Origin of the sequence: Pseudomonas sp. 2848 (assembly GCF_003253945.1) — a bacterium.
Taxonomy (GTDB): Bacteria; Pseudomonadota; Gammaproteobacteria; order Pseudomonadales; family Pseudomonadaceae; genus Aquipseudomonas.
Window position 1 is genome coordinate 112,751 of the sequence record NZ_QKZD01000008.1, and the last position, 115,343, is coordinate 228,093.

92 protein-coding genes, 1 other RNA gene and 1 pseudogene (1 of these 94 cut by a window edge) are annotated in these 115,343 nt (G+C 65.6%); 33 read left to right on the forward strand and 61 right to left on the reverse strand.

Features of this window, described 5'->3' with window-relative positions; all coding sequences use genetic code 11:
• Positions 1-146: 146 nt before the first annotated feature.
• The 6 genes from DFS21_RS17285 to DFS21_RS17310 all read right to left on the reverse strand — a co-directional run bounded on the left by DFS21_RS17285 (position 147) and on the right by DFS21_RS17310 (position 6,803).
• A complete protein-coding gene (locus tag DFS21_RS17285) occupies positions 147-584 on the reverse strand; it encodes a PaaI family thioesterase (RefSeq protein ID WP_028692820.1) in 438 nt (145 codons plus the stop codon).
• Positions 585-595: 11 nt separating this feature from the next.
• Positions 596-1,672, reverse strand: a complete 1,077-nt coding sequence (locus tag DFS21_RS17290) for an acyl-CoA dehydrogenase family protein (RefSeq protein ID WP_111532716.1) — start codon at positions 1,670-1,672, stop codon at positions 596-598.
• Positions 1,673-1,682: 10 nt separating this feature from the next.
• A complete protein-coding gene (locus tag DFS21_RS17295) occupies positions 1,683-2,807 on the reverse strand; it encodes an NAD(P)/FAD-dependent oxidoreductase (protein ID WP_028692822.1) in 1,125 nt (374 codons plus the stop codon).
• Positions 2,804-4,747 carry an asparagine synthase (glutamine-hydrolyzing) gene (gene asnB, locus DFS21_RS17300; RefSeq protein WP_111532717.1) on the reverse strand — a complete coding sequence of 648 codons (1,944 nt, stop codon included), beginning with the start codon at positions 4,745-4,747 and terminating at the stop codon, positions 2,804-2,806. The genes DFS21_RS17295 and asnB overlap by 4 nt, the downstream gene beginning before the upstream one ends.
• Positions 4,748-4,827: 80 nt before the next feature.
• Positions 4,828-5,610 (reverse strand): enoyl-CoA hydratase-related protein, encoded by a 783-nt coding sequence (locus DFS21_RS17305; RefSeq protein ID WP_046856508.1) that lies wholly within the window; start codon positions 5,608-5,610, stop codon positions 4,828-4,830.
• A 5-nt stretch (positions 5,611-5,615) separates the two neighbouring features.
• Positions 5,616-6,803, reverse strand: coding sequence for a hydroxymethylglutaryl-CoA synthase (locus DFS21_RS17310; RefSeq protein ID WP_110704543.1), 1,188 nt, complete (start codon positions 6,801-6,803; stop codon positions 5,616-5,618).
• A 584-nt stretch (positions 6,804-7,387) separates the two neighbouring features.
• Here DFS21_RS17310 and DFS21_RS17315 point away from each other — a divergent pair.
• The 3 genes from DFS21_RS17315 (at position 7,388) to DFS21_RS17325 (ending at position 9,190) form a co-directional block, all read left to right on the forward strand.
• Positions 7,388-8,284, forward strand: a complete 897-nt coding sequence (locus DFS21_RS17315; RefSeq protein WP_046856506.1) for a LysR family transcriptional regulator — start codon at positions 7,388-7,390, stop codon at positions 8,282-8,284.
• Positions 8,285-8,714: 430 nt separating this feature from the next.
• Positions 8,715-8,954: a hypothetical protein gene (locus DFS21_RS17320; protein ID WP_110704541.1), complete on the forward strand. Its 240-nt coding sequence runs from the start codon at positions 8,715-8,717 to the stop codon at positions 8,952-8,954.
• On the forward strand, positions 8,951-9,190 hold the full coding sequence (locus tag DFS21_RS17325; RefSeq protein WP_028692826.1) for a DUF3077 domain-containing protein: 240 nt from the start codon (positions 8,951-8,953) through the stop codon (positions 9,188-9,190). The genes DFS21_RS17320 and DFS21_RS17325 overlap by 4 nt, the downstream gene beginning before the upstream one ends.
• A 106-nt stretch (positions 9,191-9,296) precedes the next feature.
• On the opposite strand, the gene DFS21_RS17330 is transcribed toward DFS21_RS17325, so the two are convergent.
• The 4 genes from DFS21_RS17330 to DFS21_RS17345 form a co-directional block, all read right to left on the reverse strand.
• Positions 9,297-10,664 carry a TolC family outer membrane protein gene (locus DFS21_RS17330; protein WP_111532718.1) on the reverse strand — a complete coding sequence of 456 codons (1,368 nt, stop codon included), beginning with the start codon at positions 10,662-10,664 and terminating at the stop codon, positions 9,297-9,299.
• Positions 10,665-10,742: 78 nt separating this feature from the next.
• Positions 10,743-13,820 carry a MexW/MexI family multidrug efflux RND transporter permease subunit gene (locus DFS21_RS17335; protein ID WP_111532719.1) on the reverse strand — a complete coding sequence of 1,026 codons (3,078 nt, stop codon included), beginning with the start codon at positions 13,818-13,820 and terminating at the stop codon, positions 10,743-10,745.
• Between the two features lie 36 nt (positions 13,821-13,856).
• Complete coding sequence (locus DFS21_RS17340) at positions 13,857-14,960, reverse strand: efflux RND transporter periplasmic adaptor subunit (protein ID WP_111532720.1); 1,104 nt, start codon at positions 14,958-14,960, stop codon at positions 13,857-13,859.
• Entirely contained in the window at positions 14,957-15,610 is a 654-nt protein-coding gene (locus DFS21_RS17345) for a DsbA family protein (protein ID WP_102683549.1), read from the reverse strand. The genes DFS21_RS17340 and DFS21_RS17345 overlap by 4 nt, the downstream gene beginning before the upstream one ends.
• A gap of 161 nt (positions 15,611-15,771) precedes the next feature.
• Between DFS21_RS17345 and DFS21_RS17350 the strand changes: the two genes are divergently transcribed.
• Positions 15,772-16,701, forward strand: coding sequence for a class I SAM-dependent methyltransferase (locus DFS21_RS17350; RefSeq protein ID WP_111532721.1), 930 nt, complete (start codon positions 15,772-15,774; stop codon positions 16,699-16,701).
• 146 nt (positions 16,702-16,847) lie between these two features.
• Here the strand turns inward: DFS21_RS17350 and DFS21_RS17355 are convergent, their stop codons facing one another.
• The 8 genes from DFS21_RS17355 to gcl form a co-directional block, all read right to left on the reverse strand.
• Entirely contained in the window at positions 16,848-17,846 is a 999-nt protein-coding gene (locus DFS21_RS17355; RefSeq protein ID WP_111532722.1) for a sulfate ABC transporter substrate-binding protein, read from the reverse strand.
• Positions 17,847-17,970: 124 nt separating this feature from the next.
• Complete coding sequence (locus DFS21_RS17360; RefSeq protein ID WP_102683547.1) at positions 17,971-18,792, reverse strand: ion transporter; 822 nt, start codon at positions 18,790-18,792, stop codon at positions 17,971-17,973.
• A gap of 45 nt (positions 18,793-18,837) precedes the next feature.
• Complete coding sequence (locus tag DFS21_RS17365; protein ID WP_110704531.1) at positions 18,838-19,713, reverse strand: urea transporter; 876 nt, start codon at positions 19,711-19,713, stop codon at positions 18,838-18,840.
• A 128-nt stretch (positions 19,714-19,841) separates the two neighbouring features.
• On the reverse strand, positions 19,842-21,257 hold the full coding sequence (pyk, locus tag DFS21_RS17370; RefSeq protein ID WP_110605504.1) for a pyruvate kinase: 1,416 nt from the start codon (positions 21,255-21,257) through the stop codon (positions 19,842-19,844).
• Complete coding sequence (locus tag DFS21_RS17375) at positions 21,254-22,528, reverse strand: glycerate kinase (RefSeq protein ID WP_102690681.1); 1,275 nt, start codon at positions 22,526-22,528, stop codon at positions 21,254-21,256. The genes pyk and DFS21_RS17375 overlap by 4 nt, the downstream gene beginning before the upstream one ends.
• Positions 22,529-22,725: 197 nt before the next feature.
• The gene (locus DFS21_RS17380; RefSeq protein ID WP_352165414.1) at positions 22,726-23,640 is read right to left on the reverse strand and encodes a 2-hydroxy-3-oxopropionate reductase; all 915 of its coding nucleotides are present in this window, start codon (positions 23,638-23,640) and stop codon (positions 22,726-22,728) included.
• 96 nt (positions 23,641-23,736) lie between these two features.
• Complete coding sequence (hyi, locus tag DFS21_RS17385; RefSeq protein WP_110704621.1) at positions 23,737-24,519, reverse strand: hydroxypyruvate isomerase; 783 nt, start codon at positions 24,517-24,519, stop codon at positions 23,737-23,739.
• Positions 24,520-24,573: 54 nt separating this feature from the next.
• The gene (gene gcl, locus DFS21_RS17390; protein ID WP_102684645.1) at positions 24,574-26,349 is read right to left on the reverse strand and encodes a glyoxylate carboligase; all 1,776 of its coding nucleotides are present in this window, start codon (positions 26,347-26,349) and stop codon (positions 24,574-24,576) included.
• Between the two features lie 257 nt (positions 26,350-26,606).
• Between gcl and DFS21_RS17395 the strand changes: the two genes are divergently transcribed.
• Positions 26,607-27,047, forward strand: coding sequence for a heme-binding protein (locus DFS21_RS17395; RefSeq protein WP_111532723.1), 441 nt, complete (start codon positions 26,607-26,609; stop codon positions 27,045-27,047).
• A 114-nt stretch (positions 27,048-27,161) separates the two neighbouring features.
• Here the strand turns inward: DFS21_RS17395 and DFS21_RS17400 are convergent, their stop codons facing one another.
• Complete coding sequence (locus DFS21_RS17400) at positions 27,162-27,773, reverse strand: TetR/AcrR family transcriptional regulator (RefSeq protein WP_102684647.1); 612 nt, start codon at positions 27,771-27,773, stop codon at positions 27,162-27,164.
• Positions 27,774-27,905: 132 nt separating this feature from the next.
• Here DFS21_RS17400 and DFS21_RS17405 point away from each other — a divergent pair, with 132 nt between their 5' ends.
• Entirely contained in the window at positions 27,906-28,820 is a 915-nt protein-coding gene (locus tag DFS21_RS17405) for a DUF808 domain-containing protein (RefSeq protein WP_046856492.1), read from the forward strand.
• 67 nt (positions 28,821-28,887) lie between these two features.
• Here DFS21_RS17405 and DFS21_RS17410 read toward each other — a convergent pair whose 3' ends face one another.
• The 7 genes from DFS21_RS17410 to puuE form a co-directional block, all read right to left on the reverse strand.
• Positions 28,888-29,670 (reverse strand): outer membrane protein OmpK, encoded by a 783-nt coding sequence (locus DFS21_RS17410; RefSeq protein ID WP_102684649.1) that lies wholly within the window; start codon positions 29,668-29,670, stop codon positions 28,888-28,890.
• A gap of 351 nt (positions 29,671-30,021) precedes the next feature.
• Positions 30,022-30,807, reverse strand: a complete 786-nt coding sequence (locus DFS21_RS17415; RefSeq protein WP_111532724.1) for an outer membrane protein OmpK — start codon at positions 30,805-30,807, stop codon at positions 30,022-30,024.
• A gap of 141 nt (positions 30,808-30,948) precedes the next feature.
• Positions 30,949-32,304, reverse strand: coding sequence for a nucleobase:cation symporter-2 family protein (locus tag DFS21_RS17420; RefSeq protein WP_046856489.1), 1,356 nt, complete (start codon positions 32,302-32,304; stop codon positions 30,949-30,951).
• Between the two features lie 194 nt (positions 32,305-32,498).
• Positions 32,499-33,815: a urate hydroxylase PuuD gene (locus tag DFS21_RS17425; RefSeq protein WP_102684673.1), complete on the reverse strand. Its 1,317-nt coding sequence runs from the start codon at positions 33,813-33,815 to the stop codon at positions 32,499-32,501.
• A 55-nt stretch (positions 33,816-33,870) separates the two neighbouring features.
• On the reverse strand, positions 33,871-34,374 hold the full coding sequence (locus DFS21_RS17430) for an ureidoglycolate lyase (protein ID WP_046856488.1): 504 nt from the start codon (positions 34,372-34,374) through the stop codon (positions 33,871-33,873).
• 103 nt (positions 34,375-34,477) lie between these two features.
• Complete coding sequence (gene uraD / locus DFS21_RS17435; protein WP_102684652.1) at positions 34,478-34,993, reverse strand: 2-oxo-4-hydroxy-4-carboxy-5-ureidoimidazoline decarboxylase; 516 nt, start codon at positions 34,991-34,993, stop codon at positions 34,478-34,480.
• Positions 34,993-35,919 (reverse strand): allantoinase PuuE, encoded by a 927-nt coding sequence (gene puuE / locus DFS21_RS17440; RefSeq protein ID WP_110699121.1) that lies wholly within the window; start codon positions 35,917-35,919, stop codon positions 34,993-34,995. The genes uraD and puuE overlap by 1 nt, the downstream gene beginning before the upstream one ends.
• 366 nt (positions 35,920-36,285) lie before the next feature.
• On the opposite strand from puuE, the gene uraH reads away from it, so the two are divergent.
• Complete coding sequence (gene uraH, locus DFS21_RS17445) at positions 36,286-36,639, forward strand: hydroxyisourate hydrolase (protein ID WP_028692847.1); 354 nt, start codon at positions 36,286-36,288, stop codon at positions 36,637-36,639.
• 72 nt (positions 36,640-36,711) lie between these two features.
• On the opposite strand, the gene DFS21_RS17450 is transcribed toward uraH, so the two are convergent.
• Complete coding sequence (locus tag DFS21_RS17450; RefSeq protein ID WP_110699167.1) at positions 36,712-37,488, reverse strand: RHS repeat-associated core domain-containing protein; 777 nt, start codon at positions 37,486-37,488, stop codon at positions 36,712-36,714.
• 177 nt (positions 37,489-37,665) lie between these two features.
• Positions 37,666-39,015 (reverse strand): NCS2 family permease, encoded by a 1,350-nt coding sequence (locus DFS21_RS17455; RefSeq protein WP_110699119.1) that lies wholly within the window; start codon positions 39,013-39,015, stop codon positions 37,666-37,668.
• A 355-nt stretch (positions 39,016-39,370) separates the two neighbouring features.
• On the opposite strand from DFS21_RS17455, the gene DFS21_RS17460 reads away from it, so the two are divergent.
• Together DFS21_RS17460 and aqpZ are read left to right on the forward strand one after the other, a co-directional pair.
• Positions 39,371-40,126 carry a GntR family transcriptional regulator gene (locus DFS21_RS17460; protein WP_038705701.1) on the forward strand — a complete coding sequence of 252 codons (756 nt, stop codon included), beginning with the start codon at positions 39,371-39,373 and terminating at the stop codon, positions 40,124-40,126.
• Positions 40,127-40,271: 145 nt separating this feature from the next.
• Entirely contained in the window at positions 40,272-40,970 is a 699-nt protein-coding gene (gene aqpZ / locus DFS21_RS17465) for an aquaporin Z (protein WP_110699117.1), read from the forward strand.
• Here aqpZ and guaD read toward each other — a convergent pair.
• The 4 genes from guaD to xdhA all read right to left on the reverse strand — a co-directional run bounded on the left by guaD (position 40,967) and on the right by xdhA (position 47,038).
• Positions 40,967-42,271, reverse strand: coding sequence for a guanine deaminase (gene guaD, locus DFS21_RS17470; protein WP_111532725.1), 1,305 nt, complete (start codon positions 42,269-42,271; stop codon positions 40,967-40,969). The genes aqpZ and guaD overlap by 4 nt on opposite strands.
• Positions 42,272-42,281: 10 nt before the next feature.
• Entirely contained in the window at positions 42,282-43,127 is an 846-nt protein-coding gene (gene xdhC / locus DFS21_RS17475) for a xanthine dehydrogenase accessory protein XdhC (protein WP_111532726.1), read from the reverse strand.
• Between the two features lie 64 nt (positions 43,128-43,191).
• Positions 43,192-45,591, reverse strand: coding sequence for a xanthine dehydrogenase molybdopterin binding subunit (gene xdhB, locus DFS21_RS17480; protein WP_110699112.1), 2,400 nt, complete (start codon positions 45,589-45,591; stop codon positions 43,192-43,194).
• Positions 45,584-47,038: a xanthine dehydrogenase small subunit gene (xdhA, locus tag DFS21_RS17485; RefSeq protein ID WP_111532727.1), complete on the reverse strand. Its 1,455-nt coding sequence runs from the start codon at positions 47,036-47,038 to the stop codon at positions 45,584-45,586. Before xdhA ends, xdhB begins: the two co-directional genes overlap by 8 nt.
• A 272-nt stretch (positions 47,039-47,310) precedes the next feature.
• Between xdhA and DFS21_RS17490 the strand changes: the two genes are divergently transcribed.
• The 7 genes from DFS21_RS17490 to DFS21_RS17520 all read left to right on the forward strand — a co-directional run bounded on the left by DFS21_RS17490 (position 47,311) and on the right by DFS21_RS17520 (position 57,810).
• Positions 47,311-47,970, forward strand: a complete 660-nt coding sequence (locus DFS21_RS17490; protein ID WP_110699108.1) for a GntR family transcriptional regulator — start codon at positions 47,311-47,313, stop codon at positions 47,968-47,970.
• A gap of 3 nt (positions 47,971-47,973) precedes the next feature.
• The gene (gene smc / locus DFS21_RS17495) at positions 47,974-51,462 is read left to right on the forward strand and encodes a chromosome segregation protein SMC (protein WP_110699106.1); all 3,489 of its coding nucleotides are present in this window, start codon (positions 47,974-47,976) and stop codon (positions 51,460-51,462) included.
• Between the two features lie 205 nt (positions 51,463-51,667).
• The gene (gene zipA / locus DFS21_RS17500; RefSeq protein ID WP_111532728.1) at positions 51,668-52,558 is read left to right on the forward strand and encodes a cell division protein ZipA; all 891 of its coding nucleotides are present in this window, start codon (positions 51,668-51,670) and stop codon (positions 52,556-52,558) included.
• A 100-nt stretch (positions 52,559-52,658) separates the two neighbouring features.
• Complete coding sequence (gene ligA / locus DFS21_RS17505; protein WP_111532729.1) at positions 52,659-55,001, forward strand: NAD-dependent DNA ligase LigA; 2,343 nt, start codon at positions 52,659-52,661, stop codon at positions 54,999-55,001.
• A 189-nt stretch (positions 55,002-55,190) separates the two neighbouring features.
• Positions 55,191-55,287: signal recognition particle sRNA small type (gene ffs, locus DFS21_RS17510), an RNA gene on the forward strand.
• Positions 55,288-55,450: 163 nt separating this feature from the next.
• Positions 55,451-55,840, forward strand: coding sequence for a hypothetical protein (locus tag DFS21_RS17515; protein WP_102684663.1), 390 nt, complete (start codon positions 55,451-55,453; stop codon positions 55,838-55,840).
• 23 nt (positions 55,841-55,863) lie between these two features.
• Complete coding sequence (locus tag DFS21_RS17520; RefSeq protein ID WP_111532730.1) at positions 55,864-57,810, forward strand: hypothetical protein; 1,947 nt, start codon at positions 55,864-55,866, stop codon at positions 57,808-57,810.
• Here DFS21_RS17520 and DFS21_RS17525 read toward each other — a convergent pair.
• Positions 57,764-58,198 carry a helix-turn-helix domain-containing protein gene (locus DFS21_RS17525; protein ID WP_111532731.1) on the reverse strand — a complete coding sequence of 145 codons (435 nt, stop codon included), beginning with the start codon at positions 58,196-58,198 and terminating at the stop codon, positions 57,764-57,766. The genes DFS21_RS17520 and DFS21_RS17525 overlap by 47 nt on opposite strands.
• Before the next feature lie 85 nt (positions 58,199-58,283).
• Here DFS21_RS17525 and DFS21_RS17530 point away from each other — a divergent pair, with 85 nt between their 5' ends.
• Complete coding sequence (locus tag DFS21_RS17530) at positions 58,284-58,778, forward strand: DUF2938 domain-containing protein (RefSeq protein ID WP_111532761.1); 495 nt, start codon at positions 58,284-58,286, stop codon at positions 58,776-58,778.
• Here DFS21_RS17530 and DFS21_RS17535 read toward each other — a convergent pair.
• The gene (locus DFS21_RS17535) at positions 58,739-59,548 is read right to left on the reverse strand and encodes an ABC transporter substrate-binding protein (protein WP_111532732.1); all 810 of its coding nucleotides are present in this window, start codon (positions 59,546-59,548) and stop codon (positions 58,739-58,741) included. The genes DFS21_RS17530 and DFS21_RS17535 overlap by 40 nt on opposite strands.
• A 131-nt stretch (positions 59,549-59,679) precedes the next feature.
• Between DFS21_RS17535 and dnaX the strand changes: the two genes are divergently transcribed.
• The 3 genes from dnaX (at position 59,680) to recR (ending at position 62,856) form a co-directional block, all read left to right on the forward strand.
• Positions 59,680-61,764, forward strand: a complete 2,085-nt coding sequence (dnaX, locus tag DFS21_RS17540) for a DNA polymerase III subunit gamma/tau (RefSeq protein WP_111532733.1) — start codon at positions 59,680-59,682, stop codon at positions 61,762-61,764.
• A 65-nt stretch (positions 61,765-61,829) separates the two neighbouring features.
• The gene (locus DFS21_RS17545; RefSeq protein WP_023632783.1) at positions 61,830-62,165 is read left to right on the forward strand and encodes a YbaB/EbfC family nucleoid-associated protein; all 336 of its coding nucleotides are present in this window, start codon (positions 61,830-61,832) and stop codon (positions 62,163-62,165) included.
• Between the two features lie 88 nt (positions 62,166-62,253).
• Positions 62,254-62,856, forward strand: a complete 603-nt coding sequence (gene recR / locus DFS21_RS17550; RefSeq protein WP_023632784.1) for a recombination mediator RecR — start codon at positions 62,254-62,256, stop codon at positions 62,854-62,856.
• A gap of 120 nt (positions 62,857-62,976) precedes the next feature.
• Here the strand turns inward: recR and DFS21_RS17555 are convergent, their stop codons facing one another.
• The 16 genes from DFS21_RS17555 to ccoN (DFS21_RS17635) all read right to left on the reverse strand — a co-directional run bounded on the left by DFS21_RS17555 (position 62,977) and on the right by ccoN (DFS21_RS17635) (position 78,495).
• On the reverse strand, positions 62,977-63,525 hold the full coding sequence (locus tag DFS21_RS17555; RefSeq protein WP_102684668.1) for an adenine phosphoribosyltransferase: 549 nt from the start codon (positions 63,523-63,525) through the stop codon (positions 62,977-62,979).
• A gap of 53 nt (positions 63,526-63,578) precedes the next feature.
• Complete coding sequence (fnrA, locus tag DFS21_RS17560) at positions 63,579-64,313, reverse strand: Crp/Fnr family transcriptional regulator FnrA (RefSeq protein ID WP_023630845.1); 735 nt, start codon at positions 64,311-64,313, stop codon at positions 63,579-63,581.
• Positions 64,314-64,500: 187 nt separating this feature from the next.
• Entirely contained in the window at positions 64,501-65,883 is a 1,383-nt protein-coding gene (gene hemN / locus DFS21_RS17565; RefSeq protein WP_110699092.1) for an oxygen-independent coproporphyrinogen III oxidase, read from the reverse strand.
• Positions 65,884-65,984: 101 nt separating this feature from the next.
• Positions 65,985-66,668, reverse strand: coding sequence for a sulfite exporter TauE/SafE family protein (locus DFS21_RS17570; protein ID WP_110699091.1), 684 nt, complete (start codon positions 66,666-66,668; stop codon positions 65,985-65,987).
• Complete coding sequence (gene ccoS / locus DFS21_RS17575; protein ID WP_046856470.1) at positions 66,661-66,873, reverse strand: cbb3-type cytochrome oxidase assembly protein CcoS; 213 nt, start codon at positions 66,871-66,873, stop codon at positions 66,661-66,663. The genes DFS21_RS17570 and ccoS overlap by 8 nt, the downstream gene beginning before the upstream one ends.
• Entirely contained in the window at positions 66,855-69,326 is a 2,472-nt protein-coding gene (locus DFS21_RS17580) for a heavy metal translocating P-type ATPase (protein WP_256591414.1), read from the reverse strand. Before DFS21_RS17580 ends, ccoS begins: the two co-directional genes overlap by 19 nt.
• Before the next feature lie 106 nt (positions 69,327-69,432).
• Complete coding sequence (locus DFS21_RS17585; RefSeq protein ID WP_110699089.1) at positions 69,433-69,960, reverse strand: FixH family protein; 528 nt, start codon at positions 69,958-69,960, stop codon at positions 69,433-69,435.
• Positions 69,961-69,975: 15 nt separating this feature from the next.
• Positions 69,976-71,391: a cytochrome c oxidase accessory protein CcoG gene (gene ccoG, locus DFS21_RS17590; RefSeq protein ID WP_102684960.1), complete on the reverse strand. Its 1,416-nt coding sequence runs from the start codon at positions 71,389-71,391 to the stop codon at positions 69,976-69,978.
• 257 nt (positions 71,392-71,648) lie between these two features.
• Positions 71,649-72,632 carry a cytochrome-c oxidase, cbb3-type subunit III gene (gene ccoP, locus DFS21_RS17595; protein WP_110699087.1) on the reverse strand — a complete coding sequence of 328 codons (984 nt, stop codon included), beginning with the start codon at positions 72,630-72,632 and terminating at the stop codon, positions 71,649-71,651.
• On the reverse strand, positions 72,629-72,820 hold the full coding sequence (locus tag DFS21_RS17600) for a CcoQ/FixQ family Cbb3-type cytochrome c oxidase assembly chaperone (protein ID WP_031315534.1): 192 nt from the start codon (positions 72,818-72,820) through the stop codon (positions 72,629-72,631). Before DFS21_RS17600 ends, ccoP (DFS21_RS17595) begins: the two co-directional genes overlap by 4 nt.
• A 5-nt stretch (positions 72,821-72,825) precedes the next feature.
• Positions 72,826-73,434 carry a cytochrome-c oxidase, cbb3-type subunit II gene (gene ccoO, locus DFS21_RS17605; protein WP_023631369.1) on the reverse strand — a complete coding sequence of 203 codons (609 nt, stop codon included), beginning with the start codon at positions 73,432-73,434 and terminating at the stop codon, positions 72,826-72,828.
• A complete protein-coding gene (gene ccoN / locus DFS21_RS17610) occupies positions 73,434-74,876 on the reverse strand; it encodes a cytochrome-c oxidase, cbb3-type subunit I (protein WP_046856465.1) in 1,443 nt (480 codons plus the stop codon). The genes ccoO (DFS21_RS17605) and ccoN (DFS21_RS17610) overlap by 1 nt, the downstream gene beginning before the upstream one ends.
• Positions 74,877-75,310: 434 nt before the next feature.
• Entirely contained in the window at positions 75,311-76,252 is a 942-nt protein-coding gene (gene ccoP / locus DFS21_RS17620; RefSeq protein ID WP_102684963.1) for a cytochrome-c oxidase, cbb3-type subunit III, read from the reverse strand.
• Positions 76,249-76,443 carry a cbb3-type cytochrome c oxidase subunit 3 gene (locus tag DFS21_RS17625; protein ID WP_046856463.1) on the reverse strand — a complete coding sequence of 65 codons (195 nt, stop codon included), beginning with the start codon at positions 76,441-76,443 and terminating at the stop codon, positions 76,249-76,251. Before DFS21_RS17625 ends, ccoP (DFS21_RS17620) begins: the two co-directional genes overlap by 4 nt.
• 5 nt (positions 76,444-76,448) lie before the next feature.
• Positions 76,449-77,057 carry a cytochrome-c oxidase, cbb3-type subunit II gene (gene ccoO / locus DFS21_RS17630; protein ID WP_046856462.1) on the reverse strand — a complete coding sequence of 203 codons (609 nt, stop codon included), beginning with the start codon at positions 77,055-77,057 and terminating at the stop codon, positions 76,449-76,451.
• Between the two features lie 13 nt (positions 77,058-77,070).
• Positions 77,071-78,495 (reverse strand): cytochrome-c oxidase, cbb3-type subunit I, encoded by a 1,425-nt coding sequence (gene ccoN, locus DFS21_RS17635; protein ID WP_050706570.1) that lies wholly within the window; start codon positions 78,493-78,495, stop codon positions 77,071-77,073.
• 49 nt (positions 78,496-78,544) lie between these two features.
• Here ccoN (DFS21_RS17635) and DFS21_RS17640 point away from each other — a divergent pair, with 49 nt between their 5' ends.
• Positions 78,545-79,234: an alpha/beta family hydrolase gene (locus tag DFS21_RS17640; protein WP_110699163.1), complete on the forward strand. Its 690-nt coding sequence runs from the start codon at positions 78,545-78,547 to the stop codon at positions 79,232-79,234.
• A gap of 123 nt (positions 79,235-79,357) precedes the next feature.
• Here DFS21_RS17640 and DFS21_RS17645 read toward each other — a convergent pair whose 3' ends face one another.
• Entirely contained in the window at positions 79,358-79,642 is a 285-nt protein-coding gene (locus tag DFS21_RS17645) for a pyrimidine/purine nucleoside phosphorylase (RefSeq protein ID WP_110699085.1), read from the reverse strand.
• 72 nt (positions 79,643-79,714) lie between these two features.
• Positions 79,715-80,266 carry an exonuclease domain-containing protein gene (locus DFS21_RS17650; protein WP_111532734.1) on the reverse strand — a complete coding sequence of 184 codons (552 nt, stop codon included), beginning with the start codon at positions 80,264-80,266 and terminating at the stop codon, positions 79,715-79,717.
• A 184-nt stretch (positions 80,267-80,450) separates the two neighbouring features.
• On the opposite strand from DFS21_RS17650, the gene DFS21_RS17655 reads away from it, so the two are divergent.
• A complete protein-coding gene (locus DFS21_RS17655; protein WP_110699081.1) occupies positions 80,451-81,251 on the forward strand; it encodes an ABC transporter substrate-binding protein in 801 nt (266 codons plus the stop codon).
• A gap of 56 nt (positions 81,252-81,307) precedes the next feature.
• Here the strand turns inward: DFS21_RS17655 and DFS21_RS17660 are convergent, their stop codons facing one another.
• Positions 81,308-81,835 (reverse strand): RNA polymerase factor sigma-70, encoded by a 528-nt coding sequence (locus DFS21_RS17660; RefSeq protein ID WP_046856458.1) that lies wholly within the window; start codon positions 81,833-81,835, stop codon positions 81,308-81,310.
• Between the two features lie 319 nt (positions 81,836-82,154).
• Here DFS21_RS17660 and DFS21_RS17665 point away from each other — a divergent pair, with 319 nt between their 5' ends.
• Complete coding sequence (locus tag DFS21_RS17665; RefSeq protein WP_111532735.1) at positions 82,155-95,102, forward strand: non-ribosomal peptide synthetase; 12,948 nt, start codon at positions 82,155-82,157, stop codon at positions 95,100-95,102.
• A 72-nt stretch (positions 95,103-95,174) separates the two neighbouring features.
• Here the strand turns inward: DFS21_RS17665 and dsbG are convergent, their stop codons facing one another.
• From dsbG to dsbD, 3 genes are read right to left on the reverse strand one after another with little or no spacing between them, the layout of a single operon-like run.
• A complete protein-coding gene (gene dsbG, locus DFS21_RS17670) occupies positions 95,175-95,933 on the reverse strand; it encodes a thiol:disulfide interchange protein DsbG (RefSeq protein ID WP_111532736.1) in 759 nt (252 codons plus the stop codon).
• 1 nt (position 95,934) lies between these two features.
• Positions 95,935-96,765, reverse strand: coding sequence for a TlpA disulfide reductase family protein (locus DFS21_RS17675; protein ID WP_111532737.1), 831 nt, complete (start codon positions 96,763-96,765; stop codon positions 95,935-95,937).
• Positions 96,765-98,483, reverse strand: a complete 1,719-nt coding sequence (gene dsbD / locus DFS21_RS17680) for a protein-disulfide reductase DsbD (RefSeq protein ID WP_110699072.1) — start codon at positions 98,481-98,483, stop codon at positions 96,765-96,767. The genes DFS21_RS17675 and dsbD overlap by 1 nt, the downstream gene beginning before the upstream one ends.
• A 198-nt stretch (positions 98,484-98,681) precedes the next feature.
• On the opposite strand from dsbD, the gene DFS21_RS17685 reads away from it, so the two are divergent.
• The 3 genes from DFS21_RS17685 (at position 98,682) to DFS21_RS17695 (ending at position 102,297) form a co-directional block, all read left to right on the forward strand.
• Positions 98,682-99,365: a response regulator transcription factor gene (locus DFS21_RS17685; RefSeq protein ID WP_110699070.1), complete on the forward strand. Its 684-nt coding sequence runs from the start codon at positions 98,682-98,684 to the stop codon at positions 99,363-99,365.
• Complete coding sequence (locus DFS21_RS17690; protein ID WP_111532738.1) at positions 99,362-100,684, forward strand: ATP-binding protein; 1,323 nt, start codon at positions 99,362-99,364, stop codon at positions 100,682-100,684. The genes DFS21_RS17685 and DFS21_RS17690 overlap by 4 nt, the downstream gene beginning before the upstream one ends.
• A gap of 212 nt (positions 100,685-100,896) precedes the next feature.
• Complete coding sequence (locus DFS21_RS17695; RefSeq protein WP_111532739.1) at positions 100,897-102,297, forward strand: aspartate aminotransferase family protein; 1,401 nt, start codon at positions 100,897-100,899, stop codon at positions 102,295-102,297.
• 70 nt (positions 102,298-102,367) lie between these two features.
• Here DFS21_RS17695 and DFS21_RS17700 read toward each other — a convergent pair whose 3' ends face one another.
• Complete coding sequence (locus DFS21_RS17700) at positions 102,368-103,300, reverse strand: siderophore-interacting protein (protein ID WP_110699064.1); 933 nt, start codon at positions 103,298-103,300, stop codon at positions 102,368-102,370.
• 147 nt (positions 103,301-103,447) lie between these two features.
• Here DFS21_RS17700 and DFS21_RS17705 point away from each other — a divergent pair, with 147 nt between their 5' ends.
• Positions 103,448-105,070 (forward strand): twin-arginine translocation signal domain-containing protein, encoded by a 1,623-nt coding sequence (locus DFS21_RS17705; RefSeq protein WP_111532740.1) that lies wholly within the window; start codon positions 103,448-103,450, stop codon positions 105,068-105,070.
• Between the two features lie 60 nt (positions 105,071-105,130).
• On the opposite strand, the gene DFS21_RS17710 is transcribed toward DFS21_RS17705, so the two are convergent.
• From DFS21_RS17710 to DFS21_RS17720, 3 genes are read right to left on the reverse strand one after another with little or no spacing between them, the layout of a single operon-like run.
• Positions 105,131-106,537, reverse strand: coding sequence for an efflux transporter outer membrane subunit (locus DFS21_RS17710; protein ID WP_111532741.1), 1,407 nt, complete (start codon positions 106,535-106,537; stop codon positions 105,131-105,133).
• 3 nt (positions 106,538-106,540) lie between these two features.
• Positions 106,541-108,499, reverse strand: coding sequence for a MacB family efflux pump subunit (locus DFS21_RS17715; protein WP_111532742.1), 1,959 nt, complete (start codon positions 108,497-108,499; stop codon positions 106,541-106,543).
• Between the two features lies 1 nt (position 108,500).
• Positions 108,501-109,679, reverse strand: coding sequence for an efflux RND transporter periplasmic adaptor subunit (locus DFS21_RS17720; RefSeq protein ID WP_110699056.1), 1,179 nt, complete (start codon positions 109,677-109,679; stop codon positions 108,501-108,503).
• 153 nt (positions 109,680-109,832) lie between these two features.
• Here DFS21_RS17720 and DFS21_RS17725 point away from each other — a divergent pair, with 153 nt between their 5' ends.
• From DFS21_RS17725 to DFS21_RS17750, 6 genes and pseudogenes are all read left to right on the forward strand, one after another.
• On the forward strand, positions 109,833-110,372 hold the full coding sequence (locus DFS21_RS17725) for a sigma-70 family RNA polymerase sigma factor (RefSeq protein ID WP_110699055.1): 540 nt from the start codon (positions 109,833-109,835) through the stop codon (positions 110,370-110,372).
• A 171-nt stretch (positions 110,373-110,543) separates the two neighbouring features.
• On the forward strand, positions 110,544-111,029 hold the full coding sequence (locus DFS21_RS17730) for a response regulator (RefSeq protein WP_046856445.1): 486 nt from the start codon (positions 110,544-110,546) through the stop codon (positions 111,027-111,029).
• 69 nt (positions 111,030-111,098) lie between these two features.
• Complete coding sequence (locus DFS21_RS17735) at positions 111,099-112,424, forward strand: MFS transporter (RefSeq protein WP_111532743.1); 1,326 nt, start codon at positions 111,099-111,101, stop codon at positions 112,422-112,424.
• Positions 112,425-112,545 (forward strand): annotated as a pseudogene (locus DFS21_RS27315) (type II toxin-antitoxin system MqsA family antitoxin); the annotation flags it as partial. It lies immediately after the preceding gene.
• 150 nt (positions 112,546-112,695) lie between these two features.
• Positions 112,696-113,733: a hypothetical protein gene (locus DFS21_RS17745; RefSeq protein ID WP_146603151.1), complete on the forward strand. Its 1,038-nt coding sequence runs from the start codon at positions 112,696-112,698 to the stop codon at positions 113,731-113,733.
• Complete coding sequence (locus tag DFS21_RS17750; RefSeq protein ID WP_111532745.1) at positions 113,705-114,346, forward strand: hypothetical protein; 642 nt, start codon at positions 113,705-113,707, stop codon at positions 114,344-114,346. Before DFS21_RS17745 ends, DFS21_RS17750 begins: the two co-directional genes overlap by 29 nt.
• Before the next feature lie 64 nt (positions 114,347-114,410).
• Here the strand turns inward: DFS21_RS17750 and DFS21_RS17755 are convergent, their stop codons facing one another.
• Positions 114,411-115,343, reverse strand: partial view of an electron transfer flavoprotein-ubiquinone oxidoreductase gene (locus tag DFS21_RS17755; protein WP_111532746.1) — the 3' portion only. It continues 732 nt past the right edge of the window; only the last 933 of its 1,665 coding nucleotides appear in the window; the start codon falls outside the window, past its right edge; its stop codon occupies positions 114,411-114,413.

Here is a 115,343-nt window from a genome sequence, read left to right on the forward strand (position 1 = left end):
AAAGCGCAGATAATCAGGGTTTTACCCTTAAGGTTGTCATGTATCGGCAGGGGCTTTGCGTTGAAACGAGCGCGGGGCAAGCCCGCTCTCACAGTAGGTGTGAAAGTGGGCTTGCCCCGCGATGAAGGTGATGTGCGATTACGCCGTTACCACTCCCGCTTGAGCCTGAACTTGCTCAACTGCGCGCTGGCGATGCGGGTCTGGCTGCCGTCGGCGTTGACCCGCCAGGCCTCGGCCTGGGTGAACATCAGGTTACGACCGTCGCGGATCACCTTGGCGTGGAACAACACCTCGGTGTCGCGCGGCGTGGCCGACAGCAGCAGGGTGTTGAAACTGTTGGTCAGGGCGTACTCGTCCGGCCCCAGCAAGGGCAGGGTGGCGAGCATGCTGGTGACGTCGAGCATCGAGTAGATCACCCCGCCGTGCAGGGTCTGGCTGAGGTTGTCGATGGCATCGGTGACGGTCAGCCGGCAGGTGCACTGGCCGGGGGACTGTTCCAGCATTTCCAGCCCGCAGTAGCGCTGGTAGGCGTGTTCGAGCAGTGCGCGCGAGTGCGCGGCGGCGTGGTCGCTGATGGTGCTCATGGTGTGATCCTTCACAAGTGCCGGGCAATGATTTCCAGCATGATTTCGTGGGTGCCGCCGCCGATGGCCAGCAGACGGGCGTCGCGGTGGATGCGTTCGACCAGCGAGGGCTCGACGCAGCCGTGGGCGCCATGCAACTGCACGGCGTCGCGGGCCAGGGTTTCCAAGGTCTGCACGGCGCTGTTCTTGGCGATGGCGACCTGGTGCGCGTCCAGGGTGCCTTCGGCCTGGCGGGCCACGCAGGTGTCGACGAACTGGCGGCTGACCGTCAGCTGCGCGTAGTGCTCGGCCAGGCGCTGGCGGATCACCGACTTGTCGAACAGTGGCTTGCCGCCGACCTGGCGGCTCTTGCACCAGTCGATGGCGGCCTGCAGGGCCATGTCGGCACTGGTGATGGCCATCACCGCCAGGTTCAGCCGCTCCTGCTGCAGGCTGGCCTGCAGCAGGCGGCCCACGCCACCTTTCTCGGTCAGGCGGATGGCCGGCACGTTCTCCAGCTCCAGGTCGGCCAGCGGCAGGCAGCGCCAGCCCAGGGCGCGGCGCGGCGTATGGCGGATACCGGCGGCCGAACCCTCCACCAGGAACAGCGCCAGGCCGTCCTCGCAGTGGCCGACCATCAGCAGCCAGTCGGCGCGGGTGGCGTTGCAGATGAACGCCTTGTGCCCGTTCAACCGGTAGCCGTCGGCCTGGCGCGCGGCGCGGCACTCCAGGGCACGCAGGTCGGAGCCGGCCTGGCGCTCGGTGATCGCCAGGGCGATGCTCTGGCGGCCGTCGAGCACCGCCGGCACCAGGTCGTGGACGATCGGGTGGCCGGTGGCCTGCACTGCCTTGAGGCTGACGAAATGCGAGCCCAGGCCCATGGTGATGCCCTGGGCGCCGCTGCGGGTCAGTTCCTCGATGAGCACGGCCACCGCCCGTGGGTCGTCGGGCAATTGCCGATGGTCGTGTCCCAGGCCCAGCAGGCCGGCGGCGCCGGCCTCGCGGTTGAGCGTGGCGGGGTAGGCGCCGAGCTGTTCCCAGGCATCGATGTTCGGCGTGATCTGCGCCTGGACAAAGGCTTGCAGGCGCTGGCGGTATGCGTCAGTCATGGCGGCCTCCTCAGAACACCGTGGTCAGGGCCAGGTCGTGGAAGCGCTCGACGATCGGCCGGATCCGCGACGAGGTCATGGCGCTGTCTTCCTCGAAGTAGTACAGGTCGGTCATGTCGCGCATCACTTCCAGCATCACCCGCGAACGCTCGGCGGCGCGGATCTCGTAGCGCTGCAGGGCACTGTCGAGGCGCTCGTCGCAGCAGCCGACCAGGGCCTGGGCGAGCATGAAGGCGTTCTCCAGGCCCAGGGTCAGGCCGTAGCCGAGGGTCGGCAGCATGGCGTGGATGCTGTCGCCGAGCATCACCACGCGGCCGTTCTGCCAGCAGCCGGCGCCGGTCAGCGCCATCATCTTGTGGGTGAGGATCTGCTCGTGCTCGGTGGCTTCCATCATCCGCACCACATCCGGCGGCAGGTCGGCGAACAGCCGCACCAGGCCGTCGCGGTCGAGCAGCGGCTGGTTGCGGTGCTGGTAGGCGGCGAACCAGTAGCGGTACGGACGGTCGGCCGCCAGCGGGTAGGTGACCACTCGCGAGAACTCCGAGGCGAAGATCTGGCAACGGTCGGGCAGCAGCAGCGGCGAGTCGAACTCGACCATGCCGCGGCTGGCCACCAGGCCGGTGTCGTAGGGTGTCAGGCCCGGCTCCAGGCATTGGCGCACGGTGGAACCGACGCCGTCGCTGCCGATCACCAGGTCGAAGTCTTCCTGTTCGCCATTGCTGAAGGTGACCCGTGCCTGTTCACCGACCTTCTCCACCTTCTCGCAGCCCATCTGGTAGCGGATCTGCCCGGGTGCCAGGCGTTCGCGCAGCAGGCCGAACAGCTCGGGACGCGGGAACATCACCGCCGGCGCCGGGATCCCCAGGCCGTCCGGGCGCACCGGCTGGCTGTGGATCAGGCGACCGTCGCGGCCATGGGTGTCGAGGAACTCGATGGCCTTGCCGCGGCCGATGAACCCGGTGTCGTTGAACAGGAAGCGCAGCACCTGCACGCCCTGGGGCCAGACGTAGATACCGGTGCCCGAGTCGCGCGGGCCATTGGCCCGCTCGTACACCGTGGCCTCGAGGCCGAAGCGCTTGAGAATCAGGGCGCAGGCCAGGCCATTGAGGCCGGCGCCGATGATCGCGATCTTCATGCGGCCACCTCGTTCAAGGTGTTCCAGCTCTGGCCGCTCATGCGGTAGCGGCGTTGCAGCAGGCACAGGCTGGTCAGCTCCATCAGCATCGGGTCGAGCAGGCCCTGTTCCTGGGCGCTGAGGGTCGGCAGCTGCTTGAGCAGGGTGCGGACCTTGGCCGCGTCGAAGAACGGCAACGCGTCCAGGTCACGGCTGTGCAGGGTGTCCTGCACCAGTTGCCACAGGCGGCCTTGCTGCTGCAGGGTGGCCGGCGGGGCGCGGAAGTAGTGCTTCTTGCGCTCGTACAGGGCCTTGGGCAGGTAAGGGCGCATGGCTTCGCGGAACACGTACTTCTCGGTGGCGCCGCGCACCTTCATCCACACCGGCAGTTGGCAGGCCAGTTCGACCACGTGGTGGTCGAGCAGCGGCACGCGGCCTTCGATGCTGTTGGCCATTTCCATGCGGTCGCCCAGAGTGGTGAGGACGAAGTTCGGCAGGTACGACTTGGCCCACAGGTACATGGAGTTGTGCACCGGGTCGCGGTCGGCGAGCTTGCCGTGGTCGAGGCGGTCGAAGAACTGGCGGTACGGGTCGACACCGGTGAAGTGGTCGCGGAAGTCGCCGCGGTACAGGCTCTCCAGGGCCTTGAACCAGCCGGCCTGGTTGTCCAGCCACGACACACCGTGCTTGAGCTGGTCGACCATCCAGTGGATGTCGTGGGGCATGTGCGCGTTGGTGTAGCCCTGTTCGTTGGCCTGGATGCGCTGGCGCAGCAGGTCGATGACTTTCGGGTCTTGTTGTTCGTTGTTGTACAGCAACATGTCGCGGCGGAAGTGCGGGTAGCCGGCGAACACTTCGTCGGCGCCTTCGCCGGTCAGCACCACCTTCAGGCCGGCCTTGCGCACTTCCTTGCTGAGGATGTACTTGGCCACGCCGTGGGCGTTGAAGAACGGCGTCTCGTTGTGCCACACCGCCTGCTCGAAGTTGTCGGCCAAGTCGTCCTGGGTGATCTCGATGGTGTGGAAGCGCGCGCCGTTGTGCTCGGCGGCCATGCGCGCGAAACGGTTCTCGTCGTAGTCGTCCATGTCGGTGAACGACAGGTTGAAGGCGTCCAGCGGCTCGCCCTTGAGGGCGGTGGCCATGCCCAGCATCGCCGAGGAGTCGATGCCACCGCTCAGGTACACGCCCATCGGTACGTCGGCGCGCAGGCGCAGGCGCACGGCTTCTTCGATGGAGGCACGCACGGCCTCGATCATGCCGGCCTCGTCGCTCGGCGCCGGGGTGTCGCGGCGGGCGAATTCCATGTCCCAGTAACGGCCGCTGTGCAGGCCGCCGTGGTCGACCATCACCCAGCAGCCCGGCTGCACGCTGCGCACGCCTTCGAACAGGGTGTGGTCGCGCAGGTAGAAGGCGCGGCTGGCGTAGGCGTTCTCGTCCCAGGTCGGGTTGACGCCGGCGGCCAGCAGGGCCTTGATCTCGGAGGCGAAGTACCAGTTGCCTTCATGCTGGGTGTAGAACAGCGGCTTGATGCCCAGGCGGTCGCGCACCGCCAGCATCAGGCGGCGACGGCGGTCGAACAGGACCATGGCGAACTCGCCGCGCAGCTCCTTGAGCCCGGCCATGCCGGAGCGGCGGTACAGGTGCAGGGCGATCTCGCTGTCCGAGGCGGTCTTGAAGATCGCGCCTTCGGCCTGCAGCTCGGCGCGGATGCGCTCGTGGTCGTAGAACTCGCCGTTGACGATCACCGCCAGGTCGCCTTCGTCGGCGACGATCGGCTGCATGCCGTTGTCCAGGCCGATGATGCTCAGGCGGGTATGGCCAAGCACGGCGCGCTCGCCCGGGTCACGCCACAGGCTGTGCTCGTCCGGGCCGCGGTGGTTGATGGCGGCCAGGGCGTCGAGGATCGACTGGTCGCTGATGCTGTTGCGTTTGGACTGGTAGACACCGATGAAACCACACATGGCAAAATCCTTTTCTCATAGGTCGGGCGTCGTTGGCGACGCCGGAACGGCGCGGGCTTCGTGGTCCGCGCACCCAGGGTTCATTGCGCCCAGTCGGGGCGGCTGCGTTCGAAGAAGGCGGCAAGACCGTGCTGGCCCTCGCTGGAGGTGCGCAGGCGGGCGATCAGCTGCAGGTTGCAACCCTGCTCATCGAGCAGGTGGTCGCGGCCTGCCAGGCGCGCCAGCATCTGCTTGATCTCGCGACTGGCCTGGGGGCCGGTCTGCAGCAGGGTGGCCAGCCAGCGGTCACGGGCCTGCTCCAGCTCGGCGGCGGGCACCAGGCGGTGGACCAGCTGCAGGCGCAGCGCGTCCTCGGTGCCGAACACCTCGGCCGAGAGCATGTAGCGCCGTGCCTGGCGCACGCCCATGGCGCGCACCACGTAGGGGCTGATCAAGGCCGGGGCCAGGCCCAGGCGCGCCTCGCTGAAGCAGAACCGCGCATCCTCGGCGGCCAGCACATGGTCGGCGCAGCACAGCAGGCCCAGGGCCCCGCCGAACACCGCGCCGCGGGCCAGCATCAGCACCGGCACCGGGAAGTCGTCCAGGCGCTGCAGGACGTTGGCCAGCAGGCTGGCGTCCTCCAGGTTGCGCGCATGGTCGAACTCGCGGCTGCGGCGCATCCACTCCAGGTCCGCCCCGGTGCACAGGTGCTCGCCGGCGCCGTCGAGCACCAGGGCGCGCAGCCCGGGGTGCTCGGCGAGGGCCTGCAACTGCTCGTGCAAGGCCCCGAGCAGGGCCTCGTCGAGGGCGTTGCCGGCGTGCGGACGGTTCAGGGTCAGGCAGGCGACCGCAGGTTGCGGCCAGCTCAGCAGCACGTCGCTCATGGTCGTCAGCTCGCCATCTTCAGGGACAGGGCGGTGCTCTCGTACTGACGGCGATAGCCCTCGCAACCGCCGTAGCGGAAGGCGCCGCCGGTGACGTACGGCGTGCTGTAGTCGGCCACGGCCGGGTGGTTGTCGCCGTAGAACCAGGCGCTGTACTGCTCATGGCCCAGGCGGGTGCGGCTGGCCAGCATGCGCGCATGCGCCTTGCGCCGCGAATGGGCCTGGTAGCCCGGCACCACGGTGGCGCTGAAGAATTCTCCGACGCTGCCCGAACCGTAGCTGAACAGGCCGATGTTGCGCCCGGTCAGGTCCTCGTCGCTGTTGTCCAGCAGCGACAGCAGGGCGATGTACAGCGAGGCGGTGTAGCAGTTGCCGATGGCCTTGCCGTACAGCTGGCTGGTGGCGTAGGCCTGCTCGCCCAGGGCCTTGGCTGCTTCGGGTTCGATCGCCTCGAACACCGAGAAGGCCTTCTTCGCCATCTTGGTGAACGGCTGGTGGAAGCACAGGAAGCTCATGTCTTCCAGGCCCAGGCCGCCGTCGGCGCGGTAGCTCTGCCAGGCGTTGCGCAGCGACTCCAGGTAGACCTCGATCGACAGCTTGCCATCGACCAGCGCGGTGCTGCGCAGGTTCGGCCGCCAGAAGTCCGAGACGTCCAGGCTGTAGCGGCCCTGGTGCGGGTGCAGCTCCAGCAGGCGCGGGTTCTCGGCCACGATCATGGCCACGGCGCCGGCGCCCTGGGTGCATTCGCCCTCGGAGTTCTGCTCGTAGCGGGCGATGTCGGTGGCGATTACCAGCACCTTCTCGTGGGGGCGCTGGGCGACCAGCGCACGGGCCATCTGCAAGCCGGCGGTGGCGCCGTAGCAGGCCTGCTTGAACTCCACCACGCGGCAGTCGGCGCGCAGGCCGAGCAGGCTGTGGACGAACAGGCCGGCGGCCTTGGACTGGTCGATGCCGCTCTCGGTGGCGAGGATCACCGTGGCGATCGAGGCGCGGGTGGCGTCATCGAGCAGCGGCAGGGCGGCGTTGGCCGCCAGGGTCACGATGTCTTCGTCCGGGGCCGGCACGGCCATGAACTCCTGGCCGATGCCGACCAGGTACTTCTGCGGGTCGATACCGTGCCGTTCGGCAAGTTCTTCCAGTGCGAAAAAGTGTTGCGGTACAGACAGCCCAATATCATCAATGCCGATTTTCATGTGTATGCCCAATTATTTTTCACTGTTGAAAAAATCCCAAAATACACAACCGGTCTTGTTGTTCCGGTGCCAGTCCCTGCTGGCCATTTAATTATTGCGGCTGAAGCTTTTGCCAAAAAAAGCGAATAATTCAGATGGGATTGATGACGCCTGTTCATGGTTTTCCGGGTGCGGAAAGTTTGCATTTTATTTATCGCGCGCAGGCGTGCGCCCCGTGATTCCACGCGGCTTATGCAAAGGGGTGATGAACAGATTGTCGAACAATAGGGCAATTAAAATTTTCAATTGTTTTAATATGAAAATTTTATGGCGGTGTTGTCGCCTGATTGACCTGTTGTTTCGGCTATATATTTATGCCGTATCGCTTGTGCATATCTGCATGGTCGGGACTTCCTTGTCCATTATTCATCCATTAGTGCCGGGCACTGTGCGGGACGTTGTTGTCGCACGAAGCGTGCCTGGGCGAATAGTGACAAAAAGTGCGCGCATCGCGGCACGGTCTTCATGTGTTGGCGGCAGCTGTGGTACAACGCCGCAGGACAAAGGATTCGTCGCCCGGTTTCCGGGCACACAAGGAGGTAGTGGTGTTTTCCAAGATCAGTCTCGATCAGTGGCGCGCGTTCGTCTGCACGGTCGAGTGCGGCGGTTTCCAGCAGGCCGGCGAGCACATGTACAAGTCGCAGTCGGCGATCAGCCATTCGGTCAACCGCATGGAAATGCTCCTGGGCCAGGAGCTGTTCATCATCGAAGGGCGCAAGGCCGTGCTCACCTCGCTGGGCAAGGCGCTATTGCCCCAGGCCAAGCACCTGCTGGGCGCGGCGCAGAAGCTCGAGCACCTGGCCAACCAGTACCAGCCCGGGTTGTTCACCGAGCAGGCGCTGGCGGTGGATGTGCTGTTCCCCATCGAATTGCTGCAGCAGGCATTGCAGGAGTTTGCCCTGGAGTACAAGGATCACCGTATCCGCCTGTACGAGACGGCGTTGTCCGGGGCTCGCGAGTTGCTCGAGGACGGCAAGGTCGAGCTGGGCATCGCCAGCAGCCTGCCCTCGGGGTATCTGCAGGAGTTCTTGCTGAATGTCTCGTTGATCTGCGTGGTGGGGGCCAGCCACCCGCTCAGCGAGGCGCAGGGCGAGTTGAGCCTGGACGACATGAAGAACCACCGGCAGGTGGTGATCCGCGATTCCGGCACGCGCAATTCGCAGAACAGCGGCTGGCTGGGGACCTCGCAGCGCTGGACGGTGAGCAGCCTGGCGGCGGCCGAGAGCTTCGTCGAGCGGGGGATGGGCTTTGCCTGGCTGCCGGAGCATCGGGTGCAGCAGGGGTTGGCGCAAGGGCGGTTGGTGCGGGTCAACCTGCAGCATCAGCGGGAGCGGGAGGTGCCGATGTATATGGGGTATCCCGAGGAATATCGGCACAGTCCTGAAGTGCGGTTGCTGGCGCAGATACTGCGGGAGCGGTGCCGGGAGTATCGGCCGGGGTGATTTTCGGGGCGGTAGCTGGGGCTGCCGCGCAGCCCTTTCGCGGCACAAGCCCGCTCCCACGCTGGAACTTTGCTCCCTGCGCAATAGCCCCCAGCCATTTCGAAGACTGTCGGATCTTTCCGAACCTGAAACCAAATGCTTCAGCCAGCAAAGCTTGGGAACTATCCTACGCGCTTGCCGGAAGCTGCTGCGTTGTCGGGGAAATACTCCACGGATAACTTCACGGGGTCGCCACACCAGGTGACCGGGCGTGAGAACCCGAGGCGTAAATTATCGGCAATCCAGTTATGGCAGCCGTGCCCGGGCAGACTTCGGTCTGGCCGAGTTTCTCTTGCGCCTCGGTTTCTCACCCCGTGCACGGCTGCCACCCTTTGTCCCGTGAGAAAGGCGCCGGAGGGCAGCATTCTTGAACCGCGCAGGAGTGTTGACTATGAAAAAGATCGTCCCAGACCCACCGCGTCTAGCCCCCTTCATCGCAATCCGCCCGACCCTCACCCGCGAAGAAGCCATGACCGCCGCCGTCGAAGTGGCCACGGCTATTTCCGATGTCCTCGATATCTACTTCAAGACCGACCCTGGCGAAGCCCAGGACCGTCTGTTCGCCGCCAGCGACTACCTCGGCCAGCTGGCCTGTGCCTTGCTCGAACACAAGCCAGAGGTGCAGCCATGACCAACGCACGTACCGCAGGCCGGACTCGCTGCATGGACCTGTTCAAGGTCGAGCCGGGCATTCCCTTCGCGGATGCCTTCAGCGAGTTGTCGGTGCTGCTTGGCTGCATTCGCCACCTCACCTGCGAGGCCGAGATGGAAGGCGACCTGATGGCGGGCAGCGCAGCGCGCATGTTGAGCGCCATGGCCAAGGCGTTGATCGATGACATGGAGCTTGGTATGAACCGCCGCTGTTGATCCGATGGCCCTATCGCGGGGCAAGCCCGCTCCCACGCCCTTGCAAACAACGCATTCAGGCGTGGGAGCGGGCTTGCCCCGCGATAGGGCCGGTGTTGCCAATACCTTACCCGCGCAGATCACTCGGCAGGAAATCCCGCTCCGGCTCGTAATCCAGCTTCAGGTACCCCGCCAATTCGCGCAGGTCTTCCGGGCTCAGGCTGCCGGCCTGCTGCTTGAGCCGCAGGCTGTCGACGATGTACGCATAGCGCGAGACGTTGTAGTCACGCACCGCATTGTACAGGTCGCGCTGGGCATCTAGGATATCGACGATGTTGCGGCTGCCCACCTCATACCCCGCCTCGGTGGCCCGCAACGAGCCCTGGCTGGAGATGATGCTCTGGCGCCGCGCGCGCACCTGCTCGACATCGCTGACCACCGCGCGGAAGGCGTTGCGCGACCCTTCCAGCACCTCGCGTTCGAGGCTGGTGCGGCCGTACTCGGTGCGTGCCAGCTCATGGGTGGCCTGGCGTACCCGCGCGCTGGTGCCGCCGCCGCTGAACAGCGGCAGCTTCATCTGCACCATCACCGAGCTGTCGCGCTGGTTGCCGGAGCGCTGGCCGAAGTGCGCGCTGGAATCCATCAGGTCGCTGTCGCCCTCGGCGTAGCCCATGCTCAGGTTGAAGGTCGGCAGGTGATCGGCCTTGCTGCTGCGCAGGGTCTGGCCGGCCTGGCTGACGGCGGCCTGGCTGGCGCGCAGGCGCAGGTTCTGCGCCATGGCCTGTTCGACCCAGGCCTCGGCGCGCGCGGGCACTGGCGCTTGCACCGGCAGGCTGTGGCGGATCCCGGCCAATGCCGGTTGCGCCTGCCCGGTCAGGCGCATCAGCGCCTGGTAGGCGTCTTCGCTGCGGCGCTGGCTGTCGATCAGGTTGGCGCTGGCGCGGTCGAAGCTGGCCTGGGCCGAGAGCATGTCGTTCTGGTCGGACAGGCCGGCGTCGTAGCTCAGCCGGGTCTGCTGCAACTGGCGGTCGAAGGCGCGCAGCTCGGCCTTGGCGGTGGCCAGGTTGTCCTCGGCCAGCAGGGTGTCGAAGTAGCGGCTGGCGGTGTCGAGGATCAGTTGCTGCTGGAACGCCGAGAAGTCCAGTTCGGCCTGTTCGTTCTCGGATTGCGCGGCCTTGAAGTCGAACCAGCGGCTGAGGTCGAACAGCGGCTGGTCGAGGCTCAGGCGGTACAGGCTGCCACTGCGCTGTTCGACCCGGTGGCGGTCGCTGCGCACGTCGCCGGCCTCGGCATCCAGGGCCACCTGCGGCAGCAGGCGGGCGCGGGCCAGGGGCACGGCCTCGCGGCGGGCCAGGTAGTTCTCGCGGGCGGCGGCCATGTCGCTGTTGTGCTCGACCACCTGGGCGTACACCGACATCAGCGTCGCACGCTCGGCGGCAACGGCCTGGGCCAGGGGCGCCAGGAACAGCAGGGGCAGAAGGGTCTTACGTAGCATGTCGTTTCTCTTTATCCGGGCCGGCCGCTCCCAGGGGCAGCCGATCACGGCTGCCACAGGGGAGGGCGGGCGAAGGGGTCAGGCCGGCTGGGTGTAGGCGGCCAGTTCCTGCAGGCGTGGGTCTTCGTTGGCGCGGTGGTCCTTGGCCAGCAGCGAGTACACGGTGGGCAGGATGAACAGGGTGAACAGCGTGCCGACCAGCATGCCGATGACGATCACCAGGCCCAGGCTGAAGCGGCTGTGGGCACCGGCGCCGCTGGCCAGCAGCAGCGGGACCAGGCCCACCACCATGGCCGCGGTGGTCATCAGGATCGGCCGCAGGCGGATCTGCGCGGCGCGCTCGATGGCCGTGCGGCGGTCGAGCTGGTCGGCCTGCTGCAGCTCGTTGGCGAACTCGACCATGAGGATGCCATGCTTGCTGATCAGGCCGACCAGGGTCACCAGGCCGATCTGCGTGTAGATGTTTACCGTGGCGTAGCCCAGGTACAGCGGGATCAGCGCGCCGCACACCGACATCGGCACGCTGACCAGGATCACCAGCGGGTCGCGCAGGCTTTCGAACTGCGCCGCCAGCACCAGGTAGATGACCAGGATGGCGAAGATGAACGTCACCACCAGGGCACTGCCTTCCTGGACGAACTGGCGGGCATCGGACAGCCAGTCATGGCTGAAGCCGGTGGGCAGGGCATTGGCCTGGGCGGCGAGGAACTGCACCGCGTCGCCGATGCTCACGCCCGGCGCCGGCACCGCCTGCAGGGTGGCCGAGTTGAGCTGGTTGAACTGGGTCAGCTTGTTGGGCTCGATCGACATGTCGAAGCTGACCAGGGTCGACAGCGGCACCTGGGCGCCGTTGGCGGCCTTGACGTACTGGCCGACCAGCATTTCCGCCGACAGGCGCTGGGCCCGTGCCACCTGCGGGATCACGTCGTAGGAGCGGCCGTCGAGGGCGAAGCGGTTGACGTAGTTCTCGCCCACCAGCACCGCCAGGGCGTCGCCGATGGCCTGCATGCTGATGCCCAGGTCGTTGGCCTTGCTGCGGTCGATGTTGATGTTGACCAGCGGGCTGTTGAAGTCCAGGTCGGAGTCGACCACGGCGAACAGGCCGCTGGCCATGGCCGCTTGCTTGATCTTGTCCATGGCGTCGAACACCACGCGGTGGTCCTGGGAGCTCTGGATCACCATCTGCACCGGCAGGCCGCCGGTGGAACCGGGCAGCGGCGGCAACTGGAAGGCGAAGATGGCCACGCCCTCGATCTCGCCCACGGCTTTCTGGATCTCGGCTTGCAACTGGTCGGCGCTGCGCTGGCGCTTTTCCCAGGTGCTCAGGTTGGCGCCGCCGAACGCGGTGCGCGGGCCGTCGTTGCCGTTGACCACCCAGGTGATGTCGGTTTCCGGGAAGGTGGCGAACAGGCGGTCCATGCGGTGCGCGTACATCTCGGTGTAGTCGATGTTGGCGTACTGCGGGGCCTTGGCCACCGCCAGCACCTGGGCCTGGTCCTCGACCGGCGCCAGCTCGCGCTGGGCGCCGAGGTAGAGGATCGGCAGGCTGACGAATACCGCCGCGGCAATTGCCAGGGTCAGCCAGCGGTGGTGCAGGGAGACGTCCAGCACGCGGCCGTAGCCCTTGCCCAGCCACTGGAAGAAGCGCTCGGCGCCACGGGCCATCGGCCCTTCGCTGGCCTGGCGGTTGAGCAGGAAGGCGCTCATCACCGGCGACAGGGTCAGCGCCACCACGCCGGACACCACCACGGCGCCGGCGAGGGTGAAGGCGAACTCCTTGAACAGCGCGCCGGTCAGCCCGCCCATCAGGCCGATCGGGGCGTACACCGCGGCCAGGGTCAGGGTCATGGCGATCACGGGGCCGGCGATCTCGCGGGCGCCGACCAAGGCTGCCTGCAACGGCGACTTGCCTTCCTCGATATGGCGGTGGACGTTCTCCACCACGACGATGGCGTCGTCCACCACCAGGCCGATGGCCAGGACCATCGACAGCAGGGTCAGCAGGTTGATGCTGAACCCGAACAGGCTCATGATCGCCGCCGCGCCGATCAGCGACAGCGGGATGGTCACCAGCGGGATCAGCACGCTGCGCAGCGAGCCGAGGAACAGGAAGATCACCACGGCGACGATCACCACGGCCTCGATCAGGGTCTTGACCACTTCATCGATGGACGCCTGGATAAAGCGCGCCACCTCGAACACGATGTTGGCGGTCATGCCCGGCGGCATGGTCTCGCGGATCTGCGGCATCATCTCCTGCACCGCGCCGACGATGGTCAGCGGGTTGCCGGCGGGGGTGGCGTGCAGGCCGATGAACACCGCCGGCTCGCCGTCCATGATGCCGCTGGTGTCATAGGAGGTGGCGCCGAGCTCGGCGGTGCCGATGTCGCTCAGGCGGATCAGCGTGTCGCCGTCGCGGCGCACCACCATCTGGCGGAACTGGTCGACGCTGGTCAGGTCGGTGTTGATGTTGATGTTGGCCGAGACGTACTGGCCCTTGGTCTGGCCGGGGGCGGCCTGGAAGTTGTTCTGGCGGATGGCCTCGGCCACGTCGCTGGCCGACAGGTTGCGCGCGGCCATGCGCGCCGGGTCCAGCCACAGGCGCATGGCCAGCTTCTGGCCGCCGAGGATCTGCGCTTCGGCCACGCCGTCGATGGCCGCCAGGCGCGGCTGCACCACGCGGGAGATATAGTCGGTGATCGCCGGCAGGCCAATGTCCTTGCTCGAGAAGCCGACGTAGATCACCGCCGTGCCTTCGCCGGAAGACTTGGCCACCACCGAGTCGTAGGCGCCTTCGGGCAGGCGGTACTTGACCTGGTTGACGGCGGCCATGATCTCGGTGAGGGCCTTGTTGGAGTCGGCGTTGAGCTTCAGGCGCACGCTGATGACGCTCTTGCCCTGGGTCGAGGTCGAGCTCAGGTAGTCGACGCCGTCGACCGAGGCCACGGCCTGCGAGATGGGCTGGGTGACGAAGCCCTGCATCAGCTGCGAGCGGGCGCCGGGGTATTCGGTGGTGATGGTGATGGTCGCGCTTTCCAGCTGCGGGTACTGGCGGATCGGCAGGTTCAGCAGCGCCAACAGGCCAAGCATGACGATCATCGCGCAGACCACCAGGGTCAGTACCGGGCGGCGGATGAACAGGTCGGTGAATTTCATGGTGCTACAGGTCCTTTTCAGTGGCACGCAAACCCATTACTGCTGGGCCAGGTCCGGCTTGCGCGGGGTGCTGGCGGCCAGGGTGTCGTCGGTGACCCGCACCGGCATGCCGTTGCTCAGGCGGATCTGCCCCGAGACCACCACGCGGTCGCCCGGGGTCAGCGCGTCGAGCACCACCACGCGGTCGTCGCGGCGCGCGCCGAGCTTGACGAACACCTGCTCCACGCGCAGGGCGCCGTCCTTCTCGCGCAGCACGTACAGCGAGTTGCCGTAGGCGCTGTAGCTGATCGCCGTCTCCGGCACGCTCAGCACATCGGCGTGGCTCGGCAGCTCGATGCTGACGTTGGCGAACATGCCCGGCTTGAGTTGCTGGCCGGGGTTGTCGAGGGTTGCCTGCACCAGCATGGAGCGGGCGCCCGGGTCGATCTGCGGCTCCAGGGTGGTGACCGCGGCGACAAAGCGCTGCTGCGGCCAGGCGTCGACCTTGAGGGTGATGGCCTGGCCCGCCTGCAGGGCGGCGGCGGACTGCTCGGGCAGCGGGAAGTTGACGTGCAGGCGCGACAGCTCGGTGAGGGTCACCAGGCTGTCGCCGGGGCTGACGTACTGGCCGAGGTTGACCTTGCGGATACCCAGCACGCCGGCGAACGGAGCGCGGATGGTCTTCTGCGCGATCTGCGCCTGGACCTGGGCGATCTCGCCGAGCAGCTGGTCGTAGTTGGCCTGGGCCTGATCCAGCTGGGCCTGGGTGGAGGCCAGCGGCAGCACCTTGCGCGTGCGCTCCAGGGCCAGCTTGGCGTTCTTGGCCTGGGCCTGCAGCTTGGCCAGCTCGCCGCGCTCGGGCGCGTCGTTGAGCTTGACCAGCACCTGGCCTGCGGCCACGGCCTTGCCGGCGGTGAACTCCAACGCGGTGATGCGCCCGCCGACCTCGGGCGAGACATTGACCTGGTGTACCGCCTCCAGGGTGCCGACGGCGCTGAGCACCTGCGGCATCGGGCCCGACTGCACGCGGGCGATTGCCACCGGGGTGGCGTTGGCCTGGGCGGCGGGGGCGTCGTTGGCCACTACCGCCGGGGCGGGCAGCAGGGCCATGGCCAGCAGCGACAGGGACGTGCCGGCGGCGATCCAGTAACGGTTTTTCATTGGGCGGCTCCTTGTGCCTGGTTCTGGTTGGCACGGACCTGGATGAAGGTCTGGCGCAGTTGCTCGAGGCTCAGCGCGCCGGGGACCAGGTAGCGGCCGTCGATCACCAGGCTGGGCACCGAGCTGATGCCCAGGCGCCGGCCCTGGGCCAGTTCTTCCTCGAGCATCTGCGGGGCCTGCTGGTCGAATGCCGTGGCGAAGGCCTGCGGGTCGAAACCGGCTTCGGCGGCCACCGCCAGCACGGTGGCGCGGTCGCCGATGTTGCGGGCCTGCACCAGGTGGGCTTCCTGCAGGCGGTCGAACAGGCGCTCGTGGCCTTCGTTGCCGCCCAGGGCCTTGGCGGTCTGGCAGGCCAGGCCCGCGAGCAGGCCGGTGGGGTACTCGAAGTCCTGCTGGCGCATGGCTTCGATGTTGATGCGCTTGACGTCCTCGGCGCGCGAGCACGACAGCCAGTGGCTGAGGATGGTCTCCTTGGCCTTGGGCATCGAGCCGAAGCGCTCGACCATTGCCTCGCGGCTGGTCTGCAGGATGAAGCTGCGGTGCTGCACGTCCAGGTTCAGTTCGTCCTGCAGCTGCTTGAGGCGCGGGGCGAGGACGAAGCACCAGCCGCAGACGACATCGTGGAAGAATTCGACTTTCAGGGGTGACATGGCAGTGATCCGGTTTCAGGGAGGGATGGCCGCACTATCCACAGCGCCCCGGCAAGAAAAAAGCGACAAAAGTGCCGCAAACCCTCTCATCCCCTTCATCGATGGCCGCCCGGCCCGGTCGCGAGCGGGTAGAATGGCGCTTTTGCCTGACCGTAGCCGACATGAGCCCAGCCATTGCCACCCTCGAGCAGCACCTGCTCGCCGCCCTCGACCCTGCCCCCCAGGAGACTCGCCGCCTGTTCCATGGCCGTGGCCGCTGCTGGCCGGGGCTTGAACAGATCACCATCGACTGGCTCGACGGCGTGTTGCTGGTGGCGCTGTTCCGCGAGCCGCCCGAGGGCCAGCTGGCCGAGCTTGAAGCGATGCTGATGGCGTTGGCCGAGCGCCCGCAGTGGAGCGGCCAGGCCATCCTGCTGCAGCACCGCTACCTGCCCGACAGCCCTGGGCAGTGGCTGTGGGGCGCGCCGTGCCAGCAGCGCGAGGTGGTCGAGGATGGCCTGAAGTACCTGCTCGACCTGGGCGTGCGACAGAACAACGGCCTGTTCCTCGACATGCGCTACGGCCGGCGCTGGGTGCGCGAGCAGGCGGGCGGCAAGCGCGTGCTCAACCTGTTCGCCTATACCTGTGGTTTCTCGGTGGCGGCGATTGCCGGCGGCGCCGAGCAGGTGGTCAACCTGGACATGGCCAAGTCGGCGCTGTCCCGGGGCCGCGACAATCACCGGCTCAATGGCCATGACGCCTCGCGGGTCGCGTACCTGGGGCATGAGCTGTTCAAGTCGTGGGGCAAGGTGCGCAAGTACGGGCCGTACGACCTGATCATCATCGATCCGCCGACCTTCCAGCGCGGCAGCTTCGTGCTGACCCAGGACTACGCCAAGATCCTTCGGCGTTTGCCGGAGTTGTTGACTGAAGGCGGCACGGTATTGGCCTGCGTCAACGATCCGGGGATCGGGCCGCAGTTTCTCATCGAGGGGATGGCCGAGCAGGCGCCGGGGCTGGCGTTCGTCGAGCGGCTGGAGAATCCGCCGGAGTTTCCGGATGCCGATCCGGAGGGTGGCCTGAAGGCGCTGGTGTTTCGCCAGCAGGCTTGACCCTTATTGATACTGGAAGGTGCGTGGGAGCGGGCTTGCCCCGCGATGGCGACAGAGGCAACGACAGTGTTGCCTGGGCTGGCTCTATCGTGGGGCAAGCCCGCTCCCACGAGCCGCTCCCTCAGATCTGACCCTGAGAACGGTGGTTACTTGTTGGTATAGATCTGGTCGAACACGCCACCGTCATTGAAGTGGGTCTTCTGCACGGTGCGCCAGTCGCCGAAGGTCTTCTCCACCGACAGGAAGTCGACTTTCGGGAAACGGTCGGTGTACTTGGCCAGCACAGTGGCGTCACGCGGACGCAGGTAGTTGTTCGCGGCGATCTCCTGGGCCTCCGGCGACCACAGGTACTTCAGGTATTCCTCGGCCACGGCCTGGGTACCTTTCTTGGCCACCACCTTGTCGACCACGCTCACCGGCGGCTCGGCTTCGGCCGACACGCTCGGGTAGACCACTTCGAACTGGTCGCGGCCGAACTCGCGGGCGATCATCTCGGCCTCGTTCTCGAAGGTCACCAGCACATCGCCGATCTGGTTGGTCATGAAAGTGGTGGTGGCGGCGCGGCCACCGGTGTCCAGTACCGGGGCCTGCTTGAACAGCTTGCCGACGAAGTCGCGGGCCTTGCTTTCGTCACCGCCCTGCTTGAGCACGTAGCCCCAGGCCGAGAGGTAGGTGTAGCGGCCGTTACCCGATGTCTTCGGGTTGGGCACGATCACCTGCACGCCGTCCTTCAGCAGGTCGGGCCAGTCCTTCAGCGCCTTGGGGTTGCCTTTGCGCACGATGAACACGGTGGCCGAGGTGAACGGCGCGCTGTTGTTCGGCAGGCGCGTTACCCAGTTGTCCGGCACCAGCTTGCCGTTGTCGGCCAGGGCATTGATGTCGGTGGCCATGTTCATGGTGATCACGTCGGCCGGCAGGCCATCGATCACCGCGCGCGCCTGCTTGCTCGAGCCGCCGAAGGACATCTGCAGGTTGACCTTTTCGTTGTGCTCCTTCTCCCAGTGCTTCTGGAACGCCGGGTTGTAGTCCTTGTAGAAGTCGCGCATCACGTCGTACGACACGTTGAGCAGGGTAGGGGCGGCCTGGGCGAGGTTGCCCAGGGCCAGGCCCGCGGCGAGCAGCGAGGCACTGAAGAGTTTTTTCACTGGGGGCATTCCTTGTTCTGATTCAAAGGGTTGGCGATATGCCAGCGACTATAGCGTTTGGCGCTATGGGGGCTAAAGACCAAATGGCTCTTTGCTTATGCTTGCCCTGCATTGGGGACGCTGCCTATTGCTTGGGAAACAACGCATTGCCACAGCGCGAACAGAACGCCGCGCCATGCTCGTGGTGGTGCTTGGCGCAGGTCGGGCAGTCATGCTGCAACTGTTCGCCGCGCATGGCATTGGCCAGTTCGGCGGTGAAGATGCCGGTGGGCACGGCGATGATCGAGTAACCGGTGATCATCACCAGCGACGACAGCACCTGCCCCAGCGGCGTGGTCGGCACGATATCGCCGAAGCCCACGGTGGTGAGGGTGACGATGGCCCAGTAGATGCCCTTGGGGATGCTGGTGAAGCCATGCTCCGGCCCTTCGATCACGTACATCAACGTGCCGAACACGGTCACCAGGGTCGACACGCTGACCAGGAACACGATGATCTTCTGCTTGCTGCCCTGCAGCGCCGCCAGCAGGTAGTGGGCCTGCTTGAGGTAGGGGCTGAGCTTGAGCACACGGAAGATCCGCAGCATGCGCACCACGCGGATGATCAGCAGGTACTGGGCGTCGCTGTAGTACAGGGCGATGATCCCCGGCACGATCGCCAGCAGGTCGACCAGCCCGTAGAAGCTGAAGGCATAGCGCAGTGGCTTGGGCGAGCAGTACAGGCGGGTGATGTATTCGGCGAGGAAGATCGCGGTGAAGCCCCACTCGATCCCGGCCAGCAGGCCGGCGTAGTTCTGGTGAACGTCGTCGATGCTGTCGAGGATCACCGTCACCAGGCTGGCCAGGATGATCAACAGGAGAATCTTGTCGAAGCGTCTGCCAGCCGTGGTGTCGGTCTGGAAGACGATGACGTAGAGCCGCTCGCGCAGGCTCGCAGGGTTGTCCATGGGCTCGTTCCATTGTGTGGATGGGCAGAGCCTAGGGGCTGGGTATCAGCTGTGCAAGCGAGGCGCGTTGCGGCGCTGGTTGAGCTGCATCAGGTGGTTGCCCAGGTGCATCAGCCAGCACGCGGTCACGAACGGCGCGGTCAGCCCGGCGATTGGCAGCAGGTTGAACAGTGGCTGCAGCAGCAGGGCGCAGGCGATAGCGAGCAAGGTCACCCAGGGTTTCTCGCCCTGGCGACTGAAGGCCAGGGCCGCCAGGGCGGCGTTGAAGCCATACAGCCCCAGCCACGCGGCCTGCGTTTCTCCAGCCAGCAGCGCGACACCACCGCCGATGGCCGAGCCGATCAGCGCCCAGGTGGCGGCATAGGGGTTGGCGAAGTACATGCCGATGACGATCAGCAGGCCGGCCATGGGCTTGTCGAGCAAAAAGATCTGCCCCACGCCGCGCAGCAGGGCATACACAGGATCGGCTTCGACATAGCCGTTGGCCGACGGCTCGGTCAGCAGCAACGCGGCCCAGCCCAGCAGCACGAATGGCGCGGTGTAGGCGATCAGCAGCTTGCCGCCGCGCTTGCGCCATTGGTGGGTGAGCATGCTCGACAGGCCGCCGGCGGCGATGATCAGCGGTGGCAGGATCGCCGACCAGGGCAATACGGCGCTGATCAGGATGCCGATCAGTACGCCGTTGTAGCAGTACAGCCCGGCCTGGCGGTCGGCGCGGTCGTAGCCGCGGCGTTGGGCGGTAAGCAGGCCGGCCAGGGCGCCGAGCAGGGCGCCGCCGACCAGGTTCGGCGCGGTCAGCAGGATGGCCAGCAGGCAGCACAGGCCGCACAGGGGATTGCGCAGCAGCAGCACCTGGCTGAAACCGTTGAGCAAGGCCGTGGCCCAGTCGGGGCACGGGTTGACGAAATTCTTGGTGTACATGGGCAGTCGGTAAGGTGAGTGGGGGAGCGGTGGGCCTCTTCGGGCCTCGGTTTTCCGCGATGTCATGGGTTGCTAGCACGTCTCGTGGGAGCGGCGCACCGCCGCTCCCACAGGAGTCGTGCAGGTTGTTACACCAGCGTCTCGATCCGCAGCGTATTAGTCGAACCCGGCTTGCCGAAGGGCACACCGGCGGTGATCAGCAGCGTGTCGCCACGGCTGGCCATGCCTTGGGCCTGGGCGATTTCCAGCGCCGTGGAGACCACCTCGTCGACCTGGCGCAGGCGGTCGTTGACCACCGAGTGCACGCCCCAGGCCACGCTCAGGCGGCGGGCGGTGTTCAGGTTCGGCGTCAGGTTGAGGATCGGCGCCCGTGGCCGCTCGCGGGCGGCGCGCAGGGTGGAGTTCCCCGATTCGCTGTAGTTAACCAGCACCGCCACCGGCAGGATGCCGCTGATGCGGCGGATCGCGCAGCTGATGGCGTCCGACACCGTGGCTTCGGCCTTGGGCCGGCCAACGTCGAGCTGGGCCTGGTAGTCCGGGCCGTTCTCCACCTGGCGGATGATCTTGCTCATCATCTGCACGGCTTCCAGCGGGTAGTCGCCCGAGGCGGTCTCGGCCGACAGCATCACCGCATCGGCGCCTTCGGCCACGGCGTTGGCCACATCGGTGACCTCGGCGCGGGTCGGGGCCGGGGAGAAACGCATGGATTCGAGCATCTGCGTGGCCACCACCACTGGCTTGCCCAGCTGGCGGCAGGTATTGATGATGCCCTTCTGGATCTGCGGCACGCTCTCGGCCGGCACTTCCACGCCCAGGTCGCCACGGGCGACCATGATCGCGTCGGACAGCTCGGCGATGGCCTGCAGCTGCTCGACCGCCGAGGGCTTCTCGATCTTGGCCATCAGGTAGGCACGGTCGCCGATCAGCTCGCGTGCTTCGAGGATGTCCTGCGGGCGCTGCACGAACGACAGGGCCACCCAGTCCACGCCCAGCTCGAGGCCGAAGGTGAGGTCGCGGCGGTCCTTCTCGGTGAGCGGGGACAGGTCGAGCACCGCCTGGGGCACGTTGACGCCCTTGCGGTCGGACAGCTCGCCGCCGGCTAGCACTTCGGTGTCGATGGCGTCGCTGTGCTTGGCGGTTACGCGCAGGCGCAGCTTGCCGTCATCGAGCAGCAGGTCCATGCCGGGCTCCAGCGCGGCGATGATCTCCGGGTGCGGCAGGTTCACCCGGCGGCTGTCGCCCGGGGTCTTGTCCAGGTCCAGGCGCAGGGCCTGGCCGCGTTGCAGTTGCACCTTGCCGTCGGCAAAACGGCCGACGCGCAGCTTCGGCCCCTGCAGGTCCATGAGGATGCCCAGCGGGTAGTTGAGCTGCTGCTCGACTTCGCGGATCCACTGGTAGCGCAGGGCGTGGTCGGCGTGTTCGCCGTGGCTGAAGTTGAGGCGGAAGATGTTCACCCCGGCCTCGACCAGCTGGCGGATGTCGTCGATGCCCTTGATCGCAGGCCCGAGGGTGGCGAGGATTTTTACTTTTTTATCAGGCGTCATGAGGGGTCGGTCTCGAGGATCAGGATGGCGCGGAAGTCGTTGACGTTGGTGCGGGTCGGCTCGGTGACGATCAGCGCGTCGAGCGCGGCGAAGTAGCCATAGCCGTTGTTGTTGTCCAGCTCATCGCTGGCCGACAGGCCCAGGGCCTCGGCGCGGGCGTGGCTGTCCGGGGTCATGAAGGCGCCGGCGTTGTCCTCGGAGCCGTCGATGCCGTCGGTATCACCGGCCAATGCGTACACCCCCGGCAGGCCCTTGAGGCTTTCGGTAAGACTGAGCAGGAACTCGGCGTTGCGCCCGCCACGGCCATTGCCGCGCACGGTGACGGTGGTCTCGCCGCCGGAGAGGATCACGCAGGGCGCCTTCAGCGGCTGGCCGTGCAGGACGACCTGGCGGGCGATGCCGGCATGCACCTTGGCCACCTCGCGCGACTCGCCTTCCAGGTCACCGAGGATCAGCGGGCTGAAACCGGCCTGGCGGGCTTTCACCGCGGCGGCCTCGAGCGACTGCTGGGGGCGGGCGATCAGCTGGAAGTGGCTGCGCGCCAGCGTCGGATCGTCGGCCTTGACGGTTTCCGAGGCCGGGTTGTTGAGCCAGTCGATGACGGCCTTGGGCGCTTCGATGTTGTAGCGCTTGAGGATCGCCAGGGCATCGGCCGAGGTGCTCGGGTCGGCCACGGTGGGGCCGGAGGCGATGACCGTGGCCAGGTCGCCCGGTACATCGGAAATCGCGTAGGTGTAGACGGTGGCCGGCCAGCAGGCCTTGGCCAGGCGCCCGCCCTTGATCGCCGAGAGGTGCTTGCGCACGCAGTTCATCTCGCCGATGGTGGCGCCGGATTTCAGCAGGGCCTTGTTGATCTGCTGCTTGTCGGCCAGGGTCAGGCCTTCGGCGGGTAGGGCCAGCAGGGCCGAGCCACCGCCGGAGAGCAGGAAGATGACGCGGTCGTCTTCGCTCAGGTTGCTGACCAGGTCGAGCACGCGCTTGGCCACGGCCAGGCCGGCAGCGTCGGGGACCGGGTGGGCGGCTTCGACCACCTCGATCTTCTGGCAGCTGGCGCCATGGCCGTAGCGGGTGACCACCAGGCCAGAGACTTCGCCCTGCCAGCTCTTCTCGACCACTTCGGCCATGGCGGCAGCGGCCTTGCCGGCGCCGATGACGATGACCCGGCCGCTACGGTCGGCGGGCAGGTGGGGTTCGAGGACCTGACGGGGGTGGGCGGCGGCGATGGCTGTGTCGAACAGCTCGCGCAGGAATTTTTGTGGATCGACCGACATGGCAGGCTCCCAGATTCTTGTTGTTCTGCAAAATCGAAAACGCCCCTGGAACTGCCTCCGTGCAGGCCGAACCAGGGGCGGGTGTTGCTCGGTGTCACCTCATGGACCTGTGGTTACAGGTTCATTGGTGTTGGCCGCATCGCGGATAAATCCGCTCCTACAAGGAGCGGATTTATCCGCGAAGGGCAGGTACAGGTTTACTTGTCGTCGCGGATCGAGAAGTTGGCCATGTGCTCCAGGCCCTTGATCAGCGCCGAGTGGTCCCAGTTGCCGCCGCCCAGGGCCTGGCAGGTGTTGAACACTTGCTGGGCATTGGAGGTGTTGGGCAGGTTGATGCCCAGCTCCTTGGCGCCTTGCAGGGCCAGGTTGAGGTCCTTCTGGTGCAGGTTGATGCGGAAGCCTGGGTCGAAGGTGCCTTTGATCATGCGCTCGGCGTGCACTTCGAGGATCTTCGACGATGCGAAGCCGCCCATCAGCGCCTCGCGCACCTTGGCCGGGTCGGCGCCGTTCTTGGCGGCGAACAGCAGGGCTTCGGCAACGGCCTGGATGTTCAGGGCGACGATGATCTGGTTGGCCACCTTGGCGGTCTGGCCATCGCCGTTGCCGCCGACGCGGGTGATGTTCTTGCCCATGGCTTCGAACAGCGGCAGGGCGCGCTCGAAGGCTTTCGGGCAGCCGCCGACCATGATGCTCAGGGTCGCGGCCTTGGCGCCGACTTCGCCGCCGGACACCGGGGCGTCCAGGTAGGCGGCGCCGGTGGCCTTGATCTTCTCGGCGAAGGCTTTGGTGGCGGTAGGCGAGATCGAGCTCATGTCGATCACCACCTTGTTCGGGCCCACGCCTTCGGCGACGCCGTTTTCACCGAACAGCACGCTTTCGACCTGTGGGGTGTCGGGCACCATGACGATGATGAATTCAGCTTCCTGGGCCACTTCCTTCGGGTTGGCCAGGGCCACGCCGCCAGCGGCGATCAGGTTGGCCGGAGCTGCGTCGTGGTGGGTCGAAACGAAGATGCTGTGACCTGCTTTTTGCAGGTTCTGGGCCATGGGGTTGCCCATGATGCCGGTGCCGATGAAACCGATTTTAGCCATGAGAATCTGCCTCTTTTGTATTTGTTCGTGGCTCCGTGGGGGCGGGCTTGACCCGCGATGGCGGTGCCAAGGTTGCCATCGTCATCGCGGGTCAAGCCCGCTCCCACGGTTGCCTCATCAGATAACGTTGTGGGTCTTCAGCCAGCCCAGGCCGGCTTCGGTGGTGGTCTTGGGCTTGTACTCCGCGCCCACCCAGCCCTGGTAGCCGATGCGGTCCAGGTGCTCGAACAGGAAGCGGTAGTTGATCTCGCCGGTGCCCGGCTCGTGGCGGCCCGGGTTGTCGGCCAGCTGCACGTGGTTGATCAGCTTGAGGTTGGTTTCCAGGGTGCGCGCCAGGTCACCTTCCATGATCTGCATGTGGTAGATGTCGTACTGCAGGAACAGGTTGTCGCTGCCCACCTCGGCCTGGATTTCCAGGGCCTGTTTCGTGGTATTCAGGTAGAAGCCCGGGATGTCGCGGGTGTTGATCATTTCCATGACCAGGCGGATGCCGGCGGCCTTGAGCTTGTCAGCGGCGTAGCGCAGGTTTTCCACGAAGGTCTTGCGCACGGTGGCGCAGTCCGGGCCTTGCGGGCGGATGCCGGCCAGGGCATTGACCTGGGTGTTGCCCAGCACCTTGGCGTACTCGATGGCCTTGTCGACACCGGCGCGGAACTCTTCGACGCGGTCGGGGTGGCAGGTGATGCCACGCTCACCTTTCGACCAGTCGCCCGCGGGCAGGTTGAACAGCACCTGGGTCAGGCCATGGGCGTCGAGCTGCTGCTTGATCTCGGCGGCGCTGAAATCGTACGGGAAGAGGTATTCGACGCCGCTGAAACCAGCGTCGGCGGCGGCCTTGAAGCGAGCCAGGAAGTCCTGTTCGGTGAACAGCATGGACAGGTTGGCGGCGAAGCGAGGCATAAGTCGTCTCCTTGCGTTGATTGCCCCCGCGCGCGGCGCGGGGGCGTCAGGCGATCAGTCCAGCAGCGAGATGGCGGTCGGCGCGTCGTTGCCGACCAGGGCGAGGTCTTCGAACTCGTTGACCGCGTTGATCTCGGTGCCCATGGAAATGTTGGTCACACGCTCGAGAATCACTTCGACCACCACCGGCACGCGGAACTCTTCGGCCATCTTCTGCGCCTTGAGCAGGGCAGGGGCGATCTCGGCCGGTTGGAACACGCGGATGGCCTTGCAGCCCAGGCCCTCGACCACGGCGACGTGGTCGACACCGTAGGTGGCGGCGTCGGTGGAATTGATGTTCTCGAACGCCAGTTGTACACAGTAATCCATGTCGAAACCACGCTGCGCCTGGCGGATCAGGCCGAGGTAGGCGTTGTTCACCAGCACGTGTACGTACGGCAGGTTGAACTGCGCGCCCACCGCCAGCTCTTCGATCATGAACTGGAAGTCGTAGTCACCGGACAGCGCGACCACCTTGCGTTTCGGGTCGGCCTTGACGACACCCAGCGCGGCAGGGATGGTCCAGCCCAGCGGGCCGGCCTGGCCGCAGTTGATCCAGTGGCGTGGCTTGTACACGTGCAGGAACTGCGCGCCGGCGATCTGCGACAGGCCGATGGTGCTGACGTAGGTGGTGTCCTTGCCGAACACTTCGTTCATTTCCTGGTACACGCGCTGCGGCTTGACCGGGACGTTGTCGAAGTTGGTCTTGCGCTGCAGGGTAGCCTTGCGTTCCTGGCAGTCTTCCAGCCAGGCCTTGCGGCACTTGAGCAGGCCTGCGGCTTTCCATTCGCGGGCCACTTCGAGGAACACGTCCAGGGCCTTGCCGGCGTCCGAGACGATACCCAAATCTGGAGTGAACACTCGGCCGATCTGGGTCGGTTCGATGTCCACGTGCACGAACTTGCGGCCTTCGGTGTAGACGTCGACGGAGCCGGTATGGCGGTTGGCCCAACGGTTGCCGATGCCGAACACCAGGTCGGACTTGAGCATGGTCGCGTTGCCGTAGCGATGCGAGGTCTGCAGGCCGACCATGCCGACCATCAATTCGTGATCGTCCGGGATGGTGCCCCAGCCCATCAGGGTTGGCACTACCGGGACGCCGGTCAGTTCGGCGAACTCGACCAGCTTGTCGCTGGCGTCGGCGTTGATGATGCCGCCGCCGGCTACCAGCAGCGGGCGCTCGGCGTCATTGAGCAGGGCCAGGGCTTTTTCGGCCTGGACGCGGGTGGCGGCTGGCTTGCTGATCGCCAGTGGCTCGTAGGCGTCGATGTCGAACTCGATCTCGGCCATCTGCACGTCGAACGGCAGGTCGATCAACACGGGGCCTGGGCGGCCGGTGCGCATCTCGTAGAAGGCCTTCTGGAACGCGTAGGGCACCTGGCCCGGCTCCAGCACGGTGGTCGCCCACTTGGTCACCGGCTTGACGATGCTGGTGATGTCGACGGCCTGGAAGTCTTCCTTGTGCAGGCGGGCACGCGGGGCTTGGCCGGTGATGCAGAGGATCGGGATGGAGTCGGCCGAGGCGCTGTACAGGCCGGTGACCATGTCGGTGCCGGCGGGGCCGGAGGTGCCGATGCACACGCCGATGTTGCCCGGGTTGGCGCGGGTGTAGCCCTCGGCCATGTGCGAGGCGCCTTCGACGTGGCGAGCGAGGACGTGATCGATGCCACCGACTTTCTTCAGGGCCGAGTACAGCGGGTTGATCGCGGCGCCGGGAATGCCGAACGCGGTATCTACACCTTCACGGCGCATGACCAGAACGGCTGCATCGATTGCTCTCATTTTGCTCATGGTTTGTGCCTCATCGATTTTGTAATTGTATACAACTTGCGTTGCGGCAGAGTGTATTCATGGTCGGCGCAAAAGGTCAATCCATTTTCGTCGGCGGGTTTGACTTGCTGGTCATGGCGAAAAAGGGCGGCATTTCGTCGCAGCGAGACACATTGGATCAGAAAATTGTATACAAACAGTGTCTTTGTTGTGTTCTATCGTGTCTATTGGTTTTCAACTGCCCTCAGGGCTTCTCACAACAAGAAGAGGACCTTTTCATGAACGCATTGACCCTCAAAGACGCTGTCGGCGTGGTGAACGCCGCGCTGGCCGCAGGCCGCAAGATCAACGCCGCGCCCTTGACCGTGGCGGTGCTCGACGCCGGCGGGCATCTGCTGGCGTTGCAGCGCGAGGATGGCGCCAGCCTGCTGCGCCCCGAGGTGGCCATCGGCAAGGCCTGGGGCGCGGTGGCGCTGGGCAAGGGTTCACGCCTGCTGGCGCTGGATTCGCAGCAGCGGCCGGCGTTCTATGCCGCGCTGAACGGGCTGGGCGAGCGGCCGGTGGTGCCGGTGCCGGGCGGGGTGCTGATCCGTGATCGGGACGGCAAGGTGCTGGGGGCTGTAGGGATCAGCGGGGATACGTCGGATATCGACGAGCAGTGCGCGATCAGTGCGATCGAAGAGGTGGGGCTGACGGCGGATGCGGGGGTTGCTGCCTGATCAGGGTTTAGAACTATCGCGGGGCAAGCCCGCTCCCACGGTCATCTGGACTTTTCCCTACTGCTTAGGGCGGTTCAGGGCGTGGGAGCGGGCTTGCCCCGCGATTGCGTTGGCTCAGGCCGCCTCGGGCTCGCAGCCCTTCAGTACCAGGCGGATGATGGTCTCGGCCGCCGCGTCATAGTCGCTGTCGGCCAGTTTGGCCTTGCCGGTCACCACGGCGATCTGCCAGTCGAAATCCGCGTAGGTCTGCGTCGCCGCCCAGATACTGAACATCAGGTGGTGCGGATCGACGTGGGCGATCTGGCCGCGCTCGATCCAGCGCTGGATGCACTCGATGTTGTGCCGGGCCTGCTCGTTGAGCTGCTCCACCTGGCGCGGCGACAGGTGCGGCGCGCCATGCATGATCTCGCTGGCGAACACCTTGGAGGCGTGGGGCAGGTCGCGGGAGATGCGGATCTTCGAGCGGATGTACGAACTGAGCACCTCTTTCGGATCACCGTCGGCGTTGAACGGCGTCGAGGCCTGCATGATCGGCGCGATGATGCTCTCGAGCACCTCGCGGTAGAGGTTTTCCTTCGACTTGAAGTAGTAGTACACGTTCGGCTTGGGCAGCCCGGCCTTGGCCGCGATATCGCTGGTCTTGGTGGCGGCGAAGCCCTTGTCGGCGAATTCTTCACTGGCTGCGCGCAGGATCAGTTCCTTGTTGCGCTCGCGAATGGTGCTCATTGTCGGGAATCTTCCTCGGGTCTGGCCCCTCCAAGAGGGGTCCGGCATGGTAGCACCCGCTCGGACGGGCGCTCAAGGCAGCGTCTTTGGGCTAGAATCCCGGCCATTCGAACCTACTGGAAACATTTTGACATGGCAGGAAGCAGCTTACTGGTATTGATCGACGATATCGCCACGGTCCTCGACGACGTCTCGTTGATGACCAAGGTCGCGGCGAAGAAGACCGCCGGGGTACTGGGCGACGACCTGGCGCTCAACGCCCAGCAGGTCACCGGCGTGCGCGCCGAACGCGAGATCCCGGTGGTGTGGGCGGTGGCCAAGGGCTCGCTGGTGAACAAGGCGATCCTGGTGCCGGCAGCGTTGCTGATCAGCGCGTTCATTCCGTGGGCGGTGATTCCGTTGCTGATGGTTGGTGGCGCCTACCTGTGCTTCGAGGGCTTCGAGAAGCTGGCGCACAAGTTCCTGCACAGCAAGGCCGAGGACGACGCGCAGCACGAGGCACGCAAGGCGGCCGTGGCGGATGAGCAGGTTGACCTGGTGGCTTTTGAGAAGAGCAAGATCAAGGGCGCGGTGCGCACCGATTTCATCCTTTCCGCCGAGATCATCGCCATCACCCTGGGCACCGTGGCCGATGCGCCGCTGAGCCAGCAGATCATCGTGCTGTCGGGGATCGCCATCGTCATGACCCTGGGGGTGTATGGCCTGGTGGCAGGCATCGTCAAACTCGATGACCTGGGGCTGTGGATGACCAAGAAAGCCTCGGCGCTGAGCCAGGCGGTGGGCAACGGTATCCTGCGCGCAGCGCCGTACATGATGAAAAGCCTGTCGGTGATCGGCACCGCGGCGATGTTCCTGGTCGGTGGCGGGATCCTGGTACATGGCATCGCGCCGCTGCATCACGCTATCGAGGCGTTCAGCGAAGGACGGGGCGGGGCGTTGACCGGGGCACTGCTCAATGGTGTGGCGGGGGTGATTGCGGGGGCTGTGGTGCTGGCGGTGGTGAGCGTCGTCGGCAAGCTGTGGCAGGCGCTGCGCCCTGCTCACTGAGTAGCGCAGGGACGTGGGGGCGGGGCAAGCCCGCTCCCACGTCAGACAGAGCCTGAGCGCTGTGTGATCAGAAGTGCACTTTCACCAGGAAACTCATGGTGTTCTGATCGGTAGTGAAGGCATCGCTGTCCTTGATGCCGTACTTGTTCTTCCAGTAGTCGTACTCGATACCCACGTACAGCTGCTTCTCGCCCAGGTGCAGCGCTTTGCCCAGGTCGTACTTGACCTGCGGGTTGAAGTGCAGGTTCGCCTGGTAGGTGCCGCGACGGTTCTCGTCGTTGTCCACCACCCAGTCCATGAAGCCGTCGATGAGAATGTCGGACGAACCCACAGGGATGGTGTAGGACCACACCGGGGTGATCTGCCAGACGTTGTCGCCCGGACGGCTGCCGTCGGTGGTGCGCTGGTAGAAGTTCAGCTGGAAGTAGTCGAAGCCTGGGATCGCCAGGTCGAAGCCGGGGCCGATCAGGTAGGACTCGGTGTCACCCTCGCCGAACTCGTAGGTCATGGCCAGCAGCACGTCCTTGACCGGGCCGAACTCGAGCTTCTGGTCGAAGATCTTGCCGAACGACAGGCGTGGGCTGAATTCGCCGTAGTAGGTGTTCGGGCCGTTACTGGCGTCCTTCTTGCCCTGGTAGAAGATCTTGTCGAAGAAGAAGAAGTTGTCGCCGTACTTCCACGCATCGGCGTGCTCGAAGGTGACCGTCTGCTGGGTCTCGGGGTTGACCTTGAAGTTCTTGCCCCACAGGTAGGTCAGGCTGTTGTTCTGCCATTGCAGCAGGTCACCGGCTTGGCTGGCGCCGCAGGCCAGCAGGCCGCCGGCGAGGATCAGGCTATTGATGGTACGCATTGCGTGTGTCGCTCCCTTGAGTTGGATCTGTTGTCAGCGCTCGGGCGCTGTTCTTGTCTTTTGGGTCAGCTTTTTTCAATTGGCCACAGCTGTTTGGCAAGAGCTGCGCCAACTTTTCCACGTTGGGCACAACCATCCTGCTCGACGTCTTTCTGAACGGATGAAATAGGTATTTCACGCTGGCAACACGTTGGCAAACCGCCCGGAAACATTGACTGGGCGGTCAGCAAACGCGGGCGGGATCCTTCCCGCCCCGATCGAGGGGGCGCGCAGATTACTCACTTGCGCGCCGGGCCTCAAGTGCTCCGTCCTGGAGCACGGTGTCACATCATCGGGCATGCGCCCGTTCGGTCAGAAATGCACCTTCACCAGGGCGCTGGCGACGCTCTGGTTGCTGTCCACGTTGCCGCGGCTGTCAATGCCGTACTTGTCCTTCCAGTAGCTGTATTCGAAGCCGACGTAGAGCTGCTTGGCGCCCAGGTTAAGGGCCTTGCCCAGGTCGTATTTGACCTGTGGGTTGAACTGCAGGTTGGCGTGGTAGGTGCCACGGCGGGTCTGGTCGTTGTCGACCACCCAGTCGATGTAGCCGTCGATCAGGATGTCGGACTTGCCCACCGGGATGGTGTAGGACCAGGCCGGGGTGATCTGCCAGACGTTGTCACCGGGGCGGCTGCCTTCGGTGTTGCGCAGGTAGAAGTTCAGGGTGAAATAGTTGAAGCCGGGCACGTTCAGGTCGAAGCCGGGGCCGATCAGGTAGGCCTCGTTGTCGCCCTCGCCACGCTCGTAGGTCATGGCCAGCAGCACGTCCTTGACCGGGCCGAAGGCCAGGTTGTGCTCGAAGATCTTGCCGAACGACAGGCGCGGGCTGAACTCACCGTAGTAGGTGGTCACGCCTTTGCCGGGGTCGGCCTTGCCGTTGTAGAAGATCTTGTCGACGAACAGGAAGGTGTCGCCGTACTTCCACTTGTTGGCGTGTTCGAAGGTGATGGTCTGCTGGATGTCGGGGTTGACCTTGAAGTCCTTGCCGTAGAGGTAGGACAGGCTTTCGCCGTGCCACTGCAGCCATTCGCCGGCATGGACGGGGAGGGTGGCCAGCAGGCTGCTGCCCAGCAGGACGGAGGTGGTGATGCGCTTCATGTTGTGATTCCCGGACTTATTGTTTTTGTAAGGGCTTTTTCGGCGCGCAGGCGCCCCGGACGGCCCATTCCGGCGGGCCGACGGTACTGCGTTACCACAGGGTTGAAGCGGGGCGGCCAGGACGGCGCCGCCCCTGGTCACTCAATGCTGGTGACAGGCATCGTTGTGCGCGGCGCGGTCGGCGCCGCCGAGGATGTTGAACAGCAGGTTCAGCACCAGGGCGCTGAGGGTGGCCATGGCGATGCCACTGTGGGTGATCGGTTCCATCCACTGCGGCATCTGCGCGAAGAACTCCGGGCGCACCACCGGGATCAGGCCAAAGCCGACGCTGACGGCGACCAGCAGCTGGTTGCGTCGGTCGGAGATGTCCGCTTCCTGGAGGATCTTGATCCCGGTGGCGGTGACCATGCCGAACATGGCGATGGACGCGCCGCCCAGTACCGCGGGCGGGATCGAGGCGATCAGGAAGGCCGCCTTGGGCAGCAGGCTGAGCAGGATCAGCAGCGCGCCGGCCATCACCGTGACGTAGCGGCAGCGCACCCCGGTCATCTGCACCAGGCCGATGTTCTGGGCGAACGAGGAGTGGGTGAAGGTGTTGAAGAAGCCGGCGATGAACGACGCGCCGGCATCGCACAGCAGGCCGCGCCGCAGCATGCCTGGCGTTACTTCACGGTCGGTCACCTTGCCCAGGGCAAGGAACATGCCCGTCGACTCGACGAAGATGATCACCACCACCAGGCACATCGACAGGATCGGCGCCAGGCTGAAGGTCGGCATGCCGAAGTGCAGCGGCGTCACCACCTGCAGCCACGGTGCCTCGCTCAGGCCCGACAGGTCGACCATGCCGATGGAACCGGCGAGCACGTAACCCAGGCCCATGCCCACCAGTACCGACACGTTGACCCAGAAGCCGCGCATGAAGCGGTTGATCAGCAGGATCACCGCCAGCACCAGGCCGGCGACCATCAGGTAGATCGGCGCGCCGAAGGCTTCGGCGTCATGGCCGCCACCGGCCCAGTTGACCGCTACCGGGAACAGCGACAAGCCGATGGAGGTGATGACCGTGCCGGTCACCAGCGGCGGGAAGAAGCGCACGACCTTGGACATGAACGGCGCGATCAGCATGCCGAAGAACCCGGCGGCGATGGTCGCGCCGAAGATCCCCTGCAGGCCGACGCCCGGCATGCCGGCCATGGCCACCATGCTGCCGACGGCGGCGAAGCTGGCGCCCATCATGACCGGCATGCGAATGCCGACCGGGCCGATACCGAAGGATTGGATGATGGTGGCAACGCCGGCGACCAGCAGGTCGGCGTTGATCAGGAAGGCGACTTCTTCGCGGGACAGGCCCGCCGCCTGGCCAATGATCAGCGGCACCGCGATGGCGCCGCCGTACATCAGCAGAACGTGTTGCAGACCCACCAGGATCAGCTGGAACAAAGGCAGGGGCTGTCGTGGCGGCGCAACAGGGATGTACGCCTTGGGTGACTCGGACATGCAGCACCTCGAGTTTTGTTTTTATTCTCGGATCCAAGCGGGCGGCTTCACGTGGCAGGCTCCGGTAAAGGAGGCCGGGGTTCCCGCGTGAAGCCGAACGCTCGATGCTTGCTTGTTACGTAGAGCTTGTAGCGAGGCCGGGAGTACCGGCCTCATCGCGGGGCAAGCCCGCTCCCACGCAGTCGTGGGTTGTCTCAGTTGACCTGCGCGCCTTTGGCGATCCAGTCGCCGACCAGCTTGCGTTCCTCGACAGTCATCTGGGTGATGTTGCCCAGCGGCATGATCTGGCTGGCGACGGCCTGCGCCTGGATGCGCGCGGCCTGGGCCTGGATCTGCTGCGGGGTGTCGAACATCACGCCGGCTGGGGCTGCGCTGAACAGCGGGCTGGTCGGCTTGGCCGAGTGGCACACGGTGCAGCGTTCCTGGATGACGGTGTGGATCTTGTCGAAGGTTTCACCGCCAGCCTGGGCTGTGGCTTGGGCCGGAGCCTCGGCGGGTGCCGCAGGTTTGGCGGCTTCCTCGGCGCGCAGCTCGGCGGCGGTCTTGCCACCTACGGCAGTGGCCGGCAGCGGCTGGTACTCGACCTTGGCAGCGGCTTGCTCAGGGGCGGTCGGCAGCGGTTTGGGGCCGGTCACGTAGGCCAGGCAGATCATCGCCAGGGCACCGACTGGCAGGGTCCAGGCGTACTTGTTGCTGTCGTGGCGGGTGTTGAAATAGTGACGGATCAATACCGCGGCCACCGCGATCCCGGCCAGGATCAGCCAGTTGTACTGGCTGCCGTAGGTGCTCGGGAAGTGGTTGCTGATCATGATGAACAGCACCGGCAGGGTGAAGTAGTTGTTGTGGCGCGAGCGCAGCAGGCCCTTGGCCGGCAGCACCGGGTCGGGGGTCTGGTTGTTCTCGATGGCCGCCACCAGCTGGCGCTGCGCCGGCATGATGATGCGGAACACGTTACCGACCATGATGGTGCCGATGATCGCACCGGTGTGCAGGTACGCGCCGCGGCCGCTGAACACCAGGCTGAAGCCCCAGCAGGCGGCGATGATCAGCACGAACAGCACGGCGCCGAGCAGGGCCGGCTTCTTGCCCAGGGGCGAGTCGCAGAGGAAATCGTAGATGAACCAGCCGGCGATCAGCGAGCCGATACCGATGGCCACGCCTTCGGCACCGCTGAGGGTGCTGCCGGGTGCCAGCAGGTACAGGGTCGGGTTCCAGTAGAACACCACGCACAGCAGGGCGATCCCGGACATCCAGGTGAAGTAGGCTTCCCATTTGAACCAGTGCAGGTTCTCGGGCATCTTCGGCGGGGCCAGCTTGTATTTTTCCAGGTGGTAGATACCACCACCGTGGATGGCCCAGAGGTCACCCGACAACCCATCGCGCGGGTTGCTTCGGTTCAGGTGGTTCTCCAGCCAGACAAAGTAGAACGATGCACCGATCCAGGCCACGCCGGTGATCATGTGAACCCAGCGAATGCTCAGGTTCAGCCATTCGTGAAGGTGTGCTTCCACAGTATGTACCTCTCGCCGGTCACGGTTCAGGCGGACCTGGGTGACCGACCTTTTCTTATTGGTGGGGATTGAGGATCAACATCTGTTCCTCGGGGAAGTAATGCTCATCGCAGTTGTTGCCGGAACCACTGCGATCAACCACCAGGAAGTCATCCCGCTTTTCGATCGTCAGCACCGGGTGGTGCCAGACGCCGCGATGGTAATTGATGCCCTGCCTGCCATTACTGCGGAAGGCGCGGACCAAGCCTGATACAGGTGCATCGCCAACTGGCGCGACCACGATCAGAAAGGGGTTGCCGAGCAGCGGGATGAAAGCCTGGCTGCCCAGCGGATGGCGTTCCAGCATGCGCACGGTCAGCGGCATTTCCAGCGCGTCGGCGCGGAAGATGCTGATGATCGCCTTGTCTTCGGGCTCGGCGGTCTCGACCGTGGCGAGCTTGTGGAAGCGCATGGTCGAGCCGTTGTTGATCATGAAGTGGTCGCTGCCGTCGGTTTCGATCACGTCACCGAAGGGGGCGAAGGCTTCTTTGGTCAGGGGCTCGATCATCAGGGTGCGCATGCGGTTATCTCTTCTATTCGTTGTTCTGGATTTTGGTGGCCTGGCGGGCCGGGGCCCTGGGTGCGGACGCGTCACGCACTCGGGCCAGGGCGCTGCCAGTGCCTTACAGCTGCAGCAGGCGGAACAGGGCGATCAGGTTGATCTGCGCCAAAGCTTCCTTGAACTCGGCATCGGTGTCGTTGTGGATGCGTTTTTCGAAGGAGGCGAGGATCTGGTGCCGGTTGCTGCCCTTGACCGCCATGATGAACGGGAACTGGAACTTGGCCTTGTAGGCGTCGTTGAGTTCGGTGAAGCGGGCGAACTCTTCAGCGGTGCACTGGTGAATACCGGCGCCGGCCTGCTCGTTGGTGCTCGATTCGGTCAGCTCGCCCTGGATGGCGGCCTTGCCGGCCAGGTCCGGGTGAGCGTTGATCAGTGCCAGCTGGTCGGCGTGGTTGGCGCTGAGCAGGATGTCGCTCATGCGCTGATGCAGCGCCTCGATCTCGTCCAGCTCGGCCAGTTGCCCCAGGTCGTAGGCTTTTTCGGCGACCCACGGCGAGTGCTCGTAGATGTCGGCGAAGGCCGCGACGAAGGCGGCGCGGTCCAGGGTGGAGGGCTTGAGGGTCTTGAAGGCGGTCATCAGGCGTTCTCTTTCTTGTACGGGTGGGTGGCGTGCCAGTGGCGGGCGATGTCCACGCGACGGGCGAACCAGACCTGCTCGTGGCTCTTGGCGTAGTCGACGAAGCGCTTGAGCGCGGCCAGGCGCGCCGGGCGGCCGACCAGGCGGCAGTGCAGGCCGATGGAGAGCATCTTCGGCGCCTCGGCGCCTTCCTCGTAGAGCACGTCGAAAGCGTCCTTGAGGTACTGGAAGAACTGCTCGCCGCAGTTGAAGCCCTGTACCTGGGTGAAGCGCATGTCGTTGGTGTCGAGGGTGTAGGGGATCACCAGGTGCGGCTTGCCGGTCGGATTGTTCGGCTCCCAGTAGGGCAGGTCGTCGTCGTAGGTGTCGCTGTCGTAGAGGAAGCCGCCTTCCTCCATCACCAGGCGCCGGGTGTTCGGACCGGTGCGGCCGGTGTACCAGCCTTGCGGGCGTTCGCCGGTAAGCTCGGTGAGGATGCGGATGGCTTCGAGCATGTGCTCGCGCTCTTGCGCTTCATCCATGTACTGGTAGTCGATCCAGCGGTAGCCGTGGCTGCAGATCTCGTGGCCGGCCTCGACCATGGCGCGGATCACGTCGGGGTGGCGCTGGGCGGCCATGGCCACGGCGAAGATGGTCAGCGGCACGCCGCTGTCCTTGAACAGCTTGAGCAGGCGCCATACGCCGGCGCGGCTGCCGTATTCGTAGAGCGACTCCATGCTCATGTTGCGCGCGCCTTGCAGCGGCTGGGCGGCGACCATTTCGGAGAGGAACGCTTCGGACTCTTTGTCGCCATGCAGGATGTTGCGCTCGCCACCTTCTTCGTAGTTGAGCACGAAGGACAGTGCAATGCGGGCATTCCCCGGCCATTGCGGATGAGGTGGGTTGTTGGCGTAACCGATCAGGTCGCGAGGGTAGTCAGCGCTCACTGCAGTCTTCCTTCTTGTACGTATGTGCGAGTGGTGGGCGGGCCGCGTCGGGATGTCGCACCACCGGATGGGCTGATTGTATACAACTTCTTAAATACTTTGTAAGCCTGTTTTTCCGCATTTCTTCCCATTTGTCGCCTGAGAATGGCTTGCAAGAAACCTGCCTGATTGGTCAGCTAATGCCGTGAGGGTCGGCATCGGGCGTGTCTTTGCGACTGATGGAGTGTTCGAGGAGTCTTGACCTGGGATGCAGAAAAAATTGTGTACAATCTATCGCTAAACTGTCTTAATGGCTGCATTCCCGCACGGTGCGAGCCTGTTGCCGTGTATTTTTTGCCCACGTAGACGACAAGAGGCGACAAGCAAATGGGACGTTTGACCACACACGTACTGGACGCCGCGCATGGCTGCCCGGGCAGCTCGATCAAGGTCGAGCTGTACCGCGTTGAAGGCCAGCAACTGGAACTGGTGAACACCGCCCTGACCAACAGCGATGGCCGCGTCGATGCGCCGCTGCTGCAGGGTGACGACTACCGCACCGGCGTCTATCAATTGCAGTTCAGCGCCGGTGACTACTACCGCGCCAAGGGTGTGAAGCTGCCGGACACCGCGTTCCTCGACGTGGTCGTGCTGCGCTTCGGCATCGACGAGCAGCAGGAGCACTACCACGTGCCGCTGCTGATCTCGCCGTACAGCTATTCGACCTATCGTGGAAGCTAGTTGGTCGCTAGAAGAATCTTCGTAGGTCCTTGGCCCGCTCTCACACTGGCGGGCTTTTTTTCGTTCGTAGCCCTACTCCCTGACTCTCTCTACGGTGCTGTAGAGATTCAATGCTCTTCCGGTTTTCAATGCAGCTATGTCCGCGCCTCCAGCCGTCGCTGCGCCGAGCAGGTGGCCGACTACAGCGGTTGCTATGGTTCCGGGTGTGATTTTTGCTGCAACCGCTTCGGGAGCACCGTTGAATTCCAGCCAGGTGGATGCCATCTCGAGATGGGCGACGACAGAGGGCGTTTCACCCCTATTCGCCCGTTGCACGGTTTCTGCGTAACGAGTCTGGAGATACTGGGGCAGGGGCGGAGCCCCATTACTGTCTTTTGCAATGTAGGCGCCGGCGACGCGCTCTCCAAAAAACGATTTGTTTGGGGCATTGACGATCTGCTGGGCTTCCGGCGTGGCCAAGACGCGTCCCGGTATGGCATCGGGCACGGTATTGCGTAAAAACGAAGTCGTGAACTGTTGATGCATCTCTTTGATGAAAGCAATGATGCCGCCAGTGGGATCATGCCTGTTGATGGGGTCGCCAGCGCAATAGGTATAACTATTACTGCCACCTTCATCGAAAGGGCTTAGCGAATCTGGGCTACTGAAACGCATAAGTTGGGTGTTGAACAAGCGATGGCCGTTGCCCAGATAATAATGGCCGGTGAGGGGCTCTGGGATTTGTCCGTTGAAGCCAGTCCTTGGTCCCCCTCTGCATGCCTTGCTTCCGTATGGGGTATACGCGTTTGTGATGGACTGGGCATGTATGACCGAACTGGCTCTGTCTACTGACAAAACATAAGTAAGCATGGCGTTGATACTCTGTTTGTCGGATCGCAATGGCCGCTCATGGCGAGTTTTTTCTGCGCTAGTAATAGCGTGCGCGCACTGGATTTACACCTATCAGAAATATCAGAAGGGTGCGCAGGTAAACTTGGTACCTCGGGCCGCTGCCCCTGCCCGAGGTAGTGGAATGAGTCCCGCTGATCAGAGGAACACAAACTTGGCAATGAAGATCGCGCACAGCACCCATAGGCTGGCCGAGATCTCCTTGAATTTACCGGTACCGGCCTTCAGCGCCACATAGCTGATGAAGCCCAGGGCAATGCCGTCTGCCACCGAGAAGGTCAGCGGCATCATGATCACGGTGACGATCGCCGGAATGCTGTCGGTGGCTTCATCCCACTCGATATGCGCCATGCTGCCCATCATCAGCATCGCCACGTAGATCAGCGCGCCAGCGGTGGCATAGGCCGGGATCATCCCCGCCAATGGGGCGAAGAACATCGCCGCGATGAACAGGATCCCAACCACCACGGCGGTCAAGCCGGTGCGCCCGCCTGCCGCCACGCCCGCAGCACTTTCCACGTAGCTGGTCACCGGCGGCACGCCGACCACCGCGCCGAACACGCTGGAGGTGCTGTCGGCCTTCAGCGCCCGCGACAGGTTCTCGATACGCCCGTCCGGTGCCACCAGGTTGGCCCGCTGGGCCACGCCCATCAGCGTGCCAGCGGTGTCGAACATGTGCACGAACAGGAACGCCAGCACCACGCTGATCATGCTGACGTTGAACACGCCGACCACGTCCATGGCCATCCAGGTCGGTGCCAGGCTCGGCGGCATCGACACCACCCCGCCGAACTTGACCAGGCCCAGGCCCCAGCCGGCCAAAGTGACGCCGATGATGCTGATCAGGATCGCGCCGAACACCCGCTTGTAGCTGAGGATCGCGATCAGCAGGAAGCACACGGCCGCCAGCAGCGGGCCGGGCTCATGCAGCGAGCCCAGCTTGACCAGGGTTGCCGGGCTGTCGACGATGATGCCGGCGGTTTTCAGGCCGATCAGCCCGAGGAACAAGCCGACGCCGGCCCCCATGGCATGGCGCAGGCTCACCGGGATGCTGTTGAGCAGCCACTCACGCACGCGCGAAACGGTCAGGAACATGAACAGCACACCCGAGACGAACACCGCCCCCAGCGCCGTTTCCCAGTTGTAGCCCATGGTGCCGACCACGGTGTAGGTAAAGAAGGCATTGAGCCCCATGCCCGGCGCCAGGCCGACCGGCCAGTTGGCGTACAGGCCCATCAGCAGGCAGCCGAGGGCAGCGGCGATGCAGGTGGCGACGAACGCCGCGCCGTGGTCGATGCCGGCGTCGGCCATGATGTTGGGGTTGACGAAGATGATGTAGGCCATGGTGATGAAGGTGGTCACCCCGGCGATCAGCTCGGTGCGGACAGTGCTGCCATGCTGCTTGAGTTTGAAAATCCGCTCCAGCCAGCCCGTTTCGAGCGGTGGGGCGAGATCCAGCGTAGGTGCTTCGGATTTGCGGCTTTCCACAGCGAGTACTCCTCAAGTCTTTCTTGTTGTTCGAAGCCTGGTCCTGAGCCATGCACTGGGGGGCTTCGCGAGGGGGTGTGGCAGACGTCCGACCTGTTTGTTGACTTTTGGGTCAGGAAGTTGCTCGCAGGATTATGCTTTTGTGTACAAAGAATGCAAATAATGTTTTATCTTTTGTGCGTACAAACGGTCGTACAACGGCTATATAGGTAAAAGGCCACCTGCAGAAACGGGTCAGCCTGTGTACAATGGCGCCATACCTTGGCCCCTTTTCTTCTTCCAGGACTTGCCATCCCCCCGCTGACCGGTATTACAGTCACGGTCCGACTGGCAGATCCTTTGTGCTCGAGAGCCCATGAACGAACAGCTGCAACCTCTGAAAAAACCTGTGCGCACTGGCAAGGCCGGCCGCAGCGGTACCCAGGACGACATCGTCTACGCGCATATCTTCGAGGCGATCCTCGAGCAGCGTCTGGCACCGGGCACCAAGTTGAGCGAGGAAGCACTGGGCGAGATCTTCGGCGTCAGCCGCACCATCATCCGCCGCGCCCTGTCGCGCCTGGCCCATGAAAGCGTGGTGCTGTTGCGGCCCAACCGTGGTGCGGTGGTGGCCAGCCCCACGGTCGAGGAGGCGCGGCAGGTGTTCTTCTCGCGGCGCATGGTCGAGCGCGCGATCACCGAGCTGGCCGTGCAGCACGCCACCCTCGAACAGCTCAACGAACTGCGCCAGATGGTCCGCGAGGAGCGTGACAGCTTCTCCCGTGGTGACCGTGGCGCCGGTATCCGCCTGTCCGGCGAGTTCCACCTCAAGCTGGCCGAGGCCGCGGGCAATGCGCCACTGGTGAGCTTCCAGCGCAGCCTGGTGTCGCAGACTTCGCTGATCATCGCCCAGTACGAAAGCGGTAACCGCTCGCACTGCTCGTACGATGAGCACATGCAGCTGATCGATGCGATCGAGGCCCGTGATGCCGAGCAGGCGGTAAGCCTGATGATGCATCACATGGACCATATCGACAGCAAGCTCAACCTCGACGAGGAGAGCGCCTCGGACGATCTGCACGCGGTGTTCTCCCACCTGCTGAAAAAGCCCAAGGCCACTGCCAAGGGTTGATCGTTTGCCTGCCTGAGCGGGGCTGCGATGCAGCCCCTGGCGTTACTGGCCCTTGGCCAAGGCTCTGCTAGATTTTCCTCAGCAAACCTTCATCGAGCAGTTGGGCTTGCGCAGTCGTTGCGTCCAATTACTTGAGGAATGGTCCATGAGTTCATCCCTGGGTGTGCGCATAGGTGCCGAGCTGGTCGGCACCTTCTGGTTGGTCCTGGGTGGTTGTGGCAGCGCGGTGCTGGCCGCAAGCTCGCCTGTCGGCATCGGGGTCCTGGGTGTCGCCTTCGCTTTTGGCCTTACCGTCCTGACCATGGCATTCGCCATCGGCCATATCTCCGGCTGCCACCTCAACCCCGCCGTGTCGTTCGGGCTGGTGGTGGGGGGACGATTCCCGGCAAAAGAGTTGCTGCCCTACGTGATTGCCCAGGTGATCGGCGCGATCCTCGCCGCGGCGGTGATCTACTTCATCGCCACCGGCAAGGCCGGTTTCGAGGTGGGTAACGGCATGGCCTCGAATGGCTATGGCGAACACTCGCCCGGTGGCTACACCCTGGCCGCAGGCTTCGTCAGCGAAGTGGTGATGACCGCGATGTTCCTGGTGATCATCATGGGCGCCACGGACGCCCGGGCGCCGGCCGGGTTTGCGCCGATCGCCATTGGCCTGGCGTTGACCTTGATCCACCTGATCTCGATCCCGGTCACCAATACCTCGGTGAACCCAGCGCGTAGCACCGGGCCTGCGCTGTTCGTCGGTGGCTGGGCCTTGCAGCAACTTTGGCTGTTCTGGCTGGCACCGCTGATCGGCGCGGCGATCGGCGGTGCGCTGTATCGAGGCCTGGCCAAGCAACCCTAGCGCTGGTGCACGCAACGCCCGGCGGCGTAGGTCTCGCGCACGGTGCGGTCGTCGCCCAGGGTGGTGAGCACGAACAAGGTCTCCTCGATGCTTTTCGACTGCTGCAGGCGGTAGTCCAGCAGCGGGGTGGCCTTGTAGTCGAGCACCACGAAGTCGGCGTCATTGCCCGGGCGCAGGCTGCCGATGCGGTCCTCCAGGCGCAGGGCGCGGGCGCCGCCGAGGGTGGCCAGGTACAGCGACTTGTACGGGTGCAGGCGCGCGCCTTGCAACTGCATCACCTTGTATGCCTCGTTCAGGGTGTTGAGCAGCGAGAAGCTGGTGCCGGCGCCGACATCGGTGCCCAGGCCGACGTTGACCTTGAAGCGTTCGGCCTGGGGCAGGTTGAACAGGCCGCTGCCGAGGAACAGGTTGGAGGTCGGGCAGAAGGCGATGGCCGAACCGGTTTCGGCCAGGCGCTGGCACTCGTCGTCGCACAGGTGCACGCCGTGGGCGAACACCGAGCGCTCGCCGAGCAGCTCGAAGTGGTCGTAGACGTCCAGGTAGCCTTTCTGCTCGGGGAACAGTTCCTTGACCCAGTCGATTTCCTTGAGGTTCTCCGACAGGTGGGTGTGCATGTACACGCCCGGGTGCTCCTTGAGCAACTGGCCGGCCACGCTCAACTGTTCCGGCGTGCTGGTCGGCGCGAAGCGCGGGGTGACCGCGTAGTGCAGGCGGCCCTTGCCGTGCCAGCGCTCGATCAGCATCTTGCTGTCGCGGTAGCTGGACTCGGCGGTATCGGTCAGGTAGTCGGGGGCGTTGCGGTCCATCATCACCTTGCCGGCGATCATGCGCAGGTCCAGGCGCTCGGCCTCCTTGAACAGGGCGTTGACCGACTCGGGGTGCACGCTGCCGAACACCAGCGCGGTGGTGGTGCCGTTGCGCAGCAGTTCGGCGAGGAAGATCTTCGCCACCTGGTCGGCGTGGGCCTTGTCGGCGAACTGCTTTTCGCAGGGGAAGGTGTAGGTGTTCAGCCAGTCCAGCAGCTGCTCGCCGTAGGAGCCGATCATGCCGGTCTGCGGGAAGTGGATATGGGTGTCGATGAAGCCCGGGGTGATCAGGGCGTCCTGGTAGTGCTGCACCGGGATGGCGGCATCGAGGGTCGGCAGCAGCTCGCTGGCATGGCCCAGGGCGCTGATGCGGCCGTTATCGACTACCAGCAGGCCGTCTTCATAGTATTCGCAGGACGCCTCCAGGCCGACCTCGGCGGGGTCGGCGATGCTGTGCAGGATGGCGGCTCGGTAGGCTTTGCGGGTTGCGCTCATGGGGCTCTCGTCAAAGGGTCTGGCTGCGTCGCGAGGACGGCAGCAACTGGGCGATGGGGCCTGAGTTGGCGGCAGCGTCGTGCTGGCCGAAGCAGGCGTTGTAGGTGGCAATGATTTCGGCGGCGATGGACACGGCGATCTCGATCGGCAGCTTGCCCTTGACCTCGGCCAGGCCCATCGGGCAGCGCATGCGCGCCATCAGCGCGTCTTCGAAGCCGCGCTCGCGCAGGCGGTGCTCGAACTTGACGCGCTTGGTCTTCGAACCGATCAGGCCGAACCAGGTGAAGTCGTTGCGCTTGAGGATCGCGGCGGTCAGCTCCAGGTCCAGCTGGTGGTTATGGGTCATGACGATGCAGTAGCTGCCGGCGGGCAGGTCGGCAACTTCGTCGACCGGCTCTTCGCTGACGATCTTGCTCACCCCGGTGGGGATGAGCGCGGGGAACTCCTGCTCGCGCGAATCGATCCAGCGCACCCGGCAGGGCAGCGCGGCGAGCAAGGGTACCAGAGCGCGGCCGACATGGCCCGCGCCGAACACGGCGATCTCGGCCTGTACGCCACTCATCGGCTCGAACAGCAGCACGGTGGTGCCGCCGCAGCACTGGCCGAGGCTGGCGCCGAGGCTGAAGCGCTCCAGGTGCGGGGTACTGCGGTGTTCCGCGAGCATCTGGCGGGCGATGTGCAGGGCCTTGAACTCCAGGTGGCCGCCGCCGATGGTGTCGTACAGCGCGCTGGCGCTGACCACCATTTTCGAGCCGGCGTTGCGCGGGGTGGAGCCGCGCTCCTCGATGATGGTTACCAGCACGCAGGGCTCGCCACGGGCTTGGTGCTCGGCGAGGGCGTTGATCCATTGGTGCATGTCTTCAGTCCTCCTCGGTCCCCTGTAGGCGCAACCTAAGGTCGCGCCTACAGGGAGCGTGGCGTCAGTGCGTCACGGGCTCCAGTTGCTGTTCGGCAGGCTGCGCCGCAGCCACCGCCTTGCGCATCTGCTCGCAACCCCACAACACCCGCTCCGGCGTCGACGGCGCGTCGATGTTTGGCTGCACGCGGTAGTCGGCGATGCTCGCCACCGCGTCCTTGATCGCGCACCAGGCGGCAATGCCGAGCATGAACGGCGGCTCGCCCACGGCCTTGGAGTGGAACACGGTGTCCTCGGGGTTCTTGCGGTTCTCCACCAGCTTGACGCGCATGTCGATCGGCATGTCGGCCACCGCCGGGATCTTGTAGCTGGCCGGGCCGTTGGTCATCAGCTTGCCCTTGGCATTCCACACCAGCTCCTCGGTGGTCAGCCAGCCCATGCCCTGGACGAAGCCGCCTTCGACCTGGCCGATATCGATGGCCGGGTTCAGCGAGTCACCGACGTCGTGCAGGATGTCGGCGCGCAGCATCTTGTACTCGCCGGTCAGGGTGTCGACGATCACCTCCACGCACGCCGCGCCGAAGGCGTAGTAGTAAAACGGCCGGCCGCGGGCCTGGGCGCGGTCGTAGAAGATCTTCGGCGTGCGGTAGAAACCGGTGGTCGACAGCGACACCTGGGCGAAGTAGGCCTGCTGGACCAATTGCTCGAAGCTGACGATCTGGTCGCGCACGCGTACATGGCCGTTGCGGAACTCGACATCTTCCTCGGTGACGCTGTAGTGCCGGGCGGCGAACTCGGTCAGGCGCTTCTTGAGGATTTCGGCGGCGTTCTGCGCGGCCTTGCCGTTCAGGTCGGCGCCGCTGGAGGCGGCGGTGGGCGAGGTGTTGGGCACCTTGTCGGTATTGGTGGCGGTGATCTGGATACGGTTGAAATCGACCTGGAACACCTGCGCCACCACCTGCGCGACCTTGGTGTTCAGGCCCTGGCCCATCTCGGTGCCGCCGTGGTTGAGGTGGATGCTGCCGTCGGTGTAGATGTGGATCAAGGCACCTGCCTGGTTGAGGAAGGTGGCGGTGAATGAGATGCCGAATTTCACCGGGGTCAGCGCCAGGCCTTTTTTCAGCACCGGGCTGTTGGCGTTGAAGCGGCGGATCGATTCGCGGCGCTCATGGTAGTCGCTGCTGGCTTCGAGCTCGGCGGTCATCTCCTCGAGCATGTTGTGCTCGACGGTCTGGTAGTAGTGGGTGACGTTGCGCTCGGTCTTGCCGTAGTAGTTGGCCTTGCGCACCGCCAGCGGGTCGAGGGCCAGGTGACGGGCGATATGGTCCATCACCTGTTCGATGGCGACCATCCCCTGCGGGCCGCCGAAGCCGCGGTAGGCAGTGTTGGAGGCCGTGTTGGTCTTGCAGCGGTGGCCGTGCACCGTGGCATCGCCCAGGTAGTAGGCGTTGTCGGAGTGGAACATGGCGCGGTCGACGATCGAACCGGACAGGTCGGGCGAGTAGCCGCAGTTGCCGGCCAGGTCGAAGTTGATCCCATGCAGGCGGCCCGTGTCGTCGAAGCCGACGTCGTACTCGACGTAGAACGGGTGGCGCTTGCCGGTCATCATCATGTCTTCGACGCGGGGCAGGCGCATCTTGGTCGGCTGGCCGGTCAGGCGCGCGATCACCGCGCACAGGCACGCGGGGCTGGCGGCCTGGGTTTCCTTGCCGCCGAAACCGCCACCCATGCGGCGCATGTCGACGACGATCTTGTGCATCGGCACGTCGAGCACCTCGGCCACCAGCTTCTGCACCTCGGTGGGGTTCTGCGTCGAGCAGTAGACGATCATGCCGCCATCTTCGCCGGGCATCACCGAGCTGATCTGGGTCTCCAGGTAGAAGTGCTCCTGGCCGCCGATGTGCAGGGTGCCCTGGATACGGTGCGGGGCACTGGCCAGTGCGGCGGCAGAGTCGCCGCGCTGGTGGGTGTGGCTGTCGAGCACGAAGTGCTTCTTGCGCAGGGCCTCGACCACGTCGAGCACCGGCTCCAGGTCTTCGTACTCGACGATGGCGGCCATGGCTGCGCGCCTGGCGGTCTCGAGATCGCAGGCGGCCACGGCGAGCACCGGCTGGCCGAAGAACTCGACCTTGTCGATGGCCAGCAACGGATCGCCAGCCACCACTGGGCCGATATCCTTGAGCCCCGGGATGTCCTCATGGGTGATGGCGATGCGCACGCCTTCGAACTGGTAGCAGGGCGTGGTGTCGATGCGCAGGATGCGCGCATGAGCGCGGTCGGCGGTGCGTGCATAGACGTGCAACTGGTTGGGGAATTCCAGGCGGTCGTCGATGTACACGGCTTCGCCGGCCACATGCTTGTCGGCGCTGTCGTGCTTGAGGCTGCGGCCGACCCCGGTGGTCAGGTCCTGGCTGAACAGTGCGGCCATCTCGGCCTGGCTCTTGACGGCGTGATGGTTAGACATAGGCGGTCACCCGGGTTTCGATATGCGGCGTTTGCAGTTCGATGAAGTACTTGCGCAGCAGGTTCTGCGCGGTCAGCAGGCGGTACTCGCGGCTGGCGCGGAAGTCGCTGAGCGGGGTGAAGTCCTCGGCCAGGGCCTGGCAGGCGCGTTCGACGCTGGCCTGGGTCCACGGCTTGCCGCGCAGCGCGGCTTCGCAGGCGCGGGCACGCTTGGGAGTCGCCGCCATGCCGCCGAAGGCGATGCGCACGCCGCTGACCACCCCGTTCTCGATGCTCAGGTTGAACGCCGCGCACACCGCGGAGATATCGTCGTCCAGGCGCTTGGACACCTTGTAGGCACGGAAGGCCCAGTCGTTGCTGGCGCGCGGCACGATGACCTTCTCGATGAACTCGCTGTCCTGGCGTGCAGTGATGCGGTAGTCGATGAAGTAGTCCTCCAGGGCCAGGGTGCGCTGGCGCTCGCCTTGGCGCAGGACGATCTGCGCGTCGAGGGCGATCAACAGAGGTGGCGAGTCACCGATTGGCGAGGCGTTGCCGATATTGCCGCCGAGAGTGCCCTGGTTGCGGATCTGCAGCGAGGCGAAGCGGTGCAGCAGGTCGCCGAAGTCGGGGTATTCCTCGTTGAGCGCGGTGTAGCAGTCAGTCAGCGGCGTGGCGGCGCCGATCTCCAGATGGCTGGCGGTCTTATCGATGCGCTTGAGTTCGGCGACGTGGCCGACATAGATCATCACCGGCAGGGTGCGGTGGAACTGGGTGACTTCCAGCGCCAGGTCGGTACCCCCGGCCAGCAGGCGCGCCTCGGGGTGCGAGCTGTACAGGTCGGCCAGGTCGGCCACGGTCAGCGGCACCAGGCAGCGCTTGTCGCCGCTATTAAGCTCGCCGGTCTGTTGCGGGGCGATGGCCTTGAGGCGAGCGATGGTCTGCGCCTGCTGAGCGTCGAACTGGTCGCGGCAGGGGCGTGCGCAGCTCTGCTCGGCAGCCTCGAGGATCGGCCGGTAGCCGGTGCAGCGGCACAGGTTGCCGGCCAGGGCCTCCTGGGCCTGGTGCAGGTCGTGGCCTTGGCTGTTCTTCTGCAGGGCGAACAGCGACATGACGAAACCAGGGGTGCAGAAGCCACACTGCGAGCCATGGCAGTCGGCCATGGCCTTTTGCACGCTGTGCAGTTCGCCCAGGTGCTTGAGACCCTCGACGCTGATCAGTTGCTTGCCGTGCAGGGCGGAGACGAACGTCAGGCACGAGTTGAGGCTGCGATAGCGGATATCGTCGCCACCCTGGGCGTTTTCGACAAGTTCGCCGACGACCACGGTGCAGGCGCCGCAGTCGCCGCTGGCGCAGCCTTCCTTGGTGCCGGGTTTGCCCAGGTGCTCGCGCAGGTACTGCAGCACCGTCATGTTCGGGTCCAGGGCATGCTCGCTGCGCAGCTCCTGGTTGACGAGAAACTGGATCACGGGGGAGGGCCTCGCAATGGTTTTATTGTTGTTCCGGCGGACTCTAAGCAACGGCTGACCTTCGGGTCAATAATTTTCTGACTCAAAGGTCAAGAATTTGCGCGAGGTCCTACCGGACCGCCTCTTCGAGCCTTTTCCAAAGCATAGTTCGCGCCGTGTAGGAAAGTTGACCCATCAGTCGCAGAAAGCGCGTCGTCCCGCTGCGCGAGCGCCTGGCAAGTGCGCTACAATCGCGCCCTTGTGCACAGCTACCCAGATTGCGAAGGAAAACCATGACGTTCAAGGCGCCGGACAGCCTCTCCGAGCAAATTGCCCACTACCTGGCCGAGCGGATCATCCGCGGCGAACTCGCACCCGGCGAGCGCATCCAGGAGCAGAAGGTCACCCAGGCCCTTAACGTCAGCCGCGGTTCGGTACGCGAGGCGCTGCTCATCCTCGAGCGCCGGCACCTGGTGGCCATCCTGCCGCGCCGTGGCGCCCATGTGACCGAACTCGACGAGAACAGCGTGCGCAGCCTGTGCGCCCTGATGGGCGAGTTCTACATCCTGCTGGGCAATGCCGTTGCCCAGCATTGGCGCACCGAGGGCGACCTGCGCCCGTTCCTGGACATCCAGCAGCGCCTCAAGCAGGCCCATGCCGGCAAGGATATCAAGGCCTTCGTCGGCGACAGCTTCGCGGTGATGCGCGCCGCGTATCCGTTCGCCAACAACCCGTACCTGCAGGAAACCGTCGAGAACCTGCAGCCGGCCATGAGCCGCGCCTACTACCTGGCCCTGGACCAGCGCCAGGCCAACATGGCCGATTACCTGGAGCTGTTTGCCTGCCTGCTCGAAGCTGTGGTCGCCCGCGACCTGCCGCGCATCCGCGAGGTGCTCACCGCCTATTGCCAGCGCAGTTGCGAACTGGTGCTGGCGGCGCTGGCGCGGGTCTGACCGGTGCGCCTGAAGTGCATCCGCCTGGCCGGGTTCAAGTCGTTCGTCGACCCGACCACGGTCAACTTCCCCAGCAACATGGCCGCCGTGGTCGGCCCCAACGGCTGCGGTAAATCCAACATCATCGACGCGGTGCGCTGGGTGATGGGCGAGAGTTCGGCGAAGAACCTGCGTGGCGAGTCGATGACCGATGTCATCTTCAACGGCTCCACCAGCCGCAAGCCGGTCAGCCAGGCGAGCATCGAGCTGGTGTTCGACAACAGCGACAACAGCCTGGTGGGCGAGTACGCCGCCTACGCCGAGATCTCGATCCGCCGCAAGGTCACCCGCGACGGGCAGAACACCTATTACCTGAACGGCACCAAGTGCCGGCGTCGTGACATCACCGATATCTTCCTCGGCACCGGTCTGGGGCCGCGCAGCTATTCGATCATCGAGCAGGGCATGATCAGCAAGCTGATCGAGGCCAAGCCCGAGGAGTTGCGCAACTTCATCGAGGAAGCGGCGGGCATCTCCAAGTACAAGGAGCGTCGCCGCGAGACCGAGAGCCGCATCCGCCGTACCCAGGAAAACCTCGCGCGCCTGACCGACCTGCGCGAAGAGCTGGAACGCCAGATCGAGCGCCTGCACCGCCAGGCCCAGGCTGCCGAGAAATACCGTGAGTACAAGGCCGAGGAACGTCAGCTCAAGGCACGCCTGTCGGCTCTGCGCTGGCGCGACCTGGATGAGCGGGTGCGCCAGCGCGAGACGGTGATCGGCGACCAGGAGGTCGCCTTCGAGGCGCTGGTGGCCGAACAGCGCAACGCTGACGCCAGCATCGAGCGACTGCGCGACGGTCACCATGAGTTGTCCGAACGCTTCAACCAGGTGCAGGGCCGCTTCTATTCGGTGGCTGGCGATATCGCCCGCGTCGAGCAGAGCATCCAGCACGGCCAGCAGCGTCTGCGCCAGTTGCAGGACGACCTGAAGGAGGCCGAGCGCAGCCGCCTGGAAACCGAATCGCACCTGGGGCATGACCGCACCTTGCTGGCGACCCTCGGCGAAGAATTGGCGATGCTCGAACCGGAGCAGGAGCTGACCTTGGCCGCGGCCGAGGAAGCCGCCGCGACCCTGGAGGAAGCTGAGCTCGGCATGCACGGCTGGCAGGAGCAGTGGGACGGCTTCAACACCCGCTCCGCCGAGCCGCGCCGTCAGGCCGAGGTGCAGCAGGCACGCCTGGCGCAGCTCGAATCCAGCCTGGAGCGCCTGGCCGAGCGCCAGCGCAAGCTGGGCGAGGAGGGTGAGCAGCTCGGTGGTGATACCCAGGACACCGAGACGTCCGATCTAGGCGAGCAAGTGGCCAGCAGCGAGTTGCTGCTCGAAGAGCTGCACCTGCAAGAGCAGCAGGTGGTCGAGCGCCTGGAAGGGTTGCGCGAACACCTGCAGCAGACCAGCCAGGCACAACAGCAACAGCAAGGTGATCTGCAGCGCCTGGGCGGGCGTCTGGCCTCGCTGGAGGCTTTGCAGCAGGCGGCGCTGGAGCCCGGTGTGGGGGCCGCCGACTGGCTGCGCGCCCAGGGCCTGGAGCAGCGCCCGCGCCTGGCCGAGGGGCTGCGGGTTGAGCCCGGCTGGGAGCTGGCGGTGGAAACGGTGCTTGGCGCCGACCTGCAGGCAGTGTTGCTGGATGACTTCGCCGGCCTGGACTTCGCCGCGCTGGAACAGGGCGATTTGCGCCTGCTGCTGGCCGGGGGAGAGGGCTCGCGCGTTGCCGGCAGCCTGCTCGACAAGGTCGAGGGGCGGGCCGACCTGTCGGCCTGGCTGGGGCAGGTGAGGCCGGTTGAAACGCTGGAGCAGGCGTTGGCGCAGCGGGCGTCACTGGTCGCTGGCCAAAGCCTGGTCAGCCGCGACGGATACTGGGTGGGGCGGCATTTCCTGCGGGTCAGCCGCGGTGGTGAAGCCCAGGGCGGCGTGCTGGCCAGGGGCCAGGAAATCGAACGCCTGGCCCAGGAACAACTGGAGCAGGAAGCGTCGCTCGAACAGCTCGACGAGCAACTGCAGCGTCTGCGTGAACAACAGCTCGACCTGGAGGAGCAGCGCGAGCAATTGCGCCGTCGCAGCCAGGACGAGAGCCGCCAGCACGGTGAGCTCAAGGCGCGCCTGTCTGCTGGCCGGGCCCGGGCCGAACAGCTTGAACTGCGCCGCCGACGCTTGCACGAAGAGTTGGCCGAGCTCCAGGAGCAGCGTGCCCTGGAGCATGAGCAGTTGGGCGAGGCGCGCCTGCTGTTGCAGGAGTCCCTCGACCTGATGGCCGCGGACACCGAACAGCGCGAGCAACTGATGGCGCGCCGCGACACCCTGCGCGAAGGTCTCGACCGGGTCCGCCAGGAGGCCCGCCAGCACAAGGACCATGCCCATCAACTGGCCGTGCGCCTGGGCTCGTTGCGCGCCCAGCACGATTCCACCCGCCAGGCGCTCGAGCGCCTGGAGCAGCAGGCCGCGCGCCTGAACGAGCGTCAGGAGCAACTGAACCTGAATCTCGAGGAGGGCGAGGCGCCGCTGGAAGAACTGCGCCTGAAGCTTGAGGAGCTGCTCGAGCGCCGCATGAGCGTCGACGAGGAAATGCGTCAGGCGCGCCTGCACATGGATGAGGCCGATCGCGAGCTGCGCGATGCCGAGCGGCGCCGTACCCAGGCCGAGCAGCAGTCGCAACTGCTGCGCGGCCAGCTGGAGCAGCAGCGCCTGGAGTCCCAGGGGCTGGATGTGCGGCGCAAGACCTTGCAGGAACAACTGCTCGCCGACGGCTACGATCTTCAGGGCGTGCTCGCCACGCTCGAGGCCGAGGCCAGCGAGCAGGGCACCGAGCAGGCGCTGGAGCAGGTCGAGGCGCGTATCCAGCGCTTGGGCGCGATCAACCTGGCGGCCATCGAGGAGTACGAGCAGCAGTCCGAGCGCAAGCGCTACCTGGATGCCCAGGACGCCGACCTGGTCGAAGCACTGGAGACCCTGGAAAACGTCATCCGCAAGATCGACAAGGAAACCCGCAACCGCTTCAAGGATACCTTTGATCAGATAAATGCCGGATTACAGGCACTTTTCCCAAAAGTTTTCGGTGGCGGCAGCGCTTATCTGGAACTGACGGGCGAAGATCTACTCGATACAGGGGTGACGATCATGGCGCGCCCGCCGGGCAAGAAGAACAGCACCATCCATCTGCTGTCGGGTGGCGAGAAGGCACTGACGGCCCTGGCCCTGGTGTTCGCCATCTTCAAGCTGAACCCGGCGCCGTTCTGCATGCTCGACGAGGTCGACGCGCCTTTGGACGATGCCAACGTCGGGCGCTATGCGCGCCTGGTCAAGGAAATGAGCGAAACCGTGCAGTTCATCTACATCACCCACAACAAGATCGCCATGGAAATGGCCGACCAGCTGATGGGGGTGACTATGCACGAGCCGGGTTGTTCACGTCTTGTTGCAGTTGATGTGGAAGAGGCTATGGCCATGGTTGACGCATAAGGGGTAAAGAAAGGGTGTGAACATGTAGGCAAAAGCCTCAGCAGACGCGACAGACGGTGTAAAGTTGCCTTTGGTCGTGCTAGCTTAATGTCACTTGTTTTTTGCGTGGGTAAAACGCCTGTCAGAACATAGAGTTGGCGCCACGTGTTAAAGGCCTTTGAAGCCTTTGTTTTCAAGCATATTTTTTATAGAGGCACGGGATTACATGGAAATCGGTCTGCGCGAGTGGCTGATCGTCATCGGCATCATTGTCATCGCCGGTATTCTTTTCGACGGCTGGCGCCGCATGCGCGGCGGCAAGGGCAAGTTGAAGTTCCGTCTGGACCGTAGCTACGCCAACGCCCCGGACGACGACAGCGGCGGCGCCGAGGTGCTCGGCCCTTCGCGTGTGCTGGAAACCCATAAAGAGCCCGAGCTGGATGAGAGCGACCTGCCATCGGTCAGCGCCCCGGTGCGTGAGCGCGAACGCGAGCGTGAAGCCAAACCGGCCAAGGCCAAGCGCGGCAAGCGCAACAACAGCGAGCCGCAACAGGGCGACCTGAAGCTGGCCGCCGAGCCGCGTGAACCGGACCTGTTCGATACTGGCGACGACGACTTCGCCGCCGACAACGCCCGCAACAGCGGTTTTACTGCCGCGTCCACGCCGGCCAAAGAGCTGCCGCCGGCCGAAGAAGTGCTGGTGATCAGCGTCATCTCCCGCGACGAAGGCGGTTTCAAGGGCCCGGCGCTGTTGCAGAACATCCTGGAAAGCGGCCTGCGCTTCGGCGAGATGGACATCTTCCATCGCCACGAGAGCATGGCCGGCCACGGCGAAGTGCTGTTCTCCATGGCCAATGCGGTCAAGCCCGGCGTGTTCGATCTGGACGACATCGACCATTTCAGCACCCGTGCGGTGAGCTTCTTCCTCGGCCTGCCAGGCCCGCGTCACCCCAAGCAGGCCTTCGACGTGATGGTCGCCGCCGCCCGCAAGTTGGCCCACGAGCTCAATGGCGAGCTCAAGGATGACCAGCGCAGCGTGCTGACCGCCCAGACCATCGAGCACTACCGCCAGCGCATCGTCGAGTTCGAGCGCCGCGCCCTGACGCAGAAACGCTGATACACCCGAGCGGGCGGACCTTGCCTCGGTCCGCGCCGCGATGATTGAAACGAAAGAGCAGCCAGGGGCTGCTCTTTTGCTTTGCAAGAGAAGACCAGAAATGAACGCCGAATCCCGAATCCACGAACTGCGCGCCGAACTCGACCAGCACAACTACCGCTACTACGTGCTCGACGAACCCAGCGTGCCCGATGCCGAATACGACCGCCTGTTCAATGAGCTGAAGGCGCTGGAGGCCGAGCACCCGCACCTGGTGACGCCGGATTCGCCGACCCAGCGCGTCGGTGGTGCGGCACTGGCGGCCTTCAGCCAGGTACGTCACGAGATACCGATGCTCAGCCTGGGCAACGCCTTCGAGGAAGACGACCTGCGCGACTTCGGCCGCCGCGTGGTCGAAGGCCTGGATTTGCCGGGCGGCGATCGGGCGGCCGTGGACTACAGCTGCGAGCCCAAGCTCGACGGCCTGGCGGTGAGCCTGCTGTACCGCGACGGCCAGCTGGTGCAGGGCGCCACCCGCGGCGACGGCACTACCGGTGAGGACATCAGCGCCAACGTGCGTACCGTGCGCAACATCCCGCTCAAGCTGCAGGGCGAGGGCTGGCCGGCGGTGCTGGAGGTGCGCGGCGAGGTGTACATGAGCAAGGCCGGATTCGACCGGCTCAATGCGGCCCAGGCCGAGGCCGGCGGCAAGACCTTCGCCAACCCGCGCAACGCCGCCGCCGGCAGCCTGCGCCAGCTGGACTCGAAGATCACCGCCAGCCGCCCGCTGGAGTTCTGCTGCTATGGCGTCGGCCAGGTGTCCGAGCCGTTTGGCGACAGCCATATCGGTATCCTGGAGAAACTCAAGACCTGGGGGCTGCCGATCAGCCGCGAGCTCAGGCACGCCGCCGGTATCGACGAGTGCCTGGCCTATTACCGGGACATCGGTGCGCGCCGCAACAGCCTGCCCTACGAGATCGATGGGGTGGTGTTCAAGGTCAATGCCCTGGCCTCCCAGCGTGAGCTGGGTTTCCGTGCCCGTGAGCCGCGCTGGGCGATCGCCCACAAGTTCCCGGCCATGGAAGAGCTCACCGAGGTGCTCGATGTCGAGTTCCAGGTCGGGCGTACCGGCGCGGTGACTCCGGTCGCCCGCCTCAAGCCGGTGAAGGTGGCCGGCGTGACGGTGTCCAACGCCACCCTGCACAACATGGACGAGATCGCCCGGTTGGGCCTGCGTATCGGCGACACGGTGATCATCCGCCGTGCCGGCGACGTGATCCCGCAGGTCATGCAGGTGGTGCTCGAGCGCCGCCCCGAAGGCGCGCGTGCGGTGCAGGTGCCGAGCCAATGCCCGGTGTGCGGCTCGCAGGTCGAGCGCACTCAGCTGGTCAAGCGCAGCAAGGGCAAGGAAACCACCAGCGAAGGCGCGGTGTACCGCTGTGTGGGGCGCCTGAGCTGCGCCGCCCAGCTCAAGCAGGCGATCATCCATTATGTGTCGCGCCGGGCCATGGACATCGATGGCCTGGGCGAAAAGAGCGTCGAGCAACTGGTCGATGAAAACCTGATCCGCTCGCCGGCCGACCTCTACAAGCTGGAATTCGAACAAGTGGTAGCCCTTGAAGGCTTTGCCGAGGTCTCCAGCCGCAAGCTGCTCGAAGCCATCGAGGCCAGCAAGCGCCCGAGCCTGGCGCGTTTCATCTACGCCCTGGGCATCCCCGATGTCGGCGAGGAGACCGCCAAGGTCCTGGCCCGCTCCCTGGGCAGCCTGGCGCGGGTGCAGGTGGCGCTGCCGCAGGTGTTGACCTACCTGCCGGACATTGGCCTGGAAGTTGCCTACGAGATCCATAACTTCTTCGAGGACGAGCACAACCGTGCGGTGATCAAGCAGCTGCTGGACAGCGGTATGCAACTGCAGGATGAAGGGGAGCTGGGCGCCGAGTTCGCCGCCAGCACCACCCTCGCCGGGATGCTCGCCAAGCTCGATATCCCGTCGGTCGGCCCGACCGGCGCCGAGAAGCTGGTAGACAAGCTGGGCACCCTGGACAAGATCATCGCCGCCGATGGCATCGACTTGCGCCAGGCCCTGAATACCAAGGCCGCCGACGGGGTGCGCGAGTTCTTCAAGGTCGAGGCCAACCAGCAGTTGGCCCGCGCCATCGAAGCCCAGTTGCTGGACTTCGGCATGCACTGGTCGTGCGAGAAGAAGTCCGCCGAGGGTTTGCCGCTGGCCGGCCAGACCTGGGTGCTGACCGGTACCCTGGAGCGCATGAGCCGCGATATCGCCAAGGAAAAGCTGGAAAGCCTGGGGGCCAAGGTGGCGGGCTCCGTGTCCGGCAAGACCCATTGCGTGGTGGCCGGGCCCGGCGCCGGCTCCAAGCTGGCCAAGGCCAGCGAGCTGGGCGTGTCGGTGATGGACGAGGAGGCGTTCGTGGGCTTCCTTGCGGAGCGCGGAATCGACGTCTGAGGCCGGTGGCCTTGTCGCGGGGCAAGCCCGCTCCCACGGGTGATCGCACGTGGGGGGCGGGTTCGCCTCGCGATAGATTTGCCACAAGTCCTTGAGAAATGATGGTTTTTTCTCGATCAAAGGTTGTAACTTCTCGCTGGCGTTGTACAATGGCGCGGCTCGTCAGCTGGCGAGCCGTCGTGGTGGCCCCATCGGTCCCCCCGCATTGATTACCCGTTAACCTGGTCAGGCCCGGAAGGGAGCAGCCATAGCGGGAACATCGAGTGCCGGGGTGTGGCTGGTGGGGCCGCCTCCATTTTGGGCGCAGGATTTTTCCGGCGTACCTGTCAGGCGTCGCACATCAGACGCGTTTCTTTACACCCTCGCACTGTTTTCCGCCTGCACGATCCCGCGCAGCGCCTTATCATGCATCCCATCGTGTCGGCCCATTCGGCCAGGAGATAGCGACCGTGGAACATGTCGACGACCTCACCCGCCAGAAGATCCGCGAGTGGCAGCTGCGCCGCCTGGAAATCAAGGACCAGATGGCCGCCAGTCCCGAGCGCGTGCTGGAGTTGTCCCAGGTGCTCGACCAGATGGAAGAAGAGCACGAGCGCATCCTCGAGGAAGCGGCTGCGCCAGTGGCGGTGAAGGCTGACGCGGTGGCCTTGGAACTGCAGGTGTCGGCGCGCTCGGTGCGTGACTTGCGCAAGCTGCTGGAGCTGGCCCTGCATGAGCTCGATGGCGTGCTCGACGCACCGCAGGCGGGTGTCAGCCATCCCGGCGACATGTCTGGGTCGTTGGGTGCCTACCGCTTCGACCTGGTGGTGGGGCAGGCCGCTGAATCCGACAAACCTTGAGTGATCCCCGGACCCGTACCGACATGCAGCCCGAGCACTTCGACTTTTCCCATCCGGTGTACCTGCCGGTTACCGCAGAGGTGTGCCAGGCCTTGCTGGCCGACGGCGCGCTGGCGCTCGACACCCTGGGCGAGCCGGAGTTGGCGGCAGTGCTGGTGATCCAGAACCTGGCCCATGCACAGGGGCAGGTCGATGCGCGGGCGGCGGAAAAGGTGCTGGGCAAGCTGTTGGCGTGGGCGGTAGATGGCGCGCACTCGCCTGGCGTGGGGTTGTTGTCTGAGGCCCGTAGGCTGTTCGATGCGCGCAAGCTCTATTTCGGCCTTGAGGTGATCAAGGGTTCGAAGCTGCGTCTGCTCGACGCGGAGCAGGTCCAGGCGCGGGAATACCTGCTGGCCGATGGCAAGTGGGATTTCGACTACCGCATTCGCCTGCATCACAGCGACAACCCGTTCAGCCAGCGGGTGACCACCGGCTTCGATACCGAACGCTGGCTGACCGTCGAGCAGGACAAGCTGCTCAAGGTTATCCAGGCCAACCTCGACGAAGACATCCACGTGCAGGGCTATGCCGGGATCGGCAAGAGCTACCTGCTTGGCGCGCTGATGGATTGCCTGCCCCGTGGCCGGGTGCTGGCCCTGGCGCGCACGCCGGCCAAGCTCGGCACCTTGCGTCGACGCATGGGGCTGGATGAGCAGGCCAAGGTCGGCATGACCTTCGGCCAGTTCGCCCGGGCCCTGCTCAAGGATACCCGGTCAGTTTCCGCCCGGACGGCGCAGCGCGGTCCCGGCAAGCGCAGGCTGGCCGAGGAACTGGGGATCGTCGGCTTGCGCCAGTACGACGCCGAGCATGCCCTGGATATCTGCCTGGAAGTGCTGCGCAACTACTGCGATTCTCGGGATTACAGCCTGTCGAATCGTCATCTGCCGTATTTTCGCCAAGCACTCTCCGGCGTCGATACCCAGGTCCTGCTCGAGTACGCCAGCCGGCTATGGCGCTACCTGGAGGCGCAACCGGCCTGGGGCGCGCAGACCGGGTTCGAGGCGTTGCTGCTGCTCAAGCGAGCGAGCCTGACTGGCTGCAGCGTGCCAGGGCGCTTCAGCCACGTGATCATCGACGAGAGCCAGGACGTGCCGGCCTCACTGCTGCAAGTCATCGAGCGAGGCCGCCAGGTGCTGATCACCCTGGGCGATGAATATCAGAAGGCCTCCGGCGAGGTGGTCAGGCGCGAGCGTCAGGTGCGCCAGAAGGACATGGCCTTTGCCGTGCGTAGCGGGCCCAAGGTGGAGCGCCTGATCAACCCGTTGATCGGCGTGCATTCGAAGAAGTCCAAGGTTGCCTTCGAGGCTGCGCGCCATGTCGATGTCGGCATCGAGCACTTCCCCGAAGGGTTCGTTCCGCCCGAGGGCTGCGTGGTGCTGACCGCCTCGCGCTGGGACACGATGCGCTGGGCCATGGAGTTGGCCGAGTCCAACTGCTTGTTGAATTTCCCCGATTGGCCACAGATGCGCCGCTTCATGGCCACGGCGATCGGCCTGTTCAGGGCCGCGTTCTATGCGCCGGGGCAGGATGCCGAAGGGCCGCATCCGTATTTCGCGCACCTGCTCGACTGGCAGCAGGTGCGTGAGTCCGAACGTTTCGATGCCGCGTTCCTCTGGGTCGAGGCGCGCCTTGAGGCGGGTTTCAAGCTTGCGGACCTGACGCTGCTGGACGCGCGTATCGCCGCCCGGCCCGACAGCCTGACGCTGCTGATGGCCGAGGAGGCCGGCGGCCTGGAGTTCGATCAGGTGCTGCTGACACCGGAACTGATGACCACCGACCGCTTCAAGGACGCCTACGCCTTCGATGCCCGGATCTGCGCCGTGTATATTGCCCTCTCGCGGGCGCGTCGGCAGCTGTACCTGCCGTATGACGTGGAGGAGTGGATCAACTACCACAAGGGCCAGCCGTTCCGCGAGTTGCACGGCTACTGAGGCCTCCACGCCTGCCCTGGCTGGCCGATACCTGCATCAGCCGCTGGAAGGTCGGGCATTGCAGATGGTTCTCCTCGGGGCACTGCGCCGCATGCCGCAACCCCTTGCTCATCGCCTGCAGCCGTTTGATCCGGCGGTCGATCTCGTCGGCCTTGGCCAGCAGCAACTCGCGGTCGACCCGTTGCTCGTCAAGCATGGCGGCTACTTCGTCCAGCGAAAAGCCAGCCGCCTGTCCCAGCGCGATCAGCGCCAGGCGCTCGGGGGTGTCTGGCGGGAACTGGCGGCGCTGCCCATGGCTGGCCAGTGATCTGAGCAACCCCTTGTTCGCGTAGTAACGCAATGTCGACGCCGGCACTCCGGTGCGCCTGGCGACATCGGCAATGTCCATTGCAACCCCTCTTGACTTGAAGTTGACTTCAACTTGCATGCTGCTTGGCATCGACCTTTCCGTCAATCTGCCAAGGGCTCACGTCATGACCATCTCCTCGCTTGTGCTTTCCATCCTGTTCATCGGCATCGGCGCCACCCTGGTCATGGACCTGTGGACCCTGTTGCTCAGGCATCTGGGCGTCACCACCCTGAACTACGCCATGGTCGGGCGCTGGGTGGGGCATCTGCTCGAAGGGCGCTGGCGGCATGCGACGATCGGCAAGGCTGCGCCGGTCAGGGGGGAGCTGGTGTGGGGCTGGCTGCTCCACTACGCCACAGGGTTGGTGTTCGCGGCGTTGCTGGCGGCTATTGCAGGGGAGGGGTGGTTGCGGGGGCCGACACTGTGGCCAGCCTTGCTGTTCGGGGTGGTCTCGGTGCTCGTGCCGTTGTGCGTGGTGCAGCCTGCGTTGGGGGCAGGGTACTTCGCGACGAACACACCCGCGCCCTTGAAGAGCTGCCTGCGCAGCCTGGCGACGCACTGCGTGTTCGGTTTGGGCCTCTACCTGGCGGCACTGGGTGTCGCGGCTGCGGGTAACTGAGGGCTGTCGTCACCTGCGAACGGATGGGGCTCGCTATAACGCTCGACGATCCGCTGCATTTCCCCGGACTGCTTGATCCGCACCAGCGCCCTGAGCACCGCCTGGGTCGGCAGTGCGGGGTCGTTGCGCACCATGCAGCCCAGCGCCTGTTCTTCAAGCACGGCCAGGGGCTGCAGGCGTTGAGCAGGGGGCAGGGAGCGGTTGTACCACTGCAGCGACAGCTGGTTGCTCACGGCATGGCGCAAGCGCCCGACCTGGAGTTTCTGCAGGACCAGCAACTGATTGCGGCTATCTTCGCGCTGCAGGCGGGCCTGGCTGAACAGCGGCTCGAGCGTGGGGTAGGTGTAGCCGAGCACGGTGCCGATGGCCTGGGGTGGCAGTGCGTCCGGGCTGACGGGGCCGCTGTCGCCGGGGCGGCCGATCAGCAGGTCGCGCTGCTCGATGAGCGGGATGCTCCAGAGATAGTCGCCGGGCCGATCGGTCAGCCATTGCGTGGAAACGTAGCAGCGTACGTCGATTTCGCCGGCCTGCATCGCCTCCTGCAGGCGCAGGCGCGCCAGCACATGGTACTGGGGGCGGGCATCGGCCTCCCGGGCGATGGCCTGCATCAGTTCCAGGAGGATGCCTTCCGCCGGCTGCTGGTCCTCGATGCGCATCAGCGGCATGCTCCAGCTTTCGGCGATGGAGAAGCGCAGCACCGGCGGTTGCGCCAGGCCGTGGGTGGCCCACAACAATACCCACAACAACAGGATGGCCAGGACTCGCCGCACGCCTCATCCTCCCTGATCCGTCGTCCGTGTGCCCGTCACTGAGCTTAGACGAGATCGGCAGGGTGCAATTTCGGCCCCGCTCCGCTAGCATTAGCGCTCTTTCCGCCCGCTCCGGTCACGATGGTTTTTTGATGAGTTATCAGGTTCTTGCACGTAAATGGCGTCCGCGCTCGTTCCGCGAAATGGTCGGCCAGACCCATGTGCTCAAGGCTTTGATCAACGCCCTGGACAACCAGCGCCTGCACCATGCCTACCTGTTCACCGGGACCCGGGGCGTGGGCAAGACCACCATTGCGCGGATCATCGCCAAGTGCCTGAACTGCGAGACCGGCATCACCTCGACGCCGTGCGGTACCTGCTCGGTGTGCCGGGAGATCGACGAAGGCCGCTTCGTCGACCTGATCGAGATCGACGCCGCCAGCCGCACCAAGGTCGAGGACACCCGCGAGCTGCTCGACAACGTGCAGTACGCCCCGAGCCGCGGGCGCTTCAAGGTCTACCTGATCGACGAAGTGCACATGCTCTCCACCCACTCGTTCAACGCCTTGTTGAAGACGCTGGAAGAGCCACCGCCCTACGTCAAGTTCATCCTCGCCACCACCGACCCGCAGAAACTGCCGGCGACCATCCTGTCGCGCTGCCTGCAGTTCTCGCTGAAGAACATGAGCCCGGAGCGCGTGGTCGAGCACTTGACCCACGTGCTGGGCGCCGAGAACGTGCCGTTCGAAGAGGATGCCCTGTGGCTGCTCGGTCGCGCCGCCGATGGCTCCATGCGCGATGCCATGAGCCTGACCGACCAGGCCATCGCCTTTGGCGAGGGCCGGGTGCTGGCCGCCGATGTGCGGGCGATGCTCGGCACGCTCGACCACGGCCAGGTGTATGGGGTGCTCCAGGCCCTGCTCGAGGGCGACGCCCGTGCGCTGCTGGCCGCAGTGCGTGACCTGGCCGAACAAGGCCCGGACTGGAACGGCGTGCTGTCGGAAATGCTCAATGTGCTGCACCGCGTCGCCATCGCCCAGGCCCTGCCGGAAGCGGTGGACAACGGCCAGGGCGACCGTGACCGCGTGCTGGCGTTGGCCCAGGCCCTGCCGGCCGAAGACGTGCAGTTCTACTACCAGATGGGGTTGATCGGCCGCCGTGACCTGCCATTGGCGCCGGACCCGCGCGGCGGTTTCGAGATGGTCCTGCTGCGCATGCTGGCGTTCCGCCCGGCCGATACCGACGACGCACCGAGGCCGGTACTAAAGCCGACGGGGATCAGCCAGGCCACAGCTGATCCGACCCAACCGGTGGCGGCAGCGGCTGTGGCCGTGGCGCCGTCCGTTGCCGCCAGCCCTGTCGCTGAAGTGGCCGCGCCGCTGCCCGTGGCTGAGCCATCCATACAGGCCGAGCGGCCAGTCGTCGAAGTGCCGGCCGTAGCCGAGGTTGTCGAGGCGCCGCAAGCGCCAGCGGAGCCAGAGTCCGGGCCCGAGCTCGAGCCCGAGCCGCAGCCCGCCGAGGAGGTCATCGACCTGCCGTGGGAGGAGCCAATCGCCACTCCGGCGCCGGTTGCGCCCGAGCAGTTGCCCGAGCCGGCACTCGCGGTCGAGGCCGCCAGCCAGCAGCCGGACGATGACGAGCCACCGTTCGATCCGTCGGCCTACAGCCCGGCGGGCATGGAGCGCGACGACGAGCCGCCGGCGGACGAGGACTACTACGCGCCCGACAGCGACCCGGTTGGCTTCAGCTACCTGGACGAGCTGGCCGAGCACGTGCAGGAGGAGGCGCCTGCCCGGGCGCCGGAGCCACTGCCGGCGGCCATGCCCGCGACCGGCTTGGCCCTGCAATGGCTGGAATTATTCCCACAGTTGCCTGTCTCCGGTATGACAGGCAACATCGCCGCAAACTGTACGCTGATCGCCGCCGAGGGTGATGACTGGCTGTTGCACCTGGACCCGGGGCAGGGCGCGCTGTTCAACTCGACGCAGCAGCGCAGGCTGAACGACGCACTGAACCAGCAACTGGGCCGCGAGATCCGCCTGAAGATCGAGCTGATCCGCCCCGAGCAGGAAACCCCGGCCCAGGCCGCCTCGCGCAAGCGCGCCGAGCGCCAGCATGACGCCGTGGTGTCGATCGAACAGGATCCGCTCATCCAGCAGATGATCCGGCAGTTCGGCGCGACGGTCAGGCAGGATACTATTGAGCCTGTAGACGCCCTGGCCAGCCAGGGCCAATGAACGGATAACCATGCGGCCGGCCCTGTGCCGGGCCGCATCACATGACCCAATCGAGGTATACCCCCATGATGAAAGGTGGCATGGCCGGCCTGATGAAGCAGGCCCAGCAGATGCAGGAAAAAATGCAGAAGATGCAGGAAGAGCTGGCCAATGCGGAAGTCACCGGCCAGTCCGGTGGCGGCCTGGTCAGTGTGGTGATGACCGGTCGCCACGACGTCAAGCGTGTCAGCATCGACCAGAGCCTGATGTCGACCGACGCTGACGACAAGGAAGTGCTCGAGGACCTGATTGCCGCCGCGCTGAACGACGCCGTGCGCAAGATCGAGCAGAGCAGCCAGGAAAAGATGGGCGGCATGACCGCAGGGATGCAGCTGCCGCCTGGTTTCAAAATGCCGTTCTGATCGGCTTCTGGCTTCAAATGGGGAGCAACGGCCCGACGGTCGTTGCTCCCTTGTTCATTCTGTTTCCTGAATTGGCAGGCCTGCACACATGAGCTTCAGCCCCCTGATCCGCCAACTGATCGACGCCCTGCGCATCCTGCCCGGCGTCGGTCAGAAAACCGCCCAACGCATGGCCCTGCAGCTGCTCGAACGCGACCGCAGTGGCGGTACGCGCCTGGCCCAGGCCCTGAGCCAGGCCATGGAAGGCGTCGGTCATTGCCGTCAGTGCCGGACCTTGACCGAGCAGGAACTATGTCCGCAGTGCGCCGACCCACGCCGTGACGACACGCAACTGTGCGTGGTCGAGGGGCCGGTGGATGTGTACGCAGTGGAGCAGACCGGCTATCGCGGTCGCTACTTCGTGCTCAAGGGGCACCTCTCGCCGCTGGACGGGCTGGGGCCGGATGCCATCGGCATTCCGCAGTTGATGGCGCGGATCGAGGAGCAGGGCACCTTCAGTGAGGTGATCCTGGCCACCAACCCCACGGTGGAAGGGGAGGCGACGGCGCACTACATCGCCCAGCTGCTCGCCGAGAAGGGCCTGACTGCCACGCGCATCGCCCATGGCGTGCCGTTGGGGGGCGAGCTGGAATTGGTGGATGGCGGGACGCTGGCCCATGCATTTGCCGGGCGCAGGCCGATCACGTTGTAAACCCGTAAACGCATCGCGGGGCCAGTCGCATCGGCGCACCGCCGCTCCCACGCATGTTGATCTGCGTGGGAGCGGCGGTGCGCCGATGCGACTGGCCCCGCGATCGTTTTGAAGGCGAACTCAGTATTCGCTCAGGGAAAACTCGGTCAGGCAGAAGGTCGGCACCCCGGCCGCCTGCAGGCGACGCGAGCCTTCCAGCTCCGGCAGGTCGATGATCGCCGCCGCCTCGAACACTTGCGCACCGGTGCGGCGCACCAGGTTGGCGGCCGCCAGCAGGGTGCCGCCGGTGGCAATCAGGTCATCGAAGATCAAGACCGAATCCCCATCGCAGAGACTGTCGGCATGCACTTCCAGGAAGGCCTCGCCGTATTCGGTCTGATAGCCCTCGGACAGCACGTCAGCCGGCAGCTTGCCCTGCTTGCGGAACAGGATCAGCGGCTTGTTCAGCTGGTGAGCAATGATCGAGCCAATCAGGAAGCCTCGCGCGTCCATGGCGCCTATATGGCTGAACTCGGCCTCGACATAGCGCTCGATGAACTGGTCGGCGACATAGCGCAGCCCGCGCGGCGACTGGAACAGCGGGGTGATGTCGCGGAAGATCACGCCCGGCTTGGGGAAGTCCATTACCGGGCGGATCAAGGCTTTGAGGTCGAAGGTGTCGCTGTGCATGGGGCGGGTATCCTGGAAAAACTCGGCGTCAGTATACCCTTTTAGCGCGGCGATCAGACCTCGAGTGCACCACCGGCCAGCGCGCACAACTGGATCGGGTCGAGAATGTGCACTTCCTTGCCCTCGGCCTTGAGCAGGCCGTTCTGCTGGAAGCGGGTGAACACGCGCGACACGGTTTCCACCGCCAGGCCCAGGTAGTTGCCGATCTCGTTGCGCGACATGCTCAGGCGGAACTGGTTGGCCGAGTAACCACGGGCGCGGAAGCGCGCCGACAGGTTGACCAGGAAGGTGGCGATGCGCTCGTCGGCGGTCTTTTTCGACAGCAGCAGCATCATCTGCTGGTCGTCACGGATCTCGCGGCTCATCACCCGCATCAGCTGACGGCGCAGCTGTGGCAGCTGTACCGAGAGTTCGTCGAGGCGCTCGAAGGGGATCTCGCACACCGAGGTGGTTTCCTGGGCCTGGGCCGACACCGGGTAGGCCTCGGTGTCCATGCCGGACAGGCCGACCAACTCGCTGGGCAGGTGGAAGCCGGTGATCTGCTCTTCACCGCTGTCGCTGAGGCTGAACGTCTTGAGGGCACCGGAACGTACCGCGTAGACCGAGCCGAAATTGTCACCCTGGCGGAACAGGAACTCGCCTTTCTTCAGTGGGCGGCCGCGTTTGACGATTTCATCCAGTGCGTCCATGTCTTCCAGGTTCAGGGACAGGGGCAGGCACAGGGGGGCCAGGCTGCAATCCTTGCAGTGGGCCTGGTTGTGTGGGCGCAGTTTTACTGGCTCGGACATTTCTTTCGATCCTTGTGGGAAAGCACACATAAGCCGTAAGGATAACCTGCGGCATGGGCTGTAGGCCAGTGTGCGCATTTTTGGTGCACGCTAGCAGCGGTGCGGAAGGTGTGTCCCGTCACCGTTCAACTGTCCATAGTGTGCCTCGAAAGGCGGGCTGTCCATGCGGTGAAACGCCTCAAGCGCCTCAGATCACCCGCGAGAAACGCTGGCGGTTCTGCTGCGCGAGGTAGGCGTCGAACACCATGCACACCGAGCGCGCCAGCAGGCGGCCGGCCGGCAGGATGCGGATGCCCTTGGCGTCCAGGCTGAGCAGGCCGTCGCGTTGCATGGCTTGCAGTTGTGGCCACTGCTCCTTGAAGTAGCCGCGAAAATCGATGGTGAAGGCGTGTTCGATCGCTTCGAAATCCAGTTCGAAGTGGCAGATCAGTTGCTGGATCACTGCGCGGCGCAAGCGATCGTCCTGGTTGCACATCAGGCCGCGCTGGGTCGCCAGCTGGGCGGTGGAGAGGGAGTCCTGGTAGGTGTTGAGGTCGCTGCTGTTCTGGCAGTAGAGGTCGCCGATCTGACTGATCGCCGACACGCCAAGGCCGATCAGGTCGCAGTGGCCGTGGGTGGTGTAGCCCTGGAAGTTGCGTTGCAGGGTGCCTTCTTCCTGGGCGATGGCCAGCTCGTCGTCGGGCAGGGCGAAGTGGTCCATGCCGATGTAGCGGTAGCCGGCGGCGGTCAGTTGGTCGATGGTGGCGTGCAGCATCTCCAGCTTCGCCGCTGGGGCCGGCAGGTCGCTGCTGTCGATGCGCCGCTGGGGCATGAAGCGTTCGGGTAGATGCGCGTAGTTGAATACCGACAGACGGTCGGGCTGTAGGCGGATCACTTCCTCGACGGTGCGGGCGAAACCTTCTGGTGTCTGCTTGGGCAGGCCGTAGATCAGGTCCAGGTTGATCGAACGGAATTGCAGGGTGCGCGCTGCTTCGATCAGCGTGCGGGTCTGCTCCAGGCTCTGCAGGCGGTTGACCGCGCGCTGCACGGCCGGGTCCAGATCCTGCACGCCGAGGCTGACACGGTTGAAGCCCAACTCGCGCAACAGGCCCATGGTCGACCAGTCGGCTTCGCGCGGGTCGATCTCGATGCCGTAGTCGCCGGAGTCGTCGTCCAGCAGGTGGAAATGCTGGCGCAGGGTGGCCATCAGCTGACGCAGTTCCACATGGCTGAGGAAGGTCGGCGTGCCGCCACCGAAATGCAGCTGCTCGACGACTTGCTTGGGGTCGAGGTGGCAGGCGATCAGCTGGATTTCCTGCTCCAGGCGTTGCAGGTAGGGCGCGGCGCGGCCGCGGTCCTTGGTGATGACCTTGTTGCAGGCGCAGTAGTAGCAGATGTTGGCGCAGAACGGCACATGTACGTACAGCGACAGCGGGCGGGTGGCGCGGCGGCTCTCGCGCAGGGCGTGGAGCAGGTCGAACGAGCCCACTTCGCCATGCAGCTGCACAGCGGTCGGATAGGAGGTGTAGCGTGGCCCGGCCAGATCGTAGCGACGAATCAGGTCGGCGTCCCAGCGTAGGTCGTCGAGCATGTGGGTAGTCCCCGGATAAAGCTGCAGTGTCCGGAGTCTAGGGGCGCTTGTAAGAAGTCGTGTTGATTTGTATCAGGAGATCTGGCGGTCGCAGCAGCCCCTCAATGCCCCATGAGCCAGTGCTGGTGAGGACCGGGCAGGGTCCACAGGCCAAAGAGAATCACCAGCACGCCGCCGGCCATGCGCACTCCGCGACGGCGCAGCAGGCTACCCATCCGCTCGGCCGCCAGCCCCGTGGCCAGCAGCACCGGCCAGGTGCCCAGGCCGAACGCCAGCATCAGCGCCGCGCTGTGCAGTGCATCGCCCTGGCTCGCCGCCCACAGCAGGGTGCTGTACACCAGGCCACACGGCAACCAGCCCCACAAGGCGCCCAGCAGCAAGGCCCGGGGCAGGCTGGATACCGGCAGCAGGCGCGTGGCCAGCGGCTGCACATGGCGCCAAAGTCCGCGCCCGAGTGCCTCGATACGGGTCAGGCCGCTCCACCAGCCGGCCAGGTACAGGCCCATGGCGATCAGCAGCAACGCGGCCGCGACTCGCAAACCGGTCGCCAGCGGGCTGCTGGCCAGGGCCACGCCAGCCAGGCCGAGCAGCAAGCCGGCGGCGGCATAGCTGAGGATGCGCCCGAGGTTGTAGGCCAGCAGCAGGCGCAGGCGCCGGCTGCGCTGCTCGGGAGGGATGGCCAGGGTCAGCGCGCCCATCAGGCCGCCGCACATACCCAGGCAATGGCCGCCACCGAGCAGGCCCAGGACCAGCGCCGAGCCCAGCAGGGGGATCAGTTCAGGCACGCGGGGTCGTGTCCTGGTCTTTGGGCTTTTCGCCCTCAGGCTTCACGGCCGCCTGATGGCAAGGGTCCTGGTCATCGAACAGGATGCTGTGGGCCGGGCCTTCCAGGTCGTCGTACTGGCCGCTGTCCACCGCCCAGAAGAAGATGTACACGGCGACACCGACCAGCAGCAGGGCGGCGGGGATCATCACGTAGAGGGCGGGCATAGCGGTTTCCTTTCGAGCGACGCGGGCTCGCGCCCGGGCGGTGTCACGCCGCTGGGCAGCCGGGTCAGGCGCAGGGCGTTGAGCACCACGATCAGCGAGCTGACCGACATGCCGATCGCCGCCCACACCGGGGTGATCCAGCCGAGCGCGGCGAACGGCAGCATGAGGCCATTGTACAGCGTCGCCCAAAGCAGGTTCTCGATAATGTTGCGGCGGGTCCGGCGGGCCAGTTCGAAGGCCTGCACCAGCGCCTGCAGGCGGTTGGACAGCAGCACCGCGTCGGCGCAGGTCTTGGCCAGGTCCGTGGCGCTGCCCATGGCGATGCTGATGTCGGCGGCGGCCAGTACCGGCACATCGTTGACGCCGTCGCCGAGCATCAGCACCTTGCGCCCTTCACCTTGCAGCGTTTTCAGGCGGGCGAGCTTGTCGTCCGGACGCAGGCCGCCGACGGCCTGGTCGATGCCCAGTTGCGCGGCCACCTGCGCAACCATCGGCGAACTGTCGCCGGACAGCAGCAGCGTGTTCCAGCCGCGTGCCTTGCAGGCCGTCACCAGGTCCTGGGCGTCGTCGCGCAGGCGGTCATCCAGGCCGAACCAGGCCAGTGGCCCTTGCTGGTCCCCGAGCAGCAGCCATTGCCCCTGTGGTTCCGGTACGTTGGGTACCTCGGCGCCACTGAGTGCGCAGACGAAGGTGGCCTGGCCGATGCGCAGGCGCTGGCTTGCCAGCATGCCCTCCAGGCCCAGCCCCGGCACGGCGGTGACGGTTTCGGCCGCCTGCGCGGCGCGACCGAAGGCACGGGCGATGGGGTGTTCGGAGCGATTTTCCAGCGCCGCCGCCAGCGCCAGGCACTGGTCAGCGTCCAGTTGGCCCAGCGGGCGGATGCTGCGCAGGGCCAGGCGGCCTTCGGTGAGGGTGCCGGTCTTGTCGAAGATCACCGTGTCGATCTGGTTGAGGCCCTCGAGCACATGCCCGCGGGTCACCAGCAGGCCGAGCTTGTGCAGGCTGCCGGTGGCGGCGGTGAGGGCGGTGGGGGTGGCCAGCGACAGGGCACAAGGGCAGGTGGCGACCAACATGGCCAGGACGATCCAGAACGCCCGGGGCGCATCGAGCTGCCACCAGAGGACACCGATCACGGCGGCGGCAACCAACGTGAACAGCAGGAACCATTGTGAGGCGCGGTCGGCGATTTCCGCCAGGCGCGGTTTTTCCGACTGGGCGCGCTCCAGCAGGCGGACGATGGCCGACAGGCGCGAGTCCTGGCCCAGGGCCCGGACCTCGACCGTGAGCGTGCTTTCGACGTTGAGGGTACCGCCGGTCACCCGGTCGCCGACGTGGCGCGACAGAGGCAGGTATTCGCCGGTCAGCAGCGATTCGTCGACGCTGGAGCGGCCGTCGACGATCAGCCCGTCGGCCGGGATCACCGCGCCGGGCAATACCTGCACGTGGTCGCCGCACTGCAGTTCGCCGAGCAGGATGCGCTCGGCCTGGCCGTTGGCGTCCAGTCGCAGGCACGAGGCCGGCAGCAGGTTGACCAGCTGCGCGGTGGCCGCCGCGGTACGTTCGCGGGCGCGGCGCTCCAGGTAGCGGCCGGTGAGCAGGAACAGGGCGAACATGCCCACGGTGTCGAAATACAGTTCGCCGTGGCCGGTAATCGCGGTCCAGATCCCGGCGCAGTAGGCCAGGGCAATGGCCAGCGACACCGACAGGTCCATGGTCAGGTGGCGGGTACGCAGGTCGCGGGCCGCACCCTTGAAGAACGGTGCGCAGCTGTAGAACACGATGGGCGTGGTGAGGAACAGCGCGACCCAGCGCAGGATGGTGTGCAGCTCGGGCGACAGGTCGATGTTGAATTCCGGCCAGGTGGCCATGGTCGCCATCATCGCCTGGAACCACAGCAGCCCGGCCACGCCCAGGCGGCGCAGGGCGCTGCGGTTCTCCCGGGCCAGCTGTTCGGCGGCCTGGTCGGGCTGGTAGGGATGGGCGGCGTAGCCGATGTGGCGTAGCCCGGCCAGCAGCTGCGACAGTGGCAGTTGCTGGTCGTCCCAGTTGACCAGCAGGCGATGGTTGGACAGGTTCAGGCGGGCGTCGACGACGCCGGGCAGGTTGCGCAGGTGCTTCTCGATCAGCCAACCACAGGCGGCGCAGCTGATGCCCTCGACCAGCAAGGTGGCCTCGGCCAGTTCGCCTGTGTGGCGCACGAAGGTCTGCTGCACGTCGCTGCGGTCGTACAGGGCCAGCTCGTCCTGGAGTTGACGGGGCAGGGCCTCGGGGTTGGCGCTGGTGTCGCTGCGGTGCTGGTAGTAGTGCTGCAGGCCCCCGGCGACGATGGACTCGGCCACCGCCTGGCAGCCGGGGCAGCAGAATGCCCGGGGCTCGCCAAGCACCACGGCGGTGAAGCGGCTGCCGGCGGGGACGGGCAGGGCGCAGTGGTAGCAGGGGGTGGGTTGGCTCATCGACATCTCTTCTTGCTGCAGCGGGTTCGTGGCAGCGGGCTTGCCCCGCGATGGGCCTGGAATGCTGGTTTTCAGGCCCGCCCCCACGAGGTGTGGTGTGTCGCTGTTACTGGTGCTCGGCCCCTTGAATGGCTTCATCGCCCAGTTGCAAGGTCACCCCATGCTCGACCTTCTCCTCCTCGAACAACCGCCACACATGGTCGTCCTGGCTGCCGAGCAGCTCGACGAAGCGCCGGCCGTCGACCTTGTCGTCCAGCTGGCCGACATAGCGGCCTGGCTCGGTGCGTGCCAGCTGCACCTTGCGGTCCTTGGCCGGCTGGGTCGGCGAGATCAGGTTCAACTCCAGCGTCTGCGGGGCACTATTGCCGGTCAGGCGCACTTCGACTTCGCCGGTCAGCTCGTCCAGGTGCACGCTGGCCTTGAGGTTGAGGGTTTGGGCCAGCAGCTCGCGGTCCAGTGAGCGGTTGATGCCCTTGCCGGCCTCGTAGTAGTTGTCGTTGACCAGGTTGTCCGGGTTGCGCACGGCGATGCTGACCATGGTCAGGCTCAGGCACACCGAGGTGGCCAGGATACCTATGATGATCCAGGGCCAGAGGTGCTTGTACCAGGGGCTGGCGGCGGTGGCGGCAGGCATTGTCTAGGTTCTCTTTCAGCGGATCTGTGGGCCGATGAAGCGGCTCTTGGCTTCAACCTGGCTGGCGCTGTCGTCAGCGTCCTTGAGGATGAAGGTGATTTCGTTGGTGGTCGAGGGCAGCTGCTCCGGTGCGACCGACAACTGCACCGGCAGGTTGACGATATCGCCGGCGGCCACGCGGATCTCGCGCTGGCCTTCGAGCTTGAGGTCGGGCAGGCCGGCGGCGTCGAGTACGTAGACGTGGTCGCGCTGGTCCTTGTTCATCACCTTGAGGCTATAGACGTTCTCGATCCGCCCTTGTGCGTTCTCGCGGTACAGCACGCGGTCCTTGGCCACGTCGAAGCCCACCAGCGAACGGGTGGCGAAGGCGGTGACCAGGGCGCCGATCATCACCAGCAGCACCAGGGCATAGCCGATCAGGCGCGGGCGCAGCATGTGGGTCTTCTGCCCTGACAGGTTGTGCTCGGTGGTGTAGCTGATCAGCCCCTTGGGGTAGTTCATCTTGTCCATGATGCTGTCGCAGGCGTCGATGCAGGCGGCGCAGCCGATGCACTCGATCTGCAGGCCGTCACGAATGTCGATGCCGGTGGGGCAGACCTGCACGCACATGGTGCAGTCGATGCAGTCGCCCAAACCCTTGGCCTTGTAGTCGATGTCCTTCTTGCGCGGGCCGCGGGTTTCGCCGCGGCGCGGGTCGTAGGAAACGATCAGGGTGTCCTTGTCGAACATCACGCTCTGGAAGCGCGCGTAGGGGCACATGTAGATGCACACCTGCTCGCGCAGCCAGCCGGCGTTGCCGTAGGTGGCCAGGGTGAAGAAGCCGACCCAGAAGTAGGCCCAGCCATCGGCCTGGCCGGTAAAGAACTCGATCGCCAGTTCGCGGATCGGCGCGAAGTAACCGACAAAGGTCATGCCGGTGACGAAGCCGATCAACAGCCACAGGCTGTGCTTGGCCAGCTTGCGCAGGAGCTTGTTGGCGCTCATGGGCGCCTTGTCCAGCTTCATGCGCTGGTTGCGGTCACCTTCGGTGACTTTCTCGCACCACATGAACACCCAGGTCCACACGCTTTGCGGGCAGGTGTAGCCGCACCAGACCCGGCCGGCGTACACGGTGATGAAGAACAGGCCGAAGGCGGCGACGATGAGGATGCCCGAGAGCAGGATGAAGTCCTGGGGCCAGATGGTGGCGCCGAAGATGTAGAACTTGCGCTCGGGCAGGTTCCACCACACGGCCTGGTGGCCGCCCCAGTTCAACCAGACGGTGCCGAAATACAGCAGGAACAATACCGCGCCACCAACCATCCGCAGCCTGCGGAAAATGCCGGTGAAGGCGCGGGTATAGATTTTTTCGCGCGAGGCGTAGAGGTCGACGGAATCCTTCCCTTTGCTGGCAGGCGGGGTGACGTCATGTACCGGAATTTGCTTGCTCATCATCAAGTCCCACGGCAGTGGAGAAATGCCGCGGCCAGTGCGTGCCGGCCGCAGTCTCGCGCGTTCTGCTAGCGCTCTGCGGCCCATGATACGCCTGTGATGGCGCATGCGGGGCGCACTGCGACACTTAGTCGCGTTGGGTTCGTGGTGTGAATCGTGTTATGGCGGGTGTCAATTGATCCATGTCAGTCGCGGCTGTTTTTGCATGTGCTGAAACAGCCATGGGAGCGGCGTGCCGCCGCTCCCATGGTTCGACATCACTCGGCTTGTGGGGCCTGCTGCTGTTCCTGGTGTGACAGGCTATACACGTACGCCGCCAGCAGATGCACCTTGTCGTTGCCCTGCATCTGCGCCTGGGCCGGCATCTGGCCCTGGCGACCATAGCGGATGGTCTGTTGCAACTGGGCGAAGCTCGAACCGTAGATGAACGCTTGCGGGTGGGTCAGGTTGGGCGCGCCCATCGCCGGGGTGCCCTTGCCTTCGGGGCCGTGGCAGGCCACGCAGTTGGTGGCGAAGATTTCCTTGCCCTTGGCCGGGTCGGCCTTGGCGTCCTCGGGCAGCTTGCGACCGTCGAGGTTGGTCAGCACGAAGGCCGCCACATCCGCCACGCCCTGTTCGCCGATGACCGTGGCCCAGCCTGGCATCACGCCATGGCGACCGTTCATGATGGTGGTCTTGATGGTCTCCGGCTCACCGCCCCAGCGCCAGTCGTTGTCGGTCAGGTTGGGGAAACCGTAGGCGCCGCGGGCATCGGAGCCGTGGCACACCGAGCAGTTGGAGGCGAACAGGCGCGCGCCCATCTTCAGTGCCTGCGGGTCCTTGGCCACTTCCTCCACCGGCATGGCGGCGAACCTGGCGAAGATCGGCCCGAAGCGGGCGTCGGCCTTGGCCATTTCCTTTTCCCATTCGTGCACGCCGGTCCAACCGGCCTGGCCGTTGGAAAACTCGGTCTTCTTTTCGTTGTCGACGTAGGCGTAGCCCGGCAGGATGCCTTTCCAGTTGCCCAGGCCCGGGTAGAGCACCAGGTAGCCGAGGGCGAAGACGACGGTGCCGACGAACAGCCAGAACCACCATTTCGGCAGGGGGTTGTCGTACTCCTCGATGCCGTCGAAGGCGTGGCCGACGACTTCGTCGGTGATCTCCTCGCGCTGGCCCCGGCGGGTCGACAGCAGCAGCCAGGTCAAGGCGAAGATGGTGCCCAGGGTCAGGACGGTGACGTACAGACTCCAGAAGGTTGTCATTGTTTTTTGCTCCTAGAAGCTTGTGCTTGCTCGACGTGACGGGTGGCCTCGGGGTCGTCCGCGAACGGCAATTGCGTTGCCTCGTCGAATTCCCGCTTGCGCCGTGGGCTGAACACCCACAGCGCAAGGCCCACGAAGGCCACCAGCACCACGACGGTACCCAGGCCGCGAATCATCCCGATATCCATCACGGTCACCGTTTGCTCTTGATGAGGGTGCCAAGGCCTTGCAGGTACGCGACCAGGGCGTCCATCTCGGTCTTGCCCTTGACCGCGTCGGCGGCGCCGGCGATGTCTTCATCGGTGTAGGGGGTGCCCAGGGTGCGCAGCACTTCCATCTTCTTGGCGGTGTCCTTGCCGTCGAGCTTGTGCTCGACCAGCCACGGGTACGACGGCATCTTCGACTCCGGCACCACGTTGCGCGGGTTGTACAGGTGCGCACGGTGCCAGTCGTCCGAGTAGCGCCCGCCGACCCGGGCCAGGTCCGGGCCGGTGCGCTTGGAGCCCCACAGGAACGGGTGGTCCCAGACGCTTTCGCCGGCTACCGAGTAGTGGCCGTAGCGCTCGGTTTCGGCGCGGAACGGGCGGATCATCTGCGAGTGGCAACCGACGCAGCCTTCGCGGATGTAGATGTCGCGGCCTTCGAGCTCCAGCGCGGTGCGTGGCTTCATGCCCTCGACCGGCTTGTTGGTGACGTCCTGGAAGAACAGCGGGACGATCTGGGTCAGGCCGCCGACGCTGACGGCGATGACCATGAAGAAGGCCATCAGGCCAATGTTCTTCTCGACTGCTTCATGCTTCATCAGTGGGCTCCCACGACGACGATCTTGGTGGCTTCCTCAGCCTCCACCGGGTTGGCGGCGCGCACGGTGCGGTACACGTTGTAGGCCATCAGCAGCATGCCGGAGGCGAAGAACGCCCCGCCCAGGGCGCGAACGATGAAGCCCGGGTGGCTGGCCTGCAGGGCTTCGACGAAGGAGTAGGTGAGGGTGCCGTCGTCGTTGATGGCGCGCCACATCAGGCCCTGGGTGATGCCGTTGACCCACATCGAGGCGATGTACAGCACGGTGCCGATGGTCGCCAGCCAGAAGTGCGCGTTGATCAGCCCGACACTGTGCATCTGCTGGCGGCCGTAGAGTTTCGGGATCATGTGGTAGACCGCGCCGATCGAGATCATCGCCACCCAGCCGAGGGCGCCGGCGTGGACGTGGCCGATGGTCCAGTCGGTGTAGTGCGACAGCGAGTTGACCGTCTTGATGGCCATCATCGGGCCTTCGAAGGTGGACATGCCGTAGAACGCCAGCGACACCACGAGGAAGCGCAGGATCGGGTCGGTACGCAGCTTATGCCAGGCGCCCGACAGGGTCATCATGCCGTTGATCATGCCGCCCCAGCTCGGCGCCAGGAGGATGATCGACATCACCATGCCCAGCGACTGCGCCCAGTCCGGCAGCGCGGTGTAGTGCAGGTGGTGGGGGCCGGCCCAGATGTACAGGGTGATCAGCGCCCAGAAGTGCACGATCGACAGGCGATAGGAGTAGATCGGCCGTTCGGCCTGCTTGGGCACGAAGTAGTACATCATCCCCAGGAAACCGGTGGTGAGGAAGAAGCCCACGGCGTTGTGGCCGTACCACCACTGGATCATCGCGTCGGTGGCCCCGGCGTAGGCCGAGTAGGACTTGAACAGGCTCACCGGCAGCGAGATGTGGTTGACGATGTGCAGCATCGCGGTGACCACGATGAAGGCGCCGTAGAACCAGTTGCCGACATAGATGTGCTTGGTCTTGCGCTTGACGATGGTGCCGAAGAACACCAGGGCGTAGGTGACCCAGACGATGGCCAGCAGGATCGCCAGCGGCCACTCGAGCTCGGCGTATTCCTTGGTGGTGGTGAAGCCCATCGGCAGGGTGATCAGCGCGCCGACGATCACCGCCTGCCAACCCCAGAAGGTGAAGGCGGCCATGCTGTCGGAGATCAGGCGGGTCTGGCAGGTGCGCTGCACCACGTAGTAGCTGGTGCCGAACAGGGCACAGCCACCGAAGGCGAAGATCACCAGGTTGGTGTGCAGCGGGCGCAGGCGGCCGAAGCTCGTCCATGGCAGGTCCAGGTTGAGCTGGGGCCATACCAGTTGCGAGGCGATGAAGACGCCGAGCCCCATGCCAAGGATCCCCCAGACCACCGTCATGATGGCGAACTGGCGGACGACCTTATAGTTATAAGCAGTCGGACTGATTGCAGTGCTCATTCTAAGGTTCCACGGTTTGGGTGTTCTTGTTGGTTGGTAAATCGGCGCCAGTATTGATAACCACCAGGGTTATGGCAACGCAAGTTGTGTACGCCGACCCGTGTCCAGGCCCTTTTCGCCACCGTCCCGTGGCGTTGGGGGTTGAACGATTGTACACAAATAAATATTTGTAATGTGTACCGTTTTCCATGTTTTTCTGATCGTTCGGTCAAGCTTTTGTTCTTGGGGCGGGCACGCAAGGCACATCCCAAAGCCGCAGGCTCGAGCGTCCAGGTTGGATGCGTGATGTCAGGCTGTGCACCACGTCTGTTCCGGTCGCTGCGAGCGGAGCCACTGTGGCAACAAGCTTAGTTGTGTTCGGAGGGGGTGCAAGGTGGGGAGGGTAGAGCGGGCCTGTGGGAGCGGACTTGCTCCCACAGGGGTGTTGCGCTTGCTTACTTGGCGGTTACGGTTTCCGGCACTTCATCCTGCGACAGGCTGTAGACATAGGCCGCCAGCAGGTGGACCTTGTCATTGCCCTGGATATCCTGCTGCGCCGGCATCTGGCCCTGGCGGCCGTAGCGGATGGTCTGCTGCAGCTGGGCGAAGCTCGAGCCGTAGATGAACGCCTGCGGGTGGGTCAGGTCGGGTGCGCCCATGGCGGGGGTGCCCTTGCCTGCGGGGCCGTGGCAGGCCACGCAATTGCTGGCGAAGATCTCCTGGCCCTTGGCCGGGTCGGCCTTGACGCCTTCCGGCAGGCTGCGGCCATCGAGGTTGGTCAGCACGAACGCGGCGACATCTGCCACGCCCTGCTCGCCGATCACCGTGGCCCAGCCCGGCATCACGCCGTGGCGGCCGTTCATGATCGAGGCCTTGATAGTCTCCGGCTCGCCGCCCCAGCGCCAGTCCTTGTCGGTCAGGTTGGGGAAGCCGTAGGAGCCCTTGGCGTCGGAGCCGTGGCACACCGAGCAGTTGGAGGCGAACAGCCGGCTGCCCATCTTCAGCGCCTGCGGGTCCTTGGCCACTTCCTCCACCGGCATGGCGGCATACTTGGCGAAGATCGGGCCGAACTTGGCGTCAGCCTTGTCCATCTCTTTCTGCCACTCGTCCACCTGGGTCCAGCCGTTCTCGTAGCCGGGCAGGATGCCTTTCCAATTGCCCAGGCCTGGGTAGAGGATCAGGTAACCGACCGAGAACACCAGGGTGCCGACGAACAGCCAGAACCACCATTTCGGCAGCGGGTTGTCGTACTCCTCGATGCCATCGAAGCTGTGGCCCATGGTCTGGTCGGTGGTGTCGCTGCTCTGGCCCTTGCGGGTGCCGAGCAGCAGCCAGGTCAGGCCGATCAGGCTGCCGATGGTCAGTACGCTGATGTACGTACTCCAGAAGGTGGTCATTGCCGGGTACTCCTCATTGCAGCAGGTTCCTGCCCGGCGGGGGGCAGGCGGTCGTCGACGAAGGGCAGCAGGCGCGCTTCGGCGAAATCACGGTCGCGGCGGCGGTTGAACACCCAGAGCGACAAGCCGATGAAGGCGATCATCACCAGCAGGGTGCCCAGGCCGCGGATCATGCCGATGTCCATTTCCATCGCACTCACCTCTTGTTCTTGATCGCGGTGCCGAGCACCTGCAGGTAGGCGACCAGCGCGTCCATCTCGGTCTTGCCCTTGACGGCGTCCTTGGCCCCGGCGATGTCATCGTCGGTGTACGGCACGCCCAGGTTGCGCAGGACGCGCATCTTGACGTCGGTGTGGCTGTTGTCGACCTGCGAGGACACCAGCCACGGGTAGGACGGCATCTTCGACTCAGGCACCACGTTGCGTGGGTTGTACAGGTGCGCACGGTGCCAGTCGTCCGAGTAGCGCCCGCCGACCCGGGCCAGGTCCGGGCCGGTGCGCTTGGAACCCCACAGGAACGGGTGGTCCCAGACGCTTTCGCCGGCCACCGAGTAGTGACCGTAGCGCTCGGTTTCGGCGCGGAACGGCCGCACCATCTGCGAGTGGCAGCCGACGCAGCCTTCGCGGATGTAGATGTCGCGGCCTTCGAGCTGCAGGGCGGTGTAGGGCTTCATGCCTTCGACCGGCTTGTTGGTCACGTCCTGGAAGAACAGCGGGACGATCTGGGTCAGGCCGCCGATGCTGACGGCGAACACCATCAGCAGGGCCATCAGGCCTATGTTTTTCTCAACGACTTCGTGTTTCATCAGGCTCTACTCCTCAAGCCAGCTGGGCATTGGCGGTGGCTTGCTCGGCAGCCGGGGCACGCACGGTGCGCCAGGTGTTCCAGGCCATCAGGAACATGCCGCTGAGGAAGATCACGCCGCCGACGAAGCGCACGACGAAGCCTGGGTGGCTGGCCACCAGGGTTTCGACGAACGAGTAGGTCAGCGTGCCGTCGCTGTTGACCGCGCGCCACATCAGGCCCTGGGCGATACCGTTGACCCACATCGAGGCGATGTAGAGCACGGTGCCGATAGTGGCCAGCCAGAAGTGCGCGTTGATCAGCCCGAGGCTGTACATGCGCTCCTTGCCGAACACTTTCGGGATGGTGTGGTACAGCGCGCCGATGGAGATCATCGCCACCCAGCCGAGCGCGCCGGCGTGGACGTGGCCGATGGTCCAGTCGGTGTAGTGGGATAGGGCGTTGACCGTCTTGATGGCCATCATCGGGCCTTCGAAGGTGGACATGCCGTAGAACGCCAGCGAGACGACCAGGAAGCGCAGGATCGGGTCGCTGCGCAGCTTATGCCAGGCGCCCGAGAGGGTCATCATGCCGTTGATCATGCCGCCCCAGCTCGGTGCCAGGAGGATCAGCGACATGATCATGCCCAGCGACTGCGCCCAGTCCGGCAGCGCGGTGTAGTGCAGGTGGTGCGGGCCTGCCCAGATGTACAGGGTGATCAGCGCCCAGAAGTGCACGATCGACAGGCGATACGAATACACCGGACGTTCGGCCTGCTTGGGCACGTAGTAGTACATCATCCCCAGGAAGCCGGCGGTGAGGAAGAAGCCCACGGCGTTATGGCCGTACCACCACTGCACCATGGCATCGGTGGCGCCGGCGTACAGCGAGTAGGACTTGGTCAGGCTGACCGGTACTTCCAGGTTGTTGACGATATGCAGGATCGCCACGGTCAGGATGAAGGCGCCGAAGAACCAGTTGCCGACATAGATATGCTTGGTGTTGCGCTTCATCAGCGTACCGAAGAACACCACGGCATAGGCGACCCAGACGATGGTGATCAGGATGTCGATCGGCCACTCCAGTTCGGCGTACTCCTTGGTGCTGGTGTAGCCCAGCGGCAGGCTGATGGCCGCCAGCAGGATCACCAGTTGCCAGCCCCAGAAGGTGAACGCGGCCAAGCGCGGTGCGAACAGGGTGGTCTGGCAGGTGCGTTGCACCGAATAATACGAGGTGGCGAACAGGGCACAGCCACCGAAGGCGAAGATCACCGCGTTGGTATGCAAGGGTCGCAGGCGGCCGAAGCTGGTCCACGGCAGGTCAAGGTTGAAGGCGGGCCAGGCGAGCTGGGCGGCAATGAAGACGCCGAGCCCCATCCCGACGATGCCCCACACCACCGTCATGATGGCGAATTGGCGGACCACCTGATAGTTGTAGGCGGTACTGCTGGTTGTGTTCATGTATGGGTTCCCATCCACGGTTATAGGCAGGCTAGACAGCGAGGCAAGCATGATTAATGGGCAAAGTGCCGGTATTGACGGGGATCAATGGGCGAAGATCGGAAATGTCCCAGGCTTGCGCTGCGATCCTCCGCAAATTCCGGCGGATCGCGGCGTTTGCGGCTGCCTGATCCTGGCCCACGGCGCCGGTGCGCCGATGGACAGCGGGTTCATGGAGGACATGGCGCAAAGGCTGGCGGGGCAAGGGGTAGGGGTGGTGCGCTTCGAGTTTCCCTACATGGCCGAACGACGGTTGAACGGCGGCAAGCGGCCGCCCAATCCGCAGAAGGTATTGCTGGAGTCCTGGCGGACTGTATACGAACAGGTGCGGCGTTTAGCCGCAGGCCCGTTGGCCATAGGTGGCAAGTCCATGGGAGGGCGCATGGCCAGCCTGTTGGCTGATGAACTGGGCGCCGATGCGCTGGTGTGCCTGGGGTATCCGTTCTATGCCGTTGGCAAGCCGGAGAAACCTCGCGTGGAGCATCTTGCAGGCCTGCGCACACGCACGCTGATCGTGCAGGGCGAGCGGGATGCCCTGGGCAATCGCGAGGCGGTCGAGGGGTATGCGCTATCGCCGGCGATCGAGGTGAGCTGGCTGGCGGCGGCGGACCATGATCTGAAGCCGCTGAAGGCGTCCGGGTTCAGCCATGAGCAGCATATGCAGGCGGCGGCGGAGCGGGTGGCTAGGTTTCTCTCATAAAGAGAAACCCCTGTAGGAGCGGCTTTTAGCCGCGATCACCCGCGAAGCGGGTGCCAGGCATCGCGTTGCCTGCATCGCGGCTAAAGCCGCTCCTACCCGGAAATGGCGTAGGGGCCGGCTTGCTTAGTCGCGGTACTCGCACAGGTAGGCAGTGTCCACGGCCACCCTCAGCTGAAACTTGCTGTCGGCGGCCACGTTGAACTTGTCGCCAGCATTGAAGGTTTCCCAGTTGTCGCTACCTGGAAGCTTCACGCTCAGGGCGCCGGAGACCACGTGCATGATTTCGCGCTTGGCGGTGCCGAACTCGTACTCGCCCGGGGCCATCACGCCCACGGTGGCTGGACCTTCCTTGCCTTCGAAGGCGATCGACTTGACGGTGCCATCGAAGTACTCATTGACCTTGAACATCGGGCGACTCCTGAAAAAGCAATGAAAAAAGGCTGGCCAGTATGCCCAAGGCCCGCCCCAGCGTCATCTGTTTCAGGCCGTGCCCGGCGGCAGGCTAAAGGGCAGCAGGCGGGCGGTGTTGCGGGCGTCTTCCAGGGCTCGGTGCTGCTGCCCGGAAAACTGCAGGCCGGCCAGTTGCAAGGCGCTGTTCAGGCCCGCCGGGCGCTGCAGGTGGCGGGCCTTGGCGAAGCGTTGCTTGAGGTTGATGTGCGGCAGTTGTTCCAGCAGGCTGCGCACATGGTGCAGTTGCCATTCCTGCAGCAGTTGCTTGCGGTCGTAGTCGCCCCAGCTTATCCAGGCCTGCAACTGCGCCTGGTGCGGCTGCAGCCACTGCTCGAACTGGTGCCAGACCCGGTCGAATTTCTCCGCGCCATCGACGTCGGCCTGGGTGATGTGGGTCAGTTCGCAGCAGAATGGCGTCAATTGCGGCCGGCGCCTGGGGCGCACGAAACGCTGGAAGTGATCGACCTCGCGCCCTTCGCGGGTGACCAGGCTTGCGCCGATTTCAATGATTTCCATCTCCGTGACCGGCCAGCCGCCGTCGTCGGTGGTGGCTTCCAGGTCGATCACCAACCAGTGGCCCATGCCAGGCTCCCCTTCAATGCACAAAGGCCGGCGCGCTGATCTGAGCGGGCCGGCCGGTAGAGCGTAGCCAAAGTCGAGAGCCACGGCATCCCCTGGCACTTTGGCATATTCGGCGGTTGTGCCCATGTGGGAAAACGCCTAGTTTAGGCGCATTCAGGCCCCTACCCGTGATGAGTGTCTCGACTTGATCCCACTGCCCAGCGCCAAGGTTTGCTCTTCCCTGCTGTTGTTCGTCGCGGTAGCGCTGGGTGGTGCGGCGCGGGCCGACGAGGTGCTGGAAGTGAAGATCGGGGCGGCGCACTTTCCTCCGTATACCGTGCGCCCCGAGCAGGGCGCCGATACCGGTTTGCTGCCGCAATTGGTGGAGGCGTTGAACCGTTTGCAGTCCCGGCACCGTTTCGTCCTGGTGCCCACCTCGATTCCCCGACGCTTTGGCGACTTCCAGCAAGGCCGCACCGACATGGCGATTTTCGAGAACCCGCAGTGGGGCTGGCAGGAGATTGCCCACAAGACCGTGGACATGGGGCTGGAAGATGCCGAGGTGTTCGTCAGCCGTCAGCAGGCCGGGCGTGACCAGCACTACTTCGACGATCTCGAAGGCAAGCGCCTGGCGCTGTTCAATGGCTACCACTACGCTTTCGCCGATTTCAACCCGGACCCGGCCTGGTTGAAGAAACGCTACAGGGCGACCCTGACCTATTCCCACGACAGCAACCTGAACATGGTCGAGCGTGGGCGCGCGGACATCGCCCTGGTCACCCGTTCGTACCTCAGCGATTTTCTCAGGCGCAACCCGGACAGTGCCGGCCAGTTGCTGGCCTCGCAACGGGTCGACCAGGTCTACCATCACTACGCGCTGCTGCGCCCAGGGGCGTCCATCAGCCCCGAGGCGTTCGCCAGCCTGTTGCGCCAGCTGCGGGAAAACGGCGAGCTGCTGCGGATCTTCCAGCCTTACCAGATCACCGTCGAAGCGCCGCACGACTAGTGTGGTGTTTTGCAAACACGCCCCTGTTGGAGCGGGCTTGCCCCGCGATGACGGTCTCAGCCCAGGCGGCTGCTCTTGCGGCAATGGATCAGCGCATCGCGGATCATGAAGTTGACCAGCGTCGGCGAGACTCCCAGCTCCTTGGCGATATCCTTCTGCGGCACGCCATGCAGGCGGTACATCTCGAAGGCGTAGCGGGTGCGTTTGGGCAGTTCGTCGAGGGCGTCGGCGATGTGTTCCAAGGTAGCGAGGTTGATATGGGTGGCCTCGGGCGAGGCGTTCTGGATGACCACGTTCATCCCTTCCTCCTCGCTGCCGGAGTACCTGAGTTCCATGGCCTGCTTGCGGTAGTGATCGATGGCCAGGTTGCGCACGATCTGGAACAGGTAGCTGAGCTGGGCCTTGAACGATGAGGTGATCTGCGGGGCGGCGCTGAGCCTGAAGAAGGCATCCTGCACCACATCCTCGGCGCGCGAGCGGCAGCCGGTGATGCGGGCTGCGATCTTGACCAGGATGCTGCGGTTGTCGACGAATGCCTGGAGTAATGGTGAATCGCACTTACTTGTGGATAGTTGTTCCGCCATGGAAATCACCTTGTCTCAGAGAGGAGAGGGAGCGCACCTCTTGAGGAGGCTTCCTACGACGTGCGACAAGCTATTCGTAATGATAATGATTGTCAAATACGAAAGTTAATGAGTTTCTATCCATTCTGGTTCTAAGCTTCAGTCTGTGAAACGCTTCAACATTTGCCTCTGCGTCAGGCCTTTGCGGCCTTCCCGACGGCCCTAATTTCTTCCCCCGCCCATCCGTTCCCCTGTGTACATCTCGGCTGCCGAACACTACCCGCCTGTCGTGCGCGGGTCAGTCAGGCGCGACTCACCCAGACACTGGCAGGAACATTCCATGACGGACGCCTTCGAACTCCCGCACTCGCTGGTCCAGGCCCTGGCGCAACGCGCTGCCCAGACCCCGGAGCGCATCGCCTTGCGCTTCCTCGCTGATGCGCCCGGCGAGCAGGCGGTGCTCAGTTACCGAGACCTCGACCAGCGCGCCCGGATCATTGCCGCGGCGTTGCAGGCCAGGGCCGGGTTTGGCGAGCGTGCCATCCTGTTGTTTCCCAGTGGGCCGGACTATGTCGCGGCTTTCTTCGGTTGCCTGTACGCCGGGGTGATCGCCGTGCCGGCCTACCCGCCGGAGTCTTCGCGCCAGCACCATCAGGAACGCCTGCTGTCGATCATCGACGACGCCGAGCCGCGCCTGCTGCTGACGGTAGAGGCGCTGTGTGGCAGTTTGCAGGGCCTCGAAGCCCTGGCCGGCGCCAACGCCCCGAGCCTGCTGGCCGTGGACCATCTGGATCCGCAACTGGCCGCACAGTGGCGCGAGCCGGTGCTGGAAGGCAGCGACATCGCCTTCCTGCAATACACCTCCGGCTCCACCGCGCTGCCCAAGGGCGTGCAGGTCAGCCACGGTAACCTGGTGGCCAACGAACAGCTGATCCGCCACGGTTTCGGCATCGACCTGAACCCGGACGACGTGATCGTCAGTTGGCTGCCGCTGTACCACGACATGGGCCTGATCGGTGGTCTGCTGCAGCCGATCTTCAGTGGCGTGCCTTGCGTGCTGATGTCGCCGGGCTATTTCCTCGCCCGGCCATTGCGCTGGCTGCAGGCGATCAGCGAGTACGGCGGCACCATCAGTGGCGGCCCGGACTTCGCCTACCGGCTGTGCAGCGAGCGGGTCAGCGAGGCCGCGCTCGCCGGCCTGGACCTGAGCCGCTGGCGCGTGGCCTATTCGGGGTCCGAGCCGATCCGCCAGGACAGTCTCGATACCTTCGCTGAAAAGTTTGCCACCTGCGGCTTCACCGCCAGCAGCTTCTTCGCCAGCTATGGCCTGGCCGAGGCCACCCTGTTCGTCAGCGGCAGCCGCCGTGGCCAGGGTATCGGCGCGCTGGAACTGGATGCCGGGGCCTTCGCCGCCAACCGTGCCGAACCGGGCCGGGGCAGCGTGCTGATGAGCTGCGGCTATCCGCAGCCGGGCCATGCGGTGCGTATCGTCGAGCCGCAGCAACTGCAGGTGCTGGCTGACAATCAGGTGGGCGAGATCTGGGCTGGCGGCCCGAGCATCGCCCTGGGGTACTGGCGCAACCCCGAGGCCAGCGCCCGCACCTTCGTCGAGATGGAAGGCCAGACCTGGCTGCGCACCGGCGACCTGGGCTTCATGCGCGACGGCGAAGTGTTTGTCACCGGGCGCCTGAAGGACATGCTCATCGTCCGTGGCCAGAACCTCTACCCACAAGACTTGGAAAAGACCCTGGAGCGTGAGGTCGAGGTGCTGCGCAAGGGCCGGGTGGCGGTGTTCGCCGTCGACGACCAGGGCGAGGAGGGCATCGGCGTGGCGGTGGAGATCAGCCGCAATGTGCAGAAGGCGCACACGCCCGAGGCGCTGATCAATACCCTGCGCCGGGTCATTGCCGATGCCTGTCGCCAGGCGCCGGCCGTGGTGTTGCTGCTCAACCCGGGCGCCTTGCCCAAGACCTCCAGCGGCAAGCTGCAGCGCTCGGCCTGCCGCCTGCGTATGAACGACGGCAGCCTGGATATCTATGCGCGGTTCCCGACGGCGCAAACGGAGCAGGGCAATGGCGTGGCCGGTGACGACCTGCAGGCACGGATCGCGGGTATCTGGCGTGAACTGCTCAAGGTCGAGGCGGTGGCGGCGGACGACCACTTCCTGCTGCTGGGTGGTAACTCCATCGCGGCCACCCAGGTAACCGCGCGCCTGGGTGACGAACTGGGCATCCAGCTCAGCCTGCGTACCCTGTTCGAGGCACCGACCCTGGCCGAGTACAGCGCCGCCGTGGCGGCCGTCCTCGCCGAAGGTGGCAGCGCCGCCGGCACCATCGAAACCCAGGCTCGCGACCAGGCCCTGCCGCAATCGCTGGCACAGAACCGCCTGTGGCTGTTGTGGCAACTGGAGCCGGAGTCCGCCGCCTACAACATCCCCGCTGGCCTGCACCTGCGCGGCGAGCTGGATGTCGCGGCGCTGCAGGCCAGCTTCCAGGCTCTGGTGGCACGCCATGAATCCTTGCGCACGCTGTTCGACGAAGTCGACGGCCAGGCCGTGCAACGCATCCTCCCGAGCCAGGCGTTCACCCTGCGTCATCTGGAGCTCGAAGGGCTGTCTCCCGCCGAGGTGGCCGCGCGCCGCGAGGATGAGGCGCAGCAGCCGTTCGATCTGCGCCAGGGTCCGCTCCTGCGGGTGACCCTGGCCCGCCTGGACGACGAAGAGCACCAGCTGTGGGTGACCCTGCACCACATCGTCGCCGACGGCTGGTCGCTGAACATCCTGCTGGATGAGTTCGCCCGTCTGTACGCGGCCCAGGGCCAGGCTGTGCAACTGCCCGAACTGACGCTGGGCTACGCCGACTACGGCCAGTGGCAGCGCCAGTGGCTGGCCGATGGCGAAAGCGCCCGCCAGCTCGACTACTGGAAGAACAAGCTGGGTGATGAACTGCCGGTGCTCGACCTGTGTACCGACCAGCCCCGCGCCAGCCGGCAGCACAGCCTTGCCGCGCGCCACACGCTCAAGGTGCCTGCGGCGCTGACCAGCGCCCTCAAGGATCTGGCCCGCGACCAGCAGGCCAGCCTGTTCATGGTCCTGCTGGCCGGCTGGCAGGCCCTGCTGCACCGCTACAGCGGCCAAGGCGATATCCGTATCGGCGTGCCCAATGCCAACCGTCCGCGCCTGGAAACCCAGGGCATGGTCGGTTTTTTCATCAACACCCAGGTGCTGCGCGCCGAGCTCGACGGCCGTCTGCCGTTCGCCGGGCTGCTGGCCCAGGCACGCCAGGTCACACTCGAGGCCCAGGCCCATCAGGACCTGCCCTTCGAGCAACTGCTCGAGGCGCTGCCGCAGGCCCGTGAACAGGGTCTGTTCCAGGTCATGTTCAATCACCAGCAACGCGACCTGTCGGCGTTGCGCCGCCTGCCCGGCGTGCTGGCCGAAGAGCTGCCCTGGCACAGCCGCGAAGCCAAGTTCGACCTGCAGTTGCACAGCGAGGAAGACCACCAGGGCCGCCTGACGCTGGCCTTCGACTACGCCGCCGGATTGTTCGAGGCGGCCACCGTCAAACGCCTGGCCAGCCATCTGCTGGCCTTGCTCGAGCAGGTCTGCGCCGAGCCGCAGTTGCCCCTCGGCGAGGTGCGCCTGCTCGACGAGCACAGCCAGACGCAACTGCTCGAGTGGGGCCAGGCGCCCATGGCGAGCGCGCCGCGCCTGCTGGTCGAGCAACTCAATGAACAGGCCCGCATGACCCCCGAACGCACCGCGCTGGTGTGGGAGGGTGGTCAGCTGAGCTATGCCGAACTGCACCAGCAGGCCAACCGCCTGGCGCACTACCTGCGCGACAAGGGCGTCGGTCCGGACACTTGCGTGGCGATTGCCCTGGAGCGTTCGCCGCAGCTGCTGGTCGGCCTGCTGGCCATTCTCAAGGCCGGTGGCGCCTACGTGCCGCTGGATACCGACTACCCGGCCGAGCGCCTGGCCTACATGCTCGGTGATTGCCAGGCCGGCCTGCTGCTCAGCCACAGCAGCCTGCTCGACAAACTGCCGCAGGTCGAAGGCGTGAGCGCCATCGCCCTCGACCAGCTGCACCTGGACAGTTGGCCAAGCCAGGCCCCCGGCCTGCACCTGCACGGCGACAACTTGGCCTATGTGATCTACACCTCCGGTTCCACCGGCCAGCCCAAGGGCGTAGGCAATACCCATGCCGCGCTGGCCGAGCGCCTGCAGTGGATGCAGGCCAGCTATGCGCTGGATGGCAGCGACGTGCTGATGCAGAAGGCGCCGATCAGCTTCGACGTGTCGGTGTGGGAGTGCTTCTGGCCGCTGCTCACCGGTTGCAAGCTGGTCCTGGCCGGCCCCGGCGAACATCGTGATCCGCAGCGCATCGCCCAGCTGATCCAGCAACACGCGGTGACCACGCTGCACTTCGTGCCGCCGTTGCTGCAGGTGTTCGTCCAGGAGCCGTTGGCCGCCGGCTGCACCAGCCTGCGCCGGTTGTTCTCCGGTGGCGAGGCGCTGTCCGCGGCCTTGCGTGACCGCGTGCTGCAACTGCTGCCACAGGCGCAACTGCACAACCGCTACGGCCCGACCGAAACCGCGATCAACGTCACCCACTGGCGCTGCCAGGCGAATGACGGCGAGCGCTCGCCCATTGGTCGCCCGCTGGGCAACGTGCTGTGCCGGGTGCTGGACGATGAGTTCGAGTTGACCGCGCCGGGCGTGCCCGGCGAGCTGTGCCTGGGGGGCGCGGGCCTGGCCCGCGGCTACCTCGGCCGCCCGGGGCTGACCGCCGAGCGCTTCGTGCCGCAGCCCGATGGCGACGGCGCACGGCTGTACCGCAGCGGCGACCGCGCCCGCTGGCATGTGCCGAGCCAGGCCCTGGAGTACCTGGGGCGCCTCGACCAGCAGGTCAAGGTGCGCGGCTTCCGCGTCGAGCCGGAGGAGGTGCAGGCGGTGCTGCTGGCCGAGCCGGGTGTCGCCCAGGCACTGGTGCTGATCCACAAGGATGCCGTCGGTGCCCAGCTGGTGGGCTACTACAGTGGTGTCGAGCAGACCGAGGCGCTGCTGGCCGCATTGGCCGAGCGCCTGCCGGCCTACATGGTGCCGGCACAACTCATCCATCTTGCGCAGATGCCCCTGGGGCCGAGCGGCAAGGTCGATCGCAAGGCGCTGCCGGCCCCGGTCTGGCAGCAACGTGAACATGTCGAGCCGCAAAGCGCGTTGCAACAACAGGTCGCGGCGATCTGGCGCGAGGTGCTGGGCCGGCCGCAGGTCGGCTTGCAGGATGACTTCTTCGCCCTCGGCGGCCACTCGCTGCTGGCCACCCAGATCGTCTCGCGCACCCGCCAGGCGCTGGATGTCGAGTTGCCGCTCAAGGCCTTGTTCGAGGCCAGCGAGCTAGGCGCGTTCTGCGCCGAGATTGCCCGTCTGCGGGGCTGCGGCGCACGCAACCTGCAAGGCGCCATCGCCCGTGTCGACCGCCGCCAGGCGGTGCCGCTGTCATACTCGCAGCAGCGCATGTGGTTCCTCTGGCAGATGGATCCGCACAGCCCCGCCTACAACGTCGGCGGCATGGCCCGCTTCCAGGGCGCGCTGCATGTGGACGCCTTCGAGCGCGCCTTGCAGGCGTTGATCGTGCGTCACGAAACCCTGCGCACCACCTTCCCCAGCATCGACGGCAAGCCTTACCAGTGCGTGGCCGATGACAGCCACGTGCAACTGCACTGGCATGACTTCAGTACCCTGGCCGACGAGGCCCGCCAGCAACGCCTGCAACAACTGGCCGATGATCAGGCGCACCAGCCGTTCGACCTGGAGCGCGGTCCGCTGCTGCGCGCCTGCCTGGTCAAGGCTGGCGAGCGTGAGCACTACTTCGTCCTGACCCTGCACCATATCGTCACCGAAGGCTGGGCCATGGACATCTTCGCCCGCGAACTGGGCGAGCTGTACGAGGCCTTCGTCGACGAGCGCGAGTCGCCGCTGGCGCCGCTGCCTGTGCAATACCTCGACTACAGCGTGTGGCAGCGCCAATGGCTGGAAAGCGGCGAGGGCGATCGCCAGCTGGCTTACTGGAAGGACCGCCTGGGCGACGAGCACCCGGTGCTGGCATTGCCCGCCGACCACCCACGCCCGGCGGTGCAGAGCCACCGCGGCGAGCTGTACCGCTTCGACCTGGATCCGGCGCTGGTCAAGCGCGTGCATGCCTTCAACAGCCAGCGCGGCCTGACCCTGTTCATGACCATGACCGCCACCCTGGCCGCGTTGCTGCACCGCTACAGCGGCCAGCGCGACCTGCGCATCGGCGCGCCGGTGGCCAACCGCATCCGCCCGGAAAGCGAAGGGCTGATCGGCGCCTTCCTCAATACCCAGGTGCTGCGCTGCGAGCTGGATGGGCAGATGAGCGCCGGCGCGCTGCTCGACCAGGTGCGCCAGACCATCATCGATGGCCAGTCGCACCAGGACCTGCCGTTCGAGCAACTGGTCGAGGCCTTGCAGCCGCCGCGTTCGAGCGCCTACAACCCGTTGTTCCAGGTGATGTGCAACGTGCAGCGCTGGGCCTTCCAGCAGAGCCGTGAGCTGGTGGGCATGCAGGTGGACTATCTGGTCAACGACGCCAGCGCCACCAAGTTCGACCTGTACCTGGAGGTCACCGACCTCGACGGCCGCCTGGGCTGCTGCTTCACCTACAGCCGCGACTTGTTCGATGAACCGCGCATCGCGCGCATGGCCGAGCACTGGCAGCAGTTGCTGGTGGCGCTGATCGACGATCCGCAGCAGCGCCTGTGCGAACTGCCGATGCTGGCTGATGCCGAGCAGCAGGTGCTGATCGGCCAGTTGCAGGGCGAGCAGGATTTCGCGCTGGACCGGACGCTGCACGGGCTGTTCGCCGCCCAGGCCGAACGCACCCCGCAGGCCCAGGCCCTGACTTTTGCCGGCCAGCACCTGAGCTACGCCGAGCTCGACCAGCAGGCCAACCGCCTGGCCCGCGCCCTGCGCGAGCGCGGCGTCGGCCCGCAGGTGCGGGTGGGCCTGGCGCTGGAGCGATCGCTGGAGATGGTGGTCGGCCTGCTGGCCATCCTCAAGGCCGGTGGCGCCTACGTGCCGCTGGACCCGGAATACCCGCTCGACCGCCTGCGCTACATGATCGAGGACAGCCGCCTGGGCCTTCTGATCGGCCAGCGGGCGTTGCTCGACACCCTGGGCGAACTGCCGCCGGGCGTCGCCCGCTGGAGCCTGGAGGACGATGCCGCGAGCCTGTCCGCCTACAGCGACGCCGCCCTGGACAACCTCAACCTGCCGCAGCACCAGGCCTACCTGATCTACACCTCCGGTTCCACCGGCAAGCCCAAGGGCGTGGTGGTCAGCCACGGTGAAATCGCCATGCACTGCAAGGCGGTGATCGCCGAGTTCGGCATGCGCAGCGACGACTGCGAGCTGCACTTCTATTCGATCAACTTCGACGCCGCCAGCGAGCGCCTGCTGGTGCCGCTGCTGTGCGGTGCCCGCGTGGTGTTGCGTGCCCAGGGCCAGTGGGGCGCCGAGGAGATCTGCCAACTGGTGCGTGAACAGCAGGTCAGCGTGCTCGGTTTCACCCCGAGCTACGGCAGCCAGTTGGCCCAGTACCTGGCCGGGCAGGGCGAGCAATTGCCGGTGCGCCTGGTGATCACTGGTGGCGAGGCCTTGACCGGCGAGCACCTGCAACGCATCCGCCAGGCTTTTGCGCCGCGGCAGTTCTTCAATGCCTACGGTCCGACCGAAACCGTGGTGATGCCACTGGCCTGTCTGGCGCCGGAGCAGATACCCGTCGACGCCGGCAGCGTGCCGATCGGCCGGGTCATCGGTGCCCGCACCGCCTACATCCTCGACGACGATCTGGCCCTTTTGCCACAGGGCGGTATCGGTGAGCTGTACGTGGGTGGCGCGGGCCTGGCCCAGGGTTACCACGACCGTCCGGGCCTGAGCGCCGAGCGTTTCGTCGCCGACCCGTTCAGCCATGCCGGCGGTCGCCTGTACCGTACCGGCGACCTGGTACGCCTGCGCGCCGATGGCCTGGTGGAGTATGTCGGCCGTGCCGACCAGCAGGTGAAGATCCGTGGCTTCCGTATCGAGCTGGGCGAGATCGAGAGCCGCCTGCAGGAGCACGCCGACGTCGAGGAAGCGGTAGTCCTGGCCCTCGACCTGCCGGGTGGCAAGCAGCTGGTGGGTTACCTGGTGTGCCCGCAGGCCAGCGCCGACGGCGAGGCCCAGGCCCTGTTGCGCGAGGCGGTCAAGGCGGACGCCCGCCAGCACCTGCCCGACTACATGGTGCCGGCGCACCTGGTGCTGCTCGACAGCCTGCCGCTGATGGGCAACGGCAAGCTCGACCGCCGCGCGTTGCCGGCCCCGGATCTGGAGCAGGCGCGCCAGCATTACCAGGCGCCGGCCAATGAGCTGGAAGGCCAACTCGCGCAGATCTGGCGCGAAGTGCTCAACCTGCCGCGCATCGGTGTGCAAGACAACTTCTTCGAACTGGGCGGCGACTCGATCCTGTCGATTCAGGTGGTCAGCCGTGCCCGCCAGCTGGGGCTGCAGTTCACCCCGCGTGACCTGTTCCAGCACCAGACTATCCAGACCCTGGCGGCCGTGGTGACCCGCAGCGAGGCGCCGAGCGCGATCGAGCAGGGCGCACGTCAGGGACGCACCGGGCTGACGCCGATCCAGCACTGGTTCTTCGACAGCGAAGTGCCGCAACCGCAGCACTGGAACCAGGCGGTGCTGCTGCAGGCGCGTCAGCCGCTGCAGGCCGAGGCACTGGAGCATGCCCTGGCCGCGCTGGTCGAGCACCACGACAGCCTGCGGCTGCGCTTCGGCCATGCCAATGGCCGCTGGCAGGGCGAGTATGCCCAGTCGTGTGCCCAGCCGTTGCTGTGGACCGCGACCGTGACCGACTTCGAGGACTGCCAGGCGCTGTATACCGATGTGCAGCGCAGCCTCGACCTTGCCGAGGGGCCGCTGCTGCGCGCCTTGCTGGTCAGCGATGACCAGGGCGCCCAGCGCCTGCTGCTGGCGATCCACCACCTGGTGGTCGATGGCGTGTCCTGGCGCGTCCTGCTGGAAGACCTGCAGGCGCTGTACCGCGGTGAAACCCTGGCCGCCAAGACCCATGCCATGGGCGACTGGGCGGCGCGCCTGGCCAGCTATGCCGGCAGCGATTCGCTGCGCGACGAGCTGGGCTGGTGGGAAGCGCAACTGGGCAACGCCCGTCGCGAACTGCCCTGCGATCATCCCCAGGGCGGCAACCTGCACCGCCATGCCCGCAGCCTTGCCATCGACCTGAACGTGGAACAGACCCGGCAACTGTTGCAACAGGCGCCGGCGGCCTACCACACCCAGGTCAACGACTTGCTGTTGACCGCCCTGGCGCGCACGCTGTGCCACTGGAGCGGCGACGAGCAGGTGCTGGTGCAGCTGGAAGGCCATGGCCGCGATGGTCTGTTCGAGGACATGGACCTGACCCGCAGCGTCGGCTGGTTCACCAACGCCTACCCACTGAGCCTGAGCCCCGTAATGGTTGAGGGCGAAGTTGGTCGCGCCGCGTCGATCAAGCGCATCAAGGAACAACTGCGCCAGGTACCGCACAAAGGCCAGGGCTACGGTGTGCTGCGCTACCTGGCCGACGAGGCCGGGCGTGAGCGCATGGCCGCCTTGCCCCAGGCGCGGATCACCTTCAACTACCTCGGCCAGTTCGACCAGCAGTTCGACCAGGCGGCCCTGTTCCAGCCGCTGGACGTCCCGGCGGGCCTGGCCCATGACCTGGATGCGCCGCTGCCGAACTGGCTGAGCGTCGATGGCCAGGTCTACGGCGGCGCGCTGCAACTGCGCTGGAGCTTCAGTGCCGAGCGCTATGACGAGGCGACCATCGCCCGCTTGGCCGAGGCCTATCGCCAGGAGCTGCTGGCCCTGGTCGCCCACTGCCTGGCGGACGGCAATGGCAGCTTCACCCCCTCGGACTTCCCGCTGGCGCAACTGACCCAGGAGCAGATCGACGCGCTGCCGATCCCGGCCGCCGAGATCGAGGACGTCTACCCGCTGACGCCGATGCAGGAAGGCCTGCTGCTGCACACCCTGCTCGAGCCGGGCACCGGCATCTACTACATGCAGGACCGCTACCGCATCAACAGCGCCCTCGACCCCAAGCGCTTCGCCCAGGCCTGGCAGGCGGTGGTGGCGCGGCATGAGGCGTTGCGCGCCTCGTTCAGCTGGAACGCCGGCGAAGCGATGCTGCAGATCATCCACAAACCCGGCAAGACCGCGGTGGACTATCAGGACTGGCGCGGCCTCGACGAGCACACCCAGGAAGCGCGCCTGCAAGCGTTGCACAAGGAGGAGCGCGAGGCCGGCTTCGAGCTGCTGCGCGAAGCACCGTTCCACCTGCGCCTGGTACGTGTGGACGATGCGCGTTACTGGTTCATGATGAGCAACCACCACATCCTCATCGATGCCTGGTGCCGCTCGCTGCTGATGAACGACTTCTTCGAGATCTACCAGGCCCTGGGCGAAGGGCGCCAGGCCCAGTTGCCGGTGCCGCCGCGCTACCGCGACTACATCGGCTGGCTGCAGCGCCAGGACCTCGACGAGGCGCGCCAGTGGTGGCAGGCCAACCTGGCCGGCTTCGAGCGCGCCACGGCGATCCCCAGCGACCGTCCGCTGCGCCATGACCACGCCGGAGACGGCATGGTCGTGGGTGACTGCTACACCCGCCTGCAAGTGAGCGAGGGCGCCCGCCTGCGTGATCTGGCCCAGGCCCACCAACTGACGGTCAACACCTTCGCCCAGGCGGCCTGGGCGCTGACCCTGGCCCGTTACAGCGGCGAGCGCGACGTGGTGTTCGGCGTCACCGTGGCCGGGCGTCCGGTGAGCCTGCCGCAGATGCAGCGCACGGTCGGCCTGTTCATCAACAGCATCGCCCTGCGCGTGCAGTTGCCGCAGCCGGGCGAGCGCAGCAGCGTGCGCCAGTGGCTGCAAGGCTTGCTCGATCGCAACATGCAGTTGCGTGAGTACGAGTACCTGCCGCTGGTGGCGATCCAGGAATGCAGCGAACTGCCCAAGGGCCAGCCGTTGTTCGACAGCCTGTTCGTGTTCGAGAACGCCCCGGTGGAAACGGCGGTGCTCGACCACGCCCAGCACCTGGACGCCAGCTCCGACTCGGGCCGGACCCACACCAACTTCCCGCTGACCGCGGTGTGCTACCCGGGCGATGACCTGGGCCTGCACCTGTCGTTCGACCAGCGCTACTTCGACTACCCGACCGTCGAGCGCCTGCTCGCCGAATTCAAGCGCCTGCTGCTGGCGCTGGTCGAGGGCTTCGACGGCGAGGTCGGCGAGCTGCCGCTGCTGGGGGCCGACGAACAACGCTTCCTGCTCGAGGACTGCAACCGTACCGAGCATGCCTATGCGCTGGAGCAGAGCTACGTCGAGCTGTTCGAGGCGCGGGTGGCCGCGCATCCGCAGCGCACCGTCGCCCGCTGCGAGGCGGCCGCTTACGACTATGCGGGCCTGAACGTGGCGGCCAACCGGCTGGGTCATGCCCTGGTCGCGGCCGGCGTGGCCATCGACCAACCGGTGGCGCTGCTGGCCGAGCGCGGCCTGGCGCTGCTGGGCATGATCGTCGGCAGCTTCAAGGCCGGCGCCGGCTACCTGCCGCTGGACCCGGGCCTGCCGGCGGCGCGCCTGCAACGCATCGTCGAGCTGAGCCGCACGCCGGTGCTGGTGTGCAGCGCGGCCTGCGCCGAGCAGGCGCGCCAGCTGCTCGATGAAGTGGCGGGCGCGGCGCGGCCAAAGCTGCTGGTCTGGGAAGACGTGCAGGCAAGCAACGTGGCCAGCCACAACCTTGGCATCCACAGCGCGCCGGACAACCTTGCCTACGTGATCTACACCTCCGGCTCCACCGGCCTGCCCAAGGGCGTGATGGTCGAGCAGCGCGGCATGCTCAACAACCAGCTGAGCAAGGTGCCGTACCTGGCCCTGGACGAGCAGGACGTGATTGCCCAGACCGCCTCGCAGAGCTTCGACATCTCGGTCTGGCAGTTCCTCGCCGCACCGCTGTTCGGGGCCCGCGTGGAGATCGTGCCGAACGCCATCGCCCATGATCCGCAAGGCCTGCTGAGCCATGTGCAGGCCACCGGCATCACCGTGCTGGAGAGTGTGCCGTCGTTGATCCAGGGCATGCTGGCCAACGATCGCCAGGCGCTCGATGGGCTGCGCTGGATGCTGCCGACCGGCGAGGCCATGCCGCCCGAGCTCGCGGCCCAGTGGTTGCAGCGCTACCCGGCCATCGGCCTGGTCAACGCCTACGGCCCGGCGGAGTGCTCGGACGACGTGGCGTTCTTCCGCGTCGATGCCGCCTCGACCCAGGGTAGCTACCTGCCGATCGGCACACCGACCGACAACAACCGCCTGTACCTGCTCGGCGAAGACCAGACCCTGGTGCCGCTGGGCGCGGTGGGTGAGCTGTGCGTCGCCGGTACTGGTGTGGGCCGTGGCTATGTCGGCGATCCGCTGCGCACCGCCCAGGCCTTCATACCGCATCCGTACGGTGCGCCTGGTGAGCGCCTGTACCGCACCGGCGACCTGGCCCGGCGCCGTCCGGATGGCGTGCTGGAATACGTCGGGCGCATCGACCATCAGGTGAAGATCCGTGGCTACCGCATCGAGCTGGGCGAGATCGAGGCGCGCCTGCACGAACAGCCAGAGCTGCGTGATGCCGCGGTGGGCGTGCAGGAGGGCGTCAACGGCAAGCACCTGGTCGGCTACCTGGTGGCGCACCAGGGCGTCAGTGCCGACGCCGCGCTGCTCGACCAGCTCAAGCAGCGCCTGCGCGGCGAGTTGCCGGAGTACATGGTGCCGCTGCACTGGGGCTGGTTCGACAGCCTGCCGCACAACGCCAACGGCAAGCTTGACCGCAAGGCGCTGCCGGTCATCGATATCGGTGGCCAGCACAGCCAGGCCTACCTGGCACCGCGCAACGAGCTTGAAGAGACGCTCGCCGGGATCTGGGCCGATGTGCTCAAGGCCGAGCGGGTGGGTGTGCGCGACAACTTCTTCGAGCTGGGCGGGCATTCGCTGCTGGCAACGCAGATCGCCTCGCGGGTGCAGAAGGCCCTGCAGTTGAACGTGCCGTTGCGGGCAATGTTCGAGTGCAGCACGGTGGAAGAGCTGGCGGACTATGTGCGCGGGCTGCAGGACAGCGCGCTGGATGACGCCAAGGTCGATCGGTTGAGCGACCTGATGGCGGAGTTGGAGGCGTTGTAAAGGTCGTCGCGGGGCAAGGCGCACCGCCGCTCCCACATGGGAGCAGCGGTGCGCCTTGCCCCGCGATGGTTTTCAGCGTTTGCCGAGGATCTTCCCGAGCATCTCCGGCCGTGGCGCGCCTTGCTGGCTCTGCAATTGCCCCTGCTCGTCCTGATAGAAGATCGCCGGGGTTGCCGCCAGGCCCAGTTCCTCCATCAACGCCAGGTTCGCCTCGAGCTTCATCTGTATCGCCTCCGGCACCTTGTCCAACGCCTTGAGCGTGCTGGCCTTGCCGGCCTTCTCGTGTTCGTGCAAGGTCTTGGCCGGGTCCTTGGCCGCGAGCAGCGCAGCGGACTTGCCCGGGCTGTCCTCGCGGATGATGCCGACCATGATGTGGCGCAGCTGCACCTTGCCCGATTCGACCCAAGGCCGGGCCTGTTGCCAGAACATGTTGCAGTAGGGGCAGTTGGGGTCGCTGAACAGGTAGACGGTACGCGGCGCGTCGACCTTGCCGTCCTGGATCCAGGCGGTCTTTTCCATCTTCGCCCACACTGCCTTGCTCATCGGTGCGTACACCAGTTTTTCCAGCGGCTCGGCGCTGAGGTCCTTGCCTTGCTCGTCGAACAGGCTGCCCACCAAGACGTGCTTGCCGTCGGGGGTGAGGTACAGGGCAATACCGTTGTTGTGGTACTCGGCGGCATAGCCGCGCATGCCGTCGGGGGCATCGAAACTACCCTTGATCACGGCGCCCTTGGCCTGCAGTTGCTGGATCGCCTTGGGCAGTTCCTCGGCTTGCAGCGTGGGTGTGGCGAGCAGGGCGAGGGTCAGGGGCAGCAGCGCATTCAATCGCATGTCAGTTTCCTTGTGGGGCGGGCGCATCGGCGCGTTCGAAGGGTTCCAGGGCGTGGCGCAGGCTGGCGCGCGACAGTTCGCCCAGGTGGCTGCCGACCAGCCGCCCTTCGGCGTTGTAGAACAGGGTGGTGGGCAGGGCCATGGAGCCGACCTTGCGGGCCAGCTCGCCGGTGCCGTCGAACAGCACGTTGGAGAGGGTCAGGCCGGTGGTGGCCATGAAGGTGCTGACGTTCTCGGGGGTTTCCCCCTGGTTGACGAACAGGAAGGTCACGTGGGGGTAGTCGTCCTCGGCCTGTTGCAGCACCGGCATCTCGCGGCGGCAGGGCGGGCACCAGGTAGCCCAGATGTTGATGACCAGTGGGCGGCCGCGGTAGTCGTGCAGGGCCACCGCCTGGCCGCGGCTGTCGCGCAGGCTCATGTCGGGCAGTTCGGTGCCCTTGCTGTAGAGATGGCTGGCCAGGCTGGCCAGCCCCCAGAACAGGGCGCCGCTGAACAGCGCCCAGCCCAGCGGGCGGCGCAGGCCCGGGCGGCGCCAGCCTTGCCACAGGGTGCCGAGCACGATGCCCAGCAGCCCACCCCAGAGCAGGAAGCCGCCGTCGCGGATATCGATTATTTGCAGCAGGTCGTCACGGTACATCGGCCAGTAGGCGAGGACGAAACCCAGGCGGGCGAACAGCAAGCCCAGCAGGAACAGGTTGAACAGCGCCGACTCCGGGTTTTCGCCTCCGCGCCTGGCGACCCGCCAGCCGACCAGGCTGGCGATGCCCAGCGCGGCAAGCAGCAGCAGGTGGTTGAGGGCCATGGTCAGCGGCCCGAGGGTGATGGTGAGCATCAGCCTTGGCTCCTGGTCTGGGCCCAGTGCTGGAGTAATCCGGCGGCGTCGATTTCACCGGTGATACGGCGGGCGCGGCGCTCGTCGCCCTCCGGGCCGACCCAGATCAGGCTGGGCGGGCCCGGCACCTGGTAGCGTTGCAGCAACTCGCGGCTGGCCGGGGAGTCGGCGGTCACATCCAGGCGCAGCAGGTGTACGCCGTCAAGACTGGTCTGGACATCGGCACGGGCGAACACCTGTTTCTCCATGACTTTGCACGACACGCACCAGTCGGCGTAGTAGTCCACCAGTACCCACTGTCCACGTGCCTTGGCGGCATCGAGTTCACGTTGCAGCTCGGCCGGTGCGCTGACGGTGACAAAGGCGTCGTGGCCGCTGGCGGGGGCCGTGGCCGTGCTCTTGCCGGCAAAAGGCTGCAAAGGCTGCCACACATCATTGCCACCGGCTGCGGCGCCCACCAGCAACAGGCCACCCCACAGCGCCCCCAAGAGGGGGATTGCACGCAAGGCGGGCAGGCGCTGCAAGGCAGGCCAGGCGGCCCAGCCCAGGGCGATCAACCAGGCGCCGGCCAGGGCCAGTACCAGCGTTTCCGCCAGCAGGCCGCGCACGGTGTACAGGGCCATGGCCAGGAACACGAAGCCGAACAGGCCCTTGACCAGGTTCATCCAGGCGCCCGGGCGTGGCAGGTAGCGATTGCCCAGGGTGACCAGCAGCAACAGCGGGACGCCCATGCCCAGGCCGAGGGCAAACAATACCAGCGCCCCTTGCAGCACGTCGCCGCTCTGGGCGATGAACAGCAGCGCGCCGGCCAGTGGCGCGGTCATGCAGGGGCCCAGCAGCAAGCCCGACAGGGCGCCCAGCAGCGCCGCGCCATACAGGTTGCCGCCACGGGTGCCTTGCCCGGCGCGATCCAGGCGGTCGCGCAGGGCGGCGGGCAGTTGCAGTTCGAAAGCGCCGAACATGGGCAGGGCGAGTAGTACGAACAGGCCCGCCAGGCTGCCCAGCAGCCAGGGTTGTTGCAGCCAGGCCTGCAGGCTGGCGCCCAGCAGCGCGGCGATCACGCCGAGTGCGGCGTACACCAGGGCCATGCTCAGCACATAGACGCCGGCCAGCCACCAGCCGCGCCGGGCGCTGGCACCATTGCCCAGGACCAGCCCGGCGAGGATCGGCAGCATCGGCAGCGAGCAGGGGGTGAAGGCCAGTAGCAGGCCCAGGCCGAAGAAGGCCAGCAGGCTCCAGGCCAGGCTGTCTTGCTGCAAGGTGCCGGCAAGGGCCTGGTCGCTGGCCTGGTCGGCAGCCGGTGTTGCCGCAGCCGCCCCGCCAAGGGCGATCGGCGTGGTCTGCGGCGGATAGCATAGCCCTGCGTCCGCGCAGCCTTGCCAGCCCAGGCGCAGTTCACCGCTGGCGTTGGCCGGCAGCAGCAGCTCGAGTTCGGTGCGGTAGACCGCGCTGTCACCGAAGAACTCGTCGTGGTGGTTTTCGGCCTGGGGCAGGGGCGGGTGCTGCTCGGATGGCAGGCCGTCGAACTTCAGGCGTTTCTGGTAAAGGTAGTAGCCGTCCTTGATTTGGAAATGCAGGCGCGTCTGGCCGTTTTCCAGGCGGTCGTGAGTCAGCACGAAGGCTTCGTTCACCGGCAGGAAGTCCGGTTTGACCGCGAACGGGTTGGCCTGTAGGGGGCCGGCGAGCAGGAATGTCAGGAAAAGCAGGAGAACACGCATGTCGACGCCTTGGCAGAACTTTGAAGGAGGCCATGCTGGCCTTGGGTTATTAACTGAAGGTTAAGCTGGTCCTAGGACTGGCAGCTAGCGTTGCAGAGCCTGATGCTATCAGCCCGACGAACGTCGCCAAATCGGTTCATAATCCCCTCTTAATGATGAACCTGTGCAATGTCATCTTCCCTACCCTGGAGCTCCCCCATGCACGTTCTGCTCTGCGAGGACGACGACTTGATCGCCAGCGGCATCTGCGCCGGCCTCTCGGCCCAAGGCCTGACCGTGGACCGGGTGGCCAGCGCCTCGCAGGCACGGCAGATGCTGCAGACCGCCAAGTTCGACGTGATGATCCTTGACCTGGGCCTGCCCGACGAAGACGGCCTGAAACTGCTGCGCCGTCTGCGCCAGCAGGGCGAGATCCTGCCGGTCCTGGTGCTCACCGCCCGTGACGCGGTCTCCGACCGGGTCGATGGCCTGCAGGCCGGCGCCGACGACTACCTGCTCAAACCCTTCGACTTGCGCGAACTGGCCGCCCGCTTGCATACCCTGCTGCGCCGGGTGGCCGGGCGGGCGGTGAACGTGATCGAGCATGGTCCGCTGCGCTACGACCCCAGCAGTTGCGAGGCGACCCTGGCTGGCCGGCCACTGGACCTGTCGCGGCGCGAGCAGGCGCTGCTCCAGGCGTTGCTGCAGAACCCGGGGCGCGTGCTCTCCAGCGAGCAGCTCAAGGACTGCGTCTATGGCTTTGGCGACGAAGTCGAGAGCAATGCGCTGAACGTGCATATCCACCACCTGCGGCGCAAGCTGGGCAACAGCATCGTCGAGACCGTGCGCGGCCTGGGTTACCGCCTAGGCCCGGCCCAGGCGCCGGAGGCGGCCGCATCATGAGCCTGCGGGTACGGCTGTCGCTGATCCTCGGCAGCGTGTTCATCGTCATCTGGGTGCTGGCGGCAGCGTGGATGCTGCGTGACCTGCGCCAGCAGATGATGTTCTCCCTCGACCAGCGGCTGGTGGCCTCGGCACGCATGGTCGCGGGGCTGATCGACCAGTTGCCGCAGCCGTTGACCGTCAAGGGCCAGGACGCGCATTTTTCCGCCGACCAGTTCAGCGTGCCGGATGGCATGGCTTGCCAGGTCAGCTCGTTGCGCGGCGAGATCCTCGCCAGCAACCACAAGCACGATGGCGCCATGGACGACGAGCGCAGCGGGTTCCGTGATCAGACCATCGATGGCGCCTCATGGCGTACCTTCACCTACAACCATGGCGACGTGCGTATCACCACCGCCGACCGTCACCAGGAGCGCGAGGCGCTGAACCAGTCAATCCTGCTGGCGGCCTCGGCACCGGTGCTGATGGCCCTGCTGGGCAGCCTGGGGTTGTTGTGGATCGGCCTGGGCAAAGGCCTGGAACCGCTCAATCGGATGCGCGATGCCTTGCGCAGGCGCCGCGCCGACAGCGTCGAACCCTTGCAGGTGGCCGGTTTGCCCAGCGAGCTGCAACCGTTGCTCGATACCCAGAACCAGCTGTTCCTGCGCATCGCCCAGACCCTCGAGCGTGAACGCCGCCTGACCGACGACGCCGCCCACGAACTGCGCAGCCCGTTGACCGCGATCAAGACCCACCTGCAGGTGGCGCGCATGACTGACGGCGCGGTGCGCGAACAGGCCCTGGAGCACGCCGAGCAGGGTACCGACCGCATGCACCGCACGCTGGAGCAGTTGCTGATGCTGGCGCGGGTCGAGGGCAGCCTGTCGTTCGATGACGGTGTGCAGTGCAGTGCCGCCCAGGTTGCCCGGCAGGCCATCGAGGATGCCGGCGGTGGCGATAACCGGCGCATTCACCTGCATCTGCCCGTGGAGGCGGCCAAGGTCTACCTGAGCATGCCGGCACCGCTGGCGGTGGCGGCGCTGCGTAACCTGCTGGATAACGCCCTGCGCCATGGCGGCGATGCCGCCGTGGAGCTGGATGTGCAGGCGCAGGACGGCCAGGTGGATTTCCTCGTGCGCGACCATGGTCCAGGTATCGCGCCAGCAGATCTCGAACACCTGACCGAGCGTTTCTGGCGCAACGGCCAGAGCGGCGGTTGCGGCCTGGGGCTGGCGATCGTCCAGGCCATCGTCCAGCGCTGTGCCGGCAGCCTGCGTTTCGACAGCCAGGCCGATGGCTTGCGGGTGCGCCTGCAGGTGCCGGCACGCTCAGGGAGTTGAGTTCATACCTATCGCGGGGCAAGCCCGCTCTCACGCAATATGGCGTGTGAGCGGGCTTGCCCCGCGACGGAGGCCGCAGATCCTCAACAAATCCGACGGCAACCGCTAAATCCGCACCTCGCTGAAGCGTTTTTCAAGCGATAAGAACCCGACACACATCCGGTTACAGGGCGCGTGGCGGGCACATTCGCTTGCTTGCGAGGGATTTTCCGATGTCGACCGCTTCCAGCCTTGCCCAGGTGCTGCCGGCCACCGCGCCGCGCCCGCTGTACGAATTCGAGGACTCACCCCTGCTGCTGCGCCAGCAACAGCAGGAGTCCAACGCCCGCAGCTACCCGCGGCGCATCCCGCTGGCGCTCAAGCGCGCCCGTGGCCTGTACGTCGAGGACGTCGAGGGCCGCCAGTTCATCGACTGCCTGGCCGGTGCCGGCACGCTGGCCCTGGGTCACAACCATCCGGTGGTGATCGACGCCATCCAGCGCGTGCTGGCTGACGAGCTGCCACTGCATACCCTGGACCTGACCACGCCGGTCAAGGACCAGTTCGTCCAGGACTTGTTCGGTCTGTTGCCCGAGGGCCTGCGCGGCGAAGCCAAGATCCAGTTCTGCGGCCCGACCGGCACCGATGCGGTGGAGGCCGCGCTCAAGCTGGTGCGTACCGTGACCGGGCGCAGCACCGTGCTGGCGTTCCAGGGCGCCTACCATGGCATGACCCAGGGCGCCCTGAGCCTGATGGGCAGCCTGGGGCCGAAAAAGCCACTTGGCGCGCTGCTGAACAATGGCGTGCAGTTCCTGCCTTACCCCTATGACTACCGCTGCCCGTTCGGCCTGGGTGGCGAGGCGGGCGTGCGCGCCAACCTGCACTACCTGGAAAACCTGCTGAACGACCCCGAAGCCGGGGTGGCGCTGCCGGCGGCGGTGATCGTCGAGGTGGTGCAGGGCGAGGGCGGTGTGATTCCTGCCGATATCGAGTGGTTGCGCGGGCTGCGCCGAATCACCGAGCAGGCCGGGGTGGCGCTGATCGTCGACGAGATCCAGAGCGGCTTCGCCCGCACCGGCAAGATGTTCGCCTTCGAGCACGCCGGCATCGTGCCTGACGTGGTCACCCTGTCCAAGGCCATTGGCGGCAGCCTGCCGCTGGCGGTGATGGTCTACCGCGACTGGCTCGACCAGTGGTCGCCGGGCGCCCATGCCGGCACCTTCCGTGGCAATCAGATGGCGATGGCGGCGGGCTCTGCGGTGATGAAGTACCTGGTCGAGCACCGCCTGTGCGAGCACGCCGAGGCCATGGGCCAGCGCCTGCGCGGGCACCTGCACCGGTTGCAGCAGGACTATCCGCAGCTCGGCGACATTCGTGGCCGTGGCCTGATGCTGGGCGTGGAGCTGGTGGACCCGGCAGGCAAGCGCGACGCGCAGGGGCATCCGCCAGCATGCCGCAGCCTGGCGCCGAGGGTGCAGCGCGAGTGCCTGCGCCGCGGCCTGGTCCTCGAGTTGGGCGGCCGCCATGGTGCTGTGGTGCGCTTCCTGCCGCCGTTGATCATCAGCGCCGAGCAGATCGATGAAGTGGCGGCGAGATTTGCCGAAGCCGTCGCGGCGGCGGTCAAGGCCGGTTGATGTTCCGGGGCTGCGTTCAGCCCCTTCGTCCATTGCCGGCGATGGGGCGCAAGGCGCCCCTGCCTGTGCCTCAGTCGAACACGCGCCCGGCGCGCCAGTAGCCCATCAGGGTCAAGCTTTCTCGCGGCAGTCCGCGCTCCTTGATCAGGTAGCGGCGGATATCCATGACAGTCCCCGATTCCCCGGCGATCCAGGCATGGAAGTCGCCGTGTTCGCCGCAGGCCTGTTCCCACAGGATGCTTTCGTCGATATCCACGTCTTCCAGCTCGACCGTCGAAGCGCCACGCGGCGCCGGCAGGCTGGCCAGCTCGCGCACGGCGTGCTGCATGCCTTGGCCGTGCTCACTGCGCAGCAGATCGCGTGGCAGCCAGTGCAGGCGGGTGGCCGGGCTCTGGCGCAGGTCGAGACAGTCGGCTTCCAACGGCACTTCGATGAACGCTTCGACTGGCAGCTCCGGCGCGGTCGCGGCCAGCTGTTCGAGGATGCCGGCAATCGCCGGCAGGGCGGTTTCGTCGCCGACCAGCAGAATGCGCCGTGCGCTGCGTGGCGGTTTCCATTCATAGCCGCCGGGGTCGTCGGCATATGCCAGGTTGGGGGCGACCATCTGCAGGCGGTCGCCGATGCGGGCATGGGTGGCCCAGGCCGAGGCGGGGCCATTGACGCCGTGCAGGACAAAGTCCACATCCACCTCTAGCGCCTCGCGGCGCAGGGCGCGGATGGTGTAGGTGCGCATGGGCGGCATGTCTTGCGCCGGCAGTTCGCGCCGCGCCTGCTGCCATTGCGCGTGCTTGGGCAGGTTGGGTGGCGCGCCGGCTGGCGTCGGAAACAGCAACTTCACACGCTGGTCGGGGGCCAGGGTGGTCATCTGCGCGACGTCCTCGCCGGTGAAGACGAAGCGCGTCAGTGAGGGGCTCAGGGTTTCGATGGTCTTGAGGTCGAGGTCGAAGAGCCGGTAGGGCGTGGCCTGGGCAGCAGGTGCCAGGCGGGCAAGCGGGGAGGTCATGGGCATGCCTCTGTCAGCGGGAGATACCCATCAGACGAGCGCACTGCGCGGTTAATTAGCCGGGGTGTGCCGTGCCTAAATTTCCCTGGCCCGCCTACGTTCTAGCTTGGATAGCAGTCGCGGCACGCGAAGACGGATTGAGGCGCAATGACAATTTCCCGACGAGGATTCATCGCCGGCCTGGCTGTGGCGGGCGCCACAGGCACGGCGGCCTATTACGCGCACAAGCAACTGACCCATGACCCCGAGGACGACATCGTCACGCCTGGGGAAGCCAGCGTCGAGCTGGCCGACTACGCAGGCCAGATGCTCGCGGACCAACTGCGCGGCGTCTGGGAAATCCGCTTCGAGGGTGCCGAACGCGGCCTGGATGGGCTGCCCCAGCAAGGTGTCGAGATGTTCCTCGATGTCGCCACCAAGGGGCGCGGCCTGCGCGGTTTTGTCGATACCGGCGAGCGCTTGCGTGGAGCTGGCGAGCCGGCCTACCGGGTGCTGGGCGACCTGGTCGGCGCCAGCAGCGCGCAGGTGCGCTGGCGCCTGGTCAACCAGCATGGCGGGCCGGGCTATGAGTGCGTGGCCAGTCTGGACGAAGTCTGGGCCGAGTTCGCCAATGCCGGCAGCGGTACGCTGACCGGCCGTGTGCAGCGTCTGGACCGGCCGCTGACCCTGCCGGTGCCCGACAGCCGCTTCGTCGCAGTCAAGCGGTTGTTCCCCGAGGCCCGTGAGCGCCTGCCTTACACCCCCGAGATGCTGGCATGGGTGGTCGGCGCTGAGCATCGTCTGTTCCACCAGCTCTGGCACGCCACCCGCGACAAGTGGCACAAGCTGCCGGAGAAAAAGCAGGACGCCCTGCGTGGCCTTGGCTGGCAGCCGGGGCCTAGGGGCCGCGAGCGTGATGCCCGTGGCCCGCGCAAGCACCGCAATGGCTCGGGTATCGATTTCCTGTTCATGCACCGGCACATGCTGATGTATGCGCGCACCCTGCAGGACCTGCCTTCCTGGCAGCGCTTCCCGCTGCCACAGCCGAGCGTCGAGTTCGACCGCGTAGGCTTTGCCCGCTATTTCGACAACCACGATGGCTACTGCGTACCGCCGACCTGGCAGGCGCCGGGCGACGAGGCCTATGGCCAGTGGGTCGGGGCGATCAAGGCCGGCGAAACCTATTGCAGCAACTTCCAGGTGTGGGAGTCGCAGTACCAGGACCCGTTGTACCTGTCGAAACTGACCCTGGGGGCCTTCGGTTCGGAACTGGAGATGAACCTGCACGACTGGCTGCACATGTGCTGGGCGTCGGTGCCGCGTGATCCGAACAATGGCGCGCCGGTGCCGTTCGCCCGTGACCAGGCGGATTTCGCCGCGCGCTGGTTCGAGCCCGAGAACGACTTCCTCGGTGATCCGTTCTCATCCCATGTGCACCCGGTGTTCTGGGGGTTCCATGGCTGGATCGATGACCGTATCGATGACTGGTTCCGTGCCCATGAACGCTATCACCCCGGCCAGGTACGGCGCCTGGAGGTCAATGGCGTGCCCTGGTTCGCCCCAGGCCGGTGGGTCGAAGCCGGCGACCCGTGGCTGGGTCCGGACACCCATGGCTGCAGCACGCAGCCAGGCATGCGCCTGGGCAAGTCGGTGGAGATGGACGTGGAGACCATGAAGCTGGCCCTGCGTATCACTTTCGGTGACGAAGAAAAGCTGGATAGCCTGCTGCGCAAGGTACCTCAACGCCCCTGGTACGCCCGCCACCTGTCACTGAAGAACATCGTGCCCTGATACACCCCATGCCCCTGCAGGCGCGGGCAAATCCGCGCCTGCAGGGACTTGTCGCGTGCCCTACAGCTTGACCGGCGTCTGCCAGCCCCCACCCAATGCCTTGTACAGCGCCACGCTGCCTTGCAACTGCTCCAGGCGCAGCTGCGCCTGCTGGTCCTGGGCCAGATACAGCGTGCGCTGGGTCTCGAGCACCGTCAGCAGGGTTTCGGCGCCAGCGGCGTAACGTTGCTGGGCCAAGTCGAAGGCGATGCGCGCCTGCTCCACCTCCTGGTCCTGCCAGCGGCGCTGGCGTTCAACACCGGCGATGGCGTTCAAGGCTTTCTCCACGTCCGCGAAGCCCGCCAGGATGCTGCCGCGGTACAGCTCCAGCAATTCCTCCTGTTCGGCGCTGGCCTGGTCCCGTGCGGCGCTGAGTCGGCCGTTGTTGAAGATCGGCGCGGCGAGGCCGGCAGTCAGGGTGTAGTAGGGGCTGTCGAAGACATTGGGCAGGGTGCGCGCACCGCTGCCCAGGTTCGCGCCGAGTATCAGGCGAGGCAGCATGGCCGCCCGGGCCACCTGGATGTTGGCGCTGGCCGCCGCCAGGCGCGCCTCGGCGGCGGCGATGTCCGGCCGCCGGCCGAGCAGTTCGCTGGGCACGCCGCTGCCGATGCTGGGCCACTGTACGTTGCTGATCATTTCGCGATTGTCGGGCAGGGCCTGCACCGGGTCGCCCAGCAGGGTGGCGAGGACGATGCGGTTGTCCTGGCGACGCTGTTCGAGCAACGGTAGCTGGCGTTCCTGGGCAGCGACCAGGCTGCGCTGCTGGGCCAGTTCCAGGCGGGTGGCCGAGCCTGAACGTTCGCGGGCTTCGACCAGGCCCAGCACGTCGCGGGCATTGTCCAGGTTGAGCCGGGCGATGCGCAGTTGCTCGTCGAGTGCCAGGCCTTGCAGGTAGCTGTCGGCCACGGCGCTGACCAGGGTCAGCTCGACTGTCTGGCGATCGAAACGGCTGGCATCCAGGCTGCGCAGCGCGCTGTCGCGGGTGGCGCGCAGGCCGCCCCAGAAATCGATCTCGTAGCTGGCGCTCAGGCGGGTGCCGAATGAGGTGCTGGTGCGCTCGCTGCTGCTGGCGTCGAGCTGGCTGTTGCCTTCACCGCGCAACAGGCGCTGCCGGCTGCCATCCAGGCCGAGCTGTACTTCTGGGAGTAATGGCGCCCCGGCGATCACTGCGATGGCCTGGGCCTTGCGCACCCGCGCCGCGGCTGCCGCCAGGTCGTGGCTGTTCGAGCGCGCGCGCTCGATCAACTGGTCCAGTTCCAGGCTGGCAAAGGCGCGCCACCACTGGTTGTCCGGCAGGGCCTGCTTGGCGCTGGTCGGCCCTTGCCAGGCCGGCGGGGCGTCGATGTTCGCCGCAGGCGGCGGTGGGGTGCTGCAGGCGGCCAGGCCAAGGCTCAGGGCCAGCAAGCTGATACGGCAGGGGATCGTCATGGGTTATTCGCTGGTAAGGGCCTTGACCGGGTCGAGGCGGGCGGCCTTGCGGGCCGGCATGAAACCGAACACCACGCCGGTGATCACGGCGCAGGCAAAGGCGCCGAGGATGGCGGGCAGGGCGAAGGCCACGGCGATGTCGGCCAGCAACAGGCTGCCGCCGATGGCCAGGGCCAGGGCGATGCCGGTCACGCCGCCGACCATCGACAGCATCACCGCCTCGGTGAGGAACTGGCGCAGGATGTCGCGCTGGCGCGCGCCGGTGGCCATGCGGATGCCGATCTCGCGGGTGCGTTCGCGCACGGTCATGAGCATGATGTTCATCACGCCGATGCCGCCGACCAGCAGGGAGATCGCGGCAATCGCACCGAGCATCAGCGACAGGCTGTTCTGCGTGCGGGCCTCGGCCTGGATCAATGCGGCGTCGTTGGTCAGGACGAAGTCATGCTTGCCCTGGTGACGCTGCAGCATCAGGCGCTCGATCGCCTGCTCGGTCTCCTTCACCCGGCTGGAGTCCAGGGCGGCGATGGTGACGTATTCCGGGTCGCGGCTGCCGAACAGGCGGATGGAGGCGGCGGAGTAGGGCACCACCACGCGCTCGTCGCTGTCCTCGCTGCCAGAGCTGGCGCCTTTGCCCTGGAGCACACCGATCACCTGGAACGGCACGTTGCCGATCAGCAGGTACTGCCCGAGCGGATTGCTGCCCGGGCCGAACATCTTGTCACGCACCTTCTGCCCGATCACCGCCACGGCGGCGCCGTTGGCTTCGTCGGCCTCGCTGTAGAAGCTGCCCTCGACCACGGGCCAGTTGAAGATCTCGGGGAACCAGGTGTTGTTGCCGCCAACGTAGAACTGCTCGCCCTTGTTGCCGTGGCGCACCATGAGCTTGTCGCCGATCACCGGCATGACCCGTTTGACCTGGGGCAGTTCGCCGACAGCGTTGACATCGTCGAGGGTGACGATGCCCATCAGTTCCTCGGAAGAGTGCTTGCCGTTAAGGTAGAGGATGTTCGAGCCGAATGCCGCCATCTGTGCCATGACCTGGCGCTTGCTGCCTTCGCCGACCGCGAGCATGACCACCACCGAGGCGACCCCGATGATGATGCCGAGCAGGGTCAGCGCGGTACGGAAGCGATTGATCCACATCACCCGCCAGGCAGCCTGCAGGGACTCGACCAGCTCGCCTTTCCAGGCGCCGCGCTGGGTGGCGCCGCGGTCCAGGCGCTGGCGCAGGTCGTCGGCCTGCAACTGCCGGGGGATGTCGGCCGACGGCTGGCTGGGCGAGTCGCTGACCACTTCGCCGTCGCGCACTTCGATGATCCGCTGGGCGCGGGCCGCGACTTCGCGGTCGTGGGTGATGAGGATGATCACATGGCCCTGGCTGGCCAGTTCGTCGAGCAGGGCCATCACCTCGGCGCCGCTGTGGCTGTCGAGGGCGCCGGTGGGCTCGTCGGCGAGGATGATGTGCCCGCCATTCATCAGCGCGCGGGCGATCGATACCCGTTGTTGCTGGCCGCCGGACAACTGGTGCGGGCGGTTGCCGGTACGGCTGGCCAGGCCCAGGCGCTCGAGCAGGGCGTGGGCGCGGGCATGGCGCTCGGCGGGCGGGGTGCCGGCGTAGATGGCCGGCATTTCGACGTTCTCCTGGGCCGAGCCCGAAGGGATCAGGTGATAGCCCTGGAACACAAAGCCGAAGGCTTCGCGACGCAGCCAGGCCAGCTCGTCGCTGTCCAGTTCGGCCACGTCCCGGCCTGCGAAGCGGTAGCTGCCCGAGGTGGGACGGTCGAGGCAGCCGAGGATGTTCATCAAGGTCGATTTACCGGAGCCCGAGGCGCCGACGATGGCGACGAACTCGCCGGGGTGGATGCTCAGGCTGATGCCGCGCAACACCTCGACCCTGGGCGAATCGACACCGCCGTAGACCTTGCGGATGTCGCACAGCTCGATCAGGGGCGTGGCCATCTCAACCCCCACTGGCGGCAGGCAGGCCGATGACCAGGCGCTCGCCTTCGTTCAGGCCTTCGAGAATCTGCACCCGCAGGCGGTCGCTCAAGCCGGTGCGCACCTGGCGGGCCTCGATCTGGCCCTTGCTGTTCAGCACCTGGGCCTGGCGCAGGCCGTCAACGGGGGTGTCGTCCAGCGCGGCCAGGGGCACGCTGAGCACCTGGCTGGCTTGTCCGGCGACGAAGAACACCTGGGTGGTCATCTCTGCCATCAGGGCGCCGTCGGGGTTGTCCACGTCCAGCAGCACGGTGTACTGCACCACCTTGCTGCCGGTGGTGCCGGCAGTCGCGCTGGCCGGGCTGCCACCGCCCTGGCTGGTCTGGTCCAGCGGCTTGGGCGGTACCGGCAGGATCTGGCGCACGGTGCTGGTCCAGCGGCGCTTGCCGCCGGCCAGGGTGTTGAAGTAGGCGGTCATGCCCGGCTTGACCTTGCCGATGTCGGCTTCGGACACCTGGGCCCAGACGGTCATCGGCGAGAGCTTGGCGATCCGCAGGATCAGCGGGGTCTGCTGCTGGGCATTGAGGGTCTGGCCTTCGCGGGCATCCACCGCCACCACGGTGCCGCTCATGGGCGCGTAGATGCGCGTGTAGCCCAGTTCTGCCTCGTCGCTGCGCAGGCTGGCCTGGGCCTGGCGGATCTGCGCCAGGTACATGTCGATGCGGGCCTGGGTCACTTTCAGTTGCGCCTGCGCCGTCTGCAGGTCTTCCTGGCGGGTGGCGCCGGCGGCGGCCAGGCCCTGCTGACGCTGGTACTGCTGCTGGGCAAGCTGATATTGCGCACGCTGTTCGGCCAGCTGGGCCTTGAGGTTCTCGATCGAGTAACGTCCGGCATCAAGCTTGGCCTGTTGCGTGGACGGGTCGATCTCCACCAGTAACTGGCCCTGGCGCACTTCGTCACCGGCCTCCACATGCAACTTGCGAATCTGCCCCGAGGCCTGGGCGCCGACGTCGACGTAACGGCGCGGTTGCAGGGTGCCCAGCGCGGTGACGCTGCTTTCGATATCGGCGCGCAGTACCGGTACGGTGCTGACCGGTGCGCCACCGAGCGGCAGGACCTGCCAGGCTACCAGGCTGCCGAGGCCGGCCAGGCCCAGGGCGCCGAACAGCACTCGGCGGCGGGTGTTGGATGTGCGTGTCATGCGGGCTTCCAGCCGAGGGTAGTGACCGAGTGCTGCGACGCTGCACGCGCTCGGGGGTCCCAGTTAAACGAATATAGCTGATGACGATTTAACGGCGGCCAGGGGTGCCTGCGTGTTGCTGCGAATAATTATAATTTGTAAGATCGCACACTGATATTATCCAGACCCGCTGCGCCTGCCTACCAGCGCTCGAGCAGGGAGACGACAGGTGCCGTCGTGGAACATTATTATCGCGAGTTGGTGAGCTTCCTGTCCGCCCGGCTTGGTAATCGCCAGACGGCCGAAGACGTCGCCCATGATGCCTACATCCGCGTGCTGGAGCGCACGGAAGGCGAGCGGATCGAACACCCGCGCGCGTTTCTTTATCGCACGGCGATGAACCTGGTGGTCGATCATCATCGGCGCCACCAGGTGCGTCAGGCCGAGCCGCTCGAGGTGCTCGACAGCGACGAACGCTGGCACAGCCCCGCCCCGATGCACAGCATGCAGCTCGACCAGCGTCTGGCGCTGATGCAGCAGGCCTTGGGCGAGTTGAGCGCGCCTTGCCGTGACAGTTTCCTGCTGCGCAAGCTCGAGGGCTTGTCACACCAGCAGATCGCCGAGCGCCTGGATATTTCCCGCAGCGTGGTGGAAAAGCACATCGTCAATGCCATGAAGCACTGCCGCATGCGCATGCGCCAGTGGGAGTCCTGAGCGGGATGCCGGCGGATGTGAAAATTCCGTGAGCCGGTCACTTGATTTCTCCCGGGTTCACGACAACTATCAATAAAGACCCCCCGTCCAGGCGCGCTGCCTGACGTTGCCGTTCCCGGCGCAGTATGGTCACGGAGCCACTGTCATTACCTAACTGCCCAGGTCCGGACGATGCCTAACAAATCCATGCGCATCCTCATCGCCGACGAGCATCCCGCCCAGCGCCTGCAACTGGAGAGGATGCTCAATGGCCTGGGTTATTACCGGATCGCTCCGGTGGAGAGTTTCGACGACCTGCAGCGTCTGGTGCACAGTGCCTTGCAACCGTTCAACCTGCTGGTGGGCAACATTGAGCTGGCCAGCCATGCGGGGGTCGACCTGGCGCGCTTCTGCCGGGTCAGTTCGCAGATCCAGCACGCGCTGCTGTACCACTCGCCGCACCTGAAGGTGCCGGCGGTGCCGCCGAGTGACCGGCATGCTGTCAGCATCAGCCTGCCCCATGCACCCGACAGCGAGGCGCTGGAGTCGTTCATGGCGATCATCGACCTGCCGGTGCTGGTCGGGCAGTTGCCCCTGCCACCAGGGCTGGCCGGGGCCTCGAACTATTCCCGGCGGCGCACCAACCTCGCGCAGACGGTATTCTGCCGCAACTCCTGAAGCACGGACGGTCACAGGCTCAAGGCTTTTGCTATTCTCTTGGCCTTTTGCCACGTTGCGGAAGCTGCCATGACTGCGCTCGATATCACCCGCCCGCCACGGTTCAGCCGTGGCGACCACCGGACCCTGGGTCTGGCCGCGCTGGGTGGTGCCCTGGAAATCTACGATTTCATCATCTTCGTGTTCTTTGCCCTGACGCTCAGCCAGCTGTTCTTTCCGCCCGAGATGCCGGAGTGGTTGCGCCTGCTGCAGAGCTTCGGGATCTTCGTCACCGGTTACTTGGCCAGGCCGCTGGGCGGCATCCTGATGGCCCATTTCGCCGATCACTTGGGCCGCAAGCGGGTGTTCAGCCTGAGCATCCTGATGATGGCGCTGCCGTGCCTGTTGATTGGGGTGATGCCGACCTACGCTGACATCGGCTACGCCGCGCCGCTGATCCTGCTGGCGCTGCGCATCCTGCAAGGGGCGGCGGTGGGCGGCGAGGTGCCCAGTGCCTGGACGTTCGTTGCCGAGCACGCGCCACCCGGGCGACGCGGGTATGCGCTGGGCTTCCTGCAGGCTGGGTTGACCTTTGGTTATCTGCTCGGGGCGCTGACCGCGACCTTGCTGGCGCAGCTGTTCACGCCCCAGGAAGTTCTCGACTACGCCTGGCGCTATCCCTTCCTGCTGGGCGGAGTGTTCGGCGTGATCGGTGTCTGGTTGCGCCGCTGGTTGAGTGAAACGCCGGTATTCCTGGCGTTGCGCGAGCAGCGGGAGCAGCCTGTGGCATTCCCGTTGCGTAGAGTGCTGAGCCGACACCGTCGGGCGTTGATTCCGGCGGCGCTGCTTACGTGCGTGCTGACCTCGGCGGTGGTGGTGCTGGTGGTGATCACCCCGACCGTGATGCAGCAGCGCTTCGCCATGACCGCCGGGCATACCTTTGCTCTGAGCAGTGTGGGCATCGTCTTCCTCAATATCGGGTGTGTGCTGGCCGGGCTGTTGGTGGACCGTATAGGGGCGTGGCGGGCATTGATGATCTACAGCCTGTTGCTGCCGCTGGGTATCGGCGCGCTGTACGCCAGTCTGGTGGGGCAGTGGGGCATGACCTGGCTGGCCTATGCCCTGGCCGGATTGTGCTGTGGCGTGGTGGGGGTAGTGCCATCGGTGATGGTCGGGCTGTTCCCGGCGGATATCCGCGTGTCGGGCATCTCCTTCACCTACAACGTCGCCTACGCCCTGTGGGCCAGTACCACGCCGCTGGCGCTGATCGCCCTGATGCCCTGGAGTCCGTGGGTGTGTGTCGGCTTTTGTCTGGTCATGGGCATGGTCGGGTTGCTGACGGCGCTCTATTTCGGGCGTCGTGAGCCGTTGGGGTTTGTTGCCGAGTCGATGCCGCTCATGTGCGGTGACAAATGAGGTGGCAATGCCTTTTCCCGCTACGAGAACGGCAAGGCTCAACCATCGGTCGCGCTGATCAAGTTGTTTCAAGCGCCTTGACTGTCATCCGGAATTGTTCGAGGAAGTCAGGACTGACTGATACGGCCTGGCAGTCAACAGGTCCTACAGGCAGGGGCGGGTTTTTGAATGTCCGCAACTCTGCTCCCCTACAGCGCCTTCGAGGTTGTGCACGTAGTTTCGACTGATCGTTGACGGACCCTTCCGTTCATACAGTCAGGAGAAAATGTACATGTCCAGTTTCAGCATTACCTGGATGACGCGGGCCCAACTGCCAGCGTTTCCGCCACAAATGAGCTTTTCGGCTGCGAATCCCGCCAGCACGAAACCGGATGATCAAGCCAGAACCCCCGTTATTCACTGGGGCCGTAGCCTTGCCTGTGTCCTGGAGTCCCGGCACCTTCACGATCAGGCGTGGGTGGTGGTCTACGGTGACGGCAAGCAACTGACCGGCGTGCATCCGCTGCATGACTTTCGCCACATCAGCCGTATCGAGTTGGCCGTCAACAGCCATGCCGTGCTGTTGACCGACAGTGCGCAGCGTCAGCAAACCGTCGAATTCACCCAGCTGAAGGCACTGGATGGCAGTGGTGGTGCCGGGGACCCCTTGAACGGCCTACCCACCGGTATCCCGTTCATGCTCTCCAATGGTCACGATTATCTGATGGCGGACGAGGAGGGCGTGTGCCTCGCCGTGAATCCAGATCCCAAGGCCATGCAATGGCTCTACAAGGACGGGCAACTGGTCAATGTCACCACCGGGCAGACCTTGGGGCTCGGGATCTGCGGCAAGGCGAGCGCAGCCTCGGGAGATCGCTGGCGGCTGTCTTCCCAGGGCGAGCTTCTCTATGGCGACGGCACCCGTAGCTTGTGCAGTGCTCCGATTTCGGGTGAGGTCTGGCTGCAGCGACGAAGCGAGGCGCTGCCTTCCGAAACCTGGCGGGTGCACTTGCCTCAGCGTCCGAGGCGGGGTCAGGTACCGAGTATGGTCATCGACAAGCTGAGCGTGTGTCTCGCGGTCTCTGGCGACTACAGTGCCGGAACCGGCGATACCCTTTCGTTCTCGATCAATGGCAGCGAGCACCGACAGCCGTTGGCCGGCAACTTCGAGCGGGGCGCGCACTTCCAGGTCGAGGTCGACCTGTCCAAGATGTTCCAGCGCAGCGTGATCTATGCCGATGAGTTGCATTCGGTCGAGATCTACCAGGCCAGTGCCGGGGGGGTACGGTCCGGCCTGGAAGATGCGGTCGCTGGACCTGAAGGTCAATGACCAGCTGAACAACCGCGTGGTAGGGAGCGACAACCGCTGGATCGAGGCCAGGGGCGGCGTGGCATGGCAAGGCCGGGTGAACTGGCTGGACTGGCGCAAGGCTGATATCTCTGCGCCACTGGACTTTGCCGGTTACACCTACCCGGTGCAATTGCAGCAATGGCTGATCGACGTGCTGAAATGGCGCAGCTATCAGCCTGAAACCCTTGATGGCGTCTGTCAGCTAATTGGCGAGGACCGGGGTCAGATACTGGCCTATGAGCTGAAGAGCGGCAGATTGACCTATCTGCGCCCCAATACTGCCCAGGATGCCTACACCTGGGTCTACACCCCGCAAAAAAGCATTCTGGTCAAACTCTGGGACCAGTCCCTGGACCGTACGCGCTATACCCGGCACAGCCAGCTTGGCGGTGGCCAGCCGGGGGTGTGCGCCGGAGAAATGCGCATCGACCGCAAGACCACCAGCAATGCGGTGAGCGACATTCTTGGTCTGGTCAACGATGCCTCCGGACACTACAAACCCGATGGTGGACAGTGCCTGGGGCATGTCCTGGAGCGGCTCGAACAACTGGGGTTGGACACCACGCACACCGTGGTTTCGTACAAGGGATAGGGACCATGGAAAAAGCCCCCGGGCCTCTCGGCCAGGGGGCTTTTGCTTGCCGCCAGGGCAGGGCTTACATGTTGGGGTAGTTCGGCCCACCGGCGCCTTCAGGGGTGACCCAGGTGATGTTCTGGGCCGGATCCTTGATGTCGCAGGTCTTGCAGTGCACGCAGTTCTGCGCGTTGATCTGGAAGCGCTTGTTGCCGTCTTCCTGGGTGACCACTTCGTACACGCCGGCCGGGCAGTAGCGCTGTGCCGGCTCGTCGTACAGTGGCAGGTTGCTGGCGATCGGGATGTTTGGATCGGTCAGCCTCAGGTGGCAGGGTTGTTCCTCTTCGTGGTTGGTGCTGGAGAGAAACACCGAGCTGAGCTTGTCGAAGCTGAGCTTGCCGTCCGGCTTGGGATAGTCGATTTTTTTCGAGTCGGCCGCGAGCTTGAGGCAGGCATAGTCCGGCTTGGTGTCGTGCAGGGTGAAGGGCAGCTTGCCGCCGAACCAGTTCTGGTCGACATAGTTGAACGCTGCGCCCAGCAGTGGCCCGAACTTGTGCATGGCCGGGCCGAAGTTGCGGCTGGCGAACAGCTCTTCATGCAGCCAGCTGGCCTTGAAGGCGCTGACGTAACTGTTGAGCTGGTCACCGCCTTCACTGCCGGCGATCAGTGCGTCGGCCACCGCTTCGGCGGCGAGCATGCCGGACTTCATCGCGGTGTGGCTGCCCTTGATCTTGGCCACGTTCATGGTGCCCAGGTCGCAACCGATCAGCGCGCCGCCGTTGAAGACCATCTTGGGCAGCGAGTTGATGCCGCCCTTGGCCAGGGCGCGAGCGCCGTAGCTGATGCGCTTGCCGCCTTCGAGGTACTGGCTGATCACCGGATGGTGCTTCAGGCGCTGGAACTCGTCGAACGGCGAGAGGTAAGGGTTGGCGTAGGAGAGGTCGACAATCAGGCCGACGACCACCTGGTTGTTTTCCAGGTGGTAGAGGAACGAGCCGCCGGTGTTGTCCTTGGC

Bases quoted from the DNA above. Each gene is read 5' to 3' on its own strand.
- DFS21_RS17375 (WP_102690681.1), bottom strand. From the start codon at position 22,528: ATGTCGGTCGATCCACAAAAATTCCTGCGCGAGCTGTTCGACACAGCC.
- DFS21_RS17675 (WP_111532737.1), bottom strand. From the start codon at position 96,765: ATGCTCACCATCACCCTCGGGCCGCTGACCATGGCCCTCAACCACCTG.
- fnrA (WP_023630845.1), bottom strand. From the start codon at position 64,313: ATGTCCGAGCCAGTAAAACTGCGCCCACACAACCAGGCCCACTGCAAG.
- DFS21_RS17295 (WP_028692822.1), bottom strand. From the start codon at position 2,807: ATGAAGATCGCGATCATCGGCGCCGGCCTCAATGGCCTGGCCTGCGCC.
- hemN (WP_110699092.1), bottom strand. From the start codon at position 65,883: ATGCTCGACGACCTACGCTGGGACGCCGACCTGATTCGTCGCTACGAT.
- DFS21_RS17335 (WP_111532719.1), bottom strand. From the start codon at position 13,820: ATGAAATTCACCGACCTGTTCATCCGCCGCCCGGTACTGACCCTGGTG.
- gcl (WP_102684645.1), bottom strand. From the start codon at position 26,349: ATGAGCAAAATGAGAGCAATCGATGCAGCCGTTCTGGTCATGCGCCGT.
- ccoP (WP_102684963.1), bottom strand. From the start codon at position 76,252: ATGACCACCTTCTGGAGTACGTACATCAGCGTACTGACCATCGGCAGC.
- DFS21_RS17410 (WP_102684649.1), bottom strand. From the start codon at position 29,670: ATGCGTACCATCAATAGCCTGATCCTCGCCGGCGGCCTGCTGGCCTGC.
- pyk (WP_110605504.1), bottom strand. From the start codon at position 21,257: ATGACGCCTGATAAAAAAGTAAAAATCCTCGCCACCCTCGGGCCTGCG.
- DFS21_RS17750 (WP_111532745.1), top strand. From the start codon at position 113,705: ATGCGGTCGCTGGACCTGAAGGTCAATGACCAGCTGAACAACCGCGTG.
- DFS21_RS17520 (WP_111532730.1), top strand. From the start codon at position 55,864: ATGCAGCCCGAGCACTTCGACTTTTCCCATCCGGTGTACCTGCCGGTT.
- DFS21_RS17290 (WP_111532716.1), bottom strand. From the start codon at position 1,672: ATGACTGACGCATACCGCCAGCGCCTGCAAGCCTTTGTCCAGGCGCAG.
- DFS21_RS17400 (WP_102684647.1), bottom strand. From the start codon at position 27,773: ATGAGCACCATTCGCGAGCGCAACAAGGAACTGATCCTGCGCGCAGCC.
- DFS21_RS17685 (WP_110699070.1), top strand. From the start codon at position 98,682: ATGCACGTTCTGCTCTGCGAGGACGACGACTTGATCGCCAGCGGCATC.
- DFS21_RS17460 (WP_038705701.1), top strand. From the start codon at position 39,371: ATGAACGAACAGCTGCAACCTCTGAAAAAACCTGTGCGCACTGGCAAG.
- DFS21_RS17525 (WP_111532731.1), bottom strand. From the start codon at position 58,198: ATGGACATTGCCGATGTCGCCAGGCGCACCGGAGTGCCGGCGTCGACA.
- DFS21_RS17310 (WP_110704543.1), bottom strand. From the start codon at position 6,803: ATGAAAATCGGCATTGATGATATTGGGCTGTCTGTACCGCAACACTTT.
- DFS21_RS17650 (WP_111532734.1), bottom strand. From the start codon at position 80,266: ATGGGCCACTGGTTGGTGATCGACCTGGAAGCCACCACCGACGACGGC.
- xdhB (WP_110699112.1), bottom strand. From the start codon at position 45,591: ATGTCTAACCATCACGCCGTCAAGAGCCAGGCCGAGATGGCCGCACTG.
- DFS21_RS17330 (WP_111532718.1), bottom strand. From the start codon at position 10,664: ATGCTACGTAAGACCCTTCTGCCCCTGCTGTTCCTGGCGCCCCTGGCC.
- DFS21_RS17545 (WP_023632783.1), top strand. From the start codon at position 61,830: ATGATGAAAGGTGGCATGGCCGGCCTGATGAAGCAGGCCCAGCAGATG.
- DFS21_RS17715 (WP_111532742.1), bottom strand. From the start codon at position 108,499: ATGGCCACGCCCCTGATCGAGCTGTGCGACATCCGCAAGGTCTACGGC.
- DFS21_RS17645 (WP_110699085.1), bottom strand. From the start codon at position 79,642: ATGTTCAAGGTCAATGAGTACTTCGATGGCACCGTCAAGTCGATCGCC.
- DFS21_RS17490 (WP_110699108.1), top strand. From the start codon at position 47,311: ATGACGTTCAAGGCGCCGGACAGCCTCTCCGAGCAAATTGCCCACTAC.
- DFS21_RS17350 (WP_111532721.1), top strand. From the start codon at position 15,772: ATGAGCCCAGCCATTGCCACCCTCGAGCAGCACCTGCTCGCCGCCCTC.
- aqpZ (WP_110699117.1), top strand. From the start codon at position 40,272: ATGAGTTCATCCCTGGGTGTGCGCATAGGTGCCGAGCTGGTCGGCACC.
- DFS21_RS17600 (WP_031315534.1), bottom strand. From the start codon at position 72,820: ATGGATATCGGGATGATTCGCGGCCTGGGTACCGTCGTGGTGCTGGTG.
- DFS21_RS17640 (WP_110699163.1), top strand. From the start codon at position 78,545: ATGATTAATGGGCAAAGTGCCGGTATTGACGGGGATCAATGGGCGAAG.
- hyi (WP_110704621.1), bottom strand. From the start codon at position 24,519: ATGCCTCGCTTCGCCGCCAACCTGTCCATGCTGTTCACCGAACAGGAC.
- asnB (WP_111532717.1), bottom strand. From the start codon at position 4,747: ATGTGTGGTTTCATCGGTGTCTACCAGTCCAAACGCAACAGCATCAGC.
- DFS21_RS17415 (WP_111532724.1), bottom strand. From the start codon at position 30,807: ATGAAGCGCATCACCACCTCCGTCCTGCTGGGCAGCAGCCTGCTGGCC.
- dnaX (WP_111532733.1), top strand. From the start codon at position 59,680: ATGAGTTATCAGGTTCTTGCACGTAAATGGCGTCCGCGCTCGTTCCGC.
- DFS21_RS17325 (WP_028692826.1), top strand. From the start codon at position 8,951: ATGACCAACGCACGTACCGCAGGCCGGACTCGCTGCATGGACCTGTTC.
- DFS21_RS17720 (WP_110699056.1), bottom strand. From the start codon at position 109,679: ATGACACGCACATCCAACACCCGCCGCCGAGTGCTGTTCGGCGCCCTG.
- DFS21_RS17405 (WP_046856492.1), top strand. From the start codon at position 27,906: ATGGCAGGAAGCAGCTTACTGGTATTGATCGACGATATCGCCACGGTC.
- DFS21_RS17340 (WP_111532720.1), bottom strand. From the start codon at position 14,960: ATGAAAAACCGTTACTGGATCGCCGCCGGCACGTCCCTGTCGCTGCTG.
- DFS21_RS17705 (WP_111532740.1), top strand. From the start codon at position 103,448: ATGACAATTTCCCGACGAGGATTCATCGCCGGCCTGGCTGTGGCGGGC.
- DFS21_RS17360 (WP_102683547.1), bottom strand. From the start codon at position 18,792: ATGGACAACCCTGCGAGCCTGCGCGAGCGGCTCTACGTCATCGTCTTC.
- DFS21_RS17690 (WP_111532738.1), top strand. From the start codon at position 99,362: ATGAGCCTGCGGGTACGGCTGTCGCTGATCCTCGGCAGCGTGTTCATC.
- DFS21_RS17430 (WP_046856488.1), bottom strand. From the start codon at position 34,374: ATGCGCACCCTGATGATCGAGCCCCTGACCAAAGAAGCCTTCGCCCCC.
- DFS21_RS17320 (WP_110704541.1), top strand. From the start codon at position 8,715: ATGAAAAAGATCGTCCCAGACCCACCGCGTCTAGCCCCCTTCATCGCA.
- dsbG (WP_111532736.1), bottom strand. From the start codon at position 95,933: ATGCGATTGAATGCGCTGCTGCCCCTGACCCTCGCCCTGCTCGCCACA.
- ccoO (WP_046856462.1), bottom strand. From the start codon at position 77,057: ATGAAACACGAAGTCGTTGAGAAAAACATAGGCCTGATGGCCCTGCTG.
- uraH (WP_028692847.1), top strand. From the start codon at position 36,286: ATGGGACGTTTGACCACACACGTACTGGACGCCGCGCATGGCTGCCCG.
- zipA (WP_111532728.1), top strand. From the start codon at position 51,668: ATGGAAATCGGTCTGCGCGAGTGGCTGATCGTCATCGGCATCATTGTC.
- ccoO (WP_023631369.1), bottom strand. From the start codon at position 73,434: ATGAAGCATGAAGCAGTCGAGAAGAACATTGGCCTGATGGCCTTCTTC.
- DFS21_RS17745 (WP_146603151.1), top strand. From the start codon at position 112,696: ATGTCCAGTTTCAGCATTACCTGGATGACGCGGGCCCAACTGCCAGCG.
- DFS21_RS17730 (WP_046856445.1), top strand. From the start codon at position 110,544: ATGCCTAACAAATCCATGCGCATCCTCATCGCCGACGAGCATCCCGCC.
- DFS21_RS17665 (WP_111532735.1), top strand. From the start codon at position 82,155: ATGACGGACGCCTTCGAACTCCCGCACTCGCTGGTCCAGGCCCTGGCG.
- DFS21_RS17420 (WP_046856489.1), bottom strand. From the start codon at position 32,304: ATGTCCGAGTCACCCAAGGCGTACATCCCTGTTGCGCCGCCACGACAG.
- DFS21_RS17285 (WP_028692820.1), bottom strand. From the start codon at position 584: ATGAGCACCATCAGCGACCACGCCGCCGCGCACTCGCGCGCACTGCTC.
- DFS21_RS17530 (WP_111532761.1), top strand. From the start codon at position 58,284: ATGACCATCTCCTCGCTTGTGCTTTCCATCCTGTTCATCGGCATCGGC.
- DFS21_RS17555 (WP_102684668.1), bottom strand. From the start codon at position 63,525: ATGCACAGCGACACCTTCGACCTCAAAGCCTTGATCCGCCCGGTAATG.
- DFS21_RS17305 (WP_046856508.1), bottom strand. From the start codon at position 5,610: ATGAGCGACGTGCTGCTGAGCTGGCCGCAACCTGCGGTCGCCTGCCTG.
- ccoP (WP_110699087.1), bottom strand. From the start codon at position 72,632: ATGACAACCTTCTGGAGTCTGTACGTCACCGTCCTGACCCTGGGCACC.
- ccoG (WP_102684960.1), bottom strand. From the start codon at position 71,391: ATGAGCAAGCAAATTCCGGTACATGACGTCACCCCGCCTGCCAGCAAA.
- DFS21_RS17695 (WP_111532739.1), top strand. From the start codon at position 100,897: ATGTCGACCGCTTCCAGCCTTGCCCAGGTGCTGCCGGCCACCGCGCCG.
- uraD (WP_102684652.1), bottom strand. From the start codon at position 34,993: ATGACCGCCTTCAAGACCCTCAAGCCCTCCACCCTGGACCGCGCCGCC.
- DFS21_RS17700 (WP_110699064.1), bottom strand. From the start codon at position 103,300: ATGACCTCCCCGCTTGCCCGCCTGGCACCTGCTGCCCAGGCCACGCCC.
- DFS21_RS17735 (WP_111532743.1), top strand. From the start codon at position 111,099: ATGACTGCGCTCGATATCACCCGCCCGCCACGGTTCAGCCGTGGCGAC.
- ligA (WP_111532729.1), top strand. From the start codon at position 52,659: ATGAACGCCGAATCCCGAATCCACGAACTGCGCGCCGAACTCGACCAG.
- guaD (WP_111532725.1), bottom strand. From the start codon at position 42,271: ATGAGCGCAACCCGCAAAGCCTACCGAGCCGCCATCCTGCACAGCATC.
- DFS21_RS17345 (WP_102683549.1), bottom strand. From the start codon at position 15,610: ATGTCACCCCTGAAAGTCGAATTCTTCCACGATGTCGTCTGCGGCTGG.
- DFS21_RS17395 (WP_111532723.1), top strand. From the start codon at position 26,607: ATGAACGCATTGACCCTCAAAGACGCTGTCGGCGTGGTGAACGCCGCG.
- DFS21_RS17580 (WP_256591414.1), bottom strand. From the start codon at position 69,326: ATGAGCCAACCCACCCCCTGCTACCACTGCGCCCTGCCCGTCCCCGCC.
- recR (WP_023632784.1), top strand. From the start codon at position 62,254: ATGAGCTTCAGCCCCCTGATCCGCCAACTGATCGACGCCCTGCGCATC.
- DFS21_RS17585 (WP_110699089.1), bottom strand. From the start codon at position 69,960: ATGCCTGCCGCCACCGCCGCCAGCCCCTGGTACAAGCACCTCTGGCCC.
- DFS21_RS17660 (WP_046856458.1), bottom strand. From the start codon at position 81,835: ATGGCGGAACAACTATCCACAAGTAAGTGCGATTCACCATTACTCCAG.
- DFS21_RS17625 (WP_046856463.1), bottom strand. From the start codon at position 76,443: ATGGAAATGGACATCGGCATGATCCGCGGCCTGGGCACCCTGCTGGTG.
- DFS21_RS17365 (WP_110704531.1), bottom strand. From the start codon at position 19,713: ATGTACACCAAGAATTTCGTCAACCCGTGCCCCGACTGGGCCACGGCC.
- dsbD (WP_110699072.1), bottom strand. From the start codon at position 98,483: ATGCGTGTTCTCCTGCTTTTCCTGACATTCCTGCTCGCCGGCCCCCTA.
- xdhC (WP_111532726.1), bottom strand. From the start codon at position 43,127: ATGCACCAATGGATCAACGCCCTCGCCGAGCACCAAGCCCGTGGCGAG.
- DFS21_RS17710 (WP_111532741.1), bottom strand. From the start codon at position 106,537: ATGACGATCCCCTGCCGTATCAGCTTGCTGGCCCTGAGCCTTGGCCTG.
- ccoN (WP_050706570.1), bottom strand. From the start codon at position 78,495: ATGAACACAACCAGCAGTACCGCCTACAACTATCAGGTGGTCCGCCAA.
- DFS21_RS17450 (WP_110699167.1), bottom strand. From the start codon at position 37,488: ATGCTTACTTATGTTTTGTCAGTAGACAGAGCCAGTTCGGTCATACAT.
- ccoS (WP_046856470.1), bottom strand. From the start codon at position 66,873: ATGCCCGCCCTCTACGTGATGATCCCCGCCGCCCTGCTGCTGGTCGGT.
- ccoN (WP_046856465.1), bottom strand. From the start codon at position 74,876: ATGAGCACTGCAATCAGTCCGACTGCTTATAACTATAAGGTCGTCCGC.